The sequence below is a fragment of the Pseudomonas sp. UM16 genome (assembly GCF_050312595.1).
Taxonomy (GTDB): domain Bacteria; phylum Pseudomonadota; class Gammaproteobacteria; order Pseudomonadales; family Pseudomonadaceae; genus Aquipseudomonas.
Window position 1 is genome coordinate 1 of sequence record NZ_JBNPJT010000020.1, and the last position, 84,886, is coordinate 84,886.

The 84,886-nt window shown below is 59.1% G+C and carries 84 protein-coding genes and 1 pseudogene; 42 read left to right on the forward strand and 43 right to left on the reverse strand.

The window, feature by feature from the left end; genetic code table 11:
• Nucleotides 1–486, forward strand: a 486-nt coding sequence (locus ACQRAX_RS21300) for a DUF4225 domain-containing protein (protein ID WP_427867756.1), incomplete at its 5' end; no start/stop codon positions are given.
• 886 nt (nt 487–1,372) lie between these two features.
• Here the strand turns inward: ACQRAX_RS21300 and ACQRAX_RS21305 are convergent.
• Nucleotides 1,373–2,944: a SulP family inorganic anion transporter gene (locus tag ACQRAX_RS21305; protein ID WP_412041238.1), complete on the reverse strand. Its 1,572-nt coding sequence runs from the start codon at nt 2,942–2,944 to the stop codon at nt 1,373–1,375.
• Nucleotides 2,945–3,072: 128 nt separating this feature from the next.
• Entirely contained in the window at nt 3,073–3,690 is a 618-nt protein-coding gene (locus ACQRAX_RS21310; RefSeq protein WP_412041239.1) for an NAD(P)-dependent oxidoreductase, read from the reverse strand.
• 78 nt (nt 3,691–3,768) lie between these two features.
• On the opposite strand from ACQRAX_RS21310, the gene ACQRAX_RS21315 reads away from it, so the two are divergent.
• On the forward strand, nt 3,769–4,104 hold the full coding sequence (locus ACQRAX_RS21315; protein ID WP_412041240.1) for a DOPA 4,5-dioxygenase family protein: 336 nt from the start codon (nt 3,769–3,771) through the stop codon (nt 4,102–4,104).
• A gap of 51 nt (nt 4,105–4,155) precedes the next feature.
• Here ACQRAX_RS21315 and trpA read toward each other — a convergent pair whose 3' ends face one another.
• Both trpA and trpB read right to left on the reverse strand, forming a co-directional pair.
• The gene (gene trpA, locus ACQRAX_RS21320; protein ID WP_412041241.1) at nt 4,156–4,968 is read right to left on the reverse strand and encodes a tryptophan synthase subunit alpha; all 813 of its coding nucleotides are present in this window, start codon (nt 4,966–4,968) and stop codon (nt 4,156–4,158) included.
• Entirely contained in the window at nt 4,965–6,182 is a 1,218-nt protein-coding gene (gene trpB / locus ACQRAX_RS21325; protein ID WP_412041242.1) for a tryptophan synthase subunit beta, read from the reverse strand. The genes trpA and trpB overlap by 4 nt, the downstream gene beginning before the upstream one ends.
• A gap of 109 nt (nt 6,183–6,291) precedes the next feature.
• Between trpB and ACQRAX_RS21330 the strand changes: the two genes are divergently transcribed.
• A complete protein-coding gene (locus tag ACQRAX_RS21330) occupies nt 6,292–7,188 on the forward strand; it encodes a LysR family transcriptional regulator (protein ID WP_412041243.1) in 897 nt (298 codons plus the stop codon).
• Here the strand turns inward: ACQRAX_RS21330 and ACQRAX_RS21335 are convergent.
• Nucleotides 7,185–7,511 carry a DUF883 family protein gene (locus ACQRAX_RS21335; RefSeq protein WP_412041244.1) on the reverse strand — a complete coding sequence of 109 codons (327 nt, stop codon included), beginning with the start codon at nt 7,509–7,511 and terminating at the stop codon, nt 7,185–7,187. The genes ACQRAX_RS21330 and ACQRAX_RS21335 overlap by 4 nt on opposite strands.
• Nucleotides 7,512–7,664: 153 nt before the next feature.
• On the opposite strand from ACQRAX_RS21335, the gene ACQRAX_RS21340 reads away from it, so the two are divergent.
• Both ACQRAX_RS21340 and ACQRAX_RS21345 read left to right on the forward strand, forming a co-directional pair.
• Nucleotides 7,665–7,880: a dodecin gene (locus ACQRAX_RS21340; RefSeq protein ID WP_045186424.1), complete on the forward strand. Its 216-nt coding sequence runs from the start codon at nt 7,665–7,667 to the stop codon at nt 7,878–7,880.
• A 106-nt stretch (nt 7,881–7,986) separates the two neighbouring features.
• The gene (locus ACQRAX_RS21345) at nt 7,987–8,211 is read left to right on the forward strand and encodes a DUF1161 domain-containing protein (RefSeq protein WP_412041245.1); all 225 of its coding nucleotides are present in this window, start codon (nt 7,987–7,989) and stop codon (nt 8,209–8,211) included.
• Between the two features lie 97 nt (nt 8,212–8,308).
• Here the strand turns inward: ACQRAX_RS21345 and ACQRAX_RS21350 are convergent, their stop codons facing one another.
• The gene (locus tag ACQRAX_RS21350) at nt 8,309–9,313 is read right to left on the reverse strand and encodes an LLM class flavin-dependent oxidoreductase (protein WP_412041246.1); all 1,005 of its coding nucleotides are present in this window, start codon (nt 9,311–9,313) and stop codon (nt 8,309–8,311) included.
• Between the two features lie 184 nt (nt 9,314–9,497).
• Between ACQRAX_RS21350 and ACQRAX_RS21355 the strand changes: the two genes are divergently transcribed.
• Both ACQRAX_RS21355 and ACQRAX_RS21360 read left to right on the forward strand, forming a co-directional pair.
• Entirely contained in the window at nt 9,498–9,923 is a 426-nt protein-coding gene (locus tag ACQRAX_RS21355) for an OsmC family protein (protein ID WP_412041247.1), read from the forward strand.
• Between the two features lie 73 nt (nt 9,924–9,996).
• Nucleotides 9,997–10,230: a DUF1161 domain-containing protein gene (locus ACQRAX_RS21360; RefSeq protein WP_412041248.1), complete on the forward strand. Its 234-nt coding sequence runs from the start codon at nt 9,997–9,999 to the stop codon at nt 10,228–10,230.
• A gap of 3 nt (nt 10,231–10,233) precedes the next feature.
• On the opposite strand, the gene ACQRAX_RS21365 is transcribed toward ACQRAX_RS21360, so the two are convergent.
• Together ACQRAX_RS21365 and ACQRAX_RS21370 are read right to left on the reverse strand one after the other, a co-directional pair.
• The gene (locus ACQRAX_RS21365) at nt 10,234–10,647 is read right to left on the reverse strand and encodes a hypothetical protein (protein WP_412041249.1); all 414 of its coding nucleotides are present in this window, start codon (nt 10,645–10,647) and stop codon (nt 10,234–10,236) included.
• A gap of 54 nt (nt 10,648–10,701) precedes the next feature.
• The gene (locus ACQRAX_RS21370) at nt 10,702–11,118 is read right to left on the reverse strand and encodes a hypothetical protein (RefSeq protein ID WP_412041250.1); all 417 of its coding nucleotides are present in this window, start codon (nt 11,116–11,118) and stop codon (nt 10,702–10,704) included.
• A 67-nt stretch (nt 11,119–11,185) separates the two neighbouring features.
• Between ACQRAX_RS21370 and ACQRAX_RS21375 the strand changes: the two genes are divergently transcribed.
• Nucleotides 11,186–12,289, forward strand: a complete 1,104-nt coding sequence (locus ACQRAX_RS21375) for an aminopeptidase (protein WP_412041251.1) — start codon at nt 11,186–11,188, stop codon at nt 12,287–12,289.
• 67 nt (nt 12,290–12,356) lie between these two features.
• On the opposite strand, the gene ACQRAX_RS21380 is transcribed toward ACQRAX_RS21375, so the two are convergent.
• Nucleotides 12,357–12,983 (reverse strand): HAD hydrolase-like protein, encoded by a 627-nt coding sequence (locus ACQRAX_RS21380; protein ID WP_412041252.1) that lies wholly within the window; start codon nt 12,981–12,983, stop codon nt 12,357–12,359.
• 29 nt (nt 12,984–13,012) lie between these two features.
• On the reverse strand, nt 13,013–13,561 hold the full coding sequence (locus ACQRAX_RS21385) for a gamma carbonic anhydrase family protein (RefSeq protein WP_412041253.1): 549 nt from the start codon (nt 13,559–13,561) through the stop codon (nt 13,013–13,015).
• A 91-nt stretch (nt 13,562–13,652) separates the two neighbouring features.
• Between ACQRAX_RS21385 and prlC the strand changes: the two genes are divergently transcribed.
• From prlC to ACQRAX_RS21415, 6 genes are all read left to right on the forward strand, one after another.
• Complete coding sequence (prlC, locus tag ACQRAX_RS21390; RefSeq protein WP_412041254.1) at nt 13,653–15,704, forward strand: oligopeptidase A; 2,052 nt, start codon at nt 13,653–13,655, stop codon at nt 15,702–15,704.
• Nucleotides 15,701–15,979, forward strand: a complete 279-nt coding sequence (locus ACQRAX_RS21395) for a YheV family putative zinc ribbon protein (RefSeq protein ID WP_412041255.1) — start codon at nt 15,701–15,703, stop codon at nt 15,977–15,979. The genes prlC and ACQRAX_RS21395 overlap by 4 nt, the downstream gene beginning before the upstream one ends.
• Nucleotides 15,980–16,089: 110 nt before the next feature.
• Nucleotides 16,090–18,117, forward strand: coding sequence for a M3 family metallopeptidase (locus ACQRAX_RS21400; protein ID WP_412041256.1), 2,028 nt, complete (start codon nt 16,090–16,092; stop codon nt 18,115–18,117).
• A 76-nt stretch (nt 18,118–18,193) separates the two neighbouring features.
• On the forward strand, nt 18,194–19,252 hold the full coding sequence (locus ACQRAX_RS21405) for a PA0069 family radical SAM protein (RefSeq protein WP_412041257.1): 1,059 nt from the start codon (nt 18,194–18,196) through the stop codon (nt 19,250–19,252).
• A gap of 244 nt (nt 19,253–19,496) precedes the next feature.
• Complete coding sequence (locus tag ACQRAX_RS21410; RefSeq protein WP_412041258.1) at nt 19,497–20,216, forward strand: carbonic anhydrase; 720 nt, start codon at nt 19,497–19,499, stop codon at nt 20,214–20,216.
• Between the two features lie 153 nt (nt 20,217–20,369).
• Nucleotides 20,370–21,935, forward strand: coding sequence for a SulP family inorganic anion transporter (locus tag ACQRAX_RS21415; RefSeq protein WP_412041259.1), 1,566 nt, complete (start codon nt 20,370–20,372; stop codon nt 21,933–21,935).
• 55 nt (nt 21,936–21,990) lie between these two features.
• Here ACQRAX_RS21415 and ACQRAX_RS21420 read toward each other — a convergent pair whose 3' ends face one another.
• On the reverse strand, nt 21,991–22,638 hold the full coding sequence (locus tag ACQRAX_RS21420; RefSeq protein ID WP_412041260.1) for a hypothetical protein: 648 nt from the start codon (nt 22,636–22,638) through the stop codon (nt 21,991–21,993).
• 369 nt (nt 22,639–23,007) lie between these two features.
• Here ACQRAX_RS21420 and coxB point away from each other — a divergent pair, with 369 nt between their 5' ends.
• The 4 genes from coxB to ACQRAX_RS21440 are packed head-to-tail and all read left to right on the forward strand — an operon-like array spanning nt 23,008 to nt 27,272.
• Entirely contained in the window at nt 23,008–24,135 is a 1,128-nt protein-coding gene (coxB, locus tag ACQRAX_RS21425) for a cytochrome c oxidase subunit II (RefSeq protein WP_412041261.1), read from the forward strand.
• Nucleotides 24,136–24,187: 52 nt separating this feature from the next.
• The gene (gene ctaD / locus ACQRAX_RS21430) at nt 24,188–25,777 is read left to right on the forward strand and encodes a cytochrome c oxidase subunit I (protein WP_045186462.1); all 1,590 of its coding nucleotides are present in this window, start codon (nt 24,188–24,190) and stop codon (nt 25,775–25,777) included.
• A 25-nt stretch (nt 25,778–25,802) separates the two neighbouring features.
• Entirely contained in the window at nt 25,803–26,372 is a 570-nt protein-coding gene (locus tag ACQRAX_RS21435; RefSeq protein ID WP_412041262.1) for a cytochrome c oxidase assembly protein, read from the forward strand.
• A 12-nt stretch (nt 26,373–26,384) separates the two neighbouring features.
• Complete coding sequence (locus ACQRAX_RS21440) at nt 26,385–27,272, forward strand: cytochrome c oxidase subunit 3 (RefSeq protein ID WP_412041263.1); 888 nt, start codon at nt 26,385–26,387, stop codon at nt 27,270–27,272.
• A gap of 6 nt (nt 27,273–27,278) precedes the next feature.
• On the opposite strand, the gene ACQRAX_RS21445 is transcribed toward ACQRAX_RS21440, so the two are convergent.
• Nucleotides 27,279–27,482: a twin transmembrane helix small protein gene (locus ACQRAX_RS21445; RefSeq protein WP_028942629.1), complete on the reverse strand. Its 204-nt coding sequence runs from the start codon at nt 27,480–27,482 to the stop codon at nt 27,279–27,281.
• 63 nt (nt 27,483–27,545) lie between these two features.
• Here ACQRAX_RS21445 and ACQRAX_RS21450 point away from each other — a divergent pair, with 63 nt between their 5' ends.
• Genes ACQRAX_RS21450 through ACQRAX_RS21470 form a run of 5 tightly spaced genes read left to right on the forward strand, consistent with a single transcriptional unit; the run spans nt 27,546 to nt 31,453 of the window.
• Nucleotides 27,546–28,289 (forward strand): SURF1 family protein, encoded by a 744-nt coding sequence (locus ACQRAX_RS21450; protein ID WP_412041264.1) that lies wholly within the window; start codon nt 27,546–27,548, stop codon nt 28,287–28,289.
• A complete protein-coding gene (locus ACQRAX_RS21455) occupies nt 28,255–28,848 on the forward strand; it encodes a hypothetical protein (protein ID WP_412041265.1) in 594 nt (197 codons plus the stop codon). The genes ACQRAX_RS21450 and ACQRAX_RS21455 overlap by 35 nt, the downstream gene beginning before the upstream one ends.
• Nucleotides 28,849–28,857: 9 nt before the next feature.
• The gene (locus tag ACQRAX_RS21460; protein WP_412041266.1) at nt 28,858–29,940 is read left to right on the forward strand and encodes a COX15/CtaA family protein; all 1,083 of its coding nucleotides are present in this window, start codon (nt 28,858–28,860) and stop codon (nt 29,938–29,940) included.
• Entirely contained in the window at nt 29,925–30,824 is a 900-nt protein-coding gene (gene cyoE / locus ACQRAX_RS21465; protein ID WP_412041267.1) for a heme o synthase, read from the forward strand. The genes ACQRAX_RS21460 and cyoE overlap by 16 nt, the downstream gene beginning before the upstream one ends.
• Entirely contained in the window at nt 30,821–31,453 is a 633-nt protein-coding gene (locus tag ACQRAX_RS21470) for an SCO family protein (protein ID WP_412041268.1), read from the forward strand. Before cyoE ends, ACQRAX_RS21470 begins: the two co-directional genes overlap by 4 nt.
• Nucleotides 31,454–31,459: 6 nt before the next feature.
• On the opposite strand, the pseudogene ACQRAX_RS21475 reads toward ACQRAX_RS21470, so the two are convergent.
• From ACQRAX_RS21475 to ACQRAX_RS21485, 3 genes and pseudogenes are all read right to left on the reverse strand, one after another.
• Nucleotides 31,460–32,224, reverse strand: a pseudogene (locus ACQRAX_RS21475) (MetQ/NlpA family ABC transporter substrate-binding protein); the annotation flags it as partial.
• A gap of 62 nt (nt 32,225–32,286) precedes the next feature.
• Nucleotides 32,287–32,958: a methionine ABC transporter permease gene (locus ACQRAX_RS21480; RefSeq protein WP_038605236.1), complete on the reverse strand. Its 672-nt coding sequence runs from the start codon at nt 32,956–32,958 to the stop codon at nt 32,287–32,289.
• A complete protein-coding gene (locus tag ACQRAX_RS21485) occupies nt 32,958–33,965 on the reverse strand; it encodes a methionine ABC transporter ATP-binding protein (protein ID WP_412041269.1) in 1,008 nt (335 codons plus the stop codon). The genes ACQRAX_RS21480 and ACQRAX_RS21485 overlap by 1 nt, the downstream gene beginning before the upstream one ends.
• A gap of 141 nt (nt 33,966–34,106) precedes the next feature.
• Here ACQRAX_RS21485 and katE point away from each other — a divergent pair, with 141 nt between their 5' ends.
• On the forward strand, nt 34,107–36,329 hold the full coding sequence (gene katE, locus ACQRAX_RS21490; RefSeq protein ID WP_412041270.1) for a catalase HPII: 2,223 nt from the start codon (nt 34,107–34,109) through the stop codon (nt 36,327–36,329).
• Nucleotides 36,330–36,366: 37 nt separating this feature from the next.
• Here katE and ACQRAX_RS21495 read toward each other — a convergent pair whose 3' ends face one another.
• From ACQRAX_RS21495 to zur, 4 genes are all read right to left on the reverse strand, one after another.
• On the reverse strand, nt 36,367–37,080 hold the full coding sequence (locus ACQRAX_RS21495; protein WP_412041271.1) for a PA5502 family lipoprotein: 714 nt from the start codon (nt 37,078–37,080) through the stop codon (nt 36,367–36,369).
• 131 nt (nt 37,081–37,211) lie between these two features.
• Nucleotides 37,212–37,994 carry a zinc ABC transporter permease subunit ZnuB gene (gene znuB, locus ACQRAX_RS21500; protein WP_412041272.1) on the reverse strand — a complete coding sequence of 261 codons (783 nt, stop codon included), beginning with the start codon at nt 37,992–37,994 and terminating at the stop codon, nt 37,212–37,214.
• Entirely contained in the window at nt 37,987–38,766 is a 780-nt protein-coding gene (gene znuC, locus ACQRAX_RS21505; protein ID WP_412041308.1) for a zinc ABC transporter ATP-binding protein ZnuC, read from the reverse strand. Before znuC ends, znuB begins: the two co-directional genes overlap by 8 nt.
• On the reverse strand, nt 38,766–39,248 hold the full coding sequence (gene zur / locus ACQRAX_RS21510) for a zinc uptake transcriptional repressor Zur (RefSeq protein ID WP_412041273.1): 483 nt from the start codon (nt 39,246–39,248) through the stop codon (nt 38,766–38,768). The genes znuC and zur overlap by 1 nt, the downstream gene beginning before the upstream one ends.
• A gap of 66 nt (nt 39,249–39,314) precedes the next feature.
• Here zur and znuA point away from each other — a divergent pair, with 66 nt between their 5' ends.
• On the forward strand, nt 39,315–40,244 hold the full coding sequence (gene znuA / locus ACQRAX_RS21515) for a zinc ABC transporter substrate-binding protein ZnuA (protein ID WP_412041274.1): 930 nt from the start codon (nt 39,315–39,317) through the stop codon (nt 40,242–40,244).
• Nucleotides 40,245–40,285: 41 nt separating this feature from the next.
• Here the strand turns inward: znuA and ACQRAX_RS21520 are convergent, their stop codons facing one another.
• Together ACQRAX_RS21520 and ACQRAX_RS21525 are read right to left on the reverse strand one after the other, a co-directional pair.
• Nucleotides 40,286–41,236, reverse strand: a complete 951-nt coding sequence (locus tag ACQRAX_RS21520) for a homoserine kinase (protein ID WP_412041275.1) — start codon at nt 41,234–41,236, stop codon at nt 40,286–40,288.
• Between the two features lie 64 nt (nt 41,237–41,300).
• Nucleotides 41,301–41,588 (reverse strand): DUF2782 domain-containing protein, encoded by a 288-nt coding sequence (locus ACQRAX_RS21525; protein ID WP_412041276.1) that lies wholly within the window; start codon nt 41,586–41,588, stop codon nt 41,301–41,303.
• 74 nt (nt 41,589–41,662) lie between these two features.
• Here ACQRAX_RS21525 and polA point away from each other — a divergent pair, with 74 nt between their 5' ends.
• Nucleotides 41,663–44,425 (forward strand): DNA polymerase I, encoded by a 2,763-nt coding sequence (polA, locus tag ACQRAX_RS21530; RefSeq protein WP_412041277.1) that lies wholly within the window; start codon nt 41,663–41,665, stop codon nt 44,423–44,425.
• Between the two features lie 301 nt (nt 44,426–44,726).
• On the opposite strand, the gene yihA is transcribed toward polA, so the two are convergent.
• Nucleotides 44,727–45,359, reverse strand: a complete 633-nt coding sequence (yihA, locus tag ACQRAX_RS21535) for a ribosome biogenesis GTP-binding protein YihA/YsxC (protein ID WP_412041278.1) — start codon at nt 45,357–45,359, stop codon at nt 44,727–44,729.
• A gap of 192 nt (nt 45,360–45,551) precedes the next feature.
• Between yihA and ACQRAX_RS21540 the strand changes: the two genes are divergently transcribed.
• From ACQRAX_RS21540 to ACQRAX_RS21570, 7 genes are all read left to right on the forward strand, one after another.
• Nucleotides 45,552–45,854, forward strand: coding sequence for a c-type cytochrome (locus tag ACQRAX_RS21540; protein ID WP_045186497.1), 303 nt, complete (start codon nt 45,552–45,554; stop codon nt 45,852–45,854).
• Between the two features lie 33 nt (nt 45,855–45,887).
• Nucleotides 45,888–46,505 (forward strand): c-type cytochrome, encoded by a 618-nt coding sequence (locus tag ACQRAX_RS21545; RefSeq protein WP_203476999.1) that lies wholly within the window; start codon nt 45,888–45,890, stop codon nt 46,503–46,505.
• A 179-nt stretch (nt 46,506–46,684) separates the two neighbouring features.
• Nucleotides 46,685–47,335 carry a thiol:disulfide interchange protein DsbA gene (dsbA, locus tag ACQRAX_RS21550; protein ID WP_412041279.1) on the forward strand — a complete coding sequence of 217 codons (651 nt, stop codon included), beginning with the start codon at nt 46,685–46,687 and terminating at the stop codon, nt 47,333–47,335.
• A gap of 12 nt (nt 47,336–47,347) precedes the next feature.
• Complete coding sequence (locus ACQRAX_RS21555) at nt 47,348–48,202, forward strand: endonuclease/exonuclease/phosphatase family protein (protein ID WP_412041280.1); 855 nt, start codon at nt 47,348–47,350, stop codon at nt 48,200–48,202.
• A 28-nt stretch (nt 48,203–48,230) separates the two neighbouring features.
• Entirely contained in the window at nt 48,231–50,210 is a 1,980-nt protein-coding gene (locus ACQRAX_RS21560) for a GGDEF domain-containing protein (RefSeq protein ID WP_412041281.1), read from the forward strand.
• A gap of 61 nt (nt 50,211–50,271) precedes the next feature.
• Complete coding sequence (locus ACQRAX_RS21565) at nt 50,272–51,045, forward strand: N-acetylmuramoyl-L-alanine amidase (RefSeq protein WP_412041282.1); 774 nt, start codon at nt 50,272–50,274, stop codon at nt 51,043–51,045.
• A gap of 78 nt (nt 51,046–51,123) precedes the next feature.
• Entirely contained in the window at nt 51,124–52,743 is a 1,620-nt protein-coding gene (locus ACQRAX_RS21570; protein WP_412041283.1) for an EAL domain-containing protein, read from the forward strand.
• 12 nt (nt 52,744–52,755) lie between these two features.
• On the opposite strand, the gene ACQRAX_RS21575 is transcribed toward ACQRAX_RS21570, so the two are convergent.
• Together ACQRAX_RS21575 and algB are read right to left on the reverse strand one after the other, a co-directional pair.
• Nucleotides 52,756–54,543, reverse strand: coding sequence for a KinB sensor domain-containing domain (locus ACQRAX_RS21575; protein ID WP_412041284.1), 1,788 nt, complete (start codon nt 54,541–54,543; stop codon nt 52,756–52,758).
• Complete coding sequence (gene algB, locus ACQRAX_RS21580; RefSeq protein ID WP_412041285.1) at nt 54,540–55,886, reverse strand: sigma-54-dependent response regulator transcription factor AlgB; 1,347 nt, start codon at nt 55,884–55,886, stop codon at nt 54,540–54,542. The genes ACQRAX_RS21575 and algB overlap by 4 nt, the downstream gene beginning before the upstream one ends.
• Before the next feature lie 207 nt (nt 55,887–56,093).
• Here algB and ACQRAX_RS21585 point away from each other — a divergent pair, with 207 nt between their 5' ends.
• The 6 genes from ACQRAX_RS21585 to ACQRAX_RS21610 all read left to right on the forward strand — a co-directional run bounded on the left by ACQRAX_RS21585 (nt 56,094) and on the right by ACQRAX_RS21610 (nt 61,497).
• Entirely contained in the window at nt 56,094–56,930 is an 837-nt protein-coding gene (locus tag ACQRAX_RS21585) for a BON domain-containing protein (protein WP_412041286.1), read from the forward strand.
• Nucleotides 56,931–57,101: 171 nt separating this feature from the next.
• The gene (locus ACQRAX_RS21590) at nt 57,102–57,371 is read left to right on the forward strand and encodes a hypothetical protein (protein ID WP_412041287.1); all 270 of its coding nucleotides are present in this window, start codon (nt 57,102–57,104) and stop codon (nt 57,369–57,371) included.
• A gap of 41 nt (nt 57,372–57,412) precedes the next feature.
• Nucleotides 57,413–57,577 (forward strand): DUF1328 domain-containing protein, encoded by a 165-nt coding sequence (locus ACQRAX_RS21595; RefSeq protein WP_009401691.1) that lies wholly within the window; start codon nt 57,413–57,415, stop codon nt 57,575–57,577.
• Between the two features lie 2 nt (nt 57,578–57,579).
• Nucleotides 57,580–58,050, forward strand: coding sequence for an inhibitor of vertebrate lysozyme family protein (locus ACQRAX_RS21600; protein WP_412041288.1), 471 nt, complete (start codon nt 57,580–57,582; stop codon nt 58,048–58,050).
• A gap of 745 nt (nt 58,051–58,795) precedes the next feature.
• Nucleotides 58,796–60,127, forward strand: a complete 1,332-nt coding sequence (gene gltP, locus ACQRAX_RS21605) for a glutamate/aspartate:proton symporter GltP (protein ID WP_045186517.1) — start codon at nt 58,796–58,798, stop codon at nt 60,125–60,127.
• Nucleotides 60,128–60,267: 140 nt separating this feature from the next.
• The gene (locus ACQRAX_RS21610; RefSeq protein WP_412041289.1) at nt 60,268–61,497 is read left to right on the forward strand and encodes a nucleoside recognition domain-containing protein; all 1,230 of its coding nucleotides are present in this window, start codon (nt 60,268–60,270) and stop codon (nt 61,495–61,497) included.
• On the opposite strand, the gene ACQRAX_RS21615 is transcribed toward ACQRAX_RS21610, so the two are convergent.
• The 9 genes from ACQRAX_RS21615 to ACQRAX_RS21655 form a co-directional block, all read right to left on the reverse strand.
• Nucleotides 61,479–62,114, reverse strand: coding sequence for an ABC-type transport auxiliary lipoprotein family protein (locus ACQRAX_RS21615; RefSeq protein WP_412041290.1), 636 nt, complete (start codon nt 62,112–62,114; stop codon nt 61,479–61,481). The genes ACQRAX_RS21610 and ACQRAX_RS21615 overlap by 19 nt on opposite strands.
• The gene (locus tag ACQRAX_RS21620; protein ID WP_412041291.1) at nt 62,111–63,049 is read right to left on the reverse strand and encodes an MlaD family protein; all 939 of its coding nucleotides are present in this window, start codon (nt 63,047–63,049) and stop codon (nt 62,111–62,113) included. The genes ACQRAX_RS21615 and ACQRAX_RS21620 overlap by 4 nt, the downstream gene beginning before the upstream one ends.
• Nucleotide 63,050: 1 nt before the next feature.
• The gene (locus tag ACQRAX_RS21625; RefSeq protein WP_412041309.1) at nt 63,051–63,821 is read right to left on the reverse strand and encodes an ABC transporter ATP-binding protein; all 771 of its coding nucleotides are present in this window, start codon (nt 63,819–63,821) and stop codon (nt 63,051–63,053) included.
• A 26-nt stretch (nt 63,822–63,847) separates the two neighbouring features.
• Entirely contained in the window at nt 63,848–64,990 is a 1,143-nt protein-coding gene (locus ACQRAX_RS21630) for an ABC transporter permease (RefSeq protein ID WP_412041292.1), read from the reverse strand.
• A 38-nt stretch (nt 64,991–65,028) separates the two neighbouring features.
• Complete coding sequence (locus ACQRAX_RS21635; RefSeq protein ID WP_412041293.1) at nt 65,029–66,048, reverse strand: DUF5924 family protein; 1,020 nt, start codon at nt 66,046–66,048, stop codon at nt 65,029–65,031.
• Between the two features lie 147 nt (nt 66,049–66,195).
• Nucleotides 66,196–67,575, reverse strand: coding sequence for a M16 family metallopeptidase (locus tag ACQRAX_RS21640; RefSeq protein ID WP_412041294.1), 1,380 nt, complete (start codon nt 67,573–67,575; stop codon nt 66,196–66,198).
• Nucleotides 67,576–67,609: 34 nt separating this feature from the next.
• Nucleotides 67,610–69,268: a Na/Pi cotransporter family protein gene (locus ACQRAX_RS21645; RefSeq protein WP_412041295.1), complete on the reverse strand. Its 1,659-nt coding sequence runs from the start codon at nt 69,266–69,268 to the stop codon at nt 67,610–67,612.
• A gap of 218 nt (nt 69,269–69,486) precedes the next feature.
• Nucleotides 69,487–70,260 carry a TerC family protein gene (locus ACQRAX_RS21650; RefSeq protein WP_045186531.1) on the reverse strand — a complete coding sequence of 258 codons (774 nt, stop codon included), beginning with the start codon at nt 70,258–70,260 and terminating at the stop codon, nt 69,487–69,489.
• 73 nt (nt 70,261–70,333) lie between these two features.
• Entirely contained in the window at nt 70,334–71,641 is a 1,308-nt protein-coding gene (locus ACQRAX_RS21655) for a CitMHS family transporter (RefSeq protein WP_412041296.1), read from the reverse strand.
• Between the two features lie 303 nt (nt 71,642–71,944).
• On the opposite strand from ACQRAX_RS21655, the gene ACQRAX_RS21660 reads away from it, so the two are divergent.
• Complete coding sequence (locus ACQRAX_RS21660) at nt 71,945–72,346, forward strand: GFA family protein (protein ID WP_412041297.1); 402 nt, start codon at nt 71,945–71,947, stop codon at nt 72,344–72,346.
• Here the strand turns inward: ACQRAX_RS21660 and ACQRAX_RS21665 are convergent.
• The 10 genes from ACQRAX_RS21665 to ACQRAX_RS21710 all read right to left on the reverse strand — a co-directional run bounded on the left by ACQRAX_RS21665 (nt 72,343) and on the right by ACQRAX_RS21710 (nt 82,098).
• A complete protein-coding gene (locus ACQRAX_RS21665; RefSeq protein ID WP_412041298.1) occupies nt 72,343–74,301 on the reverse strand; it encodes a DUF4105 domain-containing protein in 1,959 nt (652 codons plus the stop codon). The two genes, ACQRAX_RS21660 and ACQRAX_RS21665, sit on opposite strands and share 4 nt — an antisense overlap.
• The gene (locus ACQRAX_RS21670; RefSeq protein WP_045186538.1) at nt 74,298–74,618 is read right to left on the reverse strand and encodes a DUF2388 domain-containing protein; all 321 of its coding nucleotides are present in this window, start codon (nt 74,616–74,618) and stop codon (nt 74,298–74,300) included. The genes ACQRAX_RS21665 and ACQRAX_RS21670 overlap by 4 nt, the downstream gene beginning before the upstream one ends.
• Before the next feature lie 27 nt (nt 74,619–74,645).
• Nucleotides 74,646–74,939, reverse strand: coding sequence for a DUF2388 domain-containing protein (locus tag ACQRAX_RS21675; RefSeq protein ID WP_412041299.1), 294 nt, complete (start codon nt 74,937–74,939; stop codon nt 74,646–74,648).
• Between the two features lie 120 nt (nt 74,940–75,059).
• Complete coding sequence (locus ACQRAX_RS21680; RefSeq protein WP_045186540.1) at nt 75,060–75,377, reverse strand: DUF2388 domain-containing protein; 318 nt, start codon at nt 75,375–75,377, stop codon at nt 75,060–75,062.
• A gap of 292 nt (nt 75,378–75,669) precedes the next feature.
• Nucleotides 75,670–75,885, reverse strand: a complete 216-nt coding sequence (locus ACQRAX_RS21685) for a DUF1127 domain-containing protein (protein ID WP_412041300.1) — start codon at nt 75,883–75,885, stop codon at nt 75,670–75,672.
• Between the two features lie 318 nt (nt 75,886–76,203).
• A complete protein-coding gene (locus ACQRAX_RS21690) occupies nt 76,204–77,697 on the reverse strand; it encodes an acetyl-CoA hydrolase/transferase family protein (protein WP_412041301.1) in 1,494 nt (497 codons plus the stop codon).
• 177 nt (nt 77,698–77,874) lie between these two features.
• Entirely contained in the window at nt 77,875–79,311 is a 1,437-nt protein-coding gene (locus tag ACQRAX_RS21695) for an NAD(P)(+) transhydrogenase (Re/Si-specific) subunit beta (RefSeq protein WP_412041302.1), read from the reverse strand.
• Between the two features lie 2 nt (nt 79,312–79,313).
• Nucleotides 79,314–79,631, reverse strand: coding sequence for an NAD(P) transhydrogenase subunit alpha (locus ACQRAX_RS21700; protein ID WP_412041303.1), 318 nt, complete (start codon nt 79,629–79,631; stop codon nt 79,314–79,316).
• Nucleotides 79,632–79,642: 11 nt separating this feature from the next.
• On the reverse strand, nt 79,643–80,764 hold the full coding sequence (locus ACQRAX_RS21705; protein WP_412041304.1) for a Re/Si-specific NAD(P)(+) transhydrogenase subunit alpha: 1,122 nt from the start codon (nt 80,762–80,764) through the stop codon (nt 79,643–79,645).
• A 407-nt stretch (nt 80,765–81,171) separates the two neighbouring features.
• Nucleotides 81,172–82,098, reverse strand: a complete 927-nt coding sequence (locus ACQRAX_RS21710; protein WP_412041305.1) for a LysR substrate-binding domain-containing protein — start codon at nt 82,096–82,098, stop codon at nt 81,172–81,174.
• Between the two features lie 161 nt (nt 82,099–82,259).
• On the opposite strand from ACQRAX_RS21710, the gene ACQRAX_RS21715 reads away from it, so the two are divergent.
• Nucleotides 82,260–83,441: an acyl-CoA dehydrogenase gene (locus tag ACQRAX_RS21715; protein ID WP_412041306.1), complete on the forward strand. Its 1,182-nt coding sequence runs from the start codon at nt 82,260–82,262 to the stop codon at nt 83,439–83,441.
• 14 nt (nt 83,442–83,455) lie between these two features.
• Nucleotides 83,456–84,676: a CaiB/BaiF CoA transferase family protein gene (locus ACQRAX_RS21720; RefSeq protein WP_412041307.1), complete on the forward strand. Its 1,221-nt coding sequence runs from the start codon at nt 83,456–83,458 to the stop codon at nt 84,674–84,676.
• Nucleotides 84,677–84,886 lie beyond the last annotated feature (210 nt).

The following is an 84,886-nucleotide window of genomic DNA, read 5'->3' on the forward strand; positions in this document are numbered from 1 at the left end:
TATGCCGAGCTGGCTTCCAAGGCGGCTTTTTATGCTCAAAATGGCATCGGGGTCGTAGCTGGTGTCATGCAGGTTGAAGTTGGAATCGCGATTATAGGGTCATCAGCCGGTTTTGCAGCACCAGTAGGTGGAGTTTTTATCGCTCACGGCGTTAATAATATTTATGAAGGGGGGCTGAACATTTACCAAGGTCCGAATGTTGAAGCGGCAAGGGGGCCAGTTAGACGTGTTTATCAAGACTTATTTAAAGATGAATACACAGGGGATATGGTGTATGGTGTATTCGACCTGGGTTTGTCAGCTATAGGTATGATGCAGCCTTTACGAAAGACGGGTTCAGTGCAGCTTTTCAGGCGGGACCCACTTAATTACGAACCAGCGTATCAGCAATCCGGAAGATTGGCTTTGTTTTTTGAGGCGTTAGTTGACTCGATTACAATTAACTCCATGGTGTCAGAAGAACGAGCTGAAACCATAAATAATTGATGTTTTAGTGAGGTCGTTATAATCGCCATGTATTGCGTAACCTGGGGATGTAAAATTTTAAGCCGGCAACGGAAATGGTAACAAACAAAGTACCGCTTGTAACCCAGTATGGAGTTTCTCCTAGAGGGTATAGTTTTGTTATGCCAAACATAATAATAGCTGTGTAGAGCATGGCGCCGGCAATAATTGTTATGCCCAGGCTTACTAAATATCTAATTGTATACATTTCTACAGAGTCCTTTGGATGTGAATGCATAAAAATATTAGATCTAGCTAGGAGTAAATGCAACAAGAGAGTAGTCAGTAAACTTCTACGGATTCAATCAAAAGCACAAACTGCGCAGGGTGTGATTCCCTGTGTATTGTCGTGGAAGGTAGTTTGGTGTCCCGAATTTTGGTCAGGAGAGTTCAGCAGAATCAAGGGCTGCCATGCCCATGCTTACTACGATGCCAGCACCATGAAGCAAGATCGCCAGCTATGCGAAGAAGCGTCCAAGCTGTTTGGTATGACAATGGTTACCATATATTGCGTAGTCTTGGGATGTAAAATTTTAATCCGGCAATGCTGAGGGTAACAAACAAAATTCCGCTTATAATCCAATATGGCGTTTCTTCCAGCGGGAAGAATTCTGTTATGCACCACATAATAAGCAATGTGTAGAACATAGAGCAGATGATAATAGTCAATCCCATGCTTATTAAATATCTGATTGTATACATTCCTACAGGGTCCTTAGGATGTAGAGTCATAAAAATACTAGAGATTGCTAGGAGTAAATGCAACAAAATGGTAGTCAGTAAACTGCTATGGCTTCAATCGAAAGTACAAGTTACACAGAGTGTATTCCTTGTCGCTAGACACAAGCGGGCTTGCCCCGCGATAGTTTCACTCCTCGAAGCGGATCGGGCAGTGCGTTACCCCTTCCAGCTTATGTAATTCTTCAATCACCTGCGGACGCGCCCGATGTAGCGTCAGGCTGCCGCCTGCCCGACGCAATCGACGGGCTTCGCGGTGGAGCATGTCGACCCCGGAATAGTCGATGAAGTTGATCTGCCGGGCATCAATCACCACATCCGGTCCCTGGCAGCGTTGCAAACGCACCTGCAGGTAATGGCTGGCGCCAAAGAAAATCGAACCGCCCACCCGCAGCACGTCGGTATCCCCTTCGCGGGAGTGTTGTACGCGCGGCCGAGAGGTGCGTTTCAGGTAGAAAAACAGCGAGGCCAGCACGCCAGCGTAGATGGCGGTCTGTAGCTCCAGCAGCAAGGTTGCCGCAGCAGTCAGGGCCATGACCAGAAACTCCGAACGGCTGACCCGGAACAGCGCCCGCATTGCCCGATGATCGATCAGGCCCCAGCAGATCAACAGAATGCTGGCGGCCATCGCCGGGATCGGGATATGTGCAATCAAGCTGGCGCCGGCCACGGCGAACAGCGCCACCCACAACGCCGAGAAGACCCCGGCCAAGGGTGAGCGGGCACCAGCGTCGTAGCTCAACCCGGAACGGGTAAAGGAGCCTGACGACAGGTAGCCCGAGAACACGCTACCCACCATGTTCGACAGGCCTTGGGCGCGGATTTCCTGGTTGGCGTCAATCAGTTGTTCCGAACGCGAAGCGATCGAACGGGCAATCGACAGGCTGGTCACCAGGCCTAGCATGCCCACGGCCACAGCGCTGGGTAGCAGGCGCAGGATCAGGTCCAGGTCAAGCAATGGCAATGGGCTCAACGGCGGCAACTGGCCGGCAAAGCCTGGGACCAACTGCACTTGACCGAACACACCTGGCAGCAGCCAGACCAGCAAACTGGCCAGTGTCAGCGTTATCAACAGCCCCGGCCAGCGTGGGCGCAACAGTTTCAGGGTAACGCCAATCACCAGTGTACCAAGACCCAACGTCAGAGAAGGCCAATCCACTTCACCTGCGTGCTCCAGGAGACTTTCCAGGGTTTTCAGTGCAGTCGCCTGACTGGGCAGGCCCATGCCCATCAGGTTGGGCAGTTGCCCGAGGGCGATGACCACCGCTGCGCCGAGGGTGAAGCCGAGCACCACCGATTGCGAGACAAAGTTGACCAGCGCGCCGAATCGCAACAACCCCAGCAACCACTGAAACACGCCGGCGAGAAAGGTAAGCAACAGGATCAGGGTGATGTAGTCGTCACTGCCGCTGACAGCCAAGGGGCTGACACTGGTATAGAGAACGATGGATATCGCCGCGGTGGGGCCACAGATCAAATGCCAGGACGAGCCCCAGAGGCAAGCAATCAACACCGGTACGATCGCCGCATACAGGCCATATTCAGCGGGCAGACCGGCAATCAGGGCGTAGGCGATAGACTGTGGCAAAGCCAGGATCGCACCACTTAGACCCACCATCAGGTCACGGCGCACGCTGCCTCGGGTTTGCCGGGGCAGCCAGCTGAGAAACGGCAGCAGACGGTGGCGATCAAGCCGGGCCATGGAAACTCTCTATCGCAAGCGCAGGCTGCACAGGGTGCGATGTCTGGCGCTGGTGTGCAAGTTCCCAACGTGATGCCGTCACCGCGCAAACGGCGCTTTGGCGACTGGCTGAGCGCAGAACTGCATTGCTAGCAGACGAAATTCACATGCTCGCCATAATGCAGCTTCAGCTCCAGGGTATCGACCATGCCAGCGGCGACCCGCGCCAGGCGTTGCAGGAGCTCGGTCAAGCCTGGCTCAAGGGTGCCATGGGTGTGGTGAAAGTGCTCAATGCCCAGCCCAGCCACTTGTACCGGGGCGTTGATCAGCGTCCATTGCAAGGTGCTGCGTTGCAGCAGGTCGACCATATGGCCTGCGCATTCGCGGTGTTGTTCGCTATGTTTGTCGGCATGCTCCAGCACGTCGAAATCGCCGACCAGCAGGAGCCGGCGTATAGTCGTGCGAGACATGCCGTCAATCAGTGCGCGGACATGGTGCAGTTGAGTGCGGGGGTCGTCCGGCGCCAGTGCTGGCAGCAGGCAAATTACTGCTGAGCTGCCTGCCACGCCTTGCTCGGCCTGGTCAGCGTCGTCCAGGCCGGCATGCTTGCAGTGCACACCGGGGCGCGGTGCCCACTGGTTGAGGTCGTCAACGATAGCGATGACCTCATGTTGGCGCTTGAGCAACTCCGCCATCAGCGCGCTGCCCAGGCTGCTCAATGCACCAAATAACGCAATCTTGAGGGCATAGGTTTCGGCATTTTTCACAGCATCACTCCGTTGTGTACGGGTGATTGTTTGACTTCCATTTCAGGGCATGGGTTCGCCAAGCTTCAGGAGTTTTTTGTGCAGAGGATCAAGGGCTATCACGCCCACGTCTACTACGACGCCAGCACCATGGAGCAAGCCCGGCAGTTGTGCGAAGAGGCGGCTAAATTGTTCCCGGTGACGATGGGGCGCATGCATCAGAAGCCGGTCGGACCGCATCCGGACTGGAGCTGTCAGCTGGCTTTTGGGCCGGAAGTGGTGGGGGTGGTGTTGCCTTGGCTGGCGCTGTATCGGCACGGGCTGGTGGTGTTTTTGCATCCGCTGACTGGGGATGATCTAGCCGATCACCGTGATCATGCAATCTGGATGGGGGCGGTGCGGCCGCTTGATCTATCGATCTTCGAGCCGTCCTGAGATGGGAGGGCTGCTATCGCCGGCATTGCCGGCGATAAGGGCACCACGCAATCAACCCTTGCGTGCACCCCGCACACCTTGGGCCAGCGCCGAACACAGCTCAAGCACATCAGCCACAGCCTGCTCGGTCGATTTCGCCTGAGCGATTTTGTCGACCAGTGCCGAACCCACCACTACGCCATCGGACAGCTTGGCAATCGCTGCTGCTTGCTCTGGCGTCCGGATACCGAAGCCAACGCTGATCGGCAGGTCGGTATGCCGACGCAGACGCTTGATGGCGCTGCTGACTTGATCGGTGGTCGCCGAACCGGCACCGGTAACACCCGCCACCGACACGTAGTAGACGAACCCGGAGCTACGCTCCAGTACCCGCGGCAGACGCGCGTCGTCGGTGGTCGGGGTGGTTAGGCGAATGAAATCGATACCGGCAGCCTGCGCCGGGGTAGCCAGTTCAGCGTCATGCTCTGGCGGCAGGTCGACAATGATCAGACCATCTACACCGACCTCCTTGGCCTGGGCCACGAAGGCTTCAACGCCAAAGCGGTGAATCGGGTTGTAGTAGCCCATCAGCACGATCGGCGTGGTCTGGTTGCCTTCGCGGAACTGGCGAACCATCTGCAAGGTTTTCGCCAGGGTCTGTCCCGCCTCCAGGGCGCGCAGGGTTGCCAGCTGGATAGCGACACCGTCAGCCATCGGATCGGTGAAAGGCATGCCCAGCTCGATCACGTCGGCGCCAGCAGCGGGCAAGCCTTTTAGAATTTCCAGCGAAGCGTCGTAGCCAGGATCACCGGCGGTGATGAACGTGACCAGTGCCGAGCGGCCTTCAGCCTTCAGCTCGGCGAAACGTTGTTCAAGACGGCTCATGCCTGTTTCTCCTGGGCAGCCATATGGCTCATCACGGTTTGCATGTCTTTGTCGCCGCGCCCGGACAGGCACACCACCATCAGGTGATCCTTAGGCAGGGTCGGCGCGCGTTTGATTGCTTCAGCCAGGGCGTGGGAGGTTTCCAGGGCGGGAATGATGCCTTCCAGGCGGCAGGTGGTGTGGAAGGCGGCCAGGGCCTCTTCATCGTTGATGCTGACGTACTCGACGCGTTTCACTTCATGCAGGTAGGCGTGTTCTGGACCGATGCCTGGGTAGTCCAGGCCCGCAGAGATCGAGTGAGCGTCAGTAATCTGGCCGTCGGCGTCCTGCAACAGGTAGGTACGGTTGCCGTGCAGTACGCCCGGAATACCGCCGGTCAGGCTGGCGGCATGCTTGTCGGTATCGACACCATGGCCACCGGCTTCGACGCCGATAATCCGTACGCTGGTGTCATCGAGGAAATCGTGGAACAGACCCATGGCATTGGAGCCACCGCCGACGCAGGCGATCAGGCTGTCGGGCAGGCGCCCTTCCTTCTCGTGCAACTGGGTGCGGGTTTCCTTGCCGATGATCGACTGGAAGTCACGGACCATTGCCGGATACGGGTGTGGGCCGGCCACGGTGCCGATCAGGTAGAACGTGTCATCAACGTTAGTGACCCAGTCACGCAGGGCCTCGTTCATGGCGTCCTTGAGCGTGCCGGTACCGGATGTCACCGGAACGATTTCGGCACCCAGCAGCTTCATGCGGAACACGTTGGCCTGCTGGCGCTCGATATCGGTAGCGCCCATGTAGATCACGCAAGGCAGGCCGAAGCGCGCGGCAACCGTGGCGGTGGCGACACCGTGCATACCGGCGCCGGTTTCGGCGATCAGGCGTTTTTTGCCCATGCGCTTGGCCAGCAGGACTTGGCCGATGCAGTTGTTCACCTTGTGCGCGCCGGTATGGTTGAGCTCTTCGCGTTTGAAGAAGATCTTCGCACCACCACAGTGTTCAGTCAGGCGTTCAGCGAAGTACAGCGGGTTGGGGCGGCCGATGTAGTCGCGCTGGAAGTAGGCCAGTTGCTCAAGGAATTCAGGGTCGGCCTTGGCCGCTTCGTATTCGCGGGCCAGGTCGAGCACCAGCGGCATCAGGGTTTCCGCCACATAGCGGCCGCCGAATGCGCCAAACAGGCCATTGGCATCGGGGCCGGCGCGGAAGTTGGTCTGGGTCATGGGTCGCTCCAGGGCGTAGTGAAGGCTGAGAATGGCTTTACTCTACCCACGACAGGCGCGGCTGAAAACCGATAAGATTGCGACAACATGTCAGGAAAACTCACACGTTATGCGCCAAGACCTGCCTCCCCTCAATGCCTTGAGGGCATTCGAAGCCACTGCTCGGCTCAATAGCGTTAGCCAGGCAGCTGAGCAACTGCACGTTACTCATGGGGCCGTGAGCCGACAATTGAAGGTGCTTGAAGAGCATCTGGGGGTCAGCTTGTTCGTCAAAGACGGGCGCGGCATTAAACTCACAGATGCAGGGCTACGCTTACGCGATGCCAGCTTTGACGCGTTTGATCGCCTGCGCAGCGTGTGCGGCGAGCTGAGTCAGAGCAGTGCCGACGCACCTTTTGTCCTCGGTTGCTCCGGTAGTTTGTTGGCGCGCTGGTTCATCCCGCGATTGGGTCGGCTCAAGGCGGAGCTGCCGGAGCTGCGTTTGCACTTATCGGCCGGCGAAGGTGATCTTGACCCGCGTCGCCCCGGGCTTGATGCCTTGCTGGTATTCGCCGAACCGCCGTGGCCGGCCGACATGCAGGTGCATGTGTTGGCTCAGGAGCGCATAGGTCCGGTGCTCAGCCCGCATTTTCCGGGCTTCGCCCGCTTGCAGCAGGCACCCACACAGGCTCTGCTGGAAGAAACTTTGTTACAGACAAGCTCAAGACCCCAAGCCTGGCCCAACTGGGCAGAGCAACAGGGCATCAACCCTGAGGCGCTGCGCTACGGTCAGGATTTCGAGCATCTGTACTACCTGCTGGAGGCGGCGGTCGCCGGCCTGGGGGTGGCCATCGCCCCGCAGCCGTTGGTCGCCGATGACCTGCGCGCCGGGCGCCTGGCGGCTCCTTGGGGGTTCTGTGAGACACAAGCGGCGTTGGCCTTGTGGGTGCCGCGACGCGCCGCAGATGGGCGCGCCGAGCAATTGGCCGGGTGGTTGCGCGCCGAGCTGGCGCGACAGGCGGCTTAGTTACCGCGTTTGCACAGCAGGTAGGCGGCCAGTAAGCCAAGGGCGCCGACGGCGACACCTGCGGTGGCCCAAGGGTGTTCCTGGGCATAGTCGCGGGTAGCTACACCGGTCTGGCGAGTCTTGGTCTTCACTTCTTCATAGGCATCGCTGAGCAGGCTGCGCGAATGACGCAAGGCGTTTTCGGCGTTGCTCTTTAAGGTTTTCAGGGTCTTACGCGACTCATCCGAGGCATCGTCCTTAAGGCTTTCCAATGACTTGAGCAGGCTTTCGATTTCCGCTTCCATGCTTTGCAGCGAAGCTTTACGCAGTGAGGTGTTGGCCATGGTGACTCTCCTTCGAGGTTGAGTTGAGCAGTGTAGTTTCCGACTGCGCGCTGCCGAGAAAGTGCAGTAGAACTTTTCTGTGTATTTACCTCTCGCAGGTAAAACAGCCCGGCGCTGCTAGGCTCTATCTCACATTCGAAAAGGAGATGGCTCATGTCTGATCACCACACCTATAAGAAAATCGAACTTGTTGGCTCGTCGCCTACCAGTATTGAAGAGGCGATCAACAACGCTTTGGCCGAGGCGAGTAAAAGCATCAAGCATCTTGAGTGGTTCGAGGTGATCGACACCCGTGGCCATATCAAGGACAACAAGGCTGCGCACTTTCAGGTCACGCTCAAAGTAGGCTTCCGTATCGCCAACAGCTGAAACGGCGACACTGGCTTGTGCGGGTCAATTGAGTTACACAGTTCAGAGGCGCGCGGACCGGTTCCGGCGCCCTCCTCCACTTTGATCTGAACAAGGAAAGCGATCGATGAAGAAGTTGGTAGTGGCAGTGGCTTTGATGACGTTGGCGGGCACTGCGCTGGCCGCCGGCAAGCCATGTGAAGAATTAAAGGGCGAAATAGCCGCCAAGCTCGACGCCAAAGGCGTCAGTGGCTATTCGCTGGAAATCGTTGATAAAGGTGCAGCCGCTGATGGCAAGGTCGTCGGTACCTGCGAAGGTGGCACCAAAGAAATCGTCTACAAGCGCGGTTGAAAGGTGTACTTCCCTACTATGCAGTGACTTCATCGCTGGCAAGGCCAGCTCCCACAATCGATTGAAGTGGGAGCCAGCATTGCTGGCGATGAGGCCCTCAGCTGCTCAGCACCGTCTGCGCCAGCAACTCATAGGACCGAATCCGGTCCGCATGCTCATACAGATCACAGGTGAAGATCAGCTCATCAGCTTCGGTCTGTTCCAGCAAAACCTCAAGTTTGGCGCGGATCTTTTCCGGGCTACCGACCATCGCCAAGCCAAGGAAGCTACCCACCGCTTCACGTTCGTGCGGTAGCCACAGGCCATCCATGCTCTCTACCGGTGGGCGCTGCACCAGGCTTTGCCCACGCATCAGCGCCAGGATGCGCTGGTACACCGAGGTCGCAAGGTGCTCGGCTTGCTCATCTGTATCAGCCGCTACCAGCGGTACACCGAGCATCACATAAGGTTTGTCGAGCACAGCTGAGGGCTGGAAGTGATTGCGGTAGACGCGAATCGCTTCATGCATGTAGCGCGGCGCAAAGTGCGAGGCGAAGGCGTAAGGCAGGCCGCGCATACCGGCCAGTTGCGCGCTGAATAAGCTGGAGCCGAGCAACCAGATCGGCACTTCGGTGCCGTAGCCAGGCACGGCAATGACTTTCTGATCCGGTGTGCGCGGCCCTAGGTAGCGCATCAGCTCTTCGACGTCGTCAGGGAAATCATCCGCACTGCCAGAACGTTCGCGACGCAGGGCGCGGGCGGTCATCTGGTCGGAGCCGGGCGCGCGTCCCAGGCCTAGGTCGATACGCCCTGGATAGAGGCTGGCCAGGGTGCCGAACTGCTCGGCGATCACCAGCGGTGCATGGTTGGGCAGCATCACGCCGCCAGCGCCGACGCGGATGGTCGAGGTGCCGCCGGCCAGGTAGCTGAGCAGCACCGAGGTCGCCGAACTGGCGATACCGTCCATGTTGTGGTGTTCGGCCACCCAGAAGCGGTTGTAACCGAACTTCTCGACGTGTTGGGCAAGGTCCAGGGAATTGCGCAGCGATTGCGCCGGGCCACTGTCGGCGCGCACCGGCACCAGGTCGAGGGTGGAAAACTTGATATCGGCAAGTCGCGTCATGGCCTACTGAGCCTCCTGGGCAGTCGTTTGGCCGACATCTGGCGGCGGCCTTTACAACTCTGTATGGGCACATCTGCAGGAATCAATGCCAGAGACGGTAATCCGGCTGAACTTGCTTGTGTCAGATCTCTCTGAAATTAAGGCAAGGCGCACGTCCGTGTGCCTGAGGAACTCTGGAGGCTTTATGAAAAAGACAGCATCGGCTATCTGGCAAGGCGGCCTGAAGGACGGTAAAGGTCAGATTTCTACCGAAAGTGGCGCGCTCAAAAACAATCCTTATGGCTTCAACACCCGTTTCGAGGGCCAGCCGGGCACCAACCCGGAAGAATTGATCGGCGCTGCCCATGCCGGTTGTTTTTCCATGGCCTTGTCGATGTTGCTGGGCGAGGCTGGCTTCCCTGCAGAGCGTATCGACACCACTGCTGAGGTCACGCTGGATAAGCTCGATGATGGCTTTGCCATTACTGCCGTGCACCTGGTTCTCAAGGCCAAGGTGCCTGGGGCCAGTGAAGCGCAGTTCCTTGAGGTGGCGAACAAAGCCAAAGCCGGCTGTCCGGTGTCGAAAGTGTTGAAGGCGAAGATCAGCCTGGATGCCACCTTGGTGAGCTAAGGCAGAACCGGGACAGGCTTCCTGTGGTCAAATAAGTGTCGGCACAATCGCTGCCGCCACAAGGAGCCGTCCCATGATCCGTCTCGCAATCGCTGTGCTGGCATCGATGCTGGCGACCACCGCTTTGGCTGCGCCCAAGCCCTGCGAAGAACTCAAGGCCGAGATCGAGGCTAAGATTCAGGCCAATAACGTCAGTTCCTACACCCTGGAAATCGTCAAGAACGACGAAGTCCATGACCAGAACATGGTGGTCGGTAGCTGTGAAGGTGGCACCAAGAAAATCATCTATCAGAAAAACGATCGCTAAGCGTCAGGGAATGCAGAAGATGTCGTTCGACTCTTCGGCGACTACTTTGCGCTGCGCGTCATACAGATAGGCACTGGGTTGCATGGCCGGTGCCCGGGCTTCCAGACGATAGCGCTGGCCGGCCTGAAAACCGTCGTACTTGACCTTCAGGTAGCAGGTGCGGTCAGTGGGGTCGGTGGTAAAGCCGCCTGAATAGACCTCGTAATCGAACCGCACCACCAGTTCATGGGTGCCAGGGGTCACCTGGAAGTAACGCCCGTCCTTGAGGCGCTCGCCATCCAGGCGATCGGCCATCAGCAACTTGCCCGGGGTCATGGTGTAGAGATCGACCCAGGCTTGCTTGCTGTCGACAGGGGGCAAGGGGCTGGCGCAAGCCCCCAGGGTACTGAGGGCAATCAGCATCATTGGCTGGCGCATGGCAAACTCCCGCTTGCGAACTACTAAAGCTCAAGCATAGCGCCAATCGTGCTATCAGGTACGTTGGCAGCCCGCCGGTAGCCCTGTGCTGACCACGTTTCGCTGCTGGTCATAGAGCTTGGCCCAAGGGCGAAAGCCGATGCTGCCGGCTTCGAGCTGATAACGTTGGCCGGCATTGAAATTCTTGAACTTCACATTGAGCTGGCAATCACGCCATAGCGGTTCGCTGACTGGACCGATGTTGCTGGGTGTCACCGGGAACAGGTAACGCACGGTCAGCTCATGGCTGCCAGGCGATACTTCGAAATAGCGTTTGTCAGCCCAGGCGCGCTCATCCACTTCGACGGCATGTAGGGTATCGTCCTTGCCCGGGGCAAGGTCGACCCAGGCTTGATTGGGATCGGGTTGCGGCAAGAACCCGGCACAGCCCGAGAGAAGTAAAAGTCCGCTGATGACAAGCAGTGTACGCATGGTAAAACTCCAGCCGGGCAGGATAGTCTTGAAGCTGATGAGCTCTTGAGCGGATAACGGGACGCGGATGCTTCGACTATTTCTTTTATTGCGCTCAAGTCTTGGGGCACTCGACCCTTTTTTTCGCTATTTGGTTCCCGTGCTGGCGCTCGGGCTGCTCAACGGTTGTTCCACCCTCAATTACTACGGGCAACTGGCCAGCGGTCAGCTACAGCTATTGCAGGCGCGCAAACCGGTGACCGAGCTGCTAGCGGATCCCTCCACCGCCCCCACACTGCGTCAACATTTGCGCCAGGCTGAGCAGGCTCGCGCCTTCGCCAGTGCTCAACTCAAACTGCCAGACAACCGTAGCTACCAGGTCTATGCTGACATCGGCCGGCCGTTTGTGGTGTGGAATGTGTTTGCCACCCCGGAGTTTTCCCTTGAGCCCCAGACCCACTGTTTCCCGATAGCCGGGTGCGTCGCCTATCGCGGCTATTACCGCCAGGGCGCTGCCCGTGGTGCAGCGGCGCTGCAAAAACAACAGGGGCTGGATGTCTATGTTGGCGGTGTAGAGGCTTATTCGACCCTGGGTTGGTTCGATGACCCGATCCTCAACACCATGCTGCGCTGGGGGGATGAGCGCCTGGCTACGGTGATTTTCCATGAGCTTGCGCATCAGCGGCTGTATGTCGCGGATGACACCTCGTTCAATGAGTCCTTCGCCACGTTTGTCGAGCAGGAGGGAAGCCGCCAGTGGCGCGTGGCGCGTGGACTAGCTGCGCAAACCGAAGACGATAGCCAGCAACGCGATCAGTTCGTCGGGCTGGTGCTGGCCAGCCGGGAACGGCTCAAGACGCTATATGCGGCACCGCTGAGCGATGCTGGCAAGCGCGCGGCAAAACAAGCTGAATTCGAGCGTTTGCGTCAGGAATACCGGAAACTGCGTGATAGCCAGTGGGGCGGCAAAGGGCGCTATGACGCCTGGATCAATGCGCCGATGAATAACGCCAAACTGCTGCCCTTTGGCTTGTATGACCAGTGGGTGCCAGCGTTTGAGGTGCTTTTCGCTCAGGCCGGAAGGGACTGGGAGGTGTTTTATGCGCGGGTTGAAGTCTTGGGCCAACTTTCACCAGAAGAGCGGCTGCAGGCGCTGCAAAGCATCGCTGGCAAGGCCGCCCCCTCGCAGTGAGAGCTACTGTTTCGCCACTGCCGTCAGGTTGCGGCTACAGAAGTCCATCTTGGAGCGGGCTAGACCTTCAAGACCGAAGAAAAGCCCGATGCATATCACTCAATGTCGCAAAGTGATAAGCCGGCTGTTCTGCCGTCAGTTCCTCATGACTGCCAAACCCGTAGCCCACCGCCACCGCTTCAAGGCCATTGCTGCGGTCACCAATCATCAGCGTTTGTGCCGGATCCAGCGCTTGTTCAGCCAGCAAGTGGGCAATCAGTTCGACCTTGTTGGTACGAGTACCGTCGAGTTCGCTGCCGTAGATCACCTTGAAGTGGTGATCGAACGCGAAATGACGGGCAATTTCACGGGCGAATTCCCAGGGTTTTGAGGTGGCGATGTACAGCGTCCGGCCCTGTCCGTTCAAGGCTTCCAGCAGTGGCTGGACGCCGTCGAACACCTGGTTCTCATACAACCCGGTGACCTTGAAGCGCTCACGGTAGAAATTCACCGCTTCCCAGGCCTTGGCCTCGTCAAAGCCGTAGAACTGCATGAAGGCTTGTAGCAAGGGCGGGCCGATGAAGTGTTCCAGGCGCGCCAGGTCCGGTTCATCAATGCCGAGCTTGGCCAGGGCGTACTGAATCGAGCGGGTGATGCCCAGGCGTGGGTCGGTCAGGGTGCCGTCGAGGTCGAAGAGGATGTTTTGCTGGTGCATGGCTGTCTCAATAAGGGCTTTAGGCAGGTTCACTCAGGCAGGTGATAACCTTCGGCAAGATGCTGGTCTTTGAGTTTTACGTAGTTGCTGGCGCTGTAGGCAAAGAACGCCCGTTCTTTTTCATTCAGGGCACGGGCTTGCTTGACCGGGCTGCCAACATAGAGAAAACCGCTTTCCAGGCGTTTGCCCGGTGGCACCAGGCTGCCAGCGCCGATGATCACTTCGTCTTCGACCACCGCGCCGTCCATGATGGTGCTGCCCATGCCAACCAGAATTCGGTTGCCCAGGGTGCAGCCGTGGAGCATGACTTTGTGACCAATGGTTACTTCATCACCGATCAGCAACGGAAATCCGTCCGGGTTGAATGGCCCAGCATGAGTAATGTGCAGCACGCTGCCATCTTGCACGCTGGTGCGCGCGCCGATGCGGATGCGGTGCATATCGCCGCGGATCACGGTCAGTGGCCACACCGAGCTGTCTGCGCCGATCTCGACATCGCCCAGAACCACCGCGCTGCGGTCGACGAAGGCGCGTTCGCCGAGGCGCGGCGTATGGTTCTGGAAACTGCGGATGGCCATGATAGGAAGTCTCTTTGGTAGTGATAGGGCTGCGGTCGGCGTCGATTGTAATTAAGATGGTCCAGTGTTTCTTCTGCCAAGGTGTTTAACCGTGAGTGCGACCAACCCGCTCCTGCAGTCTTATGACTTGCCGCCCTTCTCGGCGATCCGTGCCGAGCATGTGCAGCCGGCGATTGAACAGATCCTGGCCGACAACCGTACCGCTATCGCCGAAATCCTCAAAACCCAGAGCCAGCAACCTAGCTGGGCCGGCCTGATTCTGGCGATGGACGAACTCAACGACCGCCTGGGCGCCGCCTGGAGCCCGGTCAGTCACCTCAATGCCGTGTGCAACAGCGCCGAACTGCGCGAAGCCTACGAGGCCTGCCTGCCGGCATTGAGCGCCTACGCCACGGAAATGGGCCAGAACCGTGAGCTGTTTCAGGCATACGAAGCGCTGATCGCCAGCCCTGAAGCGGCGGGCTTTGATGTCGCGCAAAAGACTATTCTCGAACACGCCCTGCGTGACTTCCGTCTGTCGGGTATCGATCTGCCGGCTGGCAAGCAACAGCGTTACGCCGAAGTCCAGAGCAAGCTCAGCGAATTGGGCAGCCGCTTTTCGAATCAGTTGCTCGACGCCACGCAAGCGTGGACCAAGCACGTTACCGATGAAGCCGCGCTGGCCGGCCTGACCGATTCGGCCAAGGCGCAGATGGCTGCTGCAGCCCAGGCCAAGGGCCTTGAAGGCTGGCTGATCAGCCTCGAGTTCCCTAGCTACTACGCCGTGATGACCTACGGCGAAGATCGCGCTCTGCGCGAAGAGATCTACGCCGCTTACTGCACCCGGGCTTCCGATCAGGGTCCGAATGCCGGCCAGTTCGACAACGGCCCGGTAATGCGCGAAATCCTCGACCTGCGTCAGGAGCTGGCCGAACTGCTCGGATATGCCAACTACGCCGAGCTGAGCCTGGCGACCAAAATGGCCGAGTCCAGTGATCAGGTGTTGAATTTCCTGCGTGACCTGGCCAAACGCAGCAAGCCGTTTGCCGTACAGGACCTGGCTCAGCTCAAGGCCTATGCCGCCGAGCAGGGTTGCCCAGACCTGCAAAGCTGGGACAGCGGCTTCTATGGCGAGAAGTTGCGCGAGCAGCGCTACAGCGTTTCCCAGGAAACCCTGCGTGCCTACTTCCCGATCGACAAAGTACTGTCCGGCTTGTTTGCTATCGTCCAGCGCTTGTACGGCATCGAGATTGCCGAGCTCAAGGGCTTCGACACCTGGCACCCGGATGTACGCCTGTTCGAAATCAAGGAGCACGGTCAGCACGTCGGCCGCTTCTTCTTCGACCTCTACGCGCGCGCCAACAAACGTGGTGGCGCCTGGATGGACGGCGCTCGCGACCGTCGTCGTGCGGTGGGCGGCGAACTGCAGAGCCCGGTGGCCAACCTGGTGTGCAACTTCACCCCGGCAGCACCTGGCAAACCAGCGCTGCTGACGCACGACGAAGTCACCACCCTGTTCCACGAGTTCGGTCATGGCCTGCATCACCTGCTGACCCGTATTGAGCATGCCGGGGTCTCCGGGATCAACGGTGTGGCCTGGGATGCCGTCGAGCTGCCAAGCCAGTTCATGGAAAACTGGTGCTGGGAACCTGAAGGTCTGGCGCTGATTTCCGGTCACTATGAAACCGGCGCAGCCCTGCCTCAGGACCTGTTGGAGAAGATGCTGGCAGCGAAGAACTTCCAGTCCGGGCTGATGATGGTCCGCCAACTGGAGTTCTCGTTGTTCGACTTCGAGCTGCATGCCAGCCATGGCGACGGCCGCAGCGTACTGGAGGTGCTTGAAGGCATCCGCGACGAGGTTTCGGTCATGCGTCCACCGACGTACAACCGCTTCCCCAACAGCTTTGCGCACATCTTTGCTGGCGGTTATGCCGCGGGTTACTACAGCTACAAGTGGGCTGAAGTGCTCTCGGCCGATGCCTTCTCGCGTTTCGAGGAAGAAGGTGTGCTCAACGCTGAAACCGGTCGTGCCTTCCGCGAAGCGATCCTCGCCCGTGGTGGCTCCCAGGAGCCGATGTTGCTGTTCGTCGACTTCCGCGGTCGTGAGCCGTCAATCGATGCACTCTTGCGCCATTGTGGCCTGAGTGAGGAAGTGGCGGCATGAGTGATGAGCCTGTGATCACCAAGAAGCGCTTCATCGCCGGGGCGGTCTGCCCGGCGTGCAGCGAGCCGGACAAACTGATGATGTGGAGCGAAGACAGCGTTCCGCATCGCGAGTGCGTGGCGTGCGGGTTTTCCGACACGCTGAATGAACAGGGGCTGTCGGTGCCAAAAGAGTTGGGTACCCGGGTCAACAAGGTTGAGGTGAAACCGGCCGAGGCCAAAGTGCAGACGGTGCAGTTCTTCCCAAATCCGAAGCTGAAGAAACCGGCCGAATAAGGCTACCTGGCACCGGAGGCGTGACTGCCTCAGGTGCCAGATTGTTACTACCGATAACGCCATTCGGTGCCGCAGAGTGAGGTGTTCAACCCCCTCGGTCTGGAGCCGACATGAATAGCGCTAACCCCCTCCTGCACCACGAGCAGTTGATTGATTACGCCAGGGTGCGTATTGAGCATCTGCAGCCGGCCATCGAGCAAATCATTGCCGATAACCATAGTGCTATCGATGTGATCATTGAGCAGCAACGCAATCTACCCACCTGGGATGACCTGGTCCTGGCAGTAGATGCGCTGGATGCCCGTCTCAATAACACCCTGTACAGCATCGCGCCCTTGCTTCTACGCGGTGGCGAATGGCAGCAAGCCGCGAGTGTGTGTTGGGATCTGGCCCAGGCGTTTTTTGTGCAGAAACGGCAGAACACTGAGCTGTTGGCGCTGTACGAGCGCTTGGCTGTCAGCCCTCATGGCCTGAACCTGGATTGGCAGAGTAAGGCAGCGTTGCAGCGAACGTTCAGGACCTATCGTCTCTCTGGTGCCCACCTGACGGTTGCTCAGCGCGTCAAGCTGATGGCCCTGGAGCAGCAAATCAGTGACTTGCAGAATGCGTTCTACGACAACCTGGGCCGTTCCAGCGATAGTTGGAGTTTGCACATTGTCGATGAGCAGCGCTTGCGTGGGCTACCAATAGTCAATCGCAGCGCTATGGCTGCAGCGGCACAAGCCAAGGGGCTGGGCGGTTGGTTGATTGTTCTGGAAGAAGCATCCTGCCTGGCGGTTATCGAACACGCGCAGGATCGGGATCTACGTGAACAGGTCTATCGGGCATACCTGCAACGTGGCGCGAGCCAGGAGTCTGCTTTCGACAATGGTCAGGTTTTTCAGGCGTTGGCCGATGCCAGACAGGAAAAGGCACAGTTACTCGGCTTCGATGACTTTGTGCAGTTCAATCTGCAGCGTCGAGAAGGTGCAGCTGCACAACAGGTCCGTGCATTCCTCACCGACCTGACACGCCAGACCCAACCTGGCTTGCAACAGGAGCGTCAGCAGTTGCAAGACTTCGCCCAGCAACAAGGGCTGCCTTCGATTGAGCCTTGGGATGTCGCCTATCTGCGCAAGCAATTGCGCAATACGCCCCTGGCGCTGTCCGAAGACGAAGTGCGTGCCTGTTTCTCGCTGGATACGGTGATAAAGGCCCTGGTGGATCTGGCTCGGCAGCTGTTCGGCCTGGTGCTGACAGAAGTTCGCAGTATCCCGACCTGGGACCCCGGTGTTCGCGCTTTTGAGGTGGAGCAGGATCATGCGCTTTTGGGCTACCTGTACATCGATGCCATTGGCAGAGAGGGCAAACAGGCAGATAGCGCATGGACCTACTATGTCTGCAATCGCCATATCGACGCCGAAGGTCGCTACCACAAGGCTGCTGCTGCTCTGTTCACCAGCATTGTCCCTGCCCAGGACGGTGATCCGCCCTTGCTTAGCCATCTGGACCTGCGCAAGGTGTTCCATGAGTTTGGTCACTGCCTGCATCATCTGCTGGTGCGCACGTCTAATTACCATCTGTCCGACGTGCAGAACCTTGGCCCTGGCGGTTTTGAGGTTGCCGGCAAGTTGTTTGAGCGTTGGTGCTGGTCTGCCGAATACCTGGCCGCTATCTCCTCGCACTATCTGACGGGAGCGGCGCTGACGGTTCCGGCCATACAGACTTTTCTTGGCCAGTTGCAGGCGCAAGAGCAGCCGAAGTTGGCAGTGGAGCTGGCAAAGTCGCTGTTTGACCTCGATCTGCATGGAAAAGCGGATGACGGGCGCAGTGTCGTGCAGCGAGTTGCGGACAGTTTTGTCAGCGCTGGCGCCTGGCCGCTGGCGGATTTCGAACGGCCACTGCATGCCTTCGATCATTTGGTTGCAGGTTACGACGCCGGTTACTTTGGTTACCTGTGGGCGGATGTGTATGCATTTGACCTGTTCAGCCGCTTTGAACAGGAAGGTTTGCTCAACCCGAGTACAGGTCGAGCCTTGCACGCAGACCTGTTTGCACTGGGGGCGGCGCGGCCCGTCCAGGTCGGCGTCGAAGCTTTCCTCAAGCGGCCATTGAGCGCTGCGCCATTTCTGCGTTGGTACGGTTTAAGCGAGGTCTGAAACCAGCCGCTCAGCGGTGCTGGATCATCTTTGTGTCATCTTGTACTGTATAAAAAAACAGTATAAAGGTGCACCCATGGTTGCTCCAGCTCCTTTGCGCGGTCGCGGTACGACCAGCAACCCCCACAATCGCTTCGCGCCCAATCGTTCGGAGGCCGAAGATGACGGTTGGTATCAGGAAGTGCCGCTGACTCAGGGCACTGAAGTTCGCATCGAAACCGCCAAGAGCATCATCACGCGTAACAATTCGCCTGACCTGCCCTTCGACCGCTCGATCAACCCTTATCGCGGCTGTGAGCATGGTTGCATCTACTGCTATGCACGTCCCAGCCATGCTTACTGGGATTTGTCCCCCGGGCTGGACTTCGAAACCAAGCTGATCGCCAAGACCAATGCCGCAGCGGTGCTGGAGCAGCAACTGAGCAAGCCTGGCTACATCTGTGCGCCGATCAACCTGGGTTCCAACACGGATCCCTACCAACCTATCGAGCGCGAGCAAAAGCTCACCCGCAGGCTGTTGGAGGTGCTGCTGCGTTACCGTCACCCGGTCACCATCGTCACCAAGGGCTCGCTGATCCTGCGGGACCTGGACTTGTTAACTGAGCTGGCGCAGCAGCGTTTGGTGAAAGTGATGATCAGCCTGACCACGCTTGATGACGAGCTCAAGCGCACCTTGGAGCCGCGGGCGGCGGCGCCCAAGGCACGCTTGCGGGCAATTCGCGTGCTGACCGAGGCCGGTGTGCCGGTAGGCGTGCTGTGCTCGCCAATGATTCCGATGATCAACGACAGTGAACTGGAGCATCTGCTGGAAGCGGCCAAGGCTAATGGTGCAGTGAGTGCGGCCTACATGATGCTGCGCCTGCCGCTGGAAGTGGCGCCTCTGTTTGAACAATGGCTGCAGGATCATTACCCACAACGCGCCAACCATGTTCTGAGCCTGATACGCCAGAGTCGCGGTGGCGAGTTGTACGACAGCCGCTTTGGCGCTCGTATGCGCGGCGAAGGCGTGTTTGCCGAGTTGCTGGCGCAGCGATTCAACAAGGCGATCCGTCGACTTGGGCTAAACCGGCGCGAAGGCTATCCGCTTGATTGCAGTGCCTTTTGTCCTCCTGGTGGGCAGATGTCATTGCTCTGATTTGAATAATGGGTATTGGCCATTGATGTTTTTTTGATATTATCTGGATCACTCTTTGACTCTCTGGAACGCCCGTTCTAGAGCCTCGCAATTAAGTTTGAGTTAAGTTTCGCCGGGTAGCGTAAGAGTTCAGCCAACAACTGATGTGATTGTTGGTGCGCACACGTCATCCAAATGACATCTGCTGTTTGAATCATCAACCCGGTAAAATGGATTTAACCTAAACCGTCAAAGAGGATGAATCATGCCCGTCAAGGACCCATCCAAGGTCGTTCCGGAAGCACCTGCCGAGAGCGCCGATGCCGCCCTGAAGCATATCGTTGACGGCTTTCTGCGGTTTCACCACGATGTTTTTCCTGAGCAGCAGGAGCTGTTCAAGAAACTCGCCACCGCACAAACGCCTCGTGCGATGTTCATCACCTGCGCCGACTCGCGCATCGTGCCCGAGCTCATCACCCAAAGTTCTCCCGGCGACCTGTTCGTCACCCGCAACGTGGGCAACGTCGTGCCGCCCTACGGGCAGATGAACGGTGGCGTCTCTACGGCCATTGAATATGCTGTCCTGGCACTTGGTGTCCATCACATCATTGTTTGCGGTCACTCCGATTGCGGTGCCATGCGCGCGGTGCTCAACCCGCAAAGTCTCGAGAAGATGCCAACGGTCAAGGCCTGGCTGCGCCATGCCGAGGTCGCCCGTACGGTGGTTGAGGACAACTGCTCCTGCGGTAGCGAGCATGAAAGTATGCAGGTGCTCACCAAAGAGAACGTCATTGCCCAGTTGCACCACCTGCGTACCCATCCTTCGGTAGCCTCGCGTCTGGCGGCCGGCCAGCTCTACATCCATGGCTGGATCTATGACATCGAAACCAGTCAGATCGAAGCGTATGACGCCGCAAGCGACAGCTTCCTGCCGTTGGCCGCAGGCCAACCAATCCCTTGCGCCACACCGAGAGGACGCTACTAAGCGTCCCTGACACCCCCGCGACAACCTGAATGACGGCTGCACCTGCTCGGTGTGGCCTGGTCATCGACTGCCTTGAATTTCCCTGACTGCCTGCCGGCTTGCTGGCGGAATGCGCCTGCACGCGTGTCAGGGGGTGTGCTATCGGCCATTGGAATGGCCGTGAAACTTGAGAGAAGGAGAAACACGGTGAACAAGACACAAGTGAAAGCGGCATTGCCGCGAGAATTACTGGCATCGGTAGTGGTGTTTCTGGTCGCCCTACCCTTGTGCATGGGCATTGCCATTGCCTCGGGCATGCCCCCGGCCAAAGGTCTGATTACCGGGATCATCGGCGGTATCGTGGTGGGTTGGCTGGCGGGCTCGCCATTGCAGGTCAGCGGTCCGGCCGCAGGCCTGGCGGTGCTGGTGTTTGAGTTGGTGCGTCAGCACGGCGTAGTAATGTTGGGACCGATTCTGCTATTGGCTGGTGTGCTGCAATTGCTCGCCGGGCGCTTGCGCCTGGGTTGCTGGTTCCGAGTTACCGCGCCAGCAGTGGTTTACGGCATGCTCGCCGGTATCGGCGTACTGATCGTCTTGTCCCAGGTGCATGTGATGTTCGACAGTGCACCGCAACCGTCGGGCCTGGCTAACCTGTTGGGTTTTCCCGCTACAGTCATCCAGGCGCTACCGCTGGAAAGCCCGGAAAATGGTTGGAAGGCGGCGGCTTTGGGCTTTGGCACCATCGCGGTAATGTGGGGATGGGAGCGCTTGCGGCCACATTCATTGCGTTTTGTCCCTGGCGCCCTGCTTGGTGTCGCCTTGATGACCGCGATCAGTCTCTGGCTGTCGTTGCCGGTCAACCGCGTTCAGGTGCCGGCGGACCTGAGTCAGGCTATCGACTGGCTGCGCCCGGCCGACCTGCTCAATCTTGCCGATCCCCATTTACTGGTGGCGGCTTTCGCCCTGGCGTTTATCGCCAGTGCCGAAACCTTGTTGTCCGCCGCCGCAGTGGACCGTATGCATAATGGTCAGCGTTCGGACTTTGATCGCGAACTGTCGGCTCAGGGCTTGGGCAACATGCTTTGCGGGGTGTTGGGGGCGTTGCCAATGACTGGGGTGATTGTGCGCAGCTCAGCCAACGTCCAGGCCGGTGCGCGCACACGTCTGTCAGCGATCCTGCATGGGGTCTGGCTGCTGGCCTTTGTGGTGGTGCTCAGTAGCGTGTTGCAGCAGATACCGGTGGCGAGTCTGGCGGGCGTGTTGGTTTATACCGGCATCAAATTGGTCGACTTCAAGGCGTTTCGTGGTCTTGGTCGCTACGGCCGGATGCCGATGTTCACCTATGCGGCGACAGCCCTGGCAATCATCTTCACCGACTTGCTGACCGGTGTGTTGCTGGGTTTTGCCCTGACCTTGCTGAAGCTGGCGCTCAAGGCCGCGCGGTTGAAGATCAGTGTGGTCAGCCTAGGTGAGCCGGGGCATCTGGAACTGCGCTTGAGCGGCGCGGCGACCTTTCTCAAGGTGCCGGCGCTGGCGCAAGTACTGGAAGACATCCCTGCCGGTACCATGCTGCATGTGCCATTGGCCAACCTCAGCTACATCGACCACTCCTGCCTGGAGCTGCTCGAAGACTGGGGGCGGGCCAACGCGGGCAAGGGCTCGCGCTTGCTGATCGAACAGCGGCGGCTCAAGCGCCGGGTCGAGGGGCGGGTGCGCACGACCGCTGGGCTCGGTGCCTGATGCAAAGGTAGCCGCTGACGAGGCACGAGGCTGCGGCTACCGTTGCAGTCAGCGTTCAAGCCGACTGGTCCAGATCCAGCCCTACACCCAACTGCCGCGACAGGCACGGCCAGCGTTTCCACGCGGCGCCAGTGTCCGGGCTGCTGAGCTTGTCGCGGTACTGCTCAACCGACTCCAGCGCAAAGCTATCTTCATCGAGCATTTCGTCCACCGAGTGGTGCACCACTTCATCCAACTGATTGGCGAATTCTTCGCCGATCAGTTGGTGGGCAATCAGGTTGGCCACCGTGGTATCCAGCGGGATCAGCGGTTGATTGAAGTGCTTGATGTACAGGTCGTTCACCTCTTCCACCAGGCGATGTGCCAAGTAGGCTTCATCCAGCAAGCAACCCAGGCCGAGGTGGGTGTTGGTGATGGCTGGAGGCTGCAGAAAATACTGCTCGGCAATTTTCAACACTGGTTTGATCTGAGACTCGATACCTGCTTCACGGGCCACTTCATTGGCGGCCTCAAGCATTTCTGGAACCTGTTCGATGTAGGCACTGACGAAGCGCGCCAACGCCTCTTGAGCATCGAGTTCCGGCAGCTGAATCGAGGGATGTAGGTGTGGCAGTTGTTTTACCAGTTGTTCTTTCAGTTGGCCGGTTTCGGTCTCATGTTGATGGGCACGGGTGATCTGCTCGCGCAACGCGGCGATGTTCATGACAACTCCAGGGTAAAGGCGTGACAAACGGAAGACATAAGGTAGCTCGGTTCTGAAAATGGCTAAGACGTATTTGGCATAACCGGAACACGCTTATATTCGGTGATTATATCGAAATGCCATCATTGCGCCTTCACCCTAGATAAGCCGTGGGTTGGCGCGCAAACGTTCAACCCGGCAGGTGGATTTCTTTTTATCGCGTTGCGTGGTCAAGGTCGCTGTCTATACTCCGGTTTGAAAGTGATTCGCTGATGAGGCCCGACTGCAGTTCGCAGGGGCTCGGTCGTCGAAGTTCGCAGTCTTGGCCGCCGTACCCTTAGCCGTAGGTCCACGCCTCCGGGATAACAAGAACGATAAGGGGAACCCGCAATGATGCGACATCCACACGCCTGGATGGGCCTCCTGTTGTGGTCGGTATTCGGTCAGGCCAACGCTGCCTGGACCGTGAACATGGCACCAGGGGCGACAGAAGTCAGCAACGCAGTGTTCGACCTGCACATGACCATCTTCTGGATCTGCGTGATCATTGGCGTGGTGGTCTTTGGCGCAATGTTCTGGTCGATGATCATCCACCGTCGTTCCACCGGTCAGCAGCCCGCCCATTTCCACGAGCATACCTGGGTCGAGATCATGTGGACGGTGGTGCCGTTCCTGATCCTGGTGGCGATGGCTATTCCGGCGACCAAGACCCTGATCGATATCTATGATGCCAGTGAGTCGGATGTCGACATCCAGGTCACCGGCTACCAGTGGAAATGGCACTACAAATACCTGGGCCAGGATGTCGAGTTCTTCAGCAATCTGGCCACCCCCGCCGACCAGATCCACAACAAAGCGCCCAAGGACGAGCACTATCTGCTCGAAGTCGACCAGCCGCTGGTACTGCCGGTGGGTGCCAAAGTGCGCTTTCTGGTCACCGCTGCCGACGTCATTCACTCCTGGTGGGTGCCGGCTTTTGCGGTCAAGCGCGACGCCATTCCCGGCTTCGTCAACGAGGCCTGGGCCCGGGTCGAGAAGCCGGGCATCTACCGCGGCCAGTGCACCGAGCTGTGCGGCAAGGATCACGGCTTCATGCCGGTAGTGGTCGAGGTCAAGTCCAAAGCCGATTACGACACCTGGCTGAGTGAGCGCAAAGCCGAGGCAGCCAAGCTCAAAGAGCTGACCAGCAAGGAATGGACCCTGCAGGAATTGGTCGAGCGCGGTGACAAGGTCTACCACACCACCTGCGTGGCTTGTCACCAGGCTGAAGGCCAGGGCTTGCCGCCGATGTTCCCGGCGCTCAAGGGCTCGAAGATCGCCACCGGCCCGAAAGAAGATCACCTGAGCATTGTCTTCCACGGCAAGCCGGGCACCTCCATGGCCGCGTTCGGCAAGCAGCTGTCGGAGGTGGATATCGCCGCCGTGGTGACCTACGAACGTAACGCCTGGGGCAACAACAAGGGCGACATGGTTACGCCCAAAGACGTGCTGGCGATCAAACAGGCAGAAAGCAAATGAGCCGGCCTGACAGGGGTTCCCGCATCAGTCACCGGACTGCAGGAGACAGGACATGAGCGCAGTGATCGACGACCACAGCCACGGTCATGAGCATGCCCACGGACCGGCCAAAGGCCTGATGCGTTGGGTGCTGACTACCAACCACAAAGACATCGGCACCATGTACCTGTGGTTCAGCTTCATCGCTTTTCTGCTCGGTGGCTCGTTCGCCATGGTGATCCGCGCCGAGCTGTTCCAGCCCGGCCTGCAGATCGTGCAGCCGGAATTCTTCAATCAAATGACCACCATGCACGGCTTGGTGATGGTCTTCGGCGCGGTAATGCCGGCCTTCGTCGGCCTGGCCAACTGGATGATCCCGCTGATGATCGGCGCCCCGGACATGGCCCTGCCGCGGATGAACAACTTCAGTTTCTGGCTGTTGCCGGCGGCCTTCCTGTTGCTGGTTTCGACCCTGTTCATGCCCGGTGGCGGGCCGAACTTCGGCTGGACCTTCTATGCGCCGCTGTCGACCACTTATGCGCCGGAAAGCGTGACCTTCTTTATCTTCGCCATTCACCTGATGGGCATCAGTTCGATCATGGGCGCGATCAACGTGATCGCTACCATCCTCAACCTGCGTGCTCCTGGCATGACCCTGATGAAGATGCCGCTGTTCGTCTGGACCTGGCTAATCACCGCTTTTCTGTTGATTGCAGTAATGCCAGTGCTGGCCGGGGTAGTGACGATGATGCTGATGGACATCCACTTCGGCACCAGCTTCTTCAGCGCCGCCGGTGGTGGTGACCCGGTGTTGTTCCAGCATGTGTTCTGGTTCTTCGGTCACCCCGAGGTGTACATCATGATCCTGCCGGCATTCGGCGCGGTCAGTTCGATCATCCCGGCGTTCTCGCGCAAGCCGCTGTTCGGCTATACCTCGATGGTGTACGCCACCGGTGCGATTGCCTTCCTGTCCTTTATCGTCTGGGCGCATCACATGTTCGTGGTCGGCATCCCGGTGGTCGGTGAGTTGTTCTTCATGTACGCCACCATGCTGATCGCTGTGCCGACCGGAGTGAAGGTGTTCAACTGGGTCAGCACCATGTGGGAGGGCTCGTTGACCTTTGAGACACCGATGCTGTTCGCCATCGCCTTTGTCATCCTGTTCACTATCGGCGGTTTTTCCGGGTTGATGCTGGCCATCGCACCGGCGGATTTCCAGTACCACGATACCTACTTCGTGGTCGCCCACTTCCACTACGTGCTGGTGCCTGGCGCGATCTTCGGGATCTTCGCCTCGGCTTACTACTGGCTGCCGAAATGGACCGGGCACATGTATGACGAAACCCTCGGCAAGCTGCATTTCTGGCTGTCGTTCGTCGGCATGAACCTAGCGTTCTTCCCTATGCACTTTGTCGGTTTGGCCGGGATGCCACGGCGGATTCCGGATTACAACCTGCAGTTCGCCGACTTCAATATGGTCTCCTCGATTGGTGCCTTTACCTTTGGCGCCACGCAGATCTTTTTCCTGTTCATTGTCATCAAGTGCATTCGCGGCGGTGCCCCGGCACCGGCCAAACCCTGGGATGGCGCCGAAGGCCTGGAATGGTCGGTGCCGTCGCCAGCGCCTTATCACACCTTCCAGACACCACCGGAAGTGAAATGAACGGCGAGAGCCGGAGGAATGAGCCATGAGTGAAGGGACCTCGCTCAAACGCCTGGTGTTGCGGCTGATGTTGCTGACCGTGGTGATGTTTGCCTTCGGCTTTGCCCTGGTGCCGATCTACGACGTGATGTGCAAGGCGTTCGGCATCAACGGCAAGACGGGTGGGCAGTATGAAGGCAGCCAGGTCAGCGATCCGAACCGGGTGGTCAAGGTACAGTTCATGTCGACCAATGCCAGCGATATGGTCTGGGAGTTCTATTCCACTGCCGATCAAATCGACGTCAATCCTGGTGCGGTCAACCAGATGATCTTCGTTGCCCATAACCCGACCGACAAACCGATGAGTGCTCAGGCCATTCCGAGCATCACCCCGGCTGAAGCGGCGGCGTACTTTCACAAGACCGAATGCTTCTGTTTTACCCAGCAGGTACTGCAACCGGGAGAGCGTATTGAGATGCCGGTGCGTTTTATCGTTGACCGCGACCTGCCCAAGGATGTGAAACACCTGACGCTTGCTTACACGCTGTTCGATATCACCGCTCGCCACCCGCCGGTTGCACACCTGACGGGCCAGGCCTTACAGGGCGCCCGATAAGGAGAACACTCAATGGCTTCGCATGAGCACTATTACGTTCCGGCGCAGAGCAAGTGGCCGATCATTGCCACTATCGGCATGTTCATCACAGTGTTTGGCCTGGGCACCTGGTTCAACGACCTCAAGGCTGGGCGACCGGATTCCCATGGCCCGTGGATCTTCTTCTTCGGCGCGTTGTGTCTGGCGTACATGCTGTTCGGCTGGTTTGGTGCGGTGGTCAAAGAGAGCCGCGCCGGGCTGTACAGCCCGCAGCTGGACCGCTCGTTCCGCTGGGGGATGTCGTGGTTCATCTTCTCCGAGGTGATGTTTTTCATCGCCTTCTTCGGTGCGCTGTTTTATGTGCGCAACCTGGCCGGGCCCTGGCTGGGCGGTGAAGGTGCCAAAGGTGTCGCGCACATGCTCTGGCCGAATTTCGAGTTTTCCTGGCCGCTGCTCAATACACCAGATCCGAAACTGTTTCCGCCGCCCAAGGACATCATCGACCCATGGCACCTGCCGCTGATCAACACCATCCTGCTGGTCACCTCCAGTGTCACGGTGACCATCGCGCACCATGCCTTGCGCAAGGATCATCGGGGTGCACTGAAGTTTTGGTTGGGGCTGACCATCGTATTGGGTATCGCCTTCCTGATCCTGCAGGCCTACGAATATCACGAGGCCTATACCGAGCTGGGCCTGACCTTGGGATCGGGGATCTACGGCGCGACCTTCTTCATGCTCACCGGTTTTCATGGTGCTCACGTGACCATGGGCACCTTGATCCTGTTCGTGATGCTGGTGCGGATCATGCGCGGGCATTTCAACCCCGACAAACACTTCGGCTTCGAGGCAGCCAGCTGGTACTGGCACTTCGTTGATGTGGTCTGGGTCGGGCTGTTTATCTTTGTGTACGTGCTGTAGCCAGGTTCAGAACGGCGCGTGGGACACCAGTTGACCGCTGTAGAAGCCCCAGGTAATCAGCGCCAGGGTCAGCGCAGCGAGGGTGACCCGCACGGTCAGGGCTTTGAGCAGGCGAGTGGAATGCCCGTCGTCCTTGACCAGAAAGAACAGGCCACTGAACAGGCTGGCGATGGTCGCCAACAGCATCAGGACAATCGCGGCTTTAAGCATGGCGAAACTCCGGGGGGATGCATCGATGACCTTAAGTATAGCGACTGACCATGGGGTGACTGGGTGAAGCCATTTCGCCCAGGTTGGCTGCCGACCCTGGTAGTGCTGCTGATATTGCCCGGACTCATTGCGCTAGGGTGCTGGCAGTTGGGGCGCGCCGAGGAAAAGCGGGCCTTGCTGGCCAGCTATGCCGAGCGCCAGGCCGGTGAGGCGATTGCTGCTGCGCAGTTGCCGCAGTTGCACGACCCGGCCTATCGCCGGGTGCATCTGTTCGGCCATTTCGACAACCAGCACAGCCTGCTGCTGGATAACCGCATGCGCGATGGCCAGGTTGGCGTCGAACTCTTGCAGCCGTTTTTCGATCAGGCCAGCGGCCTGTGGTTACTGGTCAATCGCGGTTGGCTGCCCTGGCCGGACCGGCGCCATGCGGTGCAGTTCAGCACGCCAGAGCAGGCGCTAAGCCTGGACGCCTGGGTGTATGTCGCCCCCGGTGCCACCTTCCAACTGCATGCCGATCCTGAAGGCGGTAGTTGGCCGCGGTTGCTGACCGCGATCGATGCCTCGCACCTGTGGACGCAGTTGTCGCGTCAAGGCTTCGCCCATGAACTGCGCCTGGAGTCCGGCCCGGCCAGCTATCGGCTGGGCTGGCCGGTGGTTGCAATGGGGCCGGAAAAACACCTGGGCTACGCCGTGCAGTGGTTTGCCCTGGCACTGGCGTTGGTCCTGCTTTACCTCTACTTCGGCTGGTATAACAACAAAAAGGAGAAACAGCATGGGAGCCGTCACGAGTCCACTCAACATGTCTGAAGGCAAGGCGCCGCCAGGTCGCACTCGCGGGCGCCTGCAACTGATCCTGATTCTGCTGGTGGTTCTCGGCCCGATGCTACTGGCCACCGCCATGTACAAGTTGCAGTTCTGGGTGCCCGACAGTCGCAGCTACCACGGCGAAATGATCGGCAACGGTCAGAGCCGTGTCGATCTTGGGGTGAACGCTGATGAACCGCGTTGGCAATTGCTGGTCAGCGCGCCGAAAGAGTGTGCTCTGGATTGTCAGCAACTGGTCTACCTGGCCCGGCAGATTCAGATCGGTCTGGGCCGTGATGCCAGTCGTGCCAGCCATGCGTTGGCCACTACTCAGCCATTGACCAGCGATTATCAAGCCCGACTCGACCGTGAATACCCACAGCTGCAACGCTACCCGCTGGACCTGAGCAAATACGCAGGCGTGAGCCTGGGCAAGCAGGACGCGCAACTGTGGATCGTCGATCCCCACGGCAACCTGGTGCTGCGCTACGACGCCAAGGTCAAGGGCAAAGACTTACTGAATGACCTGCGCCACCTACTGAAACTGTCCAATATCGGGTAGGACTTCGTCATGGCCAGACCTGGATACCGTCTCGCTGTATTTGCCACCGTGCTGGCCCTGGTTGTCGTCCTGCTCGGTGCCTACACCCGTCTTACCCATGCCGGCCTGGGCTGTCCGGATTGGCCGGGTTGCTACGGATTCATCAGCGTACCGAAGACCGAAGCACAATTGGCCCATGCCGAGCGGCACTACCCCGACACCCCGGTGGAGGCGCACAAAGGCCGCAACGAAATGCTCCACCGCTACTTCGCCGGCACTCTGGGGCTGGTGATTACCTTGCTCGCCTGGCAAGCCTGGCGTCGTCATGGTCGCGAGGGGCAGCCGTATCGTCTGCCTTTATTACTGCTTGGGGTGGTGTTTGCACAGGCAGCGTTCGGTATGTGGACGGTAACCCTCAAACTGTGGCCGCAGGTGGTCACTGCACATTTATTAGGTGGGTTTGCCACCCTGAGCCTGCTGTTCCTCCTCAGCCTGCGTTTATCCCGGGCATTTGCGCCCTTGCCCAAACTGCCGCTGAGTGTGCGGCGGGTGGCGGCGTTGGGCTTGCTGGTGGTGATCGGCCAAATCGCATTGGGTGGCTGGGTCAGTGCCAACTACGCGGCGGTCGCCTGTGTCGATCTGCCTACCTGCCATGGCCAGTGGTGGCCACAGGCGGACTTCGCCAACGGCTTTCACTTGACCCAACACATTGGCCCCAATTATCTGGGCGGGCAGTTGGACAGTGATGCCCGCACCGCCATTCACCTCAGCCACCGCCTGGGCGCGCTGTTGGTGACCTGTGTGTTACTGCTGCTCAGTTGGAAGCTGCACCGCCACGGCCTGAGCAGGCTGGCGCGGCTGGTGTTGCTGGCGTTGGCCGTGCAGATCGCTCTGGGCATCAGCAATGTGCTGTTCCATCTGCCATTGCCGGTGGCGGTGGCCCATAACGCCGGGGGGGCCATGCTGTTGCTGTGCATGGTGCTGGTCAATTACCGCATACGCCTGGTGGCCAAGGCCAGGGTTCGTCGGGTTAGCCAGGGTTGGCGCCTGACGCCGCTTAGCAGCGGTGGCGTGGTTCATTATCTGGGGGATAACTCATGGCGACGCTTTTAACCGAGCGCAGGCTGCAGGCCGGTTGGCGTGATTACCTGGAGCTGACCAAGCCCAAGGTGGTGGTGCTGATGCTGATCACTTCCCTGGTGGGCATGTTCCTCGCCACCCGCGCCGGAGTGCCCTGGACCGTGCTGTTGTTTGGCAACCTCGGTATTGCCTGCTGCGCTGGTGGTGCGGCGGCGGTCAATCATGTGGTCGACCGACGCATTGACGCGCTGATGGCCCGTACCCACAAACGGCCACTGGCCGAAGGTCGGGTGACGCCGACAGCGGCGCTGATTTTCGCCCTGCTGCTGTCGCTGTTGGGCATGGCCCTGTTGCTGGTGTTTACCAACGCCCTCACCGCCTGGCTGACCCTTGCTTCGCTGCTCGGCTATGCGGTGATCTACACCGGCTTCCTAAAACGCGCCACGCCGCAGAACATCGTGATCGGCGGGTTGGCCGGTGCAGCGCCACCGCTGTTGGGCTGGGTGGCGGTCAGTGGTCACATCAGCGCCGAGCCGTTATTGCTGGTGCTGATCATTTTCGCCTGGACGCCGCCGCATTTTTGGGCGCTGGCCATTCACCGTAAAGAGGAGTACGCCAAAGCGGACATACCCATGTTGCCGGTGACCCACGGTGAGCACTACACCAAGGTGCACATACTGCTATACACCCTGGTGCTATTGGCGGTCAGCCTGCTGCCTTACGCCATTCACATGAGCGGGCCTCTCTACCTGGCCTGCGCGGTGGTCCTCGGCGCGCGCTTCCTGCAATGGGCCTGGGTGTTGTACCGTGGCAGTCGGCCGCACGCGGCGATCAAGACCTTCAAGTACTCTATCGGGTACCTGTTTTTGCTGTTCATCGCGCTGCTTGTAGACCACTACTTACTGTTGAACCTATGACTCGAACCCAGAAAACCGTTTTCATCCTCGTTGCCCTGGTCGCCGTGATCCTCGGGCTTACCGTCAACAAAGTGCTCAACGGCCGCAGTGAAGGCAACCCGACCGAGCTGATTGATGCCGGCATTATTCTGCTGCCGCAAAGTCGCACGGTGCCTGCGCTGGAAATGACCGACGAAAACGGCCAACCCGTAATGATGGATGAGCTCAAGGGCAAATGGTCGTTGCTGTTCTTTGGTTATACCTTCTGCCCGGATATCTGCCCGACTACCCTGGCACAGTTGCGCCAGGTGAAAAGCGAGTTGCCTAAAGAGGCTGTGGAGCGGCTGCAGGTGGTGTTGGTCAGCGTCGACCCGAACCGCGATACACCGACACAGCTCAAACAGTATCTGGGGTATTTCGACAAGGATTTTCGCGGTGTGACCGGCTCACTGGATAACCTGCAGAAGCTGGCCAATGCAGTGAGTATTCCGTTCATCCCGGCCGATACCAGCAAGCCGAACTATACGGTTGATCACAGTGGCAACCTGGCGCTGCTGGGGCCGGATGGCAAGCAGCGTGGGTTTATTCGTGCGCCGTTCAACAATCAGAAGCTGGTGGCTCAATTGCCGGGATTGCTTAAACGCGACTAATAAAATCGCCGGCTTGACCGCGCCCTTGTATTTCTCTTCGATGAACTTCTTCACTTCCGGGGTGTGCAGGGCTGCAACCAGCTTCTTCACCGCGTCGGTATCCTTGTTGTCTTCACGGGTAACCAGGATGTTCACGTAAGGCGAGTCGCTACCTTCGATGACCAAGGCGTCCTTTTCAGGGTTGAGCTTGGCTTCCAGCGCGTAGTTGGTGTTGATCAGCGCCAGATCGACCTGGGTCAGCACGCGCGGGATGGTCGCGGCTTCCAGTTCACGGAACTTCAGATTCTTGCTGTTCTCGGTAATGTCTTTGACGGTCGAGAGGATATTGGTGTTGTCCTTGAGCTTGATCACCCCCGCCTTGTCCAGCAGCAGCAAGGCACGGCCGCCGTTGGTGGCGTCGTTAGGGATGACCACGGTCGCGGTCGATGGCAACTCATCAAGCTTCTTGTACTTGCTCGAGTAAGCGCCCAACGGCTCCAGGTGCACGCCGGCAACGCTGACCAGCTTGGTGCCCTTGGCTTTGTTGAACTCATCCAGGTACGGCTGGTGCTGGAAGAAGTTGGCGTCCAGACGCTTCTCGGCCACCTGCACGTTCGGTTGGATGTAGTCAGTGAAGACCTTCACCTTCAAGTCCACGCCTTCTTTAGCCAGCGCAGGTTTGACGAACTCGAGGATTTCGGCGTGCGGCACCGGGGTGGCAGCCACGGTCAGGGTCTCGGCCTGAGCGGAGAAGGCCGCAACGGCGGCGACAACAGCAAGCAGCTTTTTCATCAAATCACTCCTTGTGAGGGCCGGTCCGGCCCCCGGTGCGTCGGCATTGCCGACCCATGGGGTTACTTACGGGAAAAATGCACAACCAGTTTGTCGCCCACGCTCTGCAGTACTTGAACCAATATCAGCAGCAAGACCACGGTAACGACCATTACATCCGTCTGGAAACGTTGGTAGCCGAAGCGGATCGCCAGGTCACCGAGGCCGCCTGCGCCCACTACACCAGCCATGGCGGTATAGGAAACCAGAGTAATGGCCGTGACGGTGATCGCCGCGAAGATGCCCGGACGGGCCTCGGGCAGCAACGCATTGGTGATGATCTGGCGGGTCGTGGCGCCCATCGACTGGGTTGCTTCGATAATGCCTCGATCGACCTCACGCAGGGCGGTTTCTACCAGGCGCGCGAAGAACGGCGTAGCGCCCACCACCAACGGTGGAATCGCACCGGCGACGCCCAGCGAGGTGCCGGTGATCAGCACGGTGAACGGAATCATCACGATTAGCAAAATGATGAACGGCAGCGAACGCAGCACGTTGACCACCAGCGACAGCAGCGCATATACGCCCTTCTGTTCGAACAGCTGGCGCGGGCCGCAGAGGAACAGCAGCACGCCCAACGGCAGGCCGAGCAGCACGGTGAAGAACAGCGAGCCGAACAGCATGATCATGGTATCGATCGTCGCCAGCCAGATCTCGGCCCAGTCGACGTTGGCAAAGAAACTCAAAGCGTCCATTAACGCAGTACCTCCATATGAACATCAGCCGCCGTGAAGCGGGCGAAAGCCGCTTCCATGTCGCCGCCAGTGACGGCAAGGGTCAGCTGCCCATACGGGGTGTCTTTGATGCGGTCGATGCGGCCGGCGAGGATGCTGTAGTCCACACCCGTTTCGCGGGCTACGGTGCCGAGCAGCGGCGCATAAGTGGAATCGCCCTGGAAGGTCAGGCGGACAATACGGCCCGGGACATGGGCGAAGTCATCACGCTGCTCGTTCTCGTCGATCTGCTCGTCTTCCTGGACGAAGCGTTTGGTAGTCGGGTGCTGCGGATGCAGGAATACATCGGCTACCGGGCCATGTTCGACGATCTGTCCGGCGTCCATCACCGCAACCCGGTCACAGACCCGGCGGATCACGTCCATTTCATGGGTGATCAGGACGATGGTCAGCTTCAGCTCACGGTTGATCTCGGCCAGCAATTGCAGGACCGAAGCGGTGGTCTGCGGATCGAGGGCGCTGGTGGCTTCGTCGCAGAGCAGGATTTTCGGCTTGGTCGCCAGGGCGCGGGCAATGCCGACGCGTTGCTTCTGGCCACCGGACAACTGCGCCGGGTATTTTTTCGCGTGCTCGGACAGACCCACGCGGGCGAGCAATTCGCTGACCCGGGTGTCGATCTCTTTGCGCGACAGCTCGCCCGCCAGGGTCAGCGGCAGGGCGACGTTGTCGGCCACCGTTTTGGAGGCCAGCAGGTTGAAGTGCTGGAAGATCATTCCGACTTGCTGGCGAAAGCGCCGCAGGTCGTTGGCGTTGAACGCGGTGACATCTTCACCGTCAACGATGATCTTGCCGCCGCTTGGGGCTTCCAGACGGTTGATCAGACGCAGCAGGGTACTTTTACCGGCACCGGAATGGCCGATCAGTCCGAACACCTGGCCGTCTTCGACACTCAGGTTGGTCGGGTGCAGCGCGGGGATGTCCCTACCGGCGACGCGGTAGGTTTTGTGCACATTTTGAAACTCGATCACGTAGCGAACCTTGTGGGGCGCATGGAATTTGGGTCAGCGGTTAGCCGGGGGCGCATTTTAGCCTGTTCGTATAGAGGTTCTTAGCATTTATTTTGCATTTGACCAATGCTGCCGGAATAACGCGATCAGTGGTCAATCCGAATGAACGCTTGCCGGGCTCGGCCAGTCACTACTGAAAGGACCCACCGTGGGGTCGAATCGAGACTGACCGAGGAGAGCGTTCCAATGCCCAGCAAGAAGAATCCGCCCAAGGAAAGCCAACTAGCCGGCACCCAGACCCCGGACCGGGCCAACACCAACGCCAAGCTGCAAAGCCTGGAGGCCTTTCGCAGTGATGCCAGCGGCCAGGCCTTGCGCACCAATCAGGGGGTCAAAGTTGCCGATAACCAGAACAGCCTCAAAGCCGGTGACCGTGGCCCTTCGCTGCTGGAAGACTTCATCATGCGTGAGAAGATCACGCACTTTGACCATGAGCGCATCCCGGAGCGCATTGTTCACGCCCGTGGTACCGGTGCCCATGGCTACTTCCAGGCGTACAAATCCCATGCGGCGCTGACCAAGGCCGGCTTCCTTCAGGACCCTGAGAAGATCACCCCGGTGTTCGTGCGCTTCTCCACTGTACAAGGACCGCGCGGTTCCGGGGATACGGTGCGTGATGTGCGCGGCTTCGCTGTGAAGTTTTTCACCGATGAAGGCAACTTCGACCTGGTCGGCAACAACATGCCGGTGTTCTTCATTCAAGACGCGATAAAGTTTCCTGACTTCGTTCATGCAGTAAAGCCTGAGCCGCATAACGAGATGCCCACCGGCGGCTCGGCGCATGACACCTTCTGGGACTTTGTTTCGCTGGTGCCGGAATCGGCGCACATGGTGATTTGGGCGATGTCCGACCGCGCCATCCCGAAAAGCCTGCGGACCATGCAAGGTTTTGGTGTTCACACTTTCAGGATGATCAATGCCCAGGGTAAGCCGAGCTTCGTAAAATTCCATTGGAAGCCCAAGGCAGGTGTCTGTTCGCTGCTATGGGACGAAGCGCAGAAGCTTGCAGGTAAAGACACTGACTACCATCGCCGCGACCTTTGGGAGGCGATCGAAACCGGCAACTATCCGGAGTGGGAGTTCGGTGTGCAGATCGTTGCCGAAGAGGATGAAGATAAGTTCGACTTTGACTTGCTCGACCCGACCAAGATCATCCCCGAAGAACTGGTGCCGGTGATCCCGTTGGGCAAGATGGTGCTCAACCGCAACCCGGACAACTTCTTCGCCGAAACTGAGCAGGTTGCCTTTTGCCCTGGGCACATTGTCCCCGGCATCGATTTTTCCAATGACCCGCTGCTGCAAGGGCGCTTGTTCTCTTACACCGATACGCAAATTAGCCGTCTTGGCGGGCCGAACTTCCACGAGATCCCGATCAACCGCCCGCTGGCGCCCAACCACAACGGCCAGCGTGACGCCCAGCACCGGGTCACCCTGGACAAGGGGCGGGCTTCCTACGAGCCCAACTCAATTGATGACGGCTGGCCCAAGGAGACGCCACCAGCCGCCAGCGATGGCGGTTTCGAGTCTTATCCTGAGCGGATCGAAGCGCACAAGGTTCGCCAGCGCAGTCCTTCCTTTGCCGACCACTTCTCCCAGGCGCGGCTGTTCTTCAACAGCATGAGCAACACCGAGAAAGAGCACATCATTAGCGCCTACAGCTTTGAGCTGGGCAAGGTTGAACGCGAACATATCCGGGCCCGAGAGGTCAATGAGATCCTCGCCAACATCGACTTGAAACTGGCCGCACGAGTGGCCGAGAACCTCGGGCTGTCAGCGCCGAACCAGGGCACGGTAGCAGTACCTGAAACCAGCCTGAAAAAGTCGCCGGCCCTGAGTCAGATGAACCTGTTGGGTGAAGGCATCAGGGGCCGCAAGGTCGCGGTACTGGTGGCTGATGGTGTGGATGGCGACAGCGTCGACACGTTGGTCAAAGCGCTAGAAGCCGAAAGCGCTCAGATCAAACTGCTCGGCCCTACCTCGGCGCCGGTCAAGACCGCGCAGGGTAAAGCCCTGGCCGTGGACGCATCGATGGAAGGTCTGCCGTCGGTAGTGTTCGATGCACTCTGGGTGCCTGCCGGCAAGGCATCGCTACAAACGTTGGCGGCCAGCGGTGTGGCGTTGCATTTCCTGCTTGAGGCTTACAAGCATTTGAAGCCGATCGGACTTGCCAGCGAGGCGCAGCCGCTGCTGGACAAACTGGGCTTGAAGGCCGATAGCGGCTTGCTGTTGGGCAACGACGCGAAAACCTACAAGGCCTTTATCAAGGCCATCGGCAAGCATCGAGTATGGGAGCGTGAGGCTGCAACACAGGCGATTCCAGCCTAAGAGGCGGATACGGGTGCCCATCTGGGCACCCGCTTATTCAAGGACGGCGTGGCACCAGCACTGCTTGCGCCGGTTGGTTGCGACGAATTTCGTGGGTCTGGTTCAGGGCGAAGTCGTTGTCCAGCTTATGCACGCGTTTGCCCAGCAGGGTTTTCAGCCATGGGGCGTCATCCTTGCGCGGAACCTGGAATACCACGTCGCACTGGTAGTTCACGACGTCAGCGGCGATATCATCCAGTTGCCGACGCATTTCCCGAATATTGGTGGTTTTCAGCGCGACAACGGTAGTCTCAGCGGTTGGGTCGATCAGCTTCGCTGCCGGGCGTGCCTCGGCAGCCTTGAGCGCCGCTTCGGCCTTGTCCAGTTCATCCTTGCGTGCCTGGGCAATGGCGCCATTGACGCCACCGGTCAATGCCGGTGCCTTGGGCATCAGGGCGCGGGCACGGCTCAGGGCGGTGGCGGCAGCGTTGACGTCACCCTTTTGCAGGACGATCTGGCTGCGTTGCAGGTAGGCTTCAGCCAGCTTGCGCTGATATTGCTCGACCCGACTGTCGTTGGGAGCCTGGGCTTGCAACGCGGCCAACTGATCTTCGGCGGTAGCCAGCTCACTGCTGGCGATGCTTTGCTCCAACTGCTGCCAGGCATCCGCCTGAGCAGTTGTGCCAGCGTTATCGGTGGGGGTGCTGGAGCACGCAGCCAGGATCAGCGAAAACGCGGCAAGGAGCAGATAACGGGAGGCGAACGGCTTCATTCCTGCGTCTCTCTATTTGCGCAAAAAGCGAGCAAGTCTACACCCAGTCCGCAGACTCGAAAATAAATCTTCAGAGCCCGGCACGATTTAAATGTCGCAGGGTGCAACCGGCGCGGCTGCACCCGAGGGGGTCAGCGCCGCGGCAAGGCCAGGCTCAGCAAGAATAGCACTGCCGCGCAGACCACGATCGAAGGGCCGGCCGGCGTGTCTTTGAACCAGGACAAAGCCAGCCCCCCACATACCGCGGTAACTCCAAGCAGGCTGGCGCCCAGGGCCATCTGTTCAGGCGAGCGGGCGTGACGTTGCGCCGCAGCGGCAGGAATGATCAGCAATGAGGTGATCAACAGCACGCCGACGATTTTCATCGCCACAGCGATCACTACGGCGATCAATAGCATCAGCGCCAGACGTAGCGTGGCTACTGGCAGGCCTTCGACCATGGCCAGTTCTTCATGCACAGTCACGGCAAGCAGCGGCCGCCAGAGCACTACCAGCAACAGCAGCACGGCGGTGCTGCCGCCGAGGATCCAGGCCAGGTCGCTCGGGCTGATCGCCAGCAGGTCACCGAACAGATAGGCCATCAAATCGATGCGCACATCGTGCATGAAACTCAGCACCACCAGGCCAAGGGACAAGGTACTTGGTGCGAGGATACCCAGCAGGGTATCGGAGGCCAGCGGCTGGCGTTGCTGCAGGGTGACCAGCAGCAATGCCAGCAACAGGCAGCCGACTGTCACCGCCAACGCCGGGCTGATATCCAGGACAAAGCCCAGCGCCACGCCTAGCAGTGCGGCGTGGGAAAGGGTGTCGCCAAAATAGGCCATGCGCCGCCAGACCACGAATGACCCCAAAGGGCCGGCAACCAGCGCCAGGGCCAAGCCTGCAAGTAGGGCGTAAAGCAGGAAATCAGCCATGCTTGCAGTGTTCTCCGTGTACGTGGCCGCCTTTGGCCGGGGCAACCACCGAGCCATGCAAGTCGTGGGCATGGTCGTGGTGGTGGTGGTAGATCGCCAGGCTTGGCGCGTTGCTGCCGAACAGCTCGACGAAGGCTGGATCGCCACTGACCTGCTCCGGGTGACCCGAGCAGCAGACATGACGGTTCAGGCAGACCACCTGGTCCGTGGTACTCATGACCAGGTGCAGGTCATGGGAGACCATCAGCACGCCGCAACCATGGCGGTCACGCAGGCGGGTGATCAGGCTGTACAACTCAGCCTGACCGGCCACATCGACACCTTGCACCGGCTCATCCAGCACCAGCAGCTCAGGCTCGCGCAGCAGCGCTCGGGCCAGCAGCACACGCTGCATTTCGCCGCCGGAAATACCCTGGATCGGACTGTCGATCACCTGTTCGGCGCCGACTTCATTCAGCGCGCTCAGCGCTGCGGCTCGGTCGACACCCGGGACCAGGCGCAGAAAGCGCAGCACCGATAGCGGCAAGGTAGCGTCTACCTGGAGTTTTTGTGGCATGTAACCGATTCGCAGGCGCGGCTTGCGCCAGACCTTGCCGGTGTGAGGTTTGAGCAAACCCAGCACGGCACGCACCAGGGTGGTTTTACCCGCGCCGTTGGGGCCGATTAAAGTGACAATCTGGCCGGGCTCTACCGCCAGGTCGATGCTATCGAGCACCGCTTGCCCGGAGAACGCCACGCCAACTTGTTCAAGGCGAATCAGCGCATTGCTCATCAGGCGCTCCGGCAGTTGCTGCATAGGCCGACCACTTCGACGGTCTGCGTCTCGACGCTGAAGCCGACGTCCTTGGCACTGGCAACGATGGCATCGCTGATGCTGGTCTGCTCCAGCTCGATCGCTACGTGGCATTCACGGCAGATCAGAAATTGCCCTTGGTGAGTATGTTCCGGATGGCTGCAACCGATGAAGGCGTTGAGCGAGGCGATGCGGTGCACCAGGCTGTTTTCCAGGAGGAAATCCAGGGCTCGGTAGACCGTCGGTGGCGCCGCCCGCCGGCCATCCTGCTCGCTCAGTACGGCAAGAATGTCGTAGGCGCCCAAGGGCTTGTGGCTTTGCCAGACCAGTTCCAGCACCCGGCGGCGCAAGGCAGTCAGGCGCAACCCCTGGCGCGCGCACAGGGCATCGGCCTCGGCCAGGGCGCTATGGACGCAATGGGAGTGGTCGTGGGGGCGGTTGGCCAGCGGGGTTTTAGGCATGGGCGGCGACGGTTCTGATTAGAGACGTTATTATGTTACCTGTTCCTGCCCCTTTGAGTGGTCATCGTGTCCCGATTTTTTGCCCTTTTTGTCGCTTTTACTGCCACCTTGGTGATGGCCCAGGCACAGGCTGAAGTCCGTGTCCTGACCAGCATCAAGCCTTTGCAGCAGATCGCCGCCGCGGTTCAGGACGGTGTTGGCACGCCTGAAGTGCTGCTGCCGCCAGGCGCTTCCCCACATCACTATGCGCTGCGCCCTTCCGACGTACGGCGGGTGAATGATTACGACCTTTTGTACTGGATCGGGCCGGACATGGAGGGTTTCCTGCCGCGGGTGCTCAAGGGTCGCAGCAAGTCCAGCGTCGCTATCCAGGACCTGCCCGGCTTGCAGTTGCGCCACTTTGGTGAAGACAGCCATTCCCACGATCATGATGACGATGCCGATGCCGACGAGCATGACCACGATCATCGCCCCGGCAGCCTGGATGCTCACTTATGGCTGTCGTCGGTTAACGCCCGGGTGATTGCCGCGAAGATGGCCAGCGACCTGAGTGCTGCCGATCCGGCCAGTGCCGGCCGTTACCAACGTAACCTGAAAACGTTTGGTGAGCGCCTGGACGCTTTGGACCTACGCCTGAAAAAGCGCTTGGCAGGAGTCAGCGGCAAACCCTATTTCGTCTTCCATGAAGCCTTCGATTACTTCGAGTCGGCCTACGGACTGAAGCATACCGGCGTATTCAGTGTCGCTGCCGAAGTGCAGCCAGGGGCCCAGCATGTGGCGGCAATGCGCAAGCGTCTGCAGGAAGTGGGCAAGACCTGTGTGTTCAGCGAGCCGCCGCTGCGCCCGCGTCTGGCTGAGACGCTGACGGCAGGCTTGCCGGTAACCCTGGCCGAGTTGGATGCTTTGGGTGGGACTGCGCCAATCAGCGCTCAAGGGTATGAACAGTTGCTGGAAAATCTGGGGAATGATCTGGGCGGGTGCTTGGAAAAGCTATAGCGCCTTCAATCGCCGGCAAGGCCGGCGACGTTTTTTGAGACTTACAAAGCAAACGGCAAGGCGATTTCCACTTGCTGGCGCGCCGCCAGGCGTACTTCAAAGTCGGCCGGATCGTGAATCAGTACGTCCATCCCGGCAAACGACTCCGCAGCAATCAGACGCGACAGCCAAAAGCGTACGCAGGCAATGCGCAGCATCACCGGCCACAGCTGCGCTTCGGCTGCGCTGAATGGCCGTAGCCCCGCATAAGCGCCGAGTAACGCCCGCGCCCGTGGGCCGTCAATCTTGCCCAGCTCGTCACAGCACCAGTCATTGAGGGTGATGGCCAGGTCGTAAAGCATCGGCCCGGAGCAAGCGTTGTAAAAGTCGATCACCCCGGTCAGGTGAGTCCCTTCGAACAGCACATTGTCACGGAACAGGTCGGCGTGCAGGTTGGCCCGCGGCAGCGCCATGATCTGCGCATGGTGTGCACTGATCTCGTCCAGGCAGCCTTGGAGAAGCTGGCGCTGTGGCGAGTTCAGGCGCGGCATCAGCTCGGCGCCGGTCTCCAGCATCCAGTCTAGGCCACGGTCAGTCTTGCGCTCCAGGACCTTGTTACGGGTCGCCAGGTGCAGGTGGCCCAGCCATTCGCCGATCTGTACGCAATGCTGATTGTTGACCTCTTTGATGTGCTTGCCAGGCAGCCGCGGCTGCAGCAGCGCCGGCTTACCGGCCAGTTCGCGCAATGCCACGCCGTCAGTGCCGCGCAAGGCGTAAGGCACCGGCAGGTCGGCGTCATGCAGCACGTCGAGCAATTCGATGAAAAACGGCAGGTCCTGGATTGGTCCGCGTTCGACCAGCGTCAGCACGTACTCTCCCTGTTCCAGACTGACAAAGAAGTTGCTGTTCTCGGTACCGGCGGCAATACCCTGGAAGTCCCGCAGGCGACCCAGGCCATATGGCGCCAGAAAGGTTTCCAGCTCAGGCCGGGTCAGGGGGGTGAAGACTGACATGATCAAAAATTGCCCATACGGGCACTTCTGCAGGGAAGTGCCAGGTTGATTAGAAGGGTACGCCTTACCACTCGAAGATTTTCCACGAGGGGATCAGCATGTCCGGCTGATCGGAGCGAATGAAATTCTCCTCCGTACCATCGGCGCGTACCAGGAAATAAGGTTTACCAACTTTCGGGGTGACCTTGATTGCGTACAGGAAGCCGTTTTGGCGGTACTCCTGAATGGTTTTATCGCCTTCCGTGCGAATGGTTACATCCGGGTCAGCCGAGGGTGCTTCGTCTGCGGCCATGGTGACGACCGGAGTGACTGCCAACAGGCTGAGCAGCAACAGGCGATTTAGTGTGCGCATGATAACCTTGTCCCTTTGTCGTCAATGTTCCGGACATTCTAGCGCCGGGCCCGTCGAAAAGGTTGATTCTGCTCATGAGCCAAGCTCCCCTCGTCCTGGTGGACGGTTCCTCATACCTCTACCGCGCCTTTCACGCGTTGCCGCCGCTGACTACCTCCAAAGGCATGCCGACCGGTGCGGTCAAGGGCGTGCTGAACATGCTCAAAAGCCTGCGCAAACAGTATCCGGACAGCCTGTTAGCAGTGGTGTTCGACGCCAAGGGCGGCACCTTTCGCGACGAGATGTTCGCCGAATACAAAGCCAATCGGCCCAGCATGCCGGATGACCTGCGCGTGCAGATCGAGCCGCTGCATGCCAGCGTTCGGGCCTTGGGCTATCCGCTGCTGTGTGTGGAAGGCGTCGAGGCCGACGACGTGATCGGCACTCTGGCCCGCAGCAGTGCCGCGGCTGGACGTCCGGTGATTATCTCCACCGGCGACAAGGACATGGCGCAACTGGTCGACGGCCACATTACCCTGGTCAATACCATGACCGGCACCGTTCTCGATGTACCTGGCGTACACGAGAAATTCGGTGTTGGTCCTGAACACATCATCGATTTCCTCGCCCTGATGGGCGATAAGGTCGACAACATCCCCGGTGTGCCGGGCGTGGGTGAAAAGACCGCCGTTGGCTTGCTGACCGGTATCGGCGGCGGTCTGCGTGATCTGTACGAGAACCTCGACAAGGTTCCCGGCCTGGCCATCCGTGGCGCCAAGACCTTGCCTGCCAAGCTGCAAGAGCACCGCGACGCGGCCTTTCTTTCCTATGAGCTAGCGACGATCAAGATCGATGTGCCGCTGGACGTCGAGGTCGATGCGCTGGTCTGCGGTGAACCGGACCGCGAGGCGTTGCTTGAGCTGTACACCGAGATGGAATTCAAGAGCTGGATCGACGAGGTGCAACGCGAGGCCAAGCGTGCCGGCCAGGAAATCGTTGCCGAAGTGCTCGAAGAAGTGGTCGAGGCGAAGTACGAAACCATCCTCGATCAGGCCCGTTTCGACGCCTGGCTGGACAAGCTGCGTGCTGCGCCGCTGTTCGCCTTCGACACCGAGACCACTGGCCTGGATGCGCAACAGGCGCAGCTGGTTGGCCTGTCGTTCGCAGTGCAGGCCCATGAAGCCGCTTATGTGCCGTTGACCCACAACTACATGGGCGTACCCGAGCAACTGGACCGTGACAGCATATTGCTGGCACTCAAACCATTGCTTGAGGACCCGAAGAAACTCAAAGTCGGGCAGAACGCCAAGTACGACATGAACATCCTCGCCAACTGCGCCATCGGCGGTGATAGCGCCAACGGCATCCTGATGCAGGGCGTGGCCTATGACACCATGCTTGAATCCTATGTACTCGACTCGACGGCTACCCGTCACGACATGGACAGCTTGGCGCTCAAGTACCTGAACCACACCACCATTGGTTTTACCGACATTGCTGGTAAAGGCGCCAAACAGCTGACATTCGACCAGATAAACCTGGAACAGGCCGGCCCTTATGCCGCTGAAGATGCCGACGTGACGCTGCGTTTGCACCAGGCGCTACAGCAGAAGCTGGCGAAAACGCCGAGTGTTTTGCCGGTGCTCACCGATATTGAAATGCCGTTGGTACCAGTGCTGGCGAAGATCGAGCGCCAGGGTGCGTTGGTCGACGCCAATCTGCTCGGCATCCAGAGTGTCGAACTGGGCGAGAAGCTGGTGCAGTTGGAGCGTGAAGCCTTTGAGATCGCTGGTGAAGCGTTCAATCTCGGTTCGCCCAAGCAGTTGGGCGTCATCCTCTACGACAAGCTGGGCATGCCGGTCCTCAGCAAGACCGCCAAGGGCCAGGCTTCGACTGCCGAAGCAGTGCTGGCCGAGCTGGCCGACATGGACTTCCCATTGCCCAAGGTGCTGATGCAGTACCGCTCCCTGAGCAAGCTCAAAAGCACCTACACCGACCGATTGCCGGAGCAGATCAACCCGCGCACCGGGCGTATCCACACGTCTTACCAGCAGGCCGTTGCCGCCACGGGGCGTTTGTCCTCCAGCGACCCGAACCTGCAGAACATTCCAATCCGCACCGCCGAAGGCCGGCGTATCCGCCAGGCGTTCGTCGCTGCACCCGGCTACAAACTGTTGGCCGCAGACTACTCGCAGATCGAACTGCGGATCATGGCTCACTTGGCCAAAGACGAGGGTCTATTGCACGCCTTCCGCAATGACCTCGACGTGCACCGGGCAACGGCCGCAGAAGTTTTCGGTGTCGACCTGGCTGACGTGACTACTGACCAACGGCGTAGCGCCAAGGCGATCAACTTCGGCCTGATCTATGGCATGAGCGCCTTTGGCTTGGCCAAGCAGATCGGCGTCGACCGCAAGCAGTCTCAGGCTTATATCGACCGCTATTTTGCCCGTTACCCTGGTGTGCTGGCCTACATGGAACGCACCCGCGCACAAGCCGCCGAGCAAGGCTTCGTCGAAACCTTGTTCGGACGTCGCCTGTATCTGCCGGAGATCAACGCGAAGAACCCGGCGTTGCGCAAGGGCGCCGAACGCACGGCGATCAACGCGCCGATGCAAGGCACGGCGGCAGACATTATCAAGCGCGCGATGGTGGCGGTGGACAACTGGCTGACCGACTCGGGCCTGGACGCACGGGTGATCCTGCAGGTACACGACGAACTGGTTCTGGAAGTACGTGAAGACCTGATCGAGCAGGTGCGTGAACAAATTCGTCCGTACATGAGCAATGCCGCTGCGCTCGATGTGCCGCTGCTGGTTGAGGTCGGAGTGGGGGCAAACTGGGACGAAGCGCATTAAAAATGCAGCTATATGCAGGGAAAAGCTGCGGCATATCGTCGCGGCTTTTCTCGCCTCAGGGCCGTTAGCGCGAAAAGATGTTGGCCCTATCGCAAATAGTTTCTAAACCTTCGGAACTAAACCGGTGAACCACGACTCAGAGTAACTGAATGGCTGGTGAAGCCCTTCGATGCTCCTATGTTGTGTTAAGTGTTGGCAGATATCTGGACCCCGCCCTAGCGGTCCGGAACTTGGACCCCGAACTTCCCCCTCCCCATACGAAGTCCGGGGTTTTTTTTGTCCGGAATTCACCGGGCAGCCCTTATTCTGCGGGCTTGTCAGCCAGTTCCATCCACTTCGCCAGCACGCCGTAGGCCTCTTCCAGGCCTTGGCGCTTGGGCGCCGAGAACAGCTGGATGGTTACGGTATCGCCCCACCCCTTGCGGATTTCCGACTGCACTTTAAGCAGGGTGTTCTTGGCGGCGCCAAAGGTCAGCTTGTCGGCCTTGGTCAGCAGGATGTGCATGGGCATGCCTGCCGCCTGAGACCAGTCGAGCATCATCTTGTCGAAGTCGGTCATCGGATGGCGCACGTCCATCATCAGGATCAAGCCCTTGAGGCACTCGCGGCTGCCCAGGTAGGCCTCAAGGTGCTTTTGCCAGTGCTGCTTGAGCGGAATCGGTACTTTTGCATAACCGTAGCCGGGCAAGTCGACCAAACGCCGTTCATCGTCCAGACTGAAGAAATTCAACAGCTGGGTCCGCCCCGGGGTTTTCGAGGTGCGAGCCAGGCTGGCGTGGGTCAGGGTATTCAGGGCGCTGGACTTGCCGGCGTTGGAGCGGCCGGCGAAGGCCACTTCATAGCCTTGGTCATCCGGGCACTGGTCGACCTTGGCAGCGCTGAGGGCGAATTTGGCCTGTTGGCAGAGACCGAGAATGGGGTTTTTGACTTGCATGGTTTATCCGGTTGGGCGTTGCGCGAGGGGGTCTCGGCAAGCGGTGTCATTTCCGTTTCAGTAACGGGAGTATATAATGCCCCAGTTTTTGTGTGCGCATTATCCCGGCGTAGGAGGATGTGCACGGGGGCGGTTGATTCAAGCTTGCGCAGTAGAACGCAGTGCAACCCCCAACCCTGAATGGTCGTTCGTATGACGAAATGGCTGCTTGCTGTAGGTGTCTTGATACCGTTTTTCAGCGCTCAGGCTACACAGGATCCCCAGGCAGTGTACAAGCGAGCATGTGCCGCTTGCCATGCCGGACAGCTACCACAGGCACCGCGTTTGGGTGACCAGGCAGCATGGGAGCCACGGCTGGCGCAGGGGATGGAGACGCTGGTGAAGCATGTTACACAGGGTTTCAAGGCTATGCCGCCGCGTGGATTGTGCATGGACTGCAGTGCCGAGGACTACCAGGCGATCATCCACTGGATGAGTCGGAGTCCCGATACATAACTCTTTCACCCTTAGCCGTAGTTGGATTAGCTGATGAACAAACTACTCGTGAGTCTGCTGTTGACCTTGGGCGTCACCGGTGCCGCCAATGCCGCAGAGCCTATCAAAGGGGATGCCGCTGCTGGTCAGGCCAAAACTGCTGTATGTGGCGCGTGTCACAATCCGGACGGCAACAGCATGGCGCCGAACTTTCCGAAACTTGCAGGCCAGGGTGAGAAGTACCTGGAAAAACAATTGCACGACATCAAGTCGGGCAAGCGCACCGTGCTGGAAATGACCGGCATGCTCGCCGCCTTCAACGATCAGGACATGGCGGACATCGCTGCCTACTTCTCCAGCCAGAAAGGCAGCGTCGGTGCTGCTGATCCGAAACTGGTCGAGCATGGTCGTGCCCTGTTCAATGGCGGTGATATCGAGAAAGGCCTGCCTGCCTGCACCGGCTGCCACTCGCCCAATGGCGCAGGCATTGCTTTGGCCGGCTTCCCGCACCTGGGTGGCCAGCACGCTACCTACGTGGCCAAACAGCTGACCGACTTCCGCGAAGGTAACCGCACCAATGATGGCGATGCCACCACCATGCGCACCATCGCTGCCAAGCTCAGCAACAAGGACATCGAAGCGCTGTCCAGCTACATCCAGGGTCTGCACTGATCCCGCCTGTCGCGACAACGTTAACGCTGGGTTAATACTGCAGCGTAAAGATGAAAAGGGCGGCCTCGGCCGCCCTTTTTTGTGCCCGCTGCCGTTACACTAACGAACTCGGGCCCGCTTCGACCTGTCTCACTGCAGGTCGTGTCGAGGCGACCAAATTGACTGCTCAGGAGTGAAGCATGCGTAATCTGATTCTCAGCGCCACGTTGGTCGCCGCCAGCGTCTTCGGTATGACTGCCCAGGCTGCACAGCCTATCGGGGCTGCCGAGCCTATCGAGGCTGGCAAGCAGTATGCTGAGCTGAGCACCCCGGTACCGGTGTCGGTGCCAGGCAAGATCGAAGTCGTGGAGCTGTTCTGGTATGGCTGCCCGCACTGCTACAGCTTCGAGCCGGTGGTTAACCCATGGGCCGAGCAACTGCCAGAAGACGTCAACTTCAAGCGTATCCCGGCCATGTTCGGCGGCCCATGGGATGCCCACGGCCAGATGTTCCTGACCCTTGAAGCCATGGGTGTCGAGCACAAAGTTCACGCTGCTGTATTCGATGCGATCCAGAATCAGCGCAAGCAATTGACTAAGCCTGATGACATGGCCGACTTCCTCGCCACTCAAGGTGTCGACAAGGACAAGTTCCTCGCCACCTTCAACTCCTTCGCCATCAAAGGCCAGGTGCAAAAGGCTAAAGAGCTGGCGAAGAAGTACGAAATCACTGGCGTACCAAGTATGGTCGTCAACGGCAAATACCGCTTTGACCTCGGTACTGCCCAAGGCCCTGAAGGCGTCCTCAATGTTGCCGACTTCCTGATCGCCAAGGAGCGCGCCGCCAAGTAAGCGGCGACTAGCATGCGCCGCTGGCGAGCTGAGCGAAGCGTTGGCCTGCACGACCCGCGGGTCAACGAACATCACCTGCAGGCTAATGGCCTGCCCGAGGATGGGCGCCTGCGCCTGCTCAGTTTCAATATCCAGGTGGGCATCAGTACCGAACGTTATCGGCACTATCTGACCAAGAGCTGGCAGCATTTGCTGCCGCACAACGGGCGTGCTGGCAACTTGCAGAAGATCGGTGACCTGCTCGGTAATTTCGACCTGGTGGCGCTGCAGGAAGCTGACGGCGGAAGCATGCGCTCGGGGTACGTCAACCAGGTCGAACACCTGGCCCAGCTGGGGGCCTTCCCTTACTGGTATCAGCAGCTCAACCGTAACCTCGGGCGCTTTGCCCAGCACAGCAATGGCGTGCTCAGCCGTCTCAAGCCGCAACTGCTTGAAGATCACCCCCTGCCCGGCCCGGCTGGACGCGGAGCGATTCTGGTGCGTTTCGGTGAAGGCGAAGATGCGCTGGTCGTAGTAATGATGCACCTCGCACTGGGTTCCAAGACTCGTGCCCTGCAGCTCGCCTACATCCGCGAATTGATCGGCGGCTACCGTCATCAGGTGTTGATGGGCGACATGAACACCCACGCCACTGACCTGCTTGAGCATTCGCCACTGCGCGATCTGGGCCTGGTCGCTCCTCAGGTGCAAGCCACCTTCCCTAGTTGGCGGCCGCAGCGCTGCCTTGATCACATTTTGCTCAGCTCAAGCCTGACCCTGGAACGGGTAGAGGTGCTGGCCCAGCCTATTTCCGATCATCTTCCGGTCGCGGTTGAGATTCGTTTGCCTGATGCCCTTGCTGTGGATACCCTGCCCGCTTTGAGCTAATTGCCATCACCCCTCTGCGGACCCAGGCATGACCGACGAAGCCCAGCGCTGGAAAGAAAAGTACCTCAAGAGCATCGAACAGCAAGACAAGCTCGAGCGCCGTTGGGAAGCCCGCCTCGACCTGCTGCGCCGTGGTCTGGTGCGCAGCACCCTGGCCGCTGAAGGTAGCGACCGCGCGGTGGACCAGTGCATGAAGGAAATGCGCGAAGTCATTCGTACCGACAACATGGACGCTGCCCTCGCGGGGTTGATCCCGCGCCTGGAAAAAGCCGTACTCGACTCCGAGCAGCGCCGCGAGACCCGTGTTGCTCAAGTCAGTAGCGCCCTCACCTCGTTGGTTAGCCAACTGCAGACCTTGCCGTTACCCAGTGATGTCAGTCGCCCGTTGAAGAAGTTCGCCAAGCAAGTAGAGGCCCGCGCCAGTCAGCCTCGTGAGGTGCCGCTGCTGCTGGGCGAGCTCAGTGGCTTGCAAGGCCAGGCGCTGTCGGCCCTTGAGCGGCCTGAAGAGCCACAGCGACCAGGCCTTTTGCAGCGTCTGTTTGGCAACCGTGAAGGTGAAACGGATAATTTGCAGCCAGCGCTGGCTGTTGCCACCTCGGTTGAGCCTGAGGTGACAGAGCAGTCGACGCCGACGCAATTTTCGCCGGCAGCTGTGCCGCCGCCGCAAGCGCCTGTTGACGTCGACGAATTGCAGCCGCTGGAGGTTACCGACGAAGTTATGGTCGAGCCGTTGCCGTCAGCAGTCGATACGACAGGCGCGAGCGAAATGCCGGTGATCGAAGCGGCACCCCCGCTGCCAGCAAATGCTGAACCCGAGGTCGAGCCAAGGCCAGGAGAGAGTGAGCAGGATGTACTGGCGCTGCTCGAGCACCGTCCAGACGAGCCTCAAAACGATCAGCCCGAAGTGCTTCCAGTAGAGGACGAAGAGGCGCACTACGCCCTGCCGGACGGTACTGAACCCAGCTACAGCTCGGTCGCCACACACATCGAAGAAACCCTGCTTGGCCTGCTGGATGACCTGACCCTGCCTGAGCGCTACAAGGCTCAGGCCCAGTCTGTGCGCGAACGCCTGGAACATGGCCTGAACTGGTACGAGCTGTTGCCAGTGCTGGATGACCTGGCAGTACTGATGTTGGCGATCAACGACAGCGGACAGCATGAGTTCGAGGCTTATCTGCAGCAACTCAACGAACGGCTTGAGTCGTTCCAGAGTCATTTGCATGAGGCCAGTGAAGGTCATGCAGACAATACGTCCGCTGCCCGCGATCTGGACAACCAGCTGCGCGAACACGTTGATGGCCTGCAAAGCAGTGTGCAGGGGGCTGCGGATCTGGACAGCCTCAAGCACATCCTGGAAAACCGCCTGGAAGGCCTGCTTGGCACCATGGACGAGCATCAGCACCAGCGTGATCAGCGTGAGCAGGACATGGCCAGTCGCCTGCAAGGCTTGGCCGAACGTGTCGCGAGCATGGAACAGGAAGCCATGGGCTATCGCGAACACCTTGAGGAGCAGCGCCAAAAGGCCCTGATCGACCCTCTTACTGGCCTGCCCAACCGGGCGGCCTGGTCTGAGCGAGTGGAGCAAGAGGTGCTGGAGTGGCAGGAAAACGGCGGTCATCTGTTGATGGCGATCCTCGACCTCGATCACTTCAAGCGCATCAATGACAGCTATGGTCACCTAGCTGGCGACAAGGTCCTGAAGATTGTCGCCAACGTGTTGCGCAAACGCCTGCGTAGCCGAGATTTCATCGCCCGCTTCGGTGGTGAAGAGTTTGTGCTGCTTATTCCACAGACGGCGATGGCAGCCGGTTGTCAGCTGGCGGAAGGTCTGCGGGCGGCAATTGAGGCCTGCCCGTTCCACTTCAAGGGCGAGCGGGTGACCATTACACTGTCGATCGGTATCAGCGCTTTCCGCTCTGGAGAGCGCAGTGAGATGGTGCTCAAGCGCGCCGACGAAGCCCTGTACCGGGCGAAACATCTGGGCAGAAATCGAGTCGAACTGGGATAAGTGGTGGTCACGCGGATACGTTATGCTATTGCATTGCAGATCATCACACGTGCCCTTCTCCATGAAAGCCATACTCACCGCGCTCCTGCTGTTGACCCTGGCAGGTTGCAGCAGTGGCTTGCGAATTGACCGCAGCCACCCTTCGGTCAATCAGGACGAACGCATTCAGTTTGTCATCCTGCACTACACCAATGCCTCGCTGGAGCGCTCCCTGCAATTATTGACTCACGGCGAAGTCAGCAGCCACTACCTGGTGGGTGACTCGCCTGCGACCGTCTATCAGTTGGTGGATGAAAGCCGACGCGCCTGGCATGCCGGTGACAGTCAGTGGGATGGCCGCACTTGGCTCAATTCCAGCTCCATTGGCATCGAAATCGTCAACCCGGGATTTACCGATACACCGAACGGTCGGGTCTGGCACCCCTACACCGAAGCACAGATCGAGGCGTTGATCGCGTTGCTCAAGGATATCGTCAAGCGCAACAACATCCAGCCTCGCTACATCATTGGCCACAGCGACATCGCGCCGTCGCGCAAACTGGACCCAGGCCCGATGTTCCCCTGGAAGCGCCTGGCCGACGCGGGCCTGGGTGTCTGGCCGGATGCGCGGGCAGTTGCCCAGCAGCAGGCGCGTTTCAGCGTCAATCCACCGAGTATCACCTGGTATCAGCAGCAATTGTCGCGTTTTGGTTATGCCATTGAACAGACCGGCGTCTACGACGTCAGCACCAAGCATGTGCTGGCGGCGTTCCAGATGCGCTTTCGTCCCCAGCGTTTTGACGGCGTACCGGATGCGCAAACGGCGGCGATGTTGCAGGTGCTCAACAGCCGCTAAATGACGGCGCCGCCAAACGGGCAGGCTGATTTCACCGGCAGTTGCTATACCTCTTGGTATTCAACTGGATATGCCTCGATGTCAGCTACCCTGTCCGTGCTGCGCCACTTGCTCTATCGTCCCTGGTTACTAGCCACACTTGCGGCTTCGGCCAGCGCAATTTTATTGCTGGTCGCCAGCATTGGTGTCGCCATGCACCAGGCGCAGCAGAGCGAAAGTGAGCAGATGAATGCCAAGGGCGAGCGTTTCCTCGAGCGTCTGGAGCAGATCTTCGGCCAGTTGCGCGAAGGCGTCGACGAACTGCAGGCACAACCACTGCGCGGCTGTGATGCGGCGATGCTCGGGGTGCTGCAACAAGTTGGCTTCAAGTATCGGTTTGTCTACGAAGCGGCTTATGTCGATGGCACGGTTGCCTGTTCGAATCGGATTGGTGAGCGCACGATCAATCCCTTGCGGCCTCCAGACATTGGTGGGCCGACCTATAGCTACTGGCTCAACACCACCAGCGAACCCAATGACAACCTTGCCGCGCTGATGCTCGGTCGAGGCAAGTTTCTGGTCTCGACCTCTCGCGGGCATTTGACCGATGTCGTCGACCTGCCAGCGGACGGTAGCTTGCTGGTGGTATTGGATAATGGTGCACGGGCCGTTCCGGTGCTGGGTCCGCCCCAGGCCTGGCCACCTTCGGCAGATTGGCCACCAGACTCCACGGATGCGCTGCTGGAATTGCCCGACCGCCTGATCTATCGCATGCCGACCAAGTCACCGGATTATCAATTGGTGTTGATTGCGCCACGCGCCAGTTTGCCGTTGAAGATGAACGGCGTGCTCTGGCTACTGTTTCCCGGCAGTTTGGTATTGGCGTGGTGCCTTGGTTGGCTGGTGCTGCAATTGGTGCGTCAACGCCGTTCGATGAGCTCGGAATTACAAGGGGCCTTGCGCCGCGGCGAGTTGCAGGTGCTGTACCAGCCGATTTTCGAACTCAACAGCCGCCGCTGCGTGGGGGCTGAGGCCCTGGTGCGCTGGCGCCGCCCGGATGGCTCGTTGACCAGCCCCGACCTGTTCATCCCGCTGGCGGAAAATACCGGGCAGATCCGCCAGATCACCGATTTCGTTCTGCAGCGGGTGCTTGAGCAGCTAGGCCAGACGCTCCGGGCCAACCGACAGCTGTATATTTCGGTCAACCTCGCAGCCTGTGATGTGATGGTGCCGAGGATTGGTCGGGTCGCGGCGCGTTTACTGGCTTTGCATCATGTCTCTGCCAGCCAGATCGCTTTTGAAGTCACCGAGCGCGGGTTGATCGATGTGGTGGTGGCCCGCGACAACCTGCAAGCCTTGCGCGCGGTGGGTCACCAGGTGTTGATCGATGACTTCGGTACCGGTTACTGCAGCCTGGCGTACCTGCAGACCCTGCCTGTGGACTGCCTGAAAATCGACAAGGCGTTCATTGATGCCCTTGGGCATGACGCCGCCAGCAGCGGTGTGGCGCCGCATATCATCCGTATGGCTCACGCGCTGCAGTTGCGGGTTATTGCTGAAGGTATCGAGTATGAAGACCAGGTCTTGCTACTTAACAGTGAAGGGGTGAATTACGGTCAGGGGTGGCTGTTTGCGCATCCCCTCAGTGCCCGTCAGTTCGTCGAGCTGATCACCCGCGGCCGACGCATGACCCCACGGCGAATTGATGATGAAGCCTGATGCCAGTCACCCTCAGACGGGCAGGGCCATATAGAACTGAGTGCCTTGGCCGGGGCGCGAATAAACCCCCATACGGCCGCCATGCAACTGCACGATTTCCTTGCACAGCGCCAAGCCCAAGCCCGCCCCGCCCTTCTTGCGCCCGACCTGAACGAACGGTTCGAAGATACGTCCCTGTTGGCCGTAGGCAATGCCTTCACCATTGTCTTCGATGCTGATAATCACTCGCTCGGCATGCCGTCTGGCGTGCAGGCGAATGCTGCCGGCCACTGGTGTGTGACGTACGGCATTGTCCAACAGATTGTCCAGCACTCGATCCAACTGCGCGGGGTCGGCTTGGATATGCGGCAGCGGTGCGGCCAGGTCCACCTGCAAGTTGATCTGCTTTTCCTCGGCAAGTGCGGCAAAGCGCTCGCAAGCACGGGCCAGTAACTCATCGACCGCACAGGGCATAAGCTCAAGTTTTTGCTGGCCGCTCTGGTAGCGGGAGAAGTTCAGCAGGTCATTGATCAGCTGCGTCAGGCGCTGCATTTCTTCGCCAATGGTGGTGAGCAGATCAGCTTCACGCGCCTGTGGTGGAAATTTCAGCCGTTCGCACAACAAGCCAAACGCCATGTGCATGCCTGTCACCGGCGTGCGTAGTTCGTGAGAGGCGCGCAGGACAAACTCGCTGCGTACGCGCTCGAAGGCGCGCTGTTCAGTAACGTCGTGCAGCACCATGACGGCGCCGAGAATCTGTCCTTCGGGATGGCACACCGGGGTCAGGCTGTAGGCCAATAGACGAGTCTCTTCATCTATTTCCAGGCTCAGGTCTTCCGGTACACGGTCGAGGCTGGTGCCGCGTAGTACCAGACGCAGTTGCTCATCCAGCTCGGGGCGTTTCAGTGCTTCGCCCAAACCACGTCCAAGGTGGCTGTCGTTCCAGTTCAGTTGCCGTTGGGCGACGGGGTTGATGTGTTCCAGGTGGCCCTGGCGGTCGATAATCAACAGACCGTCATCGATGCTGTCGAGTACGGCTTGCAAGCGCTGCTGACCGGCGAGCAGTTCATCGACGTTGGTGGCCTGATGTTTACGCAAGGCTTGAGCCATCAGGCCGAAGCGCCGGGTCAGCTGGTTTACCTCCAAGGCGTGGGAGACCGGTAAGGTGATCTCGAAGTCACCTTGGCCAATTTGGTCAGCAGCTTTGGCCAAGGCTTCGATTGGCAGGCCAAAACGGCGGGCGATGGCGTGGGCGGTGACAAAACCCAGAACCAACACCGCCAGACCGACCAAACCGAGCAGGCTGGAAATCAGCAAGGCACGGTCGTAGGACTGCTGTTCGCTTTCATTGATGTGCTGCAGGGCACGCTTGTGGGCGTTGACAAGATCGCTACGCAATACACCGAAAGTTTGGCCCAGTGGTTGGTCGGTGGCCATGCCGCGGGCCGGCACGGGGGTATCGCGAAACGCCTGAAGGTAGCGCTGATAATGGCCGTTGGTATTGGCTAAATCTTTTCCGGAAGCGCTGTCGCTTTCCTTGTCCATCGCTTCATCCAGCAAGTCCTGGAATTGCGTCTGCAGGTTATCCAGCGCATCGCGGTCGGGGGACTCGTTGAGCATCAAGGTCAGTTGTTCGCCGAGGTTTTGCCTCAGCTTCAGACCCAGATCGAGGATCGCCGTGTTTTCCTGGATCAACGCCTGTTGTGAACTGGCCATCTGCAGGACGCTGACCAGCCCCAATAGCAGGCCAAGCAATGCCACGGTAATCAACGCCGAAATACTGAGGAAAAGCCGCGTTCGCAGCTTCATCGCCCATTTCATAGGTTGAACTGCTTACGCTTGCGGTACAGGGTCGAGGCATCGATTCCCAAGGTCTTGGCCGCCTGATCGAGGGTCTCGCTGGTGGCCAGCACGGCTTCGATATGCGCGCGCTCCAGCTCGTCCAAGCTCAGTGCCGCGCCGATACGCGGGGCATTGCTGGCCGGCTGTTCGGCCATACCCAGATGGCTGATTTCAACGCGCTCCTGAGGGCAAATGATACTGGCACGTTCGACCACGTTACGCAGTTCGCGAATGTTTCCCGGCCAACGGTAGTTGAGCAGTGCCACCTGCGCTTCGTCGCTGAAGCCGCGTGCGGGCCTCGAGTACTCTTTGACGAAGCGGGCCAGGAAGCGCTCGGCGAGCGTGAGGATGTCTTCGCTGCGTTCGCGCAGTGGCGGCAGGTGCAGGGTAATGACATTCAGGCGATACAGCAGATCCTCACGGAAGCGACCGTCGCGGACCATGTCCTCAAGGTTGAGGTTGGTCGCAGCGAGAATGCGTACGTCGGCACGGCGGGTAACCGGATCACCGACCCGTTCATATTCCTTGTCTTGAATGAAGCGCAAAAGCTTGGGCTGAAGGGGCAGCGGGAAATCACCGATTTCGTCGAGGAACAGGGTGCCGCCATCAGCCTGATTGACCCGCCCTAGGGTGCTTTCAGTCGCACCGGTAAAGGCACCGCGGCTGTGGCCAAACAGTTCGCTTTCCATTAATTCGGTGGTAAGCGAAGGGCAATTGATCGTCACACAAGCTTTGCGAGCACGCTTGCTCCAGCCGTGAATGGCCCTGGCCAGCTCGCCCTTGCCGGTGCCGGACTCACCAAGAATGAGGATGTTGGCGTCGGTTGTGGCGACCTGGCGGGCGGTCTCCAGCACTACCATCATGGCCGGGCTGTGCGAGTCCAGGCCGTCCTTGGGTTTGTTGACCTCACCTTCCAGGGCTTCCAGACGGGCCGAGAGTTGGCGCACTTCCAGCTGCTTGGCTGCAGCCAGTCGCAATTGATCGGGGCTGCACGGCTTCACTAGATAGTCAGCTGCACCCGCCTGGATAGCGTCAACGGCGGTGTCGACTGCTGAGTGAGCCGTGATAATAACGATGCGCATCCAGGGTGCTTGAATGCGCATCTGGGCCAAGACATCCAAGCCGTTGTCTTCACCTAGGCGCAAATCGAGAAAACACAGATCGAACACTTGGCGCTGAAGCAAGGTTTCGGCCTGGTTGGCGTTATTGGCGGTGGCCACGCTGTAGCCTTCGTCTTCCAGGCAATAACGGAAAGTGCGCAGGATGGCAGATTCGTCGTCTACCAACAGGATACGGCCTTTGTATTCCTGGGCTGCTTCCATTTTTCCTACGCTCCTTCAAGAATGTTCTCTATTAGTGCCGGAGAAATCGGGCAAGTTGCATGCTCCTTTCTGATTTATTCCGATCTATGCATGGTAGCCCTTGGCCTATGACATATCTAACCCTTTGAATACTGGGGAATGGCCTCGGCAGGACCTTGCCGCCTTGGATGCTGTCCAACAAGGTTCTGACCCACCGGAGGCTTACTCATGCCTGTTCCCAATCCATTGGCAATCGCCGCTGCCGTGTTTCTGTTATTGCCAGTGGCCACATTCGCCGCCGAGCCAGTTCCTTCCAACCTTCAGCAAGCCCGCCAGGAAGGTGCGTTGCAGACGGCCCTGGCTCTGAATCGGTTGCTCAATCCATTCAAGATCGAGGTCCGGGTCCAAGGCGCAACGGCGCATTTACAAGGCCAGGTTGAAAACGAAGTTGAACGAGAGCTTGCCGAACAGGTAGCCCTAGCGACCCTTGGTATTGAAAAGGTCCAGAACGATTTGCAGGTTAACGCTGAGCTGGTCGAGCAGGCGCTGGAGCGTCGTGCTTATGCACAACGTCTTGAGGACGCGACGTTGGCGGCGATCATCCGCGCGAGGTTGCTATGGAGTACTCATACCCAGGCCGCACCTATAGAAGTAGAAAGTCGCGAAGGCGTAGTCACCTTGCGTGGCCAGGTGAGTAGTGCCGAGGCCAAGGAGCTGGCAGGTGTGCTTGCCACGTCCACCGAAGGCGTGTTTCTGGTCAACAACCTGATCAGCTTGAACGCCGCCGATATGGCCAAGCTGCGCAAAGAGCAGCAGGAGATCAGGAGCGACCCGCAACTCAGCGATGCCTGGATCAATGACAAGGTCCAGACCAGTTTTATGTACAGCCGCAATCTTGATGGGCCGAACATCAAGGTAACCACTCAGGAGGGGGTGGTCAGGCTGTCTGGTGAGGTAGTCAGCAGCGAGCAGAAGACTATCGCCGTTGAAGTCGCCCGGCAGATTCGCGGGGTGCGCGGGGTAGACGCAGACATGCTCAAGGTGGCCAGCAAGGTACAGGGCTGATCATGCAAATCGCACGAGGCAAACAAGGGCATCGTGCAGGATACGCTCCACTGGATTTTTTGAAATTTCATAACCAATTGATTTATATAGATATTTATTTGAGCAAAGACTGGCATGCAGCCTGCAATAACTCCTTCAAGACAACAATGAATGCAGCAGGAGGAGCACGGCATGAACCGCCACACCGCCACCTTAGTGCAGATATCTCCACTTCAGATGCGCCAGGGGCTGTTTCTCAGTCTGGCACTGCTGCTCACCTTGATTGCCGGTCAGCTCTACCACAGCTGGCACGTCGAAGAAGAGACTCGTGAGGTTGTGATCCGAGCGGAATCGATGCTCAAGGCACCGGCGCCTGCCTTTACAACGCTGACGCGACATGCCGCGAGCAACACTGCTCAGGCGGATGGCAACACCCACAAAAATGATCGTTGGGTGTTCTGATTGTCAGTAGAGATTTTTTCAAAACGGTAAGGAGAATCACCATGTTAAGTTGGGCTATCACCTTCCTGATTATCGCCATTGTCGCTGCCGTGCTGGGCTTCGGTGGTATCGCCGGCGCCGCTACCGGTATCGCGAAGATCCTCTTCATTGTCTTCCTGGTGCTGTTCGTGGCTTCCTTCTTCTTCGGTCGTCGCGGCAGAGGTTGATTATGAAAGGGACGCTATACAGAGCCCTGGCTACCGCCCTGCTGGTGGGCGGCAGTACAACGGCAATGGCGGCCAGTGACGGCCAGGTCCGGGTCAACCAGTTGTTGGCCTCGGACCCCGAATACCAAGAAACTTGGCATGACGTGGTTGAGAAGGAACAGCGCTTGCCCGACTGGGTTCTCAACCTCAGTGGCATTTCCGAGCAACAAATGTCGGCTGTCGAGGAAGATGGCGATAGGTTTCTGGTCGGTCCCCTGTGCGAAACCGCGCAGAAGTGCATTAACAAGCGACTTATCGTGGCCTTCAGCTGGGATAAGGAGGACGCCTACGGGATGTTGGTCGAGGTTCCCGAAGGTCTTCCAGGCGACAAATCCCCTACCCGCCACGCCGATTACCGTTGGTTGGGCAAGCCAGATGAAGGCATGCAGAAGTTATTGCAGGAGCAACTCAAACGAGATCCGAACTGGTACTGAATGCGACCGGGCATCCACGTACATAGATAGAAGCTGAACCTTTTTGCGATTCACGCTTCTATGATGCGCCCACCTGAGGAAGGTTGGCGCACGACCAAGGGGCCGGGCTGCTCTGATTGCTTCAGGATCGGAGGGGCCTAGGGGTACAGGGAGTACCCCCGATGAGGGCCGGGTCGGAGTAAGCGGTAGCGGAAGTTTCAGGTCAGGCGGCGCCCTCAGCGGGAGACGTTTGATCTGACTTCCGTAGCGCTTTGGCAGTTTCCCTTCACTTTCCCCTCCTTTCTATTTGCCTGCCATACGCGTCCTACGCATATTTCAGCGTGACCGTACATCGATATTTTTTCACCTCAGCGAGAGGGTCGAGTCGAGGTGATTTCACGCATTCGGATTGTCGAACAACCGATGTTTGCATCCAGGTGGATACGTGCAAATCTGCCGAAATGTGGCGCTTTGGCCATCGTCGGAATTCCGAACGTCCTTCGACCAACCCTCTGGGACGCTCGTTTCGAGAAGAAAAGGTCATGCCGATTCGGCATGGGGTAGTCGTTTACGGCATTAGACGGCCCCCCCTCACGTGGGAATAGTTGCGCCTTTTTTCGCTGGCCTGAGCGTTCATACGCTCGCTTGCGGTGACCTTTTACGGAGTCGCTTGTCGATAGCCCATCACGATCATTGACGCTGACAACAGCTCTGGGTCGCGGTTATCAGCCAGGGGCCCGTGTCCACTTGAAGAAAAGGTAACGACATGAAGAAGGCAAAGCTAAGCCTCGCCTGGCAGATCCTCATCGGTCTGGTACTGGGCATTGCGATCGGCGCTTTACTGAATCATTTCAGTGCAGAAAAGGCATGGTGGATCAGTAACGTCCTGCAACCTGCTGGTGACATCTTCATTCGCCTGATCAAGATGATCGTCATCCCGATCGTGATTTCGTCGCTGATCGTGGGTATCGCCGGGGTAGGCGACGCGAAAAAACTGGGCAGCATCGGTCTGAAGACCATCATTTACTTCGAGGTGGTCACCACCATCGCGATCGTCGTCGGCCTGGTTCTGGCTAACCTGTTCCACCCGGGGGCCGGTATCGACATGAGTACCCTGGGTACCGTCGATATTTCCAAGTATCAGGCCACTGCGGCTGAGGTTCAGCATGAACATGCGTTCATCGAGACCATCCTCAACCTGATTCCATCGAACATCTTCGCAGCGCTGATGCGTGGCGAAATGCTGCCGATCATCTTCTTCTCGGTGCTGTTCGGCCTGGGCTTGTCGAGCCTGCAGGCAGAGATTCGCGACCCGTTGGTGAAAACCTTCCAGGGCGTTTCCGAAGCCATGTTCAAGGTCACTCACATGATCATGAACTACGCGCCAATCGGTGTATTCGCACTGATCGCGGTGACCGTTGCCAACTTCGGTTTTGCTTCGCTGCTGCCATTGGCCAAGCTGGTCTTGCTGGTCTACTTCGCCATCGCCTTCTTCGCCTTCATGGTGCTTGGCCTGATCGCCCGCTTGTTCGGCTTCTCGGTAATCAAGCTGATGCGCATCTTCAAGGACGAGCTGGTGCTGGCCTACTCCACCGCCAGTTCCGAGACCGTGCTGCCGCGCGTTATCGAGAAGATGGAAGCCTACGGTGCGCCTAAAGCCATCTGCAGCTTCGTGGTACCGACCGGCTACTCGTTCAACCTTGACGGTTCGACCCTGTACCAAAGCATCGCGGCCATCTTCATCGCCCAGCTGTACGGTATCGACCTGTCGCTCAGCCAGCAGCTGCTGCTGGTGCTGACCCTGATGGTGACCTCCAAAGGTATTGCCGGCGTGCCTGGCGTGTCCTTCGTGGTGCTGCTGGCGACTCTGGGCAGCGTCGGTATTCCGTTGGAAGGTCTGGCCTTCATCGCCGGTGTCGACCGTATCATGGACATGGCCCGTACCGCCCTGAACGTAATCGGCAACGCCCTGGCCGTGTTGGTTATCGCTCGCTGGGAAGGCATGTACGACGATGCCAAAGGCCAGCGCTACTGGAACTCGCTGCCGCACTGGCGCAGCAAAGAAGCAGCGCCTGCCGGTAAGACTGCCAACCACTAAGGTGCAGCCTGGCTAAACGAAGAGCCCCGACCTGGTCGGGGCTTTTTTATTTCCGGGAGCGTCCGCTGCGCTGCCACATTTATGGCACACAGCCAAGCCACCCCGTTATCATTCGCCGCAACTGTGTGGGGGAACATCGGATGCTCAACGGCCTTTGGCTTGGTTTTTTTGTGGTCGCGGCCATCTCCGCGCTGGCGCAATGGCTGATAGGCGGCAATGCCGGGATCTTTGCCGCCATGGTCGAAAGCATCTTCGCCATGGCCAAGCTGTCGGTCGAGGTGATGGTCTTGCTGTTCGGTACGCTGACTCTGTGGCTGGGCTTTCTGAAGATCGCGGAAAAAGCCGGGGTCGTTGAATGGCTGGCTAAAGTGCTCGGCCCGCTGTTTGCCCGCCTGATGCCAGAAGTCCCACCCGGTCACCCGGCGCTGGGGCTGATAACCTTGAACTTCGCTGCCAATGGCCTGGGCCTGGATAACGCCGCCACGCCCATTGGCCTGAAAGCCATGCGTGCGCTGCAGGAGCTCAACCCCAGTTCGACTATTGCCAGCAATGCGCAAATTCTGTTCCTGGTGCTTAACGCTTCGTCGCTGACCCTGTTGCCGGTGACTATCTTCATGTACCGCGCTCAACAAGGCGCGATGGACCCGACCCTGGTGTTCCTGCCGATCCTGTTGGCCACCAGCGCGTCGACCCTGGTTGGCCTGTTGTCGGTGGCGGTGATGCAACGCCTGCGGCTGTGGGATCCGGTGGTACTTGCCTACCTGATACCGGGCGCTCTGCTGCTGGCCGGATTTATGGCGTTTCTTGGCACCCTCTCGGCCACGGCGCTGGCCGGGTTGTCGTCGATCCTGGGTAACCTCACCCTGTTCGGCCTGATCATGCTGTTTCTGCTGATTGGTGCGTTCAAGCGGGTGAAGGTCTATGAATCCTTCGTGGAAGGCGCCAGGGAGGGCTTTGACGTCGCCAAGAACCTGTTGCCCTATCTGGTTGCCATGCTCTGCGCAGTCGGCGTGCTGCGCGCCTCAGGCGCCCTGGAGCTGAGCCTGGACGGTATCCGTCACGTTGTTGAGTGGCTGGGCATGGATACCCGCTTTGTCGAAGGGCTGCCCACGGCGCTGGTAAAACCGTTCTCCGGTAGTGCGGCGCGGGCAATGCTGATCGAGACCATGCAGACCCACGGCGTCGACAGCTTCCCGGCGTTGGTGGCGGCGACTGTCCAGGGCAGCACCGAAACCACCTTCTATGTGTTGGCGGTGTATTTCGGTGCGGTCGGTATTCAGCGTGCTCGCCATGCGGTGGGTTGCGCCCTGCTCGCTGAGCTGTCCGGAGTGATTGCCGCAATCTTCGTTTGCTACTGGTTCTTTGCCTGAGTCTGTAGCTGGTTGGCCTGGACGAGTGTCCAGTCCACCAGTTGCGCCATCAGCCGATCACTGGCGATGCCAAAACCGCTGACCACTGCAGGTAGTTGCTTGTCACTTAAAGGTTGGCGCACTTCAAAGCGGTGGCTGGCGAGAATGCGTTGGCTGCGCCCTTGCACCAGGCGTGCGTCATAGCGGATCACCACCGCCAGACCATCGGCGCTGTACTCGCTCTGGAATGCCTGCAGCTCGCCTGCCAGCTCAAAGTCAGCCTGCAGATTGCTGTCATCGGCGCTCAGTCGCGCAATTCGCCCATCGCGCTGGAAGGCATCGAGCATGCGGTTGCGCAGCAGCAAGGGGGCCGGGTCGCTCCAGCGTGCGCCTTTGTAGCTGCTGATCAAATTGCCTTCGGGGATCACGGCAATTTTCGGGGTGTTCAGGGCATCACTGGCCAATGGCTTGTTCAAGCGTAGCGACCAGTTGACGGCGGTGCTCATCGGCACTGCGCGACTGCTAGGCGCAGAAGGCAGTCGATAAACATCGGCAGGTTCTGCCTGAGGCAGGATCGAACAGGCACTGCCCAGGCTCAGGGCCACGGCCACGGCGAAGAAACGGCAAATACGCCTCATGGCGTGAACTCCTTGTTTGTCTCACGGCCGAGCAGATAGCCGCTGGGATTGGCCTCCAGCCGTTGCGAAATCGCCTTTAGCGAGTTGAGGGTTTCGCGCAGCTCACGGATAGCCGGTGCCAGCTGGTTCAGGCCTTGGGCGCCGCCGTCGAGGGCTTCGCGGTTGTCGTTGAGCAGGCTGTTGATGGTCGCCGTGCTTTGCGCCAGCGACTGCATGGCCTGCTCGGCGCTGCCAAAGGCCTGTTTGCCCTGGCTGTTGAGCAGGCCATTGGCATTGCGCATCAGCGCACTGGTCTGCTCCAGCATGTTGCTGGCCTGGTTGCCGACTTGGGTCAGTTGCTGCAGGGCGGTACGGATATCGCCACGCTGCTCGCTGAACGCTGCAGTGGTTTGTTCCAGATTTGCCAGGGTCTTGGTCAGGTTGGCAGCATTGTCTTCGGAAAACAGGTTGTTGGCGTTGTGCACCAGTATGTTGATGTTGGTCAGCAGGTCGCTGCCATCGTCGAGTAAACGGGCGATCGGCGACGGCGAAGCGACGATCACCGGCAGCTCGCCGTCCTTACCCTTGAGCTCGGGGCTTTGCGGTGTACCGCCGCTGAGTTGGATGAAAGAGGTGCCGGTAATGCCGGTCAGGGTCAACTTGGCTCGGGTGTCTTCTTTGACCGGCGTGTCGGCGCTCAAGCGTACTTGTGCCAGAACCCGGCGCGGGTCTTTTGGGTCCAGGCGCAGGCTGGTGACATCGCCGACCTTGATGCCGCTGTACTGCACCGAACTGCCCCGGGACAAGCCCGAGACGGCTTCGTTGAATACCACTTCATAGTCCTTGAATGTGCTGTCGACGCTGGTTTTGGTCAGCCACAGGCCGAACAGCATGGCACCGGCGACCACAATCACTGTGACCAGGCCGATCAGCACATGATGTGCACGGGTTTCCATCTCAGAGCTCCTTTGCCGCGATGGCGGCCTGATTCGCCGCTCGGCCACGCGGGCCGTGGAAGTAATCGTGAATCCAGGCGTCGTCGGTGTCTTCGACCTGGGTGATGGGGCCCGCTACCAATACCTTCTTCTGCGACAGTACCGCCACCCGGTCGGTAATGGTGTAGAGGGTGTCCAGGTCGTGGGTGATCAGGAACACACTCAGGCCCAAGGCGTCGCGCAGGGTCAGGATCAATTGATCGAAGGCGGCGGCACCGATCGGGTCCAGGCCTGCGGTGGGTTCATCGAGAAACAGGATGTCTGGATCCAGAGCCAGGGCTCGGGCCAGCGCGGCGCGCTTGATCATCCCGCCGGACAATGACGCGGGGTACTTGTCGGCAGCGGAAATCGGCAAGCCGGCCAGGGCCAGCTTGACCCCGGCCAAGTGCTCGGCATCGGTGCGGGAAAGGCCCGCATGTTCGATCAGTGGTAAAGCGACGTTCTCGGTGACCGTCAGGGATGAGAACAGCGCGCCCTTCTGGAACAACACGCCGAAGCGTCGTTCAACCTGCGAGCGCTGCTCGTCACTCACGTCAGTGAGGTCCTGGCCGAATACTTTCACTTGGCCCTCGTTAGGCCTTCGCAGACCAACGATGCTGCGCAGCAGCACCGATTTGCCACTGCCGGAGCCACCGACCACCGCCAGAATCTCACCGCGGTACAGGTCCAGGTCCAGTTGCTCGTGCACACTCTGGGTGCCGAAGCGGTTGCAGATGCCCCGCGCTTCGATCACCGCTTCGCGGCTGTTGCTTGTCTTGCTCACCAGCCCATCTCCATGAAGAACAGTGCGGCCACGGCATCGAGGACGATAACGACGAAGATCGATTGCACCACGCTGGAGGTGGTATGCGCGCCCACCGACTCGGCACTGCCGCTGACCTTGAAGCCTTCCAGGCAGCCGATGGCGGCGATCAGAAAGGCAAAGAACGGCGCCTTGGCCAGGCCAACGAGGAAATGCTGTACGCCGATATCGCTTTGCAGCAGGGATAAGAACATGGCCGGTGAAATATCCAGCGACAGCGCACAGACCACCGCGCCACCGATGATGCCGCAGAGCATGGCGACGAAGGTCAGCAGCGGCAGAGCAATGAGCAGCGCAAGTACCCGCGGTACTACTAGCAGCTCTACCGGGTCCAAGCCGAGGGTGCGAATCGCATCGATTTCTTCATTGGCCTTCATCGAGCCGATTTGTGCGGTAAAAGCACTGGCAGTGCGGCCAGCCATGAGGATGGCGGTCAGCAATACGCCGAATTCGCGCAGAAAGGAGAACGCTACCAGGTCGACGGTGAAAATACTGGCGCCGAAGCTGGTCAGCACCGTCGCGCCGAGAAATGCCACCACGGCGCCAACCAGGAACGTCAGCAGGGCGATGATCGGGGCGGCATCAAGGCCGGTCTGTTCGATATGGGCAACGACGGCGGTAACTCGCCAACGTCGCGGTTGAAACAATCGCAGGAACAGGGTTTGCAGGATCAGGCCGACAAATCCCAGCAGTTGCAGGGTGTCTTGCCACAGCGTGTCGACGGCACAGCCGATACGCCTGAGCAACTGCATTAACACCGATTGCTCGGGTTGTTTTTCCGGGATGCAGAAATCCTGTACTGAGCAATAGACCGTCTGCAGCAGTGCCCGACTGGCCGGCGGTAGCTGTGCGCTATCGGTCAGGCGCGATAAGCGTTCCGGGCCGAGCAATTCGACCAGCAATGAAGCGCCGGCGGTATCCAACTGCCCCAGTTGGCCGAGGTCGACCTCGGTATTCTGCTCGTAGTGGCCGAGCAGGCTCTCGGTGATGCGCTTGAGGCTGGCGTAGTTGGCCAGGGTCCAGTCACCGACGATCCGCAAGCAGGCGGGGGTGCTCGTGGTGTCCAGGGTTGCGCTGGCGTGAGTAGTCATAGGCTCCATGCAGTCCGACCGACGGTTCGCAGCTTCAGAGCATAGCGTTACTCGGCCTTGGTTGCTTGACCGTCGTCAATCACCTCAAAGCGCAGCACACCGATAACCTGGCCGTCTTCGGTGAGCACTCTGACCTGCCAACTGCCCACTGGGTTGCCGGGAAAGTTCTGCTTGTGGGTCCAGGCTCGGTAGCCTTCCTTACGCCCGCCATGGATGTCCAAGGCAATACGGTCGACCTCTTTACCTTCGAACTGCCAGACATGGTAGATCCGTTCGTTCAGCCCGCGCGGTGCGTTGATGGCGGTGAAGGCATAGAGGCCACTGCGAATCTCGCTGGCCTTGATTTCCTTGAGGCTCTTGCCGGGTGTGCGGTTCTCTACTTGTGTACTGACGGCTACTTCGGTCAACCACAAAGTGGCGGGTGGCACCCAGGAGCGCAGCATCCAGCCACTGGCCCCGACGGCGAGGGTCACGACCACCAGCATCACTGCGCGGCGCCAATGGTTGATGGGGAAGCTGCTGGCCAGGCTGGGGAGCGACAGCAGCATGGCGATTACCAAGGCCAGCTTGAAGCTTTGCGAAGTGGTCAGGTGCAAAATGATTGGCAATGCGGTGAGTAGCGCGGCGAACAGGGTCAGTGTATGCAGCGCGAGGAACAGCCAGCGGCGCGGTGCCAGCCATTTGTAGTACAGCGGATCGATGATCGATATCAGCCCGGCGGCGCCCAGCAGACCGGTAAACACCAATTGACTGCTGTTCCAGGTGGTGGTGACGAAAAAGAACGGCAGGACGAAGAACAGGCTTTCCTGGTGAATCATCTGTGTCGCGTAGCGCAGCAGCGGTTGCGGGATATCGCGCTTGAATATCTTGGTGAACAGCTGGGTGAAGGTGTTTTCCAGCATCAGCCAGATCCAGCTGATCAGCATCACGATGGCGATCCAGCTTGCCAGGCTTTCCTGGCGGTCGACCAGGATGAAACTGGCGATGCCGGAGATAAAACCGCCAAGGGCGATGACGCCGGGGTAGCGCTTGATCAGTTCGATCACGCGCTGAAGATAGAGAGGCATGAAGGGGTTCGCAGGGTGAGGTTGTAAACGTTTACAAGGATACCCTTTCTTCCTGTGCGAACCAGCCTTGCTGGCAAGGCCCCTGCACCACGCGTGGTGGCCCGGTTTTGCGGCCGTTCACGCCCAATCGCAGCCTCACGGCAGCGGCTACAGCTGTCGGTGACGTTTTATCCACAGCAATATGGTGGCCAGGATCAAGCCAAGGCCCAACGCTATCAGGCCATACAACTCGTTGTAACTGATCAACGGCTGCTCGACGCGCACATATCCCGGCTCGGCCAGCAACTGACGCAAGGCCTGATTGGCATCAGCCAGGCTGACCCGCCGCAGGGTCCGCACCGGGTCGCTGAAGCTGCCGTCGAGGTAGTCGTTGAGGGCACCCCAATAGTAATCAGCCAAGGCCGCGTTACCTTGGGTGGTCCAGGCCTCGCGATCAATTGCCGCTTGCTTGACCCGCTCGAAGGTCAGCGGATCCAGACCGTTTTTGCGCAACTGTGCAAGCATCTCGCCCAAGGCCTGCTCGGCTTGTTTGACGTCAGCGCGGTCGAGGTCGGCGTTAAGGCTCATTATGCCTGTGTCGCCGAAGCTTTCCCGTTGGCTGAAAGGCCCATAGGACAAACCGCGCTTGAGCCGCAACTGTTCGTAAAGTGCCCAGTCCAGATAGCGCTGCAGCAGGTCGAAGGTCTGGCTGTGCTCGTTGTCCAGCACGGGCTCCAGAAACATCCAATGCAGGCGGGCGCTGTCCCCGAGCCAGCCACGGCTTAGCTCACGACGGGCTTCAGCTTGATCGGTGACGCCTTCCAGCGTCCGGCGTTCGCCGGGCTCGGCTGGTTCCAGCTCACCGTAGGTACGTTCCAGATAAGCGGGCAGCAGGCGATCAAGGCCGCCGACCACAATCAGGCTCATGTTGTTGGCAGCGTACCAGTGCTGGCGCACATCGTTGACCTGCTCCAGTGTCATATCAGCTACCGCCGAGCGTTCGGCGCACTTGAGCCCCAGCTCTACGGCGAGCTGGTCGTTGGCGCCGTGGCCGAGGTCCTGACGGTCCAGCCAGCGTTGCAGGTGCGAGTAGTGCCCGCCGTCTTCGCGTTCGACGATTTTCTTCGACAGCGCCAACGCCTTTTCGTCGATTTTGGTGTCCTTGATCACTGCCAACAGCAGATCAAGCACCTTGCGCTGGTTGCGTGCAGGCGCCTCGATGACAAAGGTGGTGTCGGCGCTGCTGGTGTAGGCATTCCACTCCCCGCCCAGCGCCTGCATCCGTGCCTCCAAGCCCCCTTCACCGCTGTCGTCGAGGCCACTGAAAAGCACGTGCTCAAGCAAGTGCGGCAGCTCTTGCTGCTCACAGGGAAAGTCATCGAAGCCGACACCGACCACCAGGCGAATCGATACATGATTGCGTTCATAGCCGGCCTTGAGCAGCACCTGCAGGCCGTTGGGCAGCAGATAGCCTTCGACCTTGGAGCGGTCAAGGGCAAAGCCGGGCATGGCACCCAGCAGCAGGCACAAGAACATCAGGCAACGCATGGCGAGCTTCCTTGCGGGAGTTCTGGGGGAGCGGTCACGGTATACGGGCATCATCCGGCACACTGTCGAGCAGCAGACCACCGGTATCGGAACCACCCAATACCACATAGGCACTGCTACAGAACAAGGAGTTCAGTCGTTTCATATCGGCAATCAGCTCTAGGTGCAAGGCACTGGTCTCGATACTTTGCACCACTTTACGTTGCAGTCGGCTGACATGGGCATGGGCCAGGCGCCGTTCTTGCGCACGAAATCTGCGTTTTTCCCGTAGTAGTTGTCTGGCGCTTTCCGGGTCCGCACTGAGAAACACCGACAGACCAAGACGCAGATTCGCAAGCAACTGGCCGTGCAATCCGGTCAGTTCTTCCAGGCCGACATCAGAAAATTCGCGGCGCTGGGAGGTTTTCTGCTGCTGCACCTTACGCAGCATGCGTTCGATCAGGTCGCTGGCCAGCTTGAGGTTGATTGCCAGCTCGATGATTTCTGCCCAGCGCTTGCTGTCCTGTTCGCTCAGATCTTCGCGGGGCATCTGGGCCAGATACAGTTTGATCGCATTGTTGAGGGCTTCGACGTCTTCAGCCAGGCTGCGGACCTGTTGGGTCATCGCTGTATGGGTGCCCAGGAGCACACCGTGCATGGCGTCGAGCATGTTGTCGATCAAATCGCCGACCCGCAGGGTTTCACGCACGGCGTTGGCCAATGCCAGGCTCGGTGTGCCCAAGGACGCCGGATCCAGGTGGCGCGGGCTGGCTCGGCCATTGGCCTCTGCCCGCTCTGGTAGCAGCCAACTGCATACGCGAGCCATAGGCGTGACGGTCGGCAGCATGATCAGGCAGCGCAGGCTGTTGTAGAGCAGGTGAAAGCCGATTACCAGCTCCTGGGCACTGAAGCTCAAGCTGTCCATCCAGTGCACCAGAGGGTTGAGCACCGGGATGATCAGAACCAGACCGAACAGCTTGTACAGCAGGCTTCCCAAGGCGACCTGACGCCCGGCGGCGTTTTGCATGCTAGTGCTGAGGAACGCGAGCAAGCCGCTGCCGATGTTGGCGCCAATTACCAGGCCAATGGCCACAGGTAAGCTGATCAGCTCGGCACCGGCCAGGGTCGCGGTGAGCAGCACGGCAGCCAGGCTGGAATAGGAAATCAGCGCAAATAATGCACCAATCAGGGCGTCGAGGAGTATGTCACCGGTCAGCGAGGCAAACAGCACCTTGACGCCTTGCGCCTGGGTAATCGGTGCGGCGGCTTCGACGATCAGTTGCAAGGCGAGGATGATCAGGCCCAGACCGATACCGACACGCCCCAGTTGCCCGGCACGTGTCTGCTTACGCGACAGAAAGAAGATCACCCCGAGAAAGATCAGCAGCGGCGACAGCCACGACAGATCAAAGGTCAGCACCCGCGCCATCAACGCCGTGCCGACATCGGCGCCGAGCATGATGGCAAGCGCCGGGGTCAAGGTCATCAGCCCTTGCCCGACAAAGGAGGTCACCAGCATCGCCGTGGCATTACTGCTCTGGACCATGGCCGTTACCAGAATCCCGGCGACAAAGGCCAATGGCCGCTTGGACATGTTCTGGCTCAGTACCCGCCGCAAGTTGGAACCGTACACCCGCAGGATGCCGGTACGCACGATGTGCGTACCCCAGATCAGCAGCGCCACGGCGGAGAGCAGATTGAGCAGGGTCAGCATTGAACAGGCCCCCTGAGGATCGTGCCCCAGCGGGGCAATTGGATGGTGCTGTGAGCCTGGCCTGATCACAGGCGGTTTTTCCAGTGCTCACTTAAGCTGTAGTCGGCCCGAAGGCTTGGCGCCAGCATCGCATAGCCAATGCAGGCTTTGAAACAAAACCGTCATGTATACACATGAAAAAAGGGCCACGTAGGGCCCTTTTTGCAGACGCTCCAGGTTTACTGACCTGGAATATCCTTGCGAAGTTTCACCGGGTCGCCTTGTTCCTTGTTTCTCTTGCGGGCCATGGCAGTGCGCATCTTGATGTTGATGGCTTCGACCGCCAGCGAGAAAGCCATGGCGAAGTAGACGTAGCCCTTCGGCACATGCACTTCGAAGGCTTCGGCGATCAGCACGGTACCGACCACGATCAGGAACGACAGGGCAAGCATCTTCAGCGAAGGGTGCTTGTCGATGAAGTTACTGATGGCACCGGCGCAGAGCATCATCACCAGCACCGCAACGACGATTGCAGCGATCATCACCGGCACGTGGGAGACCATACCGACGGCGGTGATCACCGAGTCGAGGGAGAAGACGATGTCGATGATCGCAATCTGGATGATGGTGTAGAGGAACTTGCCGCCTTTACCGGCAGGTTCGTCGTGGGTTTCATCCTCGCCTTCCAGGCCGTGGTAGATTTCCTGAGAGCTTTTCCACAGCAAGAACAGGCCACCGAAGAACAGAATCAGGTCGCGACCGGAAATACCCTGGTCGAAGACCACAAACAGGTCCGCCGTCAGGCGCATGACCCAGGTGATCGACAACAGTAGGAGGATACGGGTGACCATGGCCAGGGCCAGGCCGAAAATCCGGGTGCGCTGCTGCATGTGCTTGGGCATGCGGCTGACCAGGATCGAGATCATGATGATGTTGTCGATGCCGAGAACGATCTCAAGGGCCGTCAGGGTAAAAAAGGCAACCCAGATTTCTGGGCTGGTCAGCCATTCCATGTGTATTCCTTCGCGTGATAGGTGCGGTGGGCCCGGGCAAGGGGCGCCACTGCGATTTGATCAATCTGTTGTCTTATAGGCTGCTGAACAGGGGGAAAATTCCCATCAGCAGCGCGGCGAGCATTATGCACAGGCAAACCAGCACTGCCCACTTCAGGGTGAAGCGTTGATGATCGCCAAAGTCGATGCCAGCCAACGCCACCAGCAGGTAGGTAGAGGGTACCAGCGGGCTGAGCAAGTGCACGGGCTGGCCGACGATCGACGCGCGGGCCATTTCCACCGGCGTAATACCATAGTGACTGGCCGCTTCGGAAAGCACTGGCAGGACGCCGTAGTAGAAGGCGTCGTTGGACATGAAGAAGGTGAACGGCATGCTCACAATCGCAGTGATCACCGCCAGGTAAGGCCCCAGGGCTTCCGGGATTACCGCCAGCAGGCTCTTGGACATGGCTTCGACCATGCCAGTGCCCGAGAGGATGCCGGTAAAGATGCCGGCGGCGAAAATCAGTCCTACTACTGCCAGCACGCTGCCGGAGTGGGCGGCAACGCGGTCTTTCTGCATTTGCAGGCAGGGATAGTTAACGATCATGGCGATGCTGAAGGCCACCATGAACAACACCGGCAGTGGCAGCAGGCCGGCGACCAGGGCAACCATCAACACAGCGGTCAGGGCACCGTTGAACCAAATCATTTTGGGTCGACGGGCATCGGGAAACTGCGAAACGCTGATCTCGCTATGATCGATTTCATCGCCCGGCAGGTGCAGCTCGCCGAGGCGCGCACGCTCACGCTTGCCATACATGTAGGCAATAGCCAGGATGGCCAGTACGCCAAACGCCATGGCCGGGATCATCGGCACGAAAATATCCGAAGGATCGACATGCAAGGCGCTGGCTGCGCGTGCAGTCGGGCCACCCCATGGGGTCATGTTCATTACCCCGCCAGCGAGGATGATCAGGCCAGCCATGATCCGTGGGCTCATGCCCAGGCGGCTGTACAGTGGCAGCATGGCAGCCACGCAGATCATGTAGGTGGTAGCGCCGTCGCCGTCCAACGACACCACCAGGGCCAGTACGGCAGTGCCGACCGAGACCTTCAGCGGGTCACCTTTGACCATCTTGAGGATCTTGCGCACTGCGGGGTCGAACAACCCGGAGTCGATCATCAGGCCGAAATACAGAATGGCAAACATCAGCATCACCCCGGTTGGGGCCAGCTTGGTGATGCCTTGCAGCATCATCGGACCGATATCGCCCGAGAAACCGCCGAACAGGGCGAACAGGATCGGTACCAGAATCAGGGCGATCAAGGCCGACAGGCGCTTGGTCATGATCAGGTACATGAAGGTAATGACCATGGCAAAGCCGAGGAAGGTCAGCATAGGAGTACTCCAGGCGTATCGCGTCGAAAAGGAACGAGTCGGGCGGATTAGCGCGTGATGCGCAGCGCATGGAATAGCGGAGGGTGTGCTGCAGAGAGGCGGTTGTAAGCAAACATCAGAATCACCATTGTTGTTGTTAATTGGGCCGGGCGCTGTACAAAAAGTCAGGTGCCCTGGCTGACCGGTCTGTGCCGGTAGTGGCGGTCATCCTAAGGCGGCAAGCTTTCAGCCAGCTTTCGCTGGCTCAAAGGCGACGAGAGGTGCATTGTTGAGGTGAAGACCAATGCTCGGGAGGGAGAATTGATGCGCGATACGTATGAAGGCGGTTGCCATTGTGGCGCCCTGCGTTACCGGGTGCGTGGGCCCTTCTCGGACGTGGCCCATTGTCATTGCTCAGTGTGCCGTCGGGTCAGTGGTGGACTGCTGGTGACATGGGCCACCCTGCCCTGTGCGGATTTCCAGTGGTTGAACGCTAGCCCGCAATGCTATGACTCATCACCCAGCTGCGTGCGCTACTTCTGTAGCCGATGTGGTGCTCATGTGGCGCTGTCCACCGATTTGAGCCCGGATACCATCGACATCACTATCAGTACCCTCGACCAGCCAGAGCTGGCCCAGCCTAACCGGCATATCTGGACCAGCAGCCGTCTACCTTGGCTGCATCTGGATGAACAGTTGCCAGGTGAGCCCGAAGAAAGCCTCTAGGGCAGCTGCAAACCACCCGCGGCTTTGTGCAATGAGCGCAAATGTTCGCCGACTTGCTTGATGTTGGCCTCGACCGCAGCAATTTCCGCTGCTCGGGCCGGGCCCAGCAACGCACGGACTTCTTTGTCCAGATCGGCGCTGAGGGTTTGCAGCTGCTTTTGCCGTTGGCTGGTTTCACTGATCAACAGCTGGCGTTCACTGGTTTGCGGCAATCCGTAGCCGCTACTGCCCAGCAGTTCCGCTGGGCGGCTGAGGAAGCCGCTGTTGGCAAGAATCTGCTGTAAAGTACCGTTGGCCTTGGCCACAGAGGCATCATTCTGTTCGCGTCCGCTTAGGTAGCGTTGCTTGACCTCATCCTGTGCCAGCAGTAATTGCTGGCGCAGGCTCGCCTGCTCGAGCAACAGTAACGCTGCGCTGGTGCGCAGGTCAGCGCGGGCAAACCACTGCTGGCGTTGCTGTGCGCTTTGCTCCAGCCAGGCTTCGACGTTGTTCTGGGGGATTGGTAGCTGCTGCTTGAGGACCAGGAACATCGCTTGGTAGCGGTCGCGGTAGGAATCGAAACGGTAACCCAGGCGTAGCGCTTCGCGTGGATCATCCAGCACGCTGACATCTGCCAGCCCACGGCCTTTGAGCACTTCCAGCAAGCCATTGGGCATGATGCTGTCCAGGTCCGTCAGGCGCGGATTGGCGGTGCCGCTGCGCAACAGTTTGAGGGTTTCCACCGCACAGTTGTTGGACAGGAAGTAGTAGTTGCCGTCGTAGCTCCAGTGCATCTCGGCGGCCTGGCGGACCAGGTTTTCCAGTTCATTGCGGTCAAGCTTGAGCGGGATCGAAGCGAGACTGCGCAGTTCGGTCTTGGTGTACTCGTCGATGACCTGGGCAAGCGGGAGGACGAACAGGCGTGAAGGGTAAGCACCGGTCAGGCCGTCCCAGCTCGACAGTTGCACATCATTGACGAAAGCTCGGTATGACAGCACCAGGTGCTGGTCGAGATCGAGTCGACAATCCGGCCCACGTGGGCGCCCAGGGGCGCAGATGACCAGGCGCAGCATGCTGTGGCCCCAGCGGCTGACCAAGTTCTGGTTGGCTTCAGCTAGCAAGTAGTCCACGGCGTATACGCGCTCTGGATCGATTTCGCCCAGAGGCGTCTTGGCGAAGTCGTTACCAGCGTTGAGAAAGGGCAGCGCTTGCGAGCAGGCCGGGTGCTCTGGAGCCCAATCGAAGTGCGCTTGTAGATAGTTGTGCAGCGCGGGTCGACGGCAGGCGAAGCTCGGATCAAGGAGGAAGTACTCCATGTTGACCGCGATGAACTCTTTCGGGCTGCTCAATTCATAGCTGTCGGGGCTGCGCGCCACTTGGTGGTTATGCTGTTCGCGCTCCCCTCGGCGACCGACGTATTGCGGCCAGCCGGCCAGGTCGAGCAGGCGTGGGTCATCACTGAGGGTAAAGCGTCGCTCGGTTTGGCCGCGACATTGTTCGGGCAGGCCTATCTTGCCTTGGCTGCTCAAGTGCCGGGCACACTGATTGATCAGGCGCCGTTCGGGGCCTTGCCAGAGGCGTGCGCGATCATAGATATGGGTCAGCTCGTGCAGGACGGTGGCGAGCAGCTCTTGGCGAACCGTACCGTGTGGGCGGCCCGTCTTGTGGGTGGCAGCGCTGCCGTCGGTGAGGCCTGGCAACAGCCGTTGATTAAGCTCCAGGGTCGATACCAGCGATGCCTGACCGTAGGCATCTTCAGGCATCTTCGCGCTCCAGCTGACCCGGATGCGACGGTCGAGGCGTGCTTTGAAGCTGGGTGGTAGCGCCTGCATGGCTTCGTCCAGCAGCGCCTGGCTGGCGCGCTGTTGCGCCGGCTCAAGGCCGTCAGTCTGCAATTGCAGCTGCAGGTCGGCCAGTGCGGGGCTACCCAGTAGCATCAGCAGGCTACCGAGCAACCAGGCGCGCAGGGTATTCACAGGGCGAGGATAGCTTCAGCCAGATCCTGGTCGCTGGCCTGGCGTGCTTCAGGCACACGCTGGCGCAAGGTATCGAAGGCGGCTTCAAGCTGGGCGCCACGGATTTCACCGCGGCTGGCAACGTAACTGGCCGCATCGTCACGGGCTTCGCGCACGACCTTGGAGTCACGGATCGAGGTGGTGGTGTCGGATGTAAAGTCGATCGAACGACCGAAAGCGCGCACGATGATGTTGCTGGTGGCCACCAGGGTTTGTGCCTGGGCTACATCGGCCAGCAACAGAAGGCCAAGGGTGGCGGCAATCAGCGGGTTACGCATGGAGCATCTCCGGGAGAACGAGGGTAATCATTGGACGAGAATTGCCTGCGCCAGTTCAAGGTCGCCGACATGAAGTTCAGGGTTGGTCTGGCGCAGCAGATTCAAAGCAGCTTGCAATCGGGCGCCACGAATCTGACCGTCGCTGGCGACAAATGCGGCGGCCCCATCGTGGGCTTCCAGCAGCAGTTTGCGATCGAAGGGCGCTGAGGTCACCTTGCTGGTGACGTAACCGCTGACGACGAGGTTGGCAGTGCTGAGGTCCAGAGCCTGGGCGGTCTTGGTCCAGCACAGCACAAGCAACAACAATGATAGATAACGCATGGGTCTCGTAAGGCTGGTCATTCAGGCGGCAAAGGCTATCCCAATGCGCTGGCAAGGGCCAGCGCAGGGTACCCGGCTTCATTGCATGTTGTTACATGATGAAGCCGGAAGCAGACGAGCTTAGAGCGCCAGGATAGCTTGGGCCAATTGCGCGTCGCTAGCCTGCAGGCTTGGAGCCTGTTGGCGGATGTGGGCGAATGCACTTTCGAGCTTGGCGCCGCGGATATCGCCGTGGCTGGCAACAAAGCTGGCTGCATCGTCACGGGCCGCGCGGACGATTTTGTCGTCACGGAACGACGAAGACACATCCGAGGTGGCATCGGTAGAGGCAGCAACACCGCGAACGATGGTGTCAGTGGTTACGACGAAGCTGGTGGCGTTGGCGGTAGAAGCCAGGGCCAGCAGCACTGCGGCGCCAAACAAGCGTGAACGGAACATGGTCGATCTCCTGGTTAAGGCTGGTTCTTGTATCAGACGCACGCTCAGCTTGTTGCGCTACTTCTTATCAAGCTGGGTGCATTAAGGGTATCACGCGATCAGCGTCTGCGAGTTGGACAAGGCCGCAACGCAATTTATAAACTGTACCTATAAAAAATAATATCTTTAAAACTGTACCTAACTGCAGCGCAGCCGCTCTATTACGCCGCTTCAGAACGACAAAACCCGTCAGCAGACACCTGCGACGGGTTTTGGGAATTCGAGGTGCCGGCGTTGGCCGGCGAGCCTTGCATTAACGCCAGAACGGCTTGCTCAACTCTTCGTAGCGTTGTGCTTCGCTGATGCCTGCGTCGGCCAGCAAGCGAGAATCCAGGCGGGCCAACTGGTGGCGGCTGGCAATGCGGCGTTGCCACAACATCAGGTTAGCCAGCAGGCGCAGTGGCAGCGCGGCCTTGGATTGTTGGTTGGAGCTTTCGAAAACCAGATCGGAACTGAGGGTACGTTCCATGATGTCATCCTTCCGCTTGTGGCGGCATTAGGTAGTGATTTAACTGATGCCAATGATCCTCCTCTGCCGTCCATAACAGTAGATACAGTTCATCTAGATTGTGATGGGCCAGTTAACTGTTTAAGAGCACTGTTGCACTCCGAATAGACGTAACTGTACTGGTCGGCACTAAATTGGTGCAATTTCGTTGGAGTGAGGTGGGCGGAAGGGGCAAAGCAGGCTGAAATTACAGGTACAGTAGAACAGTTTTTGACAGATTATTTGTTGTAACTGTTCAGCCGGTGAGCGTTGCGCTTCACCGGCTGAAAACTGTCACACTCAGCTGGCGAGCATGCGCCCGGTTTCTTCCAGGTTCTCGTGCCAGGCCAGCGCTTCACGCAAGATGTGCGGGGTATGACCACCACGCTCGCAGGCGCGGGTGAAGTAATCATTCAGCGCTTCGCGGTAGTCGGGGTGCACACAGTTGTCGATGATCACCCGCGCACGCTCGCGTGGCGCCAGGCCACGCAGGTCGGCCAAACCTTGCTCGGTAACGAGGATATCGACGTCATGTTCGGTGTGATCGACGTGGCTGACCATGGGTACCACGCTGGAGATTGCGCCGCCCTTGGCAATGGATTTGGTGACGAAGATCGCCAGATGCGCATTGCGAGCGAAGTCACCGGAACCACCGATACCGTTCATCATCCGTGTACCGCAGACGTGGGTGGAGTTGACGTTGCCGTACAGGTCGAATTCAAGGGCAGTGTTGATGCCGATGATGCCCAGGCGGCGGACCACTTCAGGGTGATTGGAGATTTCCTGTGGGCGCAGGACCAGTTTGTCCTTGTAGTGCTCCAGATTACCGAACACATCGGCATTGCGGCGGCTCGACAGGGTGATTGAGCTACCCGAGGCGAAACTCAGCTTGCCGGCGTCGATCAAGTCAAAGGTCGAGTCCTGGAGTACTTCGGAATACATGGTCAGGTCTTCGAACGGTGAATCGATCAGGCCGCACATCACGGCGTTAGCGATGCTGCCGATACCGGCTTGCAGTGGGCCGAGCTTGTTGGTCATGCGCCCTGCTTCCACTTCCTGCTTGAGGAAGTTGATCAGATGGTTGGCGATGCCCTGGGTTTCATCATCGGGCGGCAGTACGGTGGACGGCGAGTCGGGCTGCTCGGTGATGACAATACCGACGATCTTGGCCGGGTCGATCGGGATCGCGGCGCTGCCAATGCGGTCATCGACTTTCACCAACGGGATCGGCGTGCGAGTTGGCCGGTAGGTCGGGATGTAGATATCGTGCAGGCCTTCAAGGTTGGCGTTGTGCGCCATATTGATCTCGACGATCACCTGTTTGGCGAAAATCGCGAAGCTGGCCGAGTTGCCCACCGAGGTGGTCGGCACGATGTGGCCTTGTTCGGTGATGGCGACGGCTTCGATGACCGCGATGTCGGGCAGTTTCAGTTGCTGGTTGCGCAGTTGTTCTACGGTTTCCGACAGGTGCTGGTCGATGAACATGACCTTGCCTTCGTTGATAGCCTTGCGCAGCGTGCTGTCGACCTGAAATGGCATACGACGAGCCAGTACGCCGGCTTCGGTCAGTTCCTTGTCCAGGTCGTTGCCCAGGCTGGCACCAGTCATCAGGCTGATTTGCAGCGGTGATTGCTTGGCTCGTTCGGCCAGTGCATGGGGCACAGCCTTGGCTTCGCCGGCGCGGGTGAATCCGCTCATGCCGACGGTCATGCCGTCCTCGATCAGGCCAGCGGCATCAGCCGCACTCATTACCTTGCTGTGCAGGGAGGACAAGCGGATACGATCACGGTACATGGATTGTTATCTCGGGCTACTAAAGCTAGATGCGCAGTCTAGTGATTTAGCAGCCCGGCGTCCCGCGACCAAGGTCGAATGCGACGCCAGGAAATAGCGCCTGATGTCGGCGGGCCGGGCATTAAAAAGCCCCAGCCGATACCGCGCTGGGGCTAATTGTCACAGCCTGGGAAAGGCTTAGTCGACGGCCTTGACCATATCTTCAATGACCTTCTTGGCATCACCGAAAACCATCATGGTTTTGTCCAGATAGAACAATTCGTTATCAAGGCCGGCATAGCCACTGGCCATGGAGCGCTTGTTGACGATGATGGTCTTGGCCTTGAAAGCCTCAAGGATTGGCATGCCGGCGATTGGCGATTTCGGATCGTTCTTCGCCGCTGGGTTGACCACGTCGTTGGCACCGAGCACCAGCACCACGTCGGCCTGGCCGAACTCGGAGTTGATGTCTTCCATCTCGAACACCTGGTCGTACGGCACTTCGGCTTCGGCCAGCAATACGTTCATATGACCTGGCATGCGCCCCGCTACTGGGTGAATCGCGTACTTCACGTTCACACCGTTGTGGGTCAGCTTTTCGGTCAGTTCCTTGAGCGCGTGCTGGGCGCGTGCCACCGCCAGGCCGTAGCCGGGAACAATGATCACGGTATCGGCGTTGCTCAGCAGGAAGGTCGCATCATCGGCCGAGCCGGATTTCACCGGGCGGGCTTCCTGAGCGCCCGCTGGGCCGGCAACATCTGTCGCGCCACCGAAGCCACCGAGAATCACGTTGAAGAACGAGCGGTTCATCGCCTTGCACATAATGTACGAGAGGATGGCACCGGACGAACCGACCAGCGAGCCTGCGATGATCAGCATCGAGTTGTTCAGCGAGAAGCCGATACCTGCTGCTGCCCAGCCCGAATAGCTGTTGAGCATCGATACCACCACCGGCATATCAGCGCCGCCAATCGGGATGATGATCAGCACGCCCATGACGAATGCCAGGATCAGCATCAGGGCAAAGGCGCTGTAGCTACCGGTGAAGGTGAAGATCAGGCCCAGTCCGATGGTTGCCAGGCCCAGCACCAGGTTGAGCTTGTGTTGACCGCTGAACTGTACCGGTGCGCCCTGGAACAGGCGGAACTTGTACTTGCCGGAGAGCTTGCCGAAGGCAATCACCGAACCGGAGAAGGTGATTGCACCGATGGCAGCGCCAAGGAACAACTCCAGGCGGTTGCCGGTGGGGATCGGGTCGCTGATGCTGGAGACGATACCCAGCGATTGCGGCTCAACCACTGCGGCAATGGCAATGAACACCGCGGCCAGACCGATCATGCTGTGCATGAAGGCAACCAGCTCAGGCATTTTGGTCATTTCAACGCGTTTGGCCATGATCGAGCCAGCGGTACCGCCGACCAGCAGGCCGACAATTACATAGCCGATGCCATCGGTCGCAAGTTCGGCACCCAGCTTGTAAATCAGGCCAACGGTGGTGATCACCGCCAGGCCCATGCCGAGCATGCCGAACAGGTTGCCCCGTCGTGACGTGGTCGGGTGCGACAGGCCCTTGAGCGCTTGAATGAAGCATACTGAGGCGACGAGGTAGAGAAGTGTTACCAGGTTCATGCTCATGTTTACTGCTTCCCCTCAGCCTTTGCGGCCTTCTTCTTGAACATCTCCAGCATGCGCCGGGTGACCAGGAAACCACCAAATACGTTAACCGCTGCCAGAGCCACCGCCAGGGTGCCCATGGTCTTGCCCAGCGGCGTCACAGTCAGGGCGGCGGCCAGCATGGCGCCGACAATGACAATGGCGGAAATGGCGTTGGTAACCGCCATCAGGGGGGTATGCAATGCAGGGGTGACGTTCCACACCACGTGATAACCGATATAGATCGCCAGCACGAAGATGATCAGGTTATAGACGTTGTGAGAGATCAGCATGTCTTCCATTGTCTGGCTCCTTATCCGTTCTTGCGGATGATCTGGCCGTCGCGGCACATCAGGCACGCGGCGACGATATCGTCTTCGAGGTTGATCACCAGCGCGCTGTCTTTGTCGAACAGCAGCTTCATGAAGTCGAGCAGGTTACGTGCATACAGGGCTGAAGCATCAGCACCGACCTGCGCAGGCAGGTTGGTCGGGCCAACAATCGTCACGCCATTCTCGACTACCACCTGATCGGCGACGGTCAGCGGACAGTTGCCACCCTGGGCTGCGGCCAGATCAATGACCACTGAGCCGGGCTTCATCTGCGCGACAGTCTCGGCGCTCAGTAGGGTCGGCGCTTTGCGTCCAGGGATCAATGCAGTGGTGATGACGATGTCGGCCTGTTTGGCGCGCTCGTGCACCGCCAGCGCCTGCCGCTGCATCCAGCTGGCTGGCATCGGCCGCGCGTAGCCGCCAACACCTTCAGCGCATTCGCGTTCTTCATCGGTCTCGTAAGGGACGTCGATGAACTTGGCACCCAGCGATTCGATCTGCTCTTTCACTGCCGGACGCACGTCCGAAGCTTCGATCACCGCGCCCAGGCGCTTGGCCGTGGCGATGGCCTGCAAACCGGCCACACCTGCACCGAGAATCAGCACGCGTGCTGCTTTGACGGTACCTGCGGCGGTCATCAGCATCGGCATGAAGCGCGGATAGTGATGGGCCGCGAGGAGCACGGCTTTGTAGCCGGCAATGTTGGCCTGCGAGGACAGCACATCAAGGCTTTGTGCCCGCGAGGTACGCGGGGCAGCCTCGAGGGCGAAGGCGGTGATGCCGCGTTCAGCCATCTTGGCGATGATGTCGTTGTTGAACGGATTGAGCATGCCGACAAGAACGGTACCGCTCTTGATCTGGGCCAGCTCGCTATCGTCGGGAGCCACAACCTTCAGTACCAGCTGTGCACCAAACGCATCGGCAGCGCTGCCAATAGTGGCGCCTGCTGCTTCATAGGCACTGTCCGGAACGCTGGCACTAACGCCGGCGCCACTCTGGACGGTGACCTGATGCCCCTGACCAATCAGTTTTTTGATGGTTTCCGGGGTTGCAGCAACCCGTGTTTCGCCCGTCTGCGTTTCCAGTGGAACACCAATGTGCACGTCAAATCTCCTGCGTGATCTTTTGTTGGTAAACCAGCGCACTGCGGATGGTGCGTCTGGGGCGGCCGATCAGCACGATCCCGCCAAATTCAGGCGGGGCGCGGCATTTTGCAGGCGATTCCTGAATTGCTTCAACCAGTTTTGAAGGGTGACGGTAATCAAACTACAAGTCACCCTGTGACCGAATGTCGCAAGAACAGGCCTAGAGCCCGCCTGCTGCGGGCTTCAGGGAGATTACGGTAAATTTTGAAAAAATTCCGCCGATTTTTCTGAATGCGCCGATCAAAACGCGATTTATGCTGTGAAAGCCGCATAAACAGCAGGGTTAAGGGCTATTGGAGGGGGTGCCGAAACAGTTGTGTTAATTGCGACATTTCCGTACATCTGTAGGGCTCCATTTTGACTGACTACGGGGTCAGGTTATGGCTGTCGTCCATATGGGCTGCGGTGTAGCGTTCGGCTTGCGCAACCAGCCAGTCGCGAAAAGCACGCAATGATGCCGACTCAACCTTGCGTTCCGGGATCATCAGGTAATACGCCTTGATACTCGATAGCGCATGCTGGTTGGCCACAACCAGTCGCCCTTCTGCCAGCTCGCGCTGGATAAGGAACGGTGGAATCAGCGCTACACCCATCTCATGCATGGCTGCCTGAGCCAACATCGAGAATAGCTCATAGCGCGGGCCCGTCATGTCACGGGCAATACTCATGTTCAGGCTGTTGAACCACTGGCGCCAGGCGTAGGGGCGCGTGGTCTGCTGCAATAGCGGCAAGTGGGCAATCTGCTCGGCACTCAACTGCCCTACTCCCTCCAGCAGGCTTGGGCTGCAGACTGGCACCGGATTCTCGCCCATCAGTCGATGAGAATGGGTGCCGGACCAGTCGGCATCACCGAAATAGATGGCGGCATCGAAGGGTGTGTCTGCAAAAAGGAAGGGTCGGGTGCGGTTGGTCAGGTTGACGGTAACCTCGGGGTGACGTTGCTGGAAATCTTTAAGCCTGGGCAGCAACCATTGAGTACCGAAGGTGGGAACTACCGCCAGCTCGATGACATTGGCGCCCTGCTGACCCATCACTGACAAGGTGTCGCGTTCTACCGCATCCAGTTGCGCCGCTACTCGGCGGCTGTATGAGAGGCCTGCTTCAGTGAGTTTCACCCCGCGGCGTGAACGGCGAAATAATTCGACATTCAGAAACTCCTCCAGCCCGCCGATCTGCCGACAAACGGCGCCCTGAGTCAGGGAGAGCTCTTGTGAAGCCTTGGTAAAGCTCTCGTGGCGGGCGGCAGCCTCGAAGCAAACCAGGGCCGTTGTACTGGGGATCTTGCGTCGCATGTACGTCAACCTCACTAATAAGGCGCAAGGGTGGCCTTTTTAGGCCGTTACGGAGTGAGAAATTATCACAAGACTATGCAGATTCATCGTTTGTCTCGTCGACTGATCAGGCCTAGGATCAATGCACAACAACTCTGGTCCCATCTTTCGAGGATTCGCTCATGGCCGGTAAAGCAAGCTTCAACTGGATCGACCCGCTGTTGCTCGACCAACAGCTCACTGAAGAAGAGCGCATGGTGCGTGACAGCGCTTATCAGTTCGCCCAGGACAAGCTGGCTCCGCGCGTGCTGGAAGCATTCCGCCACGAGCAGACCGACCCGGCGATCTTCCGCGAAATGGGCGAAGTCGGCCTGCTCGGCGCAACCATCCCTGAGCAATACGGTGGCAGTGGTCTGAACTACGTGTGCTACGGCTTGATTGCCCGCGAAGTTGAACGTATCGACTCCGGCTACCGCTCGATGATGAGTGTGCAGTCTTCCCTGGTGATGGTGCCGATCAGCGAGTTTGGTAATGAAGCAACCAAGCAGAAATACCTGCCCAAGCTCGCCAGTGGCGAGTGGATCGGTTGCTTTGGCCTGACCGAACCTGACCATGGTTCCGATCCGGGTTCGATGATCACCCGGGCGAAGAAAGTCGATGGCGGCTATCGCCTGACCGGTAACAAAATGTGGATCACCAACAGCCCGATTGCTGACGTGTTTGTGGTCTGGGCCAAGGACGATGCCGGCGATATTCGCGGTTTCGTTCTGGAGAAAGGCTGGCAGGGCCTCAGTGCCCCGGCTATTCACGGCAAGGTCGGCCTGCGGGCTTCGATCACCGGTGAGATCGTCATGGATAACGTCTTCGTACCGGAAGAAAACATCTTCCCTGACGTGCGCGGCTTGAAAGGCCCGTTCACCTGCCTGAACTCTGCTCGCTACGGCATCTCCTGGGGTGCACTGGGGGCCGCTGAGGCCTGCTGGCACACCGCTCGCCAGTACACTCTCGATCGTAAGCAGTTCGGTCGCCCTCTGGCTGCCAACCAGTTGATCCAGAAGAAACTGGCTGACATGCAGACTGAGATCACCCTGGCCCTGCAAGGCTGCTTGCGCTTGGGTCGCATGAAGGATGAAGGCACCGCAGCGGTCGAAATTACCTCGATCATGAAGCGTAACTCTTGCGGTAAGGCGCTGGATATCGCACGTCTGGCGCGCGACATGCTTGGCGGCAATGGCATCTCCGACGAGTTCGGTGTCGCCCGTCACCTGGTCAACCTGGAAGTGGTCAATACCTATGAAGGTACCCATGACGTGCATGCGCTGATCCTTGGGCGTGCGCAAACCGGCATCCAGGCCTTCTATTAATAAGGAGCCAGCCCATGGGCGCGCTATCTCATTTGCGGGTGCTGGATCTGTCGAGAGTACTGGCCGGGCCGTGGTCCGGGCAGATCCTTGCTGACCTCGGGGCTGAAGTGATCAAGGTTGAGCGTCCAGGCACTGGCGATGATACGCGTGCCTGGGGGCCACCCTTCCTTAAGGATGCCTATGGCGAGAACACCAGCGAGGCGGCCTACTACCTGTCGGCTAACCGTAACAAGCGTTCGGTGACCATTGATTTCACTCAGCCAGAAGGGCAGCGCCTGGTACGTGAGTTGGCGGCAAAGTCCGATGTGGTCATCGAGAACTTCAAGGTCGGTGGCCTGGCTGCCTACGGTCTGGACTACGAAAGCCTGAAGGAGATCAATCCGCAGCTTATCTATTGCTCGATTACCGGCTTTGGCCAGACCGGGCCGTATGCCAAGCGTGCGGGCTATGACTTCATGATCCAGGGGCTGGGCGGGCTGATGAGCCTGACCGGGCGTCCTGAAGGAGAGGAAGGTGCCGGGCCTGTGAAGGTCGGTGTGGCATTGACCGATATCCTCACCGGGCTGTACTCCACCGTGGCGATTCTGGCTGCCCTCGCCCATCGCGACCATGATGGTGGAGGTCAACATATCGATATGGCCTTGCTCGACGTTCAAGTCGCCTGCCTGGCCAACCAGGCGATGAACTACCTGACTACTGGTACGCCACCGCGGCGCCTGGGTAATGCGCATCCGAATATCGTGCCTTACCAGGACTTCCCTACTGCTGATGGTGACTTCATTCTTACCGTGGGCAATGACGGGCAGTTCCGCAAGTTCGCCGAAGTGGCCGGGCAGCCGCAATGGGCGGATGATCCACGCTTTGCTACTAATAAGCAGCGGGTGGCTAACCGTGCGCAACTGATTCCATTGATTCGCCAGGCTACAGTCTTCAAGACCACGGCCGAATGGGTGGCGCAGTTGGAGACAGCAGGTGTGCCGTGTGGGCCGATCAACGATCTGGCACAGATGTTCGCCGACCCTCAGGTTAAGGCCCGGGGGCTGGCGATCGAGATACCCCATCCATTGGCAGGCAGTGTGCCGCAGGTGGCAAGCCCAATACGCCTTTCCAAAACGCCAGTGGAATACCGTAATGCGCCCCCACTGTTGGGAGAGCATACGGAACAGGTGTTGGGGGAGGTGCTGGGCTTGGCGGCATCGGAGATTGAACGCTTGCGTGCTACGCAGGTAGTCTAAAGCGGCAAGCCGCAAGCCATAAGCTGCAAGTGGGCGCGGCGCCCCTGCTTTTACTTGCAGCTTTAAGCTTGCTACTTATAGCTAAAACGCCCCCGCTGAAACAAAGTTGAAATAAGTCCTTGACGCCCCTGTAGATCTGTCTATAATTCGCCCCACTTCCGGCGTAGTCGGAACGGAAAACTCCTTGAGATTCAACGAGTTAGATGTTCC

What these genes read in the sequence shown, in the direction of transcription:
- ACQRAX_RS21305 (WP_412041238.1), bottom strand. Translation starts at nt 2,944, where the DNA reads ATGGCCCGGCTTGATCGCCACCGTCTGCTGCCGTTTCTCAGCTGGCTG.
- trpA (WP_412041241.1), bottom strand. Translation starts at nt 4,968, where the DNA reads ATGAGCCGTCTTGAACAACGTTTCGCCGAGCTGAAGGCTGAAGGCCGC.
- trpB (WP_412041242.1), bottom strand. Translation starts at nt 6,182, where the DNA reads ATGACCCAGACCAACTTCCGCGCCGGCCCCGATGCCAATGGCCTGTTT.
- ACQRAX_RS21330 (WP_412041243.1), top strand. Translation starts at nt 6,292, where the DNA reads ATGCGCCAAGACCTGCCTCCCCTCAATGCCTTGAGGGCATTCGAAGCC.
- ACQRAX_RS21335 (WP_412041244.1), bottom strand. Translation starts at nt 7,511, where the DNA reads ATGGCCAACACCTCACTGCGTAAAGCTTCGCTGCAAAGCATGGAAGCG.
- ACQRAX_RS21340 (WP_045186424.1), top strand. Translation starts at nt 7,665, where the DNA reads ATGTCTGATCACCACACCTATAAGAAAATCGAACTTGTTGGCTCGTCG.
- ACQRAX_RS21345 (WP_412041245.1), top strand. Translation starts at nt 7,987, where the DNA reads ATGAAGAAGTTGGTAGTGGCAGTGGCTTTGATGACGTTGGCGGGCACT.
- ACQRAX_RS21350 (WP_412041246.1), bottom strand. Translation starts at nt 9,313, where the DNA reads ATGACGCGACTTGCCGATATCAAGTTTTCCACCCTCGACCTGGTGCCG.
- ACQRAX_RS21355 (WP_412041247.1), top strand. Translation starts at nt 9,498, where the DNA reads ATGAAAAAGACAGCATCGGCTATCTGGCAAGGCGGCCTGAAGGACGGT.
- ACQRAX_RS21360 (WP_412041248.1), top strand. Translation starts at nt 9,997, where the DNA reads ATGATCCGTCTCGCAATCGCTGTGCTGGCATCGATGCTGGCGACCACC.
- ACQRAX_RS21365 (WP_412041249.1), bottom strand. Translation starts at nt 10,647, where the DNA reads ATGCGCCAGCCAATGATGCTGATTGCCCTCAGTACCCTGGGGGCTTGC.
- ACQRAX_RS21370 (WP_412041250.1), bottom strand. Translation starts at nt 11,118, where the DNA reads ATGCGTACACTGCTTGTCATCAGCGGACTTTTACTTCTCTCGGGCTGT.
- ACQRAX_RS21375 (WP_412041251.1), top strand. Translation starts at nt 11,186, where the DNA reads ATGCTTCGACTATTTCTTTTATTGCGCTCAAGTCTTGGGGCACTCGAC.
- ACQRAX_RS21380 (WP_412041252.1), bottom strand. Translation starts at nt 12,983, where the DNA reads ATGCACCAGCAAAACATCCTCTTCGACCTCGACGGCACCCTGACCGAC.
- ACQRAX_RS21385 (WP_412041253.1), bottom strand. Translation starts at nt 13,561, where the DNA reads ATGGCCATCCGCAGTTTCCAGAACCATACGCCGCGCCTCGGCGAACGC.
- ACQRAX_RS21395 (WP_412041255.1), top strand. Translation starts at nt 15,701, where the DNA reads ATGAGTGATGAGCCTGTGATCACCAAGAAGCGCTTCATCGCCGGGGCG.
- ACQRAX_RS21400 (WP_412041256.1), top strand. Translation starts at nt 16,090, where the DNA reads ATGAATAGCGCTAACCCCCTCCTGCACCACGAGCAGTTGATTGATTAC.
- ACQRAX_RS21405 (WP_412041257.1), top strand. Translation starts at nt 18,194, where the DNA reads ATGGTTGCTCCAGCTCCTTTGCGCGGTCGCGGTACGACCAGCAACCCC.
- ACQRAX_RS21410 (WP_412041258.1), top strand. Translation starts at nt 19,497, where the DNA reads ATGCCCGTCAAGGACCCATCCAAGGTCGTTCCGGAAGCACCTGCCGAG.
- ACQRAX_RS21415 (WP_412041259.1), top strand. Translation starts at nt 20,370, where the DNA reads ATGGCCGTGAAACTTGAGAGAAGGAGAAACACGGTGAACAAGACACAA.
- ACQRAX_RS21420 (WP_412041260.1), bottom strand. Translation starts at nt 22,638, where the DNA reads ATGAACATCGCCGCGTTGCGCGAGCAGATCACCCGTGCCCATCAACAT.
- coxB (WP_412041261.1), top strand. Translation starts at nt 23,008, where the DNA reads ATGATGCGACATCCACACGCCTGGATGGGCCTCCTGTTGTGGTCGGTA.
- ctaD (WP_045186462.1), top strand. Translation starts at nt 24,188, where the DNA reads ATGAGCGCAGTGATCGACGACCACAGCCACGGTCATGAGCATGCCCAC.
- ACQRAX_RS21435 (WP_412041262.1), top strand. Translation starts at nt 25,803, where the DNA reads ATGAGTGAAGGGACCTCGCTCAAACGCCTGGTGTTGCGGCTGATGTTG.
- ACQRAX_RS21440 (WP_412041263.1), top strand. Translation starts at nt 26,385, where the DNA reads ATGGCTTCGCATGAGCACTATTACGTTCCGGCGCAGAGCAAGTGGCCG.
- ACQRAX_RS21445 (WP_028942629.1), bottom strand. Translation starts at nt 27,482, where the DNA reads ATGCTTAAAGCCGCGATTGTCCTGATGCTGTTGGCGACCATCGCCAGC.
- ACQRAX_RS21455 (WP_412041265.1), top strand. Translation starts at nt 28,255, where the DNA reads ATGGGAGCCGTCACGAGTCCACTCAACATGTCTGAAGGCAAGGCGCCG.
- ACQRAX_RS21460 (WP_412041266.1), top strand. Translation starts at nt 28,858, where the DNA reads ATGGCCAGACCTGGATACCGTCTCGCTGTATTTGCCACCGTGCTGGCC.
- cyoE (WP_412041267.1), top strand. Translation starts at nt 29,925, where the DNA reads ATGGCGACGCTTTTAACCGAGCGCAGGCTGCAGGCCGGTTGGCGTGAT.
- ACQRAX_RS21470 (WP_412041268.1), top strand. Translation starts at nt 30,821, where the DNA reads ATGACTCGAACCCAGAAAACCGTTTTCATCCTCGTTGCCCTGGTCGCC.
- ACQRAX_RS21480 (WP_038605236.1), bottom strand. Translation starts at nt 32,958, where the DNA reads ATGGACGCTTTGAGTTTCTTTGCCAACGTCGACTGGGCCGAGATCTGG.
- katE (WP_412041270.1), top strand. Translation starts at nt 34,107, where the DNA reads ATGAACGCTTGCCGGGCTCGGCCAGTCACTACTGAAAGGACCCACCGT.
- ACQRAX_RS21495 (WP_412041271.1), bottom strand. Translation starts at nt 37,080, where the DNA reads ATGAAGCCGTTCGCCTCCCGTTATCTGCTCCTTGCCGCGTTTTCGCTG.
- znuB (WP_412041272.1), bottom strand. Translation starts at nt 37,994, where the DNA reads ATGGCTGATTTCCTGCTTTACGCCCTACTTGCAGGCTTGGCCCTGGCG.
- znuC (WP_412041308.1), bottom strand. Translation starts at nt 38,766, where the DNA reads ATGAGCAATGCGCTGATTCGCCTTGAACAAGTTGGCGTGGCGTTCTCC.
- zur (WP_412041273.1), bottom strand. Translation starts at nt 39,248, where the DNA reads ATGCCTAAAACCCCGCTGGCCAACCGCCCCCACGACCACTCCCATTGC.
- ACQRAX_RS21520 (WP_412041275.1), bottom strand. Translation starts at nt 41,236, where the DNA reads ATGTCAGTCTTCACCCCCCTGACCCGGCCTGAGCTGGAAACCTTTCTG.
- ACQRAX_RS21525 (WP_412041276.1), bottom strand. Translation starts at nt 41,588, where the DNA reads ATGCGCACACTAAATCGCCTGTTGCTGCTCAGCCTGTTGGCAGTCACT.
- polA (WP_412041277.1), top strand. Translation starts at nt 41,663, where the DNA reads ATGAGCCAAGCTCCCCTCGTCCTGGTGGACGGTTCCTCATACCTCTAC.
- yihA (WP_412041278.1), bottom strand. Translation starts at nt 45,359, where the DNA reads ATGCAAGTCAAAAACCCCATTCTCGGTCTCTGCCAACAGGCCAAATTC.
- ACQRAX_RS21540 (WP_045186497.1), top strand. Translation starts at nt 45,552, where the DNA reads ATGACGAAATGGCTGCTTGCTGTAGGTGTCTTGATACCGTTTTTCAGC.
- ACQRAX_RS21545 (WP_203476999.1), top strand. Translation starts at nt 45,888, where the DNA reads ATGAACAAACTACTCGTGAGTCTGCTGTTGACCTTGGGCGTCACCGGT.
- dsbA (WP_412041279.1), top strand. Translation starts at nt 46,685, where the DNA reads ATGCGTAATCTGATTCTCAGCGCCACGTTGGTCGCCGCCAGCGTCTTC.
- ACQRAX_RS21555 (WP_412041280.1), top strand. Translation starts at nt 47,348, where the DNA reads ATGCGCCGCTGGCGAGCTGAGCGAAGCGTTGGCCTGCACGACCCGCGG.
- ACQRAX_RS21560 (WP_412041281.1), top strand. Translation starts at nt 48,231, where the DNA reads ATGACCGACGAAGCCCAGCGCTGGAAAGAAAAGTACCTCAAGAGCATC.
- ACQRAX_RS21565 (WP_412041282.1), top strand. Translation starts at nt 50,272, where the DNA reads ATGAAAGCCATACTCACCGCGCTCCTGCTGTTGACCCTGGCAGGTTGC.
- ACQRAX_RS21570 (WP_412041283.1), top strand. Translation starts at nt 51,124, where the DNA reads ATGTCAGCTACCCTGTCCGTGCTGCGCCACTTGCTCTATCGTCCCTGG.
- ACQRAX_RS21575 (WP_412041284.1), bottom strand. Translation starts at nt 54,543, where the DNA reads ATGAAATGGGCGATGAAGCTGCGAACGCGGCTTTTCCTCAGTATTTCG.
- algB (WP_412041285.1), bottom strand. Translation starts at nt 55,886, where the DNA reads ATGGAAGCAGCCCAGGAATACAAAGGCCGTATCCTGTTGGTAGACGAC.
- ACQRAX_RS21585 (WP_412041286.1), top strand. Translation starts at nt 56,094, where the DNA reads ATGCCTGTTCCCAATCCATTGGCAATCGCCGCTGCCGTGTTTCTGTTA.
- ACQRAX_RS21590 (WP_412041287.1), top strand. Translation starts at nt 57,102, where the DNA reads ATGAACCGCCACACCGCCACCTTAGTGCAGATATCTCCACTTCAGATG.
- ACQRAX_RS21595 (WP_009401691.1), top strand. Translation starts at nt 57,413, where the DNA reads ATGTTAAGTTGGGCTATCACCTTCCTGATTATCGCCATTGTCGCTGCC.
- ACQRAX_RS21600 (WP_412041288.1), top strand. Translation starts at nt 57,580, where the DNA reads ATGAAAGGGACGCTATACAGAGCCCTGGCTACCGCCCTGCTGGTGGGC.
- gltP (WP_045186517.1), top strand. Translation starts at nt 58,796, where the DNA reads ATGAAGAAGGCAAAGCTAAGCCTCGCCTGGCAGATCCTCATCGGTCTG.
- ACQRAX_RS21610 (WP_412041289.1), top strand. Translation starts at nt 60,268, where the DNA reads ATGCTCAACGGCCTTTGGCTTGGTTTTTTTGTGGTCGCGGCCATCTCC.
- ACQRAX_RS21615 (WP_412041290.1), bottom strand. Translation starts at nt 62,114, where the DNA reads ATGAGGCGTATTTGCCGTTTCTTCGCCGTGGCCGTGGCCCTGAGCCTG.
- ACQRAX_RS21620 (WP_412041291.1), bottom strand. Translation starts at nt 63,049, where the DNA reads ATGGAAACCCGTGCACATCATGTGCTGATCGGCCTGGTCACAGTGATT.
- ACQRAX_RS21630 (WP_412041292.1), bottom strand. Translation starts at nt 64,990, where the DNA reads ATGGAGCCTATGACTACTCACGCCAGCGCAACCCTGGACACCACGAGC.
- ACQRAX_RS21635 (WP_412041293.1), bottom strand. Translation starts at nt 66,048, where the DNA reads ATGCCTCTCTATCTTCAGCGCGTGATCGAACTGATCAAGCGCTACCCC.
- ACQRAX_RS21640 (WP_412041294.1), bottom strand. Translation starts at nt 67,575, where the DNA reads ATGCGTTGCCTGATGTTCTTGTGCCTGCTGCTGGGTGCCATGCCCGGC.
- ACQRAX_RS21645 (WP_412041295.1), bottom strand. Translation starts at nt 69,268, where the DNA reads ATGCTGACCCTGCTCAATCTGCTCTCCGCCGTGGCGCTGCTGATCTGG.
- ACQRAX_RS21650 (WP_045186531.1), bottom strand. Translation starts at nt 70,260, where the DNA reads ATGGAATGGCTGACCAGCCCAGAAATCTGGGTTGCCTTTTTTACCCTG.
- ACQRAX_RS21655 (WP_412041296.1), bottom strand. Translation starts at nt 71,641, where the DNA reads ATGCTGACCTTCCTCGGCTTTGCCATGGTCATTACCTTCATGTACCTG.
- ACQRAX_RS21660 (WP_412041297.1), top strand. Translation starts at nt 71,945, where the DNA reads ATGCGCGATACGTATGAAGGCGGTTGCCATTGTGGCGCCCTGCGTTAC.
- ACQRAX_RS21670 (WP_045186538.1), bottom strand. Translation starts at nt 74,618, where the DNA reads ATGCGTAACCCGCTGATTGCCGCCACCCTTGGCCTTCTGTTGCTGGCC.
- ACQRAX_RS21675 (WP_412041299.1), bottom strand. Translation starts at nt 74,939, where the DNA reads ATGCGTTATCTATCATTGTTGTTGCTTGTGCTGTGCTGGACCAAGACC.
- ACQRAX_RS21680 (WP_045186540.1), bottom strand. Translation starts at nt 75,377, where the DNA reads ATGTTCCGTTCACGCTTGTTTGGCGCCGCAGTGCTGCTGGCCCTGGCT.
- ACQRAX_RS21685 (WP_412041300.1), bottom strand. Translation starts at nt 75,885, where the DNA reads ATGGAACGTACCCTCAGTTCCGATCTGGTTTTCGAAAGCTCCAACCAA.
- ACQRAX_RS21690 (WP_412041301.1), bottom strand. Translation starts at nt 77,697, where the DNA reads ATGTACCGTGATCGTATCCGCTTGTCCTCCCTGCACAGCAAGGTAATG.
- ACQRAX_RS21695 (WP_412041302.1), bottom strand. Translation starts at nt 79,311, where the DNA reads ATGAGCATGAACCTGGTAACACTTCTCTACCTCGTCGCCTCAGTATGC.
- ACQRAX_RS21700 (WP_412041303.1), bottom strand. Translation starts at nt 79,631, where the DNA reads ATGGAAGACATGCTGATCTCTCACAACGTCTATAACCTGATCATCTTC.
- ACQRAX_RS21710 (WP_412041305.1), bottom strand. Translation starts at nt 82,098, where the DNA reads ATGCGACGCAAGATCCCCAGTACAACGGCCCTGGTTTGCTTCGAGGCT.
- ACQRAX_RS21715 (WP_412041306.1), top strand. Translation starts at nt 82,260, where the DNA reads ATGGCCGGTAAAGCAAGCTTCAACTGGATCGACCCGCTGTTGCTCGAC.
- ACQRAX_RS21720 (WP_412041307.1), top strand. Translation starts at nt 83,456, where the DNA reads ATGGGCGCGCTATCTCATTTGCGGGTGCTGGATCTGTCGAGAGTACTG.